Source organism: Enterovibrio coralii (assembly GCF_001559595.1).
In the GTDB taxonomy this organism is placed as follows: domain Bacteria; phylum Pseudomonadota; class Gammaproteobacteria; order Enterobacterales; family Vibrionaceae; genus Enterovibrio; species Enterovibrio coralii.
Map to the genome: position 1 here is coordinate 1 of NZ_LNTY01000025.1, position 115,343 is coordinate 115,343.

102 protein-coding genes and 14 pseudogenes (1 of these 116 running past the window's edge) are annotated in these 115,343 nt (G+C 47.4%); 58 read left to right on the forward strand and 58 right to left on the reverse strand.

Features of this window, described 5'->3' with window-relative positions:
• From ATN88_RS26060 to ATN88_RS07140, 8 genes and pseudogenes are all read left to right on the forward strand, one after another.
• Positions 1-379, forward strand: a pseudogene (locus ATN88_RS26060) (type VI secretion system tip protein VgrG); the annotation flags it as partial.
• Positions 367-1,086 carry a DUF4123 domain-containing protein gene (locus tag ATN88_RS07115; RefSeq protein ID WP_067413428.1) on the forward strand — a complete coding sequence of 240 codons (720 nt, stop codon included), beginning with the start codon at positions 367-369 and terminating at the stop codon, positions 1,084-1,086. The pseudogene ATN88_RS26060 and the gene ATN88_RS07115, both read left to right, overlap by 13 nt.
• Entirely contained in the window at positions 1,083-2,078 is a 996-nt protein-coding gene (locus ATN88_RS07120; RefSeq protein ID WP_232312907.1) for a Rhs family protein, read from the forward strand. Before ATN88_RS07115 ends, ATN88_RS07120 begins: the two co-directional genes overlap by 4 nt.
• A complete protein-coding gene (locus ATN88_RS07125; RefSeq protein WP_232312909.1) occupies positions 2,079-4,811 on the forward strand; it encodes a DUF6531 domain-containing protein in 2,733 nt (910 codons plus the stop codon). It abuts the gene before it with no gap.
• Positions 4,812-4,840: 29 nt separating this feature from the next.
• Positions 4,841-5,896, forward strand: coding sequence for an RHS repeat-associated core domain-containing protein (locus ATN88_RS26935; protein WP_232312911.1), 1,056 nt, complete (start codon positions 4,841-4,843; stop codon positions 5,894-5,896).
• Between the two features lie 7 nt (positions 5,897-5,903).
• Complete coding sequence (locus ATN88_RS07130; RefSeq protein WP_067413431.1) at positions 5,904-6,113, forward strand: hypothetical protein; 210 nt, start codon at positions 5,904-5,906, stop codon at positions 6,111-6,113.
• A 282-nt stretch (positions 6,114-6,395) separates the two neighbouring features.
• A pseudogene (locus ATN88_RS25485) lies at positions 6,396-6,881 on the forward strand (RHS repeat-associated core domain-containing protein); the annotation flags it as partial.
• Positions 6,882-7,109: 228 nt separating this feature from the next.
• Entirely contained in the window at positions 7,110-7,475 is a 366-nt protein-coding gene (locus ATN88_RS07140) for a hypothetical protein (protein ID WP_067413437.1), read from the forward strand.
• Between the two features lie 342 nt (positions 7,476-7,817).
• On the opposite strand, the gene ATN88_RS07145 is transcribed toward ATN88_RS07140, so the two are convergent.
• A complete protein-coding gene (locus tag ATN88_RS07145; RefSeq protein WP_067413440.1) occupies positions 7,818-8,720 on the reverse strand; it encodes a Gfo/Idh/MocA family protein in 903 nt (300 codons plus the stop codon).
• Between the two features lie 319 nt (positions 8,721-9,039).
• On the opposite strand from ATN88_RS07145, the gene ATN88_RS07150 reads away from it, so the two are divergent.
• From ATN88_RS07150 to ATN88_RS07165, 4 genes and pseudogenes are all read left to right on the forward strand, one after another.
• Positions 9,040-9,477, forward strand: coding sequence for a hypothetical protein (locus tag ATN88_RS07150; protein WP_067413443.1), 438 nt, complete (start codon positions 9,040-9,042; stop codon positions 9,475-9,477).
• Positions 9,478-9,490: 13 nt separating this feature from the next.
• Complete coding sequence (locus ATN88_RS07155) at positions 9,491-9,679, forward strand: DUF1289 domain-containing protein (RefSeq protein WP_067414065.1); 189 nt, start codon at positions 9,491-9,493, stop codon at positions 9,677-9,679.
• Between the two features lie 217 nt (positions 9,680-9,896).
• Positions 9,897-11,128: pseudogene (locus ATN88_RS07160) on the forward strand (NAD(P)/FAD-dependent oxidoreductase).
• A gap of 102 nt (positions 11,129-11,230) precedes the next feature.
• The gene (locus ATN88_RS07165; protein WP_067413446.1) at positions 11,231-12,514 is read left to right on the forward strand and encodes a dicarboxylate/amino acid:cation symporter; all 1,284 of its coding nucleotides are present in this window, start codon (positions 11,231-11,233) and stop codon (positions 12,512-12,514) included.
• Positions 12,515-12,629: 115 nt separating this feature from the next.
• Here the strand turns inward: ATN88_RS07165 and ATN88_RS07170 are convergent, their stop codons facing one another.
• Complete coding sequence (locus tag ATN88_RS07170) at positions 12,630-12,836, reverse strand: hypothetical protein (protein ID WP_157490677.1); 207 nt, start codon at positions 12,834-12,836, stop codon at positions 12,630-12,632.
• A 138-nt stretch (positions 12,837-12,974) separates the two neighbouring features.
• On the reverse strand, positions 12,975-13,292 hold the full coding sequence (locus tag ATN88_RS07175) for an antibiotic biosynthesis monooxygenase family protein (protein ID WP_067413452.1): 318 nt from the start codon (positions 13,290-13,292) through the stop codon (positions 12,975-12,977).
• 905 nt (positions 13,293-14,197) lie between these two features.
• Here ATN88_RS07175 and ATN88_RS07180 point away from each other — a divergent pair.
• The 9 genes and pseudogenes from ATN88_RS07180 to ATN88_RS07215 all read left to right on the forward strand — a co-directional run bounded on the left by ATN88_RS07180 (position 14,198) and on the right by ATN88_RS07215 (position 22,104).
• Positions 14,198-16,624 carry a DMSO/selenate family reductase complex A subunit gene (locus ATN88_RS07180; RefSeq protein WP_067413454.1) on the forward strand — a complete coding sequence of 809 codons (2,427 nt, stop codon included), beginning with the start codon at positions 14,198-14,200 and terminating at the stop codon, positions 16,622-16,624.
• 14 nt (positions 16,625-16,638) lie between these two features.
• A pseudogene (locus tag ATN88_RS07185) lies at positions 16,639-17,264 on the forward strand (DMSO/selenate family reductase complex B subunit).
• Complete coding sequence (locus tag ATN88_RS07190; RefSeq protein WP_232312912.1) at positions 17,261-17,818, forward strand: dimethyl sulfoxide reductase anchor subunit family protein; 558 nt, start codon at positions 17,261-17,263, stop codon at positions 17,816-17,818. The pseudogene ATN88_RS07185 and the gene ATN88_RS07190 overlap by 4 nt, the downstream one beginning before the upstream one ends.
• Entirely contained in the window at positions 17,767-18,102 is a 336-nt protein-coding gene (locus ATN88_RS26945) for a hypothetical protein (protein WP_232312914.1), read from the forward strand. Before ATN88_RS07190 ends, ATN88_RS26945 begins: the two co-directional genes overlap by 52 nt.
• 152 nt (positions 18,103-18,254) lie before the next feature.
• A complete protein-coding gene (locus ATN88_RS07195; RefSeq protein ID WP_067413456.1) occupies positions 18,255-18,908 on the forward strand; it encodes a TorD/DmsD family molecular chaperone in 654 nt (217 codons plus the stop codon).
• Between the two features lie 20 nt (positions 18,909-18,928).
• Positions 18,929-19,471 carry a 4Fe-4S binding protein gene (locus ATN88_RS07200; protein WP_067413459.1) on the forward strand — a complete coding sequence of 181 codons (543 nt, stop codon included), beginning with the start codon at positions 18,929-18,931 and terminating at the stop codon, positions 19,469-19,471.
• A gap of 137 nt (positions 19,472-19,608) precedes the next feature.
• Positions 19,609-20,595 (forward strand): ABC transporter substrate-binding protein, encoded by a 987-nt coding sequence (locus tag ATN88_RS07205; RefSeq protein ID WP_232312916.1) that lies wholly within the window; start codon positions 19,609-19,611, stop codon positions 20,593-20,595.
• 28 nt (positions 20,596-20,623) lie between these two features.
• Complete coding sequence (locus tag ATN88_RS07210; RefSeq protein WP_067413462.1) at positions 20,624-21,367, forward strand: ABC transporter permease; 744 nt, start codon at positions 20,624-20,626, stop codon at positions 21,365-21,367.
• The gene (locus ATN88_RS07215; RefSeq protein WP_067413466.1) at positions 21,364-22,104 is read left to right on the forward strand and encodes an ABC transporter ATP-binding protein; all 741 of its coding nucleotides are present in this window, start codon (positions 21,364-21,366) and stop codon (positions 22,102-22,104) included. The genes ATN88_RS07210 and ATN88_RS07215 overlap by 4 nt, the downstream gene beginning before the upstream one ends.
• A 67-nt stretch (positions 22,105-22,171) precedes the next feature.
• Here the strand turns inward: ATN88_RS07215 and ATN88_RS07220 are convergent, their stop codons facing one another.
• Positions 22,172-23,692 (reverse strand): phospholipase D family protein, encoded by a 1,521-nt coding sequence (locus ATN88_RS07220; protein WP_083539439.1) that lies wholly within the window; start codon positions 23,690-23,692, stop codon positions 22,172-22,174.
• Positions 23,693-24,224: 532 nt separating this feature from the next.
• Between ATN88_RS07220 and ATN88_RS07225 the strand changes: the two genes are divergently transcribed.
• The 6 genes from ATN88_RS07225 to ATN88_RS07250 all read left to right on the forward strand — a co-directional run bounded on the left by ATN88_RS07225 (position 24,225) and on the right by ATN88_RS07250 (position 31,971).
• On the forward strand, positions 24,225-25,319 hold the full coding sequence (locus ATN88_RS07225; RefSeq protein ID WP_067413469.1) for a NapC/NirT family cytochrome c: 1,095 nt from the start codon (positions 24,225-24,227) through the stop codon (positions 25,317-25,319).
• 18 nt (positions 25,320-25,337) lie between these two features.
• Positions 25,338-27,782, forward strand: coding sequence for a molybdopterin guanine dinucleotide-containing S/N-oxide reductase (locus tag ATN88_RS07230; RefSeq protein ID WP_067413474.1), 2,445 nt, complete (start codon positions 25,338-25,340; stop codon positions 27,780-27,782).
• Positions 27,783-27,939: 157 nt separating this feature from the next.
• Positions 27,940-28,335, forward strand: coding sequence for a DUF2750 domain-containing protein (locus ATN88_RS07235; RefSeq protein ID WP_067413477.1), 396 nt, complete (start codon positions 27,940-27,942; stop codon positions 28,333-28,335).
• Between the two features lie 211 nt (positions 28,336-28,546).
• Positions 28,547-29,974 (forward strand): CHASE2 domain-containing protein, encoded by a 1,428-nt coding sequence (locus ATN88_RS07240; protein ID WP_067413480.1) that lies wholly within the window; start codon positions 28,547-28,549, stop codon positions 29,972-29,974.
• Positions 29,971-30,339 (forward strand): hypothetical protein, encoded by a 369-nt coding sequence (locus ATN88_RS07245; RefSeq protein ID WP_067413483.1) that lies wholly within the window; start codon positions 29,971-29,973, stop codon positions 30,337-30,339. Before ATN88_RS07240 ends, ATN88_RS07245 begins: the two co-directional genes overlap by 4 nt.
• On the forward strand, positions 30,340-31,971 hold the full coding sequence (locus tag ATN88_RS07250) for a M48 family metalloprotease (protein WP_067413486.1): 1,632 nt from the start codon (positions 30,340-30,342) through the stop codon (positions 31,969-31,971).
• A gap of 46 nt (positions 31,972-32,017) precedes the next feature.
• Here the strand turns inward: ATN88_RS07250 and ATN88_RS07255 are convergent, their stop codons facing one another.
• The 3 genes and pseudogenes from ATN88_RS07255 to ATN88_RS07265 all read right to left on the reverse strand — a co-directional run bounded on the left by ATN88_RS07255 (position 32,018) and on the right by ATN88_RS07265 (position 35,197).
• The gene (locus ATN88_RS07255) at positions 32,018-33,187 is read right to left on the reverse strand and encodes a questin oxidase family protein (RefSeq protein WP_067413489.1); all 1,170 of its coding nucleotides are present in this window, start codon (positions 33,185-33,187) and stop codon (positions 32,018-32,020) included.
• 32 nt (positions 33,188-33,219) lie between these two features.
• A complete protein-coding gene (locus tag ATN88_RS07260; protein ID WP_067413492.1) occupies positions 33,220-34,197 on the reverse strand; it encodes a glutathione S-transferase family protein in 978 nt (325 codons plus the stop codon).
• Positions 34,198-34,208: 11 nt separating this feature from the next.
• Positions 34,209-35,197: pseudogene (locus ATN88_RS07265) on the reverse strand (glutathione S-transferase family protein).
• Between the two features lie 279 nt (positions 35,198-35,476).
• Here ATN88_RS07265 and ATN88_RS26065 point away from each other — a divergent pair.
• Positions 35,477-35,620, forward strand: coding sequence for a hypothetical protein (locus tag ATN88_RS26065; protein ID WP_198158343.1), 144 nt, complete (start codon positions 35,477-35,479; stop codon positions 35,618-35,620).
• A gap of 52 nt (positions 35,621-35,672) precedes the next feature.
• Here ATN88_RS26065 and ATN88_RS07270 read toward each other — a convergent pair whose 3' ends face one another.
• The 13 genes and pseudogenes from ATN88_RS07270 to dctP all read right to left on the reverse strand — a co-directional run bounded on the left by ATN88_RS07270 (position 35,673) and on the right by dctP (position 48,657).
• Positions 35,673-37,829: a peptidase domain-containing ABC transporter gene (locus ATN88_RS07270; protein WP_067413495.1), complete on the reverse strand. Its 2,157-nt coding sequence runs from the start codon at positions 37,827-37,829 to the stop codon at positions 35,673-35,675.
• Entirely contained in the window at positions 37,826-39,094 is a 1,269-nt protein-coding gene (locus ATN88_RS07275; RefSeq protein ID WP_067413498.1) for an HlyD family secretion protein, read from the reverse strand. Before ATN88_RS07275 ends, ATN88_RS07270 begins: the two co-directional genes overlap by 4 nt.
• A gap of 17 nt (positions 39,095-39,111) precedes the next feature.
• The gene (locus tag ATN88_RS26070) at positions 39,112-39,840 is read right to left on the reverse strand and encodes a hypothetical protein (RefSeq protein WP_232312920.1); all 729 of its coding nucleotides are present in this window, start codon (positions 39,838-39,840) and stop codon (positions 39,112-39,114) included.
• Positions 39,759-40,100 carry a hypothetical protein gene (locus tag ATN88_RS26950; protein ID WP_232312922.1) on the reverse strand — a complete coding sequence of 114 codons (342 nt, stop codon included), beginning with the start codon at positions 40,098-40,100 and terminating at the stop codon, positions 39,759-39,761. The genes ATN88_RS26070 and ATN88_RS26950 overlap by 82 nt, the downstream gene beginning before the upstream one ends.
• A 77-nt stretch (positions 40,101-40,177) precedes the next feature.
• A complete protein-coding gene (locus tag ATN88_RS28180; protein WP_269748110.1) occupies positions 40,178-40,303 on the reverse strand; it encodes a hypothetical protein in 126 nt (41 codons plus the stop codon).
• An 80-nt stretch (positions 40,304-40,383) separates the two neighbouring features.
• Positions 40,384-41,556, reverse strand: a complete 1,173-nt coding sequence (locus ATN88_RS07285) for a glycosyltransferase (RefSeq protein ID WP_067413501.1) — start codon at positions 41,554-41,556, stop codon at positions 40,384-40,386.
• 36 nt (positions 41,557-41,592) lie between these two features.
• Positions 41,593-42,984, reverse strand: coding sequence for a hypothetical protein (locus ATN88_RS07290; RefSeq protein WP_067413504.1), 1,392 nt, complete (start codon positions 42,982-42,984; stop codon positions 41,593-41,595).
• A complete protein-coding gene (locus tag ATN88_RS07295) occupies positions 42,968-43,393 on the reverse strand; it encodes a toxin-activating lysine-acyltransferase (RefSeq protein WP_198158344.1) in 426 nt (141 codons plus the stop codon). Before ATN88_RS07295 ends, ATN88_RS07290 begins: the two co-directional genes overlap by 17 nt.
• 512 nt (positions 43,394-43,905) lie before the next feature.
• A pseudogene (gene cuyA / locus ATN88_RS07300) lies at positions 43,906-44,903 on the reverse strand (D-cysteate sulfo-lyase).
• 84 nt (positions 44,904-44,987) lie between these two features.
• The gene (locus ATN88_RS07305) at positions 44,988-45,767 is read right to left on the reverse strand and encodes an alpha/beta fold hydrolase (RefSeq protein ID WP_067413511.1); all 780 of its coding nucleotides are present in this window, start codon (positions 45,765-45,767) and stop codon (positions 44,988-44,990) included.
• Between the two features lie 5 nt (positions 45,768-45,772).
• Positions 45,773-47,074 (reverse strand): TRAP transporter large permease, encoded by a 1,302-nt coding sequence (locus tag ATN88_RS07310; RefSeq protein WP_067413514.1) that lies wholly within the window; start codon positions 47,072-47,074, stop codon positions 45,773-45,775.
• Between the two features lie 40 nt (positions 47,075-47,114).
• Positions 47,115-47,636, reverse strand: a complete 522-nt coding sequence (locus ATN88_RS07315) for a TRAP transporter small permease (protein WP_067413518.1) — start codon at positions 47,634-47,636, stop codon at positions 47,115-47,117.
• A gap of 16 nt (positions 47,637-47,652) precedes the next feature.
• Positions 47,653-48,657, reverse strand: a complete 1,005-nt coding sequence (gene dctP / locus ATN88_RS07320) for a TRAP transporter substrate-binding protein DctP (RefSeq protein ID WP_067413522.1) — start codon at positions 48,655-48,657, stop codon at positions 47,653-47,655.
• 369 nt (positions 48,658-49,026) lie between these two features.
• On the opposite strand from dctP, the gene ATN88_RS07325 reads away from it, so the two are divergent.
• On the forward strand, positions 49,027-49,935 hold the full coding sequence (locus ATN88_RS07325; RefSeq protein ID WP_067413526.1) for a LysR family transcriptional regulator: 909 nt from the start codon (positions 49,027-49,029) through the stop codon (positions 49,933-49,935).
• A gap of 24 nt (positions 49,936-49,959) precedes the next feature.
• On the opposite strand, the pseudogene rlmC reads toward ATN88_RS07325, so the two are convergent.
• Positions 49,960-51,098: pseudogene (gene rlmC, locus ATN88_RS07330) on the reverse strand (23S rRNA (uracil(747)-C(5))-methyltransferase RlmC).
• A 219-nt stretch (positions 51,099-51,317) separates the two neighbouring features.
• Between rlmC and murQ the strand changes: the two are divergent.
• Together murQ and ATN88_RS07340 are read left to right on the forward strand one after the other, a co-directional pair.
• Positions 51,318-52,216: pseudogene (gene murQ, locus ATN88_RS07335) on the forward strand (N-acetylmuramic acid 6-phosphate etherase).
• Between the two features lie 341 nt (positions 52,217-52,557).
• Positions 52,558-53,766, forward strand: a complete 1,209-nt coding sequence (locus ATN88_RS07340) for an ammonium transporter (protein ID WP_067413530.1) — start codon at positions 52,558-52,560, stop codon at positions 53,764-53,766.
• Positions 53,767-53,835: 69 nt separating this feature from the next.
• On the opposite strand, the gene ATN88_RS07345 is transcribed toward ATN88_RS07340, so the two are convergent.
• Together ATN88_RS07345 and ATN88_RS07350 are read right to left on the reverse strand one after the other, a co-directional pair.
• Positions 53,836-54,657 carry an AraC family transcriptional regulator gene (locus ATN88_RS07345; RefSeq protein WP_067413533.1) on the reverse strand — a complete coding sequence of 274 codons (822 nt, stop codon included), beginning with the start codon at positions 54,655-54,657 and terminating at the stop codon, positions 53,836-53,838.
• Between the two features lie 22 nt (positions 54,658-54,679).
• Positions 54,680-55,268: pseudogene (locus ATN88_RS07350) on the reverse strand (LysE family translocator).
• 276 nt (positions 55,269-55,544) lie between these two features.
• Between ATN88_RS07350 and pyrC the strand changes: the two are divergent.
• The 6 genes and pseudogenes from pyrC (at position 55,545) to ATN88_RS07385 (ending at position 62,690) form a co-directional block, all read left to right on the forward strand.
• Positions 55,545-56,572: pseudogene (gene pyrC / locus ATN88_RS07355) on the forward strand (dihydroorotase).
• A 223-nt stretch (positions 56,573-56,795) separates the two neighbouring features.
• Positions 56,796-57,833: an SGNH/GDSL hydrolase family protein gene (locus tag ATN88_RS07365; RefSeq protein WP_067413542.1), complete on the forward strand. Its 1,038-nt coding sequence runs from the start codon at positions 56,796-56,798 to the stop codon at positions 57,831-57,833.
• A 327-nt stretch (positions 57,834-58,160) separates the two neighbouring features.
• Positions 58,161-58,688 carry an RNA polymerase sigma factor gene (locus ATN88_RS07370; protein WP_067413545.1) on the forward strand — a complete coding sequence of 176 codons (528 nt, stop codon included), beginning with the start codon at positions 58,161-58,163 and terminating at the stop codon, positions 58,686-58,688.
• Positions 58,676-59,434 carry an anti-sigma factor gene (locus ATN88_RS07375; protein ID WP_067413549.1) on the forward strand — a complete coding sequence of 253 codons (759 nt, stop codon included), beginning with the start codon at positions 58,676-58,678 and terminating at the stop codon, positions 59,432-59,434. The genes ATN88_RS07370 and ATN88_RS07375 overlap by 13 nt, the downstream gene beginning before the upstream one ends.
• A gap of 191 nt (positions 59,435-59,625) precedes the next feature.
• A complete protein-coding gene (locus ATN88_RS07380) occupies positions 59,626-61,230 on the forward strand; it encodes an ABC-F family ATPase (RefSeq protein WP_269748111.1) in 1,605 nt (534 codons plus the stop codon).
• Positions 61,231-61,399: 169 nt separating this feature from the next.
• Positions 61,400-62,690 (forward strand): annotated as a pseudogene (locus ATN88_RS07385) (hemolysin family protein).
• Between the two features lie 182 nt (positions 62,691-62,872).
• On the opposite strand, the gene ATN88_RS07390 reads toward ATN88_RS07385, so the two are convergent.
• The 25 genes and pseudogenes from ATN88_RS07390 to ATN88_RS07505 all read right to left on the reverse strand — a co-directional run bounded on the left by ATN88_RS07390 (position 62,873) and on the right by ATN88_RS07505 (position 81,877).
• Complete coding sequence (locus ATN88_RS07390) at positions 62,873-63,928, reverse strand: ABC transporter ATP-binding protein (RefSeq protein WP_067413553.1); 1,056 nt, start codon at positions 63,926-63,928, stop codon at positions 62,873-62,875.
• A gap of 2 nt (positions 63,929-63,930) precedes the next feature.
• Positions 63,931-65,177: pseudogene (locus ATN88_RS28830) on the reverse strand (MGH1-like glycoside hydrolase domain-containing protein).
• Positions 65,178-65,199: 22 nt separating this feature from the next.
• A complete protein-coding gene (locus ATN88_RS07400) occupies positions 65,200-66,444 on the reverse strand; it encodes a carbohydrate ABC transporter permease (protein WP_067413558.1) in 1,245 nt (414 codons plus the stop codon).
• On the reverse strand, positions 66,441-67,703 hold the full coding sequence (locus ATN88_RS07405) for a carbohydrate ABC transporter permease (RefSeq protein WP_067413563.1): 1,263 nt from the start codon (positions 67,701-67,703) through the stop codon (positions 66,441-66,443). Before ATN88_RS07405 ends, ATN88_RS07400 begins: the two co-directional genes overlap by 4 nt.
• Before the next feature lie 91 nt (positions 67,704-67,794).
• Positions 67,795-69,153 (reverse strand): ABC transporter substrate-binding protein, encoded by a 1,359-nt coding sequence (locus ATN88_RS07410; protein ID WP_067413567.1) that lies wholly within the window; start codon positions 69,151-69,153, stop codon positions 67,795-67,797.
• 40 nt (positions 69,154-69,193) lie between these two features.
• Positions 69,194-69,370, reverse strand: a complete 177-nt coding sequence (locus tag ATN88_RS28185) for a substrate-binding domain-containing protein (RefSeq protein WP_332308871.1) — start codon at positions 69,368-69,370, stop codon at positions 69,194-69,196.
• Positions 69,337-70,254 (reverse strand): LacI family DNA-binding transcriptional regulator, encoded by a 918-nt coding sequence (locus ATN88_RS07415; protein ID WP_269748113.1) that lies wholly within the window; start codon positions 70,252-70,254, stop codon positions 69,337-69,339. The genes ATN88_RS28185 and ATN88_RS07415 overlap by 34 nt, the downstream gene beginning before the upstream one ends.
• Before the next feature lie 198 nt (positions 70,255-70,452).
• Complete coding sequence (locus tag ATN88_RS07420; RefSeq protein ID WP_067413571.1) at positions 70,453-70,797, reverse strand: SH3 domain-containing protein; 345 nt, start codon at positions 70,795-70,797, stop codon at positions 70,453-70,455.
• A gap of 23 nt (positions 70,798-70,820) precedes the next feature.
• On the reverse strand, positions 70,821-71,735 hold the full coding sequence (locus ATN88_RS07425) for an alpha/beta hydrolase (protein WP_067413574.1): 915 nt from the start codon (positions 71,733-71,735) through the stop codon (positions 70,821-70,823).
• Between the two features lie 249 nt (positions 71,736-71,984).
• A complete protein-coding gene (locus ATN88_RS07430; RefSeq protein WP_067413577.1) occupies positions 71,985-72,458 on the reverse strand; it encodes a 2TM domain-containing protein in 474 nt (157 codons plus the stop codon).
• Between the two features lie 173 nt (positions 72,459-72,631).
• Positions 72,632-72,943, reverse strand: a complete 312-nt coding sequence (locus tag ATN88_RS07435; RefSeq protein ID WP_067413582.1) for a cupin domain-containing protein — start codon at positions 72,941-72,943, stop codon at positions 72,632-72,634.
• Between the two features lie 127 nt (positions 72,944-73,070).
• Complete coding sequence (nusG, locus tag ATN88_RS07440; RefSeq protein ID WP_232312984.1) at positions 73,071-73,511, reverse strand: transcription termination/antitermination protein NusG; 441 nt, start codon at positions 73,509-73,511, stop codon at positions 73,071-73,073.
• A gap of 410 nt (positions 73,512-73,921) precedes the next feature.
• Complete coding sequence (locus ATN88_RS25765) at positions 73,922-74,104, reverse strand: hypothetical protein (protein ID WP_157490678.1); 183 nt, start codon at positions 74,102-74,104, stop codon at positions 73,922-73,924.
• A gap of 177 nt (positions 74,105-74,281) precedes the next feature.
• Positions 74,282-74,740: a hypothetical protein gene (locus ATN88_RS07450; RefSeq protein WP_067413588.1), complete on the reverse strand. Its 459-nt coding sequence runs from the start codon at positions 74,738-74,740 to the stop codon at positions 74,282-74,284.
• 301 nt (positions 74,741-75,041) lie between these two features.
• Positions 75,042-75,536: a thermonuclease family protein gene (locus ATN88_RS07455; RefSeq protein WP_067413591.1), complete on the reverse strand. Its 495-nt coding sequence runs from the start codon at positions 75,534-75,536 to the stop codon at positions 75,042-75,044.
• A gap of 50 nt (positions 75,537-75,586) precedes the next feature.
• Positions 75,587-75,781 carry a hypothetical protein gene (locus ATN88_RS07460; RefSeq protein ID WP_067413594.1) on the reverse strand — a complete coding sequence of 65 codons (195 nt, stop codon included), beginning with the start codon at positions 75,779-75,781 and terminating at the stop codon, positions 75,587-75,589.
• A gap of 99 nt (positions 75,782-75,880) precedes the next feature.
• A complete protein-coding gene (locus ATN88_RS07465; protein ID WP_067413598.1) occupies positions 75,881-76,525 on the reverse strand; it encodes a DUF2589 domain-containing protein in 645 nt (214 codons plus the stop codon).
• Between the two features lie 268 nt (positions 76,526-76,793).
• The gene (locus ATN88_RS07470) at positions 76,794-77,432 is read right to left on the reverse strand and encodes a DUF2589 domain-containing protein (protein WP_067413602.1); all 639 of its coding nucleotides are present in this window, start codon (positions 77,430-77,432) and stop codon (positions 76,794-76,796) included.
• Positions 77,433-77,447: 15 nt separating this feature from the next.
• Positions 77,448-78,062: a DUF2589 domain-containing protein gene (locus tag ATN88_RS07475; protein ID WP_067413606.1), complete on the reverse strand. Its 615-nt coding sequence runs from the start codon at positions 78,060-78,062 to the stop codon at positions 77,448-77,450.
• 11 nt (positions 78,063-78,073) lie between these two features.
• Positions 78,074-78,757, reverse strand: coding sequence for a hypothetical protein (locus ATN88_RS07480; RefSeq protein ID WP_067413609.1), 684 nt, complete (start codon positions 78,755-78,757; stop codon positions 78,074-78,076).
• A 142-nt stretch (positions 78,758-78,899) separates the two neighbouring features.
• Positions 78,900-79,229 (reverse strand): hypothetical protein, encoded by a 330-nt coding sequence (locus tag ATN88_RS07485; protein ID WP_067413612.1) that lies wholly within the window; start codon positions 79,227-79,229, stop codon positions 78,900-78,902.
• A 246-nt stretch (positions 79,230-79,475) separates the two neighbouring features.
• The gene (locus ATN88_RS07490; protein WP_067413615.1) at positions 79,476-79,913 is read right to left on the reverse strand and encodes a glycoside hydrolase family protein; all 438 of its coding nucleotides are present in this window, start codon (positions 79,911-79,913) and stop codon (positions 79,476-79,478) included.
• Positions 79,910-80,419, reverse strand: coding sequence for a transcription termination/antitermination protein NusG (gene nusG, locus ATN88_RS07495; RefSeq protein WP_067413618.1), 510 nt, complete (start codon positions 80,417-80,419; stop codon positions 79,910-79,912). Before nusG (ATN88_RS07495) ends, ATN88_RS07490 begins: the two co-directional genes overlap by 4 nt.
• Before the next feature lie 111 nt (positions 80,420-80,530).
• Positions 80,531-81,025 carry an RNA polymerase sigma factor gene (locus ATN88_RS07500; protein ID WP_269748119.1) on the reverse strand — a complete coding sequence of 165 codons (495 nt, stop codon included), beginning with the start codon at positions 81,023-81,025 and terminating at the stop codon, positions 80,531-80,533.
• A gap of 507 nt (positions 81,026-81,532) precedes the next feature.
• Positions 81,533-81,877: a hypothetical protein gene (locus ATN88_RS07505; RefSeq protein WP_067413626.1), complete on the reverse strand. Its 345-nt coding sequence runs from the start codon at positions 81,875-81,877 to the stop codon at positions 81,533-81,535.
• Between the two features lie 388 nt (positions 81,878-82,265).
• Between ATN88_RS07505 and ATN88_RS07510 the strand changes: the two genes are divergently transcribed.
• Complete coding sequence (locus tag ATN88_RS07510) at positions 82,266-83,519, forward strand: acyl-homoserine-lactone synthase (RefSeq protein WP_067413630.1); 1,254 nt, start codon at positions 82,266-82,268, stop codon at positions 83,517-83,519.
• A 237-nt stretch (positions 83,520-83,756) separates the two neighbouring features.
• On the forward strand, positions 83,757-86,462 hold the full coding sequence (locus ATN88_RS07515) for an ATP-binding response regulator (protein WP_232312930.1): 2,706 nt from the start codon (positions 83,757-83,759) through the stop codon (positions 86,460-86,462).
• Positions 86,463-86,513: 51 nt separating this feature from the next.
• Here ATN88_RS07515 and ATN88_RS07520 read toward each other — a convergent pair whose 3' ends face one another.
• A complete protein-coding gene (locus ATN88_RS07520) occupies positions 86,514-87,440 on the reverse strand; it encodes a DMT family transporter (RefSeq protein WP_067413635.1) in 927 nt (308 codons plus the stop codon).
• A 185-nt stretch (positions 87,441-87,625) separates the two neighbouring features.
• Between ATN88_RS07520 and ada the strand changes: the two genes are divergently transcribed.
• Positions 87,626-88,684: a bifunctional DNA-binding transcriptional regulator/O6-methylguanine-DNA methyltransferase Ada gene (ada, locus tag ATN88_RS07525; protein ID WP_067413638.1), complete on the forward strand. Its 1,059-nt coding sequence runs from the start codon at positions 87,626-87,628 to the stop codon at positions 88,682-88,684.
• A 74-nt stretch (positions 88,685-88,758) separates the two neighbouring features.
• On the opposite strand, the pseudogene ppsA reads toward ada, so the two are convergent.
• A pseudogene (gene ppsA, locus ATN88_RS07530) lies at positions 88,759-91,133 on the reverse strand (phosphoenolpyruvate synthase).
• 230 nt (positions 91,134-91,363) lie between these two features.
• Between ppsA and ppsR the strand changes: the two are divergent.
• Complete coding sequence (ppsR, locus tag ATN88_RS07535) at positions 91,364-92,200, forward strand: posphoenolpyruvate synthetase regulatory kinase/phosphorylase PpsR (protein WP_083539444.1); 837 nt, start codon at positions 91,364-91,366, stop codon at positions 92,198-92,200.
• A gap of 220 nt (positions 92,201-92,420) precedes the next feature.
• Here the strand turns inward: ppsR and ATN88_RS07540 are convergent, their stop codons facing one another.
• The 4 genes from ATN88_RS07540 to ATN88_RS07555 form a co-directional block, all read right to left on the reverse strand.
• Complete coding sequence (locus ATN88_RS07540; RefSeq protein WP_067413643.1) at positions 92,421-93,314, reverse strand: SIR2 family protein; 894 nt, start codon at positions 93,312-93,314, stop codon at positions 92,421-92,423.
• Positions 93,315-93,533: 219 nt separating this feature from the next.
• Positions 93,534-93,863: a GIY-YIG nuclease family protein gene (locus ATN88_RS28835; protein ID WP_408607700.1), complete on the reverse strand. Its 330-nt coding sequence runs from the start codon at positions 93,861-93,863 to the stop codon at positions 93,534-93,536.
• Positions 93,864-94,551: 688 nt separating this feature from the next.
• On the reverse strand, positions 94,552-95,151 hold the full coding sequence (locus ATN88_RS07550; RefSeq protein WP_198158345.1) for an HNH endonuclease family protein: 600 nt from the start codon (positions 95,149-95,151) through the stop codon (positions 94,552-94,554).
• 29 nt (positions 95,152-95,180) lie between these two features.
• A complete protein-coding gene (locus ATN88_RS07555) occupies positions 95,181-96,197 on the reverse strand; it encodes a DUF262 domain-containing protein (protein ID WP_067413650.1) in 1,017 nt (338 codons plus the stop codon).
• Between the two features lie 476 nt (positions 96,198-96,673).
• On the opposite strand from ATN88_RS07555, the gene ATN88_RS07560 reads away from it, so the two are divergent.
• Positions 96,674-97,033: a hypothetical protein gene (locus tag ATN88_RS07560; RefSeq protein WP_067413653.1), complete on the forward strand. Its 360-nt coding sequence runs from the start codon at positions 96,674-96,676 to the stop codon at positions 97,031-97,033.
• 227 nt (positions 97,034-97,260) lie between these two features.
• Here the strand turns inward: ATN88_RS07560 and ATN88_RS07565 are convergent, their stop codons facing one another.
• Positions 97,261-97,635: a hypothetical protein gene (locus tag ATN88_RS07565; RefSeq protein WP_067413657.1), complete on the reverse strand. Its 375-nt coding sequence runs from the start codon at positions 97,633-97,635 to the stop codon at positions 97,261-97,263.
• A 277-nt stretch (positions 97,636-97,912) separates the two neighbouring features.
• Positions 97,913-99,258 (reverse strand): annotated as a pseudogene (gene gdhA / locus ATN88_RS07570) (NADP-specific glutamate dehydrogenase).
• 507 nt (positions 99,259-99,765) lie between these two features.
• Between gdhA and ileS the strand changes: the two are divergent.
• The 3 genes from ileS to ATN88_RS25780 all read left to right on the forward strand — a co-directional run bounded on the left by ileS (position 99,766) and on the right by ATN88_RS25780 (position 103,275).
• On the forward strand, positions 99,766-101,652 hold the full coding sequence (gene ileS / locus ATN88_RS25770) for an isoleucine--tRNA ligase (RefSeq protein WP_157490679.1): 1,887 nt from the start codon (positions 99,766-99,768) through the stop codon (positions 101,650-101,652).
• The gene (locus ATN88_RS25775) at positions 101,652-102,896 is read left to right on the forward strand and encodes a DUF5915 domain-containing protein (protein WP_157490680.1); all 1,245 of its coding nucleotides are present in this window, start codon (positions 101,652-101,654) and stop codon (positions 102,894-102,896) included. The genes ileS and ATN88_RS25775 overlap by 1 nt, the downstream gene beginning before the upstream one ends.
• A gap of 229 nt (positions 102,897-103,125) precedes the next feature.
• Positions 103,126-103,275 carry a hypothetical protein gene (locus ATN88_RS25780; protein WP_157490681.1) on the forward strand — a complete coding sequence of 50 codons (150 nt, stop codon included), beginning with the start codon at positions 103,126-103,128 and terminating at the stop codon, positions 103,273-103,275.
• 79 nt (positions 103,276-103,354) lie between these two features.
• On the opposite strand, the gene ATN88_RS07585 is transcribed toward ATN88_RS25780, so the two are convergent.
• Complete coding sequence (locus ATN88_RS07585; RefSeq protein WP_067413664.1) at positions 103,355-103,729, reverse strand: cupin domain-containing protein; 375 nt, start codon at positions 103,727-103,729, stop codon at positions 103,355-103,357.
• 417 nt (positions 103,730-104,146) lie between these two features.
• Here ATN88_RS07585 and ATN88_RS07590 point away from each other — a divergent pair, with 417 nt between their 5' ends.
• From ATN88_RS07590 to ATN88_RS07640, 12 genes are all read left to right on the forward strand, one after another.
• Positions 104,147-104,581, forward strand: coding sequence for a cupredoxin domain-containing protein (locus tag ATN88_RS07590; RefSeq protein ID WP_067413668.1), 435 nt, complete (start codon positions 104,147-104,149; stop codon positions 104,579-104,581).
• A gap of 137 nt (positions 104,582-104,718) precedes the next feature.
• The gene (locus ATN88_RS07595; RefSeq protein ID WP_067413671.1) at positions 104,719-106,080 is read left to right on the forward strand and encodes a HAMP domain-containing protein; all 1,362 of its coding nucleotides are present in this window, start codon (positions 104,719-104,721) and stop codon (positions 106,078-106,080) included.
• A gap of 317 nt (positions 106,081-106,397) precedes the next feature.
• A complete protein-coding gene (locus ATN88_RS07600; RefSeq protein ID WP_067413674.1) occupies positions 106,398-108,347 on the forward strand; it encodes a PQQ-dependent dehydrogenase, methanol/ethanol family in 1,950 nt (649 codons plus the stop codon).
• 53 nt (positions 108,348-108,400) lie between these two features.
• Complete coding sequence (locus ATN88_RS07605; RefSeq protein ID WP_067413678.1) at positions 108,401-109,819, forward strand: ankyrin repeat domain-containing protein; 1,419 nt, start codon at positions 108,401-108,403, stop codon at positions 109,817-109,819.
• On the forward strand, positions 109,816-110,199 hold the full coding sequence (locus ATN88_RS07610) for an ankyrin repeat domain-containing protein (RefSeq protein ID WP_067413682.1): 384 nt from the start codon (positions 109,816-109,818) through the stop codon (positions 110,197-110,199). Before ATN88_RS07605 ends, ATN88_RS07610 begins: the two co-directional genes overlap by 4 nt.
• A complete protein-coding gene (locus tag ATN88_RS07615) occupies positions 110,196-111,080 on the forward strand; it encodes an ABC transporter substrate-binding protein (RefSeq protein ID WP_067413685.1) in 885 nt (294 codons plus the stop codon). The genes ATN88_RS07610 and ATN88_RS07615 overlap by 4 nt, the downstream gene beginning before the upstream one ends.
• Positions 111,077-111,406, forward strand: a complete 330-nt coding sequence (locus tag ATN88_RS07620; protein WP_067413689.1) for a type 1 periplasmic-binding domain-containing protein — start codon at positions 111,077-111,079, stop codon at positions 111,404-111,406. The genes ATN88_RS07615 and ATN88_RS07620 overlap by 4 nt, the downstream gene beginning before the upstream one ends.
• On the forward strand, positions 111,403-111,765 hold the full coding sequence (locus tag ATN88_RS26075; protein ID WP_198158346.1) for a YVTN family beta-propeller repeat protein: 363 nt from the start codon (positions 111,403-111,405) through the stop codon (positions 111,763-111,765). Before ATN88_RS07620 ends, ATN88_RS26075 begins: the two co-directional genes overlap by 4 nt.
• Complete coding sequence (locus tag ATN88_RS07625) at positions 111,705-112,376, forward strand: PQQ-dependent catabolism-associated beta-propeller protein (protein WP_198158351.1); 672 nt, start codon at positions 111,705-111,707, stop codon at positions 112,374-112,376. Before ATN88_RS26075 ends, ATN88_RS07625 begins: the two co-directional genes overlap by 61 nt.
• On the forward strand, positions 112,366-112,722 hold the full coding sequence (locus ATN88_RS07630) for a hypothetical protein (RefSeq protein WP_067413693.1): 357 nt from the start codon (positions 112,366-112,368) through the stop codon (positions 112,720-112,722). Before ATN88_RS07625 ends, ATN88_RS07630 begins: the two co-directional genes overlap by 11 nt.
• Complete coding sequence (locus tag ATN88_RS07635) at positions 112,706-113,188, forward strand: c-type cytochrome (protein WP_198158347.1); 483 nt, start codon at positions 112,706-112,708, stop codon at positions 113,186-113,188. The genes ATN88_RS07630 and ATN88_RS07635 overlap by 17 nt, the downstream gene beginning before the upstream one ends.
• 10 nt (positions 113,189-113,198) lie before the next feature.
• Positions 113,199-113,912 carry a response regulator transcription factor gene (locus ATN88_RS07640; RefSeq protein ID WP_083539446.1) on the forward strand — a complete coding sequence of 238 codons (714 nt, stop codon included), beginning with the start codon at positions 113,199-113,201 and terminating at the stop codon, positions 113,910-113,912.
• Between the two features lie 141 nt (positions 113,913-114,053).
• Here ATN88_RS07640 and ATN88_RS07645 read toward each other — a convergent pair whose 3' ends face one another.
• Positions 114,054-114,773 (reverse strand): SDR family oxidoreductase, encoded by a 720-nt coding sequence (locus tag ATN88_RS07645; protein WP_067413701.1) that lies wholly within the window; start codon positions 114,771-114,773, stop codon positions 114,054-114,056.
• Between the two features lie 98 nt (positions 114,774-114,871).
• On the opposite strand from ATN88_RS07645, the gene ATN88_RS07650 reads away from it, so the two are divergent.
• A protein-coding gene (locus ATN88_RS07650; RefSeq protein WP_067413704.1) for a LysR family transcriptional regulator crosses the window boundary here: on the forward strand, positions 114,872-115,343 show its 5' portion. Its footprint extends 455 nt past the window's final position; the window shows 472 of its 927 coding nt (coding positions 1-472); the start codon lies at positions 114,872-114,874; its stop codon lies off the right edge, out of view.

Sequence of the window (115,343 nt, forward strand, 5' to 3'; positions counted from 1 at the left end):
CACCTCAAATAACAGCATGCATTTCCATCAAGGGCATACGCACGTCATTGATGCAGGCATCGAATTACACCAAAAGGCGGGGAACAAACTAGTAATTGAAGCGGGAAACCAGATCACCCTTAAAGCCAGTGGCTGCTTCATTACCCTTGATACCTCAGGCGTACATATATCGGGGCCAGTTGTCGATTTGAATACAGGAGGAAGCGCGGGAAATGGCAGTGGATATGATGGGAATCCTCCATCCTTGCCAGGAAAAGTGCCACCAAAACCGGCCAATCCCACAGCAATACTCTCTCCCGCACAAATTGCCACGATGAAAGCCGGGGCTCCCTTCTGCGAAGAATGTGAAAAATGTAAGGATGGCCAATGCGAGATCTAGCCCAAGAGACTGAGGCTCCTCTCCATTGGTATGCCATATTCAATGGAACCTGCGATGACAAAGCGTTGGCAGATTTCTATCGCTTTGGCGGCAATGACGCCAAACCACTTTGGAGTGGAACCCCCTACGCAGAATGGCATGAAGTGATGCCTTATATCGCTGACGTTTCGCACCTACCTGACTTCATTACTTGGACTGAACAAGAAGCAAACGAGGACTGGGGCATACTCGTTGCAAGCACACTCCACTTGCCGGACATATTCCAACATTTTCGAAGTCTCACACTGGTGTGGATGCCCTCAGGCAACCATGCCTTTTTCCGTTTCTATGACCCAAGATTCAGTATCGTTCTCGCGAACTTCTGTGATGAAGAACAGCGCACCCAAGTAATGGGCCCTTGCGAGCAATGGGTTTCAAAACAACGCACAGTGACTAACTCTACCCCCGCCTCTTCAGTCGTTGAGAAACCCTTTCCCTGGTGGGAAGTGCCCGAAGCGGTCGTTAAAAAACTCAGCGAAGAAGACAAATCCGTCCTCATCGCCAACAGCATTAAATGGCTCCGCGAAAATCATGCCGATATCTACTTTTATTTTCATGAAAGAACCATCGAAGCCAAGGTCAAGCACTTGGTTGAGCGCTACAAGGAAGAATTCGGCACGTTAAACAGTTACATCAAAAATGCATTGGATAAAGAGGTGTATCGGTGAGCAGTAACGTAATGACGATGGCTGACGTCGATAACATGTTCAGCAAGATTAAATCGGATTTCGAGACCTCGATTGATGAATACCGCAAACACTCAGAGAACTGGTTTTATGGGTGGGCGCTGGATATGGAACAGAAGGTTATCGTCAATGATAACGAGCAGTCTGCAGATACAGACGATTCAAAAATCGAAGCCGACATCATCACCTGTCCACTTGATGGAAAGATCACTCTTGTTCATTGCTTTGAAGCCGAAGCATTTGTTCCCATCACAGGCACGCCATTTAAGGTACAACCGGTCAAATTCGATGACGGGATATTTATCGATTCATACGAACCTGATGGCCCAGCAGTATCTGGCACAATCGGTAGCGACGGCACCGCTGAGGTCACGCTAGACCCCAAATATCGGGGTAAACCTGTCCGCATCACCTTTTATCCCGAGGTGAACGAAAGTGACATCAAAACCATGCTCGATTCCTATGACCCAACAATCAACAAGCTCACTGCTTGGTTGGATAAAGAATGGAAGACGCAGCGTAGCGAATGGCAAATCTATCTTAACGACCCTATTAATATCTGGGACGAAGTCGGGAAGTTTCTCGACAATATGCTGGATGCTGTTGTTGATGCCTGGGATGAAATTGCGGATTTATTCAAGCTACTCGCCAACCCGACAGAGCTAGCGAAAAAACTCTCCAAATATTTGGAAAATCCAGAGTTAATTGCAGAAAAACTAGCCTCAGCCAAAGAAGAAGCAGAAAGAATGCTGACGCTGATAAAAGATGAAGCGCGCTGCTTCTTGTGTCTCAACGCAGTCATCTCTTGGTTCAAAATTCTTAGCCCACTCCAGATCCTCACTCTGGTGTCTGTCTCTCTCTCCTCCATTCTGGTTGAGGTTGTCCTCAGTATTGTTATCCCCGGCGGCGCAGTTTTAAGAAATATCAATCGACTCAGAGATGTTGCGGGTACCGCAACCATGGTAGGTGCGTAAATGAGCAGGAAGGGACGCGCCGTCAAGGCCGTGAAAAAAATAAAAGAAGTCGTTGATATCACCAAAGTGGACGCGGTGGATAACATCGACACACTAAAAAAGGTCACTCAGCATGGCAATGGAAAGCTCAACGTTAGGGCTAAAGCCACCCAGAGTGTCGAGGGGAAAAACCTAGACGGTGCGACTTCGGAGAAACGCTCTGCGACCCAAAGTTCGCATATCACTTCTGAAAAACCTCGGGATATCGATAACAGCAAAAGCACCACCGAGAAAGGCGACGCAACACAAGGTGCGAGTAAGGACGCGTCCGAAGGCTGTCCGGTATCTCTGGTAACGGGTGAGGAAACCCTGCAACTTAGTGATGTCACGCTTCCCGGTGCGTTGCCTTACACGTTTACCCGAACCTACAAAACATCAAGCTGTGAGCTCAATTCAAGTTTGGGTTATGGCTGGAGTCACCCTCTCAGCCAATCTCTGATCTTCGACGCGGGCAAATTGTTCTGGAAAGATGCCGAGGGCAAACGCACCCAACTTCCAGAACCTACAAAGTCGCGACCTGAAATCTATAACGACCTCGCAGGTGCAGCAGTATTTCTGGGAGAAAAAGGGAATGAATATATCTTGGCGCAAGCCGGGCAACCCTTTCATCACTTCACCCGCAAAGGGAATACTGCTCAGCTAACGGGTTTATCAGACAAATACAATAACCGCTTAACGATTGAATATGATGGCTATCAGCGACCTCAAGCAGTTATCAATGCACACGGCATTGCGCTTTGGTTTGTGTATCAAAACGGCCTCATCTCAACGATTGAATTCCGCACGCTGAAAACAGATGGTTCGAAGAAGGAGTGGATAACCGAGCGCACCAGCTTCACCTATCACTATAACGAAAATCAGCAACTCGTTAAGGCCTTAAACACCGCAGAAGAAGGCGAGCATTATCAATATGACGAGGCCAACATCATCTCGCTGCGCAAAATGGCGGGTGGTGTTGAGTTCAGCTGGCAGTGGGAGGGTGAAGGGAAAGAAGTTCGTTGTGTCCATCACTGGAGCAACACAGGTTACGACACCAAATTTGAGTGGGATGACGCCTCCAATGCCGTCGAAATTACCTATTCAGACGGCAGCACTGCCGCTTACCAACATGATGAAAACGCTAAGCTGATTGCACAGACAGATCCCGATGGTGCCGTTACAAAAAACGAATTCAATGAAAATGGCGATTTAGTCCTCACTGTCGACCCGCTTGGTAATGAAACCCGCCATGTCTACAACGACTTCCAACAACGCGTACTGACCGTTCTACCTGATGGTGAGGTGATTGAATACCAATACTGGCGAGGCAACCTTCGCCGGGTCATTCAAGGCAAGCGAAACTGGCGCTACAAATACAACCCGCAAGGAGATATCACCGAAAAACGGGATCCACTTGGCCAAGACACTTTCTACCGATACAACGCACAAGGTCAGTTAACCGAAATCACCTACCCGGACGGCAGCAAGCATAAATTGGCTTGGAACCGACTGGGTATGCTGATTGGCGAAACCTATCCCGATAATTCTCAAGCTTCCTATCGCTACGATATTTTCGGTCGCATCGTTGTTGAAAAGTCGGCCATTGGCGCTGTCACTCAATATGAGTGGGACAATGCTGACAGACTGAGCAAGGTGAAGCTCCCTTCCGGCCATACTAAGCACTTTGAATACAATGCTTACGGCAAGGCAACCCGTGTTATTGATGAAAACGGTCTGGAAACCCAGTACGACTATCACCCGAACACCGACCTTGTTAGTCAGGTTATCCAACCTGACGGCTCTACCCTTCGTTACCAGTACGAAAACGCCAAAAACTTTGTTACCGCCATCATCAATGAGCGCAACGAAACCTATCACATCGATTATTTCGCCAATGGTCTCGTTCGCAGTGAAACGACCTTTGATGGCCGTCGCTTCGCCTATGAATATGACCTCAACGGCAAACTGCTGAAGAAAACTGAGACCGGCACTCAAGGCACAGAAGTGGAAACCGTTTTTGAACGCGACGCCATGGGCAGGCTAACCAAGAAAATCCTGCCTGATGGACAAGAGGTCGCCTACAGCTACGACGCATTCGGACAGTTGGTTGGTGTTGATGATGGGGAGACTCCCCTTGCCTGGCAATATGATTTACTTGGCAGGCTCACCGAGGAACACCAAAGCTGGGCATCGAACTTCTTCGAGTATGACAGTGTCGGACATCTCTCCCAATGGCAATTGCCTGATGCTAACAGACTCAGCTTTGAACGCTCTGCCGGCGGCGTGTTGGGCCGTATCTTGCTCAATGATGAGCAACTGACCCGTCACCATTATCAAAATGGTTTGGAAACGGCCCGTAAACAAGGCGACATTCTCAGCCGCTTTCAGCATGACGAACAGGGCCGACTGACGGCTCATACCCAGCACCAAAACGGACGACAGACACAATCTCGTCAATATCTCTATGGTTCTGATGGCAACCTAAGTGAGATGGCCGACAGCCGATTTGGCACGGTTTATTACGACTATGACCCGCTTTCGCGACTCAAGAAAACACGGGGCGTGGTGGAAGAATCGTTCGTCCATGACCCAGCAGGCAACCTGCTTGATCAAGTCATCGGCGCTAAGGCTGGCACTAAGCCATTCGATGTTGAAGGTAATCAACTCAAATTCCACGGCGACAGCACTATGAATACGACGAATTTGGCCGACTGACTGCCGAAAAACGCGGCAAAGAGCAAAGCGTGGTCACGCAGTATGAATACGACTGCCAACACCGCTTAACCAAAGCCACATTGCCAGACGGTTCGTTCGCCATCTACAAGTATGATGCGTTTGGTCGACGCATTGAAAAGCGCGTGACGAACAAGCTTGGCAGCGTAAAAACTATCGAGTTTGTCTGGCAAGGCGACACCCTGATTGCCGAAACCAGCAAAGATCATTACCAGACCTACATCTACGAGCCCGGCACCTTCAAACCGTTGGCAATGCTGTCAGGTGAAGGCACAGGTTGTGAGGCTTACCACTACCACCTAGACCAAATCGGCACCCCAACAGATATCACCGATTTACATGGTAAATCCGTTTGGTCAGTACAGTACCGTGCATACGGCAATGTACTAAGAAAGAATGTCGAAGAGATATCCAGCCCACTACGTTTTCAGGGGCAATATTTCGACGAAGAAACAGGCCTTCACTACAACCGACATCGTTACTACAGCCCAAACACTGGGCGGTTTGTTACAGCAGACCCCATCGGTTTGGCGGGTGGGTTAAACAATTACCAATATGTACCGAACCCGACGGGATGGGTGGATCCGTTGGGGTTGGCGAATGTATCTGTTAATGGCGCTTGTTGTGGGGGTAGTAAAAAGCCCGATTTTTACGTTGGTTCGGATGGATCTGCTACTACTTTGCCCTCAACGGGGTATCGATACATGGACTCAAGCTATGCTGAAAGAACAATGGCATCGCAAGAAGCGCCATTAAGCTATTTTGGCTTTGAGAAATTTGAAACTGGGCAACAAGCAAGAGATGCATTTCAAATATTTTATGAAGAAGGAAACCCAGCTTCTTGGAGTGATGCTCGTCTTAGAGGAGAGTTTGATACTTTGCAGCTTTTCGAACCTGAATGGGGGCTTAGAGCAAGAGTCCCCCACGACGCTGGTGATAGAGGAAAATTTTTAGAGCCCTTGACTGAATATTATCCTCAATATGGCAAAGGTGGTGTTGTGCAACTTGTACCTAGAGATAGAATGACAGTGAAATTCGACGATGTGAAGCTAATCCCCGAGGAGTAAACATATTGTGACTGATGAGCAATTATATAAAAACTTATCTTATTTAATTAATAAGTACATTGTGAATAGTAGCAAAAAAAACAAGCTACTTGCTGAAATAGAGACTCGTGGTTTTCATGGTGTTAAAGGGGTTCTCCATGATATTTCTTCATCAAAAATTGACATAGATGATAGAGACTCCCAATTGATAAAGGATATCGCGTTTTATTTTGCATAGATACACCCGCTCAACGATTAGGTAGCAACTGGGACAGTAGGCAAATATGAAACATCTAGTGATAAAAAATCGAATTTATCAAGCGTATTTGTTTGATAACTGGTCGTATAGCAGGGAGGATTATTGGGTCAATATTTTATCAATATAAAGTAACTGATGAAGATCAACTTATCATTCAAGAGATAGTTAATATTTATAGTTAGCTCTCCAAAACAACAATTGGGCCAGGCACTTCAAATACAGTCGGGTGAAGGCTAAGGCTGCGAGGCTTACCACTACCACCTAGACCAAATCAGTACGCCAACTGATATTACCGACAATCAGGGAAGGTCAGTCTGGTCGGTGCAGTACCGCGCTTACGGCAATGTGTTGAGAAAGCACGTTGAAGAGATCTCCAGCCCACTACGTTTTCAGGGGCAGTATTTCGACGAAGAAACAGGCCTTCACTACAACCGACATCGTTACTACAGCCCAAACACTGGGCGGTTTGTTACAGCAGACCCCATCGGTTTGGCGGGTGGGTTAAACAACTACCAGTATGTACCGAACCCAACGGGATGGGTGGATCCGTTGGGGTTGGCGAATACAGAGGGGAACTGCATATGCAAGTATGATGTTGGCCTATACAAAGAGCAACGCGAATTACTCAAAGGAACCCGAGATACCTTAGGCTTGGATTCACATCATGTTGGACAGAAGAATATAATGAAGAACCTTGCTGAAAACTATGACCCTCAAAATGCACCCGCAATTGCTGTTCCTTATTAAGGACATACAAAGGGTATCAGTTCGTTGCCGAAAGGTCAGACCGTAGTCTCTACAAGCAAAGTTAATCCGAGAACTGGCAAACCATTTCAAACAGCAAGAGAGCTAATTGCTAGGGAAATAAGAGAGCTGCGAAGAGTTTACAAGGACATACCGAACATCCGATTAACGAAGTTAATTGAACTTAACAAAAAAATGTATCCAGAGATGAGAAAATAGAAGGACGAAAATATGGATAAGTCTGAGTACTTTACGCAACAGATAAAACGCGATCTGATTGACAATGAGCTTCATAAGTCTTTGCTTGAACTCAAAGTGACTGACCCCAATAGTGTTGCAGAGAACGAAAACCATAAGAAGTTCTTAGAGTTATACCAAGACTTAGTAGCTAGCGGAGATAATATACTTATCGACGAATACATCGAACTATGTGTAGTTAATACCATATCCATGCTACTCGCTGGCATTGATGGATCTTTTGATATTGGCACAATCTCAGAAGGCCTCGAACTTAGCCTCGACGGAGAGATCATATCAGGAAGCCTAAGGGAGGAATTTAATGCTGCCATAGAAGATGATACAGGTTCTCCAAGTTAGTTTTATTTTAAATTGGCAAGCTACCATGCGATACGTTCACTGTACCTTTTTTCGAATGGTGGATGTTTTAAGTGCTTTTTCTAGCGAAATCAAGTTCCTCACTTTTCGTACCAAGCTTAAAAGAGAAGCAGGTTCTGGCTCCGTCTTTGCTAATGTTATTTACAGTGAAGACATGTAGAAACACGACAAATTTGTATTTGAGGAGTTTGATGGAGAGATTGAAGAAATATCTTCTATCAGACGGTGAGAAGATGCAGTATCAGCGTCTTTTTTTGACACTGATGACTACATACAATTTTCCAGCAATCAGATCGCTTAAGTCAGTGAGTTCAGTATCCAAACCTACAAATTAACTTCGTCCAACAACCAATCACAAAACGCATGAGTCGACAAATTGCGCTGTTTCACCTTTTCGTCCATACGTCCTGACGCCACGACATTCACCCAATCTTCTAGCATGGCTTTAAAGCCTTTGGATGCCAGCGTATCTGTCCAATCTGCAAGCTCAACAGTTTGAGCGGTGCCGTTCTCAAATTTCTCGCCTTTCAGGAAGCCGTTAAATTGATAGGCTTCGTTTTCAAAGGCCAACGACACTGACTCGCAGGTTTTGCCAAATTGACGGTTCATTTGGCCGTTAAACAGAGTGCCATTTTCTTTCCAGGAGAGATTAATCATGGCGATGTCACCGCCCGCTTTCTGACACACCACCTGAATGTCTTGCTGGTCAATGTTTCCATGGATATTGAGCGAATCAATCACGTGGATCATGTCATCGAAAATGAAATCCTGTGCTTTACCAGTAAGGTTGAGTCGATGTTTGTGCCAGGTGAGAGTTCGAAGATCATTTCGCCCCACTAGCGTGTTCCAAAGTGGAATGTAGCGACGATTGAAACCAACGAACAAAGGGACGGATTTATGCTCTGACAGGTCATGAAGCTTTTGGTAGTCGGCAAAATTCAGCGTGGCTGGCTTATCAACAAAAACGGGAATACCCTGCTCCATAAAAAACGTGGCAATCGCAGCATGTGTTTCGCTGCTGGTGTGGATCATCACACCATTGATATTCATCTCAAGCAAATCGTGGTAATCGCGACAGGTTTCCTCAATGCGATATTCGCTAGCGACAGCTACCAGTTTTTCTGGATTGCGGGTACAAAAAACCAACTCAAGATCGGGCATACGGGTGAGCAAAGGAAGGTAGGCTTTAGTGGCAATATCACCTAAACCGATTACAGCAAGTCTCATTGTTTTTCCTTTTTGTTTTAACGCTAATCACTGACTTTTCAAACACAAAATTTTAGCGGTGAGGATTGAAAATGGAGAATATCATTTCATGTTCTACATTGACCTTCACTCGGTCACACTACGCAGACCCGCGAAACCTTTCAAATACCTGTTTCTCGTATGGCAAACCAGCAAATCTCCCTAATTTGACACTTGCCAACCGCTACCAATGGGTTACGTTATAACATTACATTCCTTCATCGCTGTTTATGAGAAGGGAAGAGGTGAGCTAAGAGGGATGCTGAGGCAGCACTTCGCTGCATTAACCAAAGGTACTTAAATGAAAGACATTAAGCCTATTTTCCGGAATCTCGAGAAAGTGCTCCGGCAGTCATCATGGTTTGACAATGGTTGGGAAATCTATAACCGCGGCGTGTACATGCAGCTCTATAAGAAAAGCTGGCACAATGAGGCTCAAGGCGGCATCCACTTTGAAACCTATATTGAAGCGCCACAGTTAAAGCAAAAAGAGTTTCCCATCTGTATGCATGCAGAAGAAGACTGCCCTTCACAATCTGAATTTGTCCGCAAGTTTCTGGAGCTTGGAGGCGCGAGAATCAAGGGCTGGAAAGGCTATCAAACCATAGGAAATGGTTATCATATTTGTCAGCGCAACCTGCCTCTTAACTTTAAAAACCTCGAACAAAAGCTGTATGAAGAGTTTAACCGTCTCCGACAACTTGAAGAAGGAATTGAGCAGACATTAAGTGAACTGTGAGGGACGGATAACCATGAAGCGAAATCAAAGCCCGTGTATAGATGTGTGCGACTTTTCCGGCCCCAAAGGATGGTGTTTAGGATGTGGTCGCACGCGTGAGGAATGCCAAAAGTGGAAAGGTATGAAGCCTTACGACAAAAATGCCCTTCAAAAAGAACTGAAGAAAAGGATGTCTAAGTTAGTCGCTAAAGACCAAAAATGACAACCACATCATTGTGTTGCTCTCTTCTGCCCAAATAACCTGAATCAAATCCAGTAAAATTATTACCTATTGGTAATAATCAATTTCCAATGTGTTGGATTATCAATTTCCACGTCATCAATATAATGCGCCCCATTCCGCTAGCCGATGAAACCCGATGACAAGGCTGGCATACCGTATTCAACAACACTCCGAGTGTTGGTATTGGGAGAGAACGATGTCAAAAATCGTTGTAGTAGGTGGCGGTGCAGCAGGCTAGAGTTGGTCACTCGTTTGGGTAAACAGTTTGCGCGTCGCCGTGAACATGAGGTTATTTTGGTTGAACCCGCCAGTCACCACTACTGGAAACCCCGCCTGCATGAAATCGCGGCCGGAACCTTCGACCAAGAATTGGATGCAGTTAGCTACCTTCAACATAGCTTCTGCAATCGCTATCAATATGTCCAAGCTTCAATGTCTGCCCTTAGCCGCGCTGACAAGCAGATTGAAATTCGAGATGCAGATGGCCAACAATCGACGCTCGATTACGATTATCTGGTGATTGCCGTTGGCGCGGTAAGTAACGATTTCAAAACTGAAGGCGTAAGCGAACACTGTCTGTTTTTGGATTCTGCCGATCAAGCGCAACAGGCGTGGGAGCAGATCAACCCACTACTCAAAGCTGATGGTCAACGCCATATCTCTATCGTCGGTGCAGGCGCGACAGGCGTAGAGCTGTCTGCTGAGTTAGCCAAAGTCAGTCAAAAGCTAAAATGTTACCGCCAATATGCAGACTTAAAAATCACCTTGGTTGAAGCCTCAGACCGTGTGCTTCCGGCCGGTCCAGCGTGCATGTCACAAAAGGTACTGAATTCACTCGTTCAACATGGTGTAGACGTTAAGACAAACACCCGAGTGAATCGTGCTGAGCAAGGTAAGCTCATCACTGATCAAGGTGACCTTATCACCGCTGACTTACAGCTATGGGCGGCAGGCATAAAATGCGCCCCTTGGCTTGCTTCGCTAGATGGTCTGGAAACTAATCGCTTAAATCAATTGAAAGTGGACTCAACGCTTCGTACCACGCTTGATGACAGCATTTTTGTTATCGGTGACAGTGCTGAGTGCCCGCAACCTGATGGTGGTTTTGTGCCACCCTGCGCGCAAGCGGCTAACCAAGCCGCAGGACATCTTGCTCGCCAACTGCGTCGTTTACTAAACGGAAAATCCATGATGCCGTTCATTTTTAACGATGGCGGAATGGTCATTGCGGTTGGCCACAATTATGCAGTAGGCAGCTTGATGAATAACAAACTGATTGTTCGCGGTCGCTTCGTACGTAATCTTTACGACACCATATTCCGCCTCCACCAGCAAATCCTGTTTGGATGGAGTCGTGTCGCTGCCCTTGTTGTGCTTAAACGGGTTAAGGCATCACTCAACCCTTTTTATAAACACAACATCTCTTAAGACGAGTCATTCCCACAGAGAAGCGAAAGCGCTTCTCTGTGTCTTTTTGCTTGCATTTCAACTCCGCCTTCCCGCGTGTAATAACTATTCGGAATAACAATAATGTGGAATAAATTGCGTCAATCACTTCCCTTGCAATTGCTGTTTGCAGCCTTAACCGCTTGGGGGATCGCAAGCCTGCTCGCCTTTGATAGCAATGTGGCAGAGCAAGGCTGGTATCAATTCATCATGCTGGGTAAAACCACCTATTTGGGATTACTAAAAATGGTGGTTGGCATTGTGGTCATGCTGTCTCTGCTTCAGGGCATAACAAGTATTGGCTCCACCATGCGTCTAAAGAAAATTGGCCGTTCCACTCTGTTGTTTTATAGCTTTACGTCGTTTATTGCAGTCACTATTGGTTTAGGTGCGTCGTTGCTCCTTCCGGCTTGGGAGCCCCTCACGTCTGCCGTACCGGTAGGCGACAATGTCACACTAATCAGCTCAGAAGCGGCAAGTGGCGGTGCTATCGCAGCCAAATTATTGAACATGGCGTTGGTCAATCCGATTGCCGCTTTATCTCAAGGTAACTTGCTCGCCATTGTGCTGTTCTCGTTTTTACTCGGCATAGCGTTGCTTTCTTCTCTGACTGAAAAGCACCCTTTATTTGAGGTGCTAAACGGCTTAAATAAAGCCGTAAATACCCTCGTCAGCGGGATCATCCGTTTGGCACCGTTGGCGGTTTTTTCCATCGTTTTTGAATTCACCGTATCGGGTAACAGTTCGCTGTTTAAACAATTGGCCATGTTCGCGATATTGGTGTTTACCCTTACCGCATTTCACGGTGCGGTCGTACTGCCAAGCATTGCCAAGTTTGCAACGGGTATTAGCATAAAACGTCTTTTTAAAGCGTTGTCCGCTCCGATGGCCATGGCTTTTGCAACCTCTTCAAGCTCCGCCACCTTGCCCCTTTCAATGCAAACTGCGGAGCAAGAGTTAGGGGTATCGCAAAGTACCAGCAGCATGGTATTGCCGCTCGGTTCAGTCATGAACATGGACGGCACGGCTTTGTTTGAAGGTGTCGCGGCGATTTTCCTCGCACAGCTGTTTGGGGTTGATCTCACAACATCGGGGCTTGTGATGATATTTATCATGGCAATGGTGTCTTCGATTGGCGCGCCGGGTATGCCTTCAGGTTCCATGTCAGGTATGCAGATGGTGTTGTTGGCAGCAGGGATTCCGTTGGAGGCAATTGCCATTCTTCTGATTATTGAACGTCCTCTCGATACGTTTAGAACAGCGGTCAATGTGGAAGGGGATTTAATTGCCGCGATTGTGATTGATAAGTGGCAACAGGATGAGCGCAAGGTCAACCAAGCTGACAGTCAGTATTCTCTCACCCCGTAAGTTCTAGGTGTCTATTCCGCCGAGACATGCGCCCACCGAGATATATCGGAGTAAAAAGACTAAAATAAAGTGCCTGTGAGAGCGAAACGCTTTCACAGGCATTTTTTCATGCAACCTAACGAATGTGTTCCACCAAGCTGTCACAAAATACATGAGTCGAAAAATTGCGCTGTTTCACCTTTTCTTCCATACCTCCTGACACCACGATATTCACCCAATCTTCTAGCATGGCTTTAAAGCCTTTGGATTCCAGCGTATCTGTCCAATCTGCAAGCTCAACAGTTAGAGTGGTACCGTTGTCTTCCCAACTGAGGTTAATCATTACGATGTCATCGAAGACGAAATCTTGAGGTGTACAAAAGACTAACTCAAGATTAGGCATACGAGTCAGTAAAGTACGGTAGGCTTTAGTGGCAATATCACCAAGCCAATAACAGCGAGTCTCATTGGAGCATCCGGTTTATAGGCTGTATTCGCGCTCCACTTTTGCTATCCGAGTCGTAAACGCGGCATACCATTTATTTCGGCCCATTTTTTGGGCTTGGATGTGCTCAACATGGGCTTTCCATTGCTTGATCGATTCAAGGTCTTTCCAATAGGAAACCGTAATACCTAATCCATTTCTGGCAGATTCAACGCCCAAAAACCCAGGTTGCTGCTCTGCAAGTTCCACCATTCTTTCCGCTGTTTCACCATAGCCCTCGTCGAGTTCAGTGCGAATGCTGGAAAAGATAACGGCGTAATATGGCGGGGTGGGTGTCTTAACGATATCAGACATGCTTACCTCTCCTTGGTAATGTCAGAACAGCCTACCACTCTCAGTGAGGGAGACAATGCGACGAGTATGCACACTCAGATAGCCCCAAAAAGATAACATTTTTTATACAGCGCGAAATACCTGCTTTTCTGAAACGAAAAAACACGAAACACCGATAGAGATGTTAATAAAACACAAAGAACACACATCAAGCGACCTAGCATCATTTCTCTAACTCGAATGAGATAGCGACCACAATTATAAATAACAATAAAGACTATTTATTTAATGTCTCCTTTTTCCGTTAATTACCATGCGACGACTTTAATATTAATAGTCATGAATTAACATTCCGAAAACAACGACACCAAATTACGCTCAACTAGACCCTTCAAGAAACGGAAATAATGGTTATGGCACTAATAATAATTGCGCGATATATTACGCACTGAAAGGTGATACGAGTCACATATTTAGATTGAGTTTCACTAATAGGCAACGCTTAGCCACATCCATGCAACTGCAGTTAAGTAATTGATATTAGATATTTATAATTCCATCAATATGATACGGGTAACATTGGACTATCGTAATGGAACAACCTTTGCGGAGCACCATAAGCCATCACCTTTTTCAATATTGATTAATACACACCCGCTCTCATAAGCTGACATTGGTTCGAACACAAAATTGACCAATATCAATAAACGCCCCGCACTGGTGAATGTAGCACCATTTTCCCCGCATTTTTAATTCTCTCTATAAAGGCAATGCATTAGAGTCGATATCGATTCAAATTTATTTACATTGCATTGCCAACTTCCTTTTTCATTGCTCTCAGCAATAAATTATCGGCAAATGCAAACTTATAAAAATTAAAAACAAATCCGTAACACTTTTATTCGCGAAAGCGATGTGAGAATAAAATGAAAAATTGGATTGATAAGGCGGTACTCACGCCAATGAAGCGTCGAAGCTTCATGAAGTGGGGTGCGGCAGTGAGTGGCGGTACCGCGCTAACCGCTGCATTGCCACTGAAAGCCGTAGCCAAACCAGCAGCAGATGCTGCGATGAACACCAAAACGGTTTGGTCTGCGTGTATGGTTAACTGTGGTAGCCGCTGTGCACTGCAAGTTCACACCCAAAATGGCGTGATCACTCAGATTGAGTCTGACAACCGCGGTGATGACCAAGGCTTTGGTAACCACCAAATCCGCGCGTGTCTGCGTGGCCGCTCTATCAAACATCGTGTATACAATCCAGATCGCTTGAAATACCCAATGAAGCGCGTTGGCAAACGTGGCGAAGGCCAGTTTGAACGTATTAGCTGGGACGAAGCACTGGATTTGATGGCTGAAAAACTGCAATACACCATCAAAGAATACGGCAACGACGCCATCTTCATTACCTATGGTTCTGGCACACAAGGCTACCGTACTGACGGTAAAGACTGCTTCAAGCGTCTGTTCAACCTTGTTGGCGGTTTCCTCGACTACTATGGCAACTACAGCTGGGGTCAAATCCAGTTCGCGCTGCCATTCACTTACGGTTCAATCAAGCCGTCTGCATACGGTAGCTACACCACGGAAATCGAAAACGCGGATTTGCTGGTAATGTTTGGCTACAACCCTGCTGAAACCCGTATGAGTGGTGGTGGTGAAATCCACGAGCACATCAACGCACAGCGTAAGAACAACGTTCGTACCATCATCATCGACCCTCGTTACACCGACACCATGTTGGGTAAAGAAGACCTGTGGCTGCCAATTCGTCCAGGTACAGATGCAGCATTGGTTGAAGGTATCGCGCACACACTGATCACCGAGAACTTGGTTGATCAGGACTTCCTCGATAAGTACTGCCAAGGTTTCGACGAGAAAACCCTGCCAGCATCTGCACCTAAGAATGGTCACTACAAAGCACACATTCTGGGTCAAGGCCCTGACGGCATCGAGAAGACCCCAGCTTGGGCATCAAAAATCACCGGCATTCCGGTTGACCAAATCGTTCAACTGGCGCGTGAAATCGGTACTGCAAAAGCGTGTTTCATCACTCAAGGTACGGGTATCCAACGTCAAGCGAACGGTGAGCAAACTTCACGCGCTATCGTTATGCTGCCAATCCTGACGGGTAACATTGGCCGTCCAGGTACCAACACGGGCGACATGCCAGCGAACTGGAGCTACCCAGCACCACGTATTCCTGTTGGCACCAACCCTATCGCGGTGAAAGTTCCGTTCTTCAAGTGGAGTGATGCGATTTTCCGTCACCACGAGATGACTGACAAAACCGATGGTATTCAAGGTGCAGAGCGTCTACGTACCCCGATCAAGTTCCTGCTGAGCTACTCAGGCAACATGATCATGAACCAGCACGCGGACATCAACAAACACCGCAAACTGATCGAAGATGAAACCCAAGCAGAATTCATCGTGGTGTGTGATAACCACATGACCTCTTCTGCGCGTTTTGCCGACCTGCTGCTACCAGATGTGACCACTATCGAAAACAACGAAGTGAGCTCTGATGGTTACTCTTCAGGTTCTCTGGGTGGCGTATTCCCGCTGGTTCGCGCTATCGAACCACTGTACGAAACGCGCTGTGCCTACGACATGTGTGTGGGTCTGTCTGAGCGTCTTGGCGTGAAAGATGCCTTCACTGAAGGCCGTACCCGCGACGAGTGGCTGGAATACCTGTACAACGGTGCGCGTGCGAAAGATGCGAACCTGCCAACCTTGGAAGACCTGCGTAAAAACGGTCCTTACACACTGGCTGCGCCTGCAGAAGGCCGTATCGCACTGGAAGATTTCCGCAACGATCCAGAGAAACACGCGCTGGGTACCCCATCAGGCAAGATTGAGATCTACTCAACCAAGCTGGAAACCATCGCAAAAGAATGGGAACTGGCCGACGATGAAGTGATCACCCCGTTGCCACAATACGTGACCACGTGGGAAAGCCATCTGGACCCAAAAACTGAGCAGTTCCCGCTGCAAATGTTCGGTTACCACACCAAAGGCCGCACGCACTCCACCTACCACAACATTCCGTGGCTACGTGAAGTAGTATTCGACGGTATTTGGATGAACCCAATTGATGCGAAAGCACGTGGTCTTGAAAGCGGCGATTACGTTCGCGTATTCAACGACCGTGGTGAAATCCGCGTTGCCATCAAAGTAACGCCACGCATCATGCCGGGCGTCACCGCGCTGGGCCAAGGTGCTTGGTACAACCCTGACAAGAACGGTATCGACTTGGGCGGCTGTGTGAACACACTGACGTCTCAGAAGCACACGCCACTGTCTAAGGGGAATCCTCAACACACCATTCTGGTTCAAGTGGCCAAGGTTTAAGGGGAGATAAGTAGATGACTCAATACGGATTCCACGTAGACACCAGTAAGTGTACCGGTTGTAAAACCTGTCAGGTTTCTTGTAAAGACCGCAGCGATTTGCCTGTGGGTGTTAACTGGCGTCGTGTATACGAATACGCGGGCGGTGACTGGGTACAAAACGAAGATGGCACCGTAAGCCAAAACGTTTTTGCTTACTACATGTCGATTTCTTGTAACCACTGTTCTAACCCAGCATGTGTGAAAGCGTGTCCAACGGGCGCGATGCACAAGCGTACTGAAGACGGTCTGGTTGTCGTTGATAAAGACGTGTGTGTGGGCTGTCAGTACTGTGGTATGGCTTGTCCTTACGGCGCGCCTCAGTACAACCCAGAGAAAAACACATGACCAAGTGTGACGGCTGTTACGAGCGCGTTGCTGAAGGCCGCAAGCCTGTGTGTGTTGAATCTTGTCCGCTGCGTGCACTGGATTTTGGTCCAATCGAGGAATTGCGCAAGCAATACGGCACCAAGAACGATGTGGCACCACTGCCAGACCCGCGTTTGACGTCGCCAAACCTGATTGTTACCACCTGCCGTAACTCTCGCCCAACGGGCGATACCACTGGCAGCATCCAGAACCCGACGGAGGTGTCACTATGAGTGAACTGTCGCTCGTTTTCTTTACCGTTCTGGCGCAATCTGCCGTCGGTATGTTCATCGCACTGGGTTTGGTAGAACTGTTCTTCAAACCTGAGCGTAAAGCCATGAACATCGCGTTTATGGCATCACTGGCACTGTTGGGTTTGGGCGCACTAGCGTCTGTGACTCACCTCGGTCAGCCACTGCGTATGTTCAACGTGATGTTCGGTCTGGCGCACATGTCGCCACTTAGCATGGAAATCGTTGCGCTGTCTCTGTTTGGCGGAGCGGCATTCACCTATACTGCGCTGCGCGTGTTGGACATCCAACCAACGCTTCAGAAATTGACTCTGCCTGCGGCAATGGCCCTAGGTGTGGTGTTCATTCTGGCGATTGTAAACGTATACCGCCTGCCGACTGTGATTAGCTGGGATTCACACTGGACCACCTTCCAGTTCCTGATGACTGCGGGTGTGGTTGGCCTGTTGCCGCTGCAATGGTACTGCGTGTACTGGCACCTAAATTGGGTAACGCACAAAGCTGTGCAGACCGCACACTGGCAATGGGCGCGCTAGTGACCATGGCTGTGTCGCTGGCTGGCTTTGCTGGCTACGTGGTGTGGTTGGGTCAACTTGACGCATACGCTAACCCATTTGCGATTGCACACGGTGACACTTTCACGGTGGCACGCATTGGTCTGATGGTTGCGGGTGTCGTTTTGTTTGCTAGCCAAGCACTGCGTGGCAACAACAAGAACGCAGGCGTTGCGATTTCAGCCTTCCTGATGGTTGTGCTGGCAGAGCTGTCTGGTCGCGCCTTCTTCTACGACGCATTCATCAGCGCAAGCGCTGGCATGTAATGCACTCTGGGGTCGATACGTCGGCCCCAGCTTTTTATTTCCAAACATTTTTTATTTTTAATACCCATTTTTCTTTTTATTTTTCTGTTATTTCACTTTCTGCCTGAGACTAAACCGTATCGGCGGGAAGACAAGATTGAAGCGAATTCGCCATGAACGATACCCACTACCAAACCCTTGCCAGCCTGACGATTGCTAGCCACTTCCTCTACCGCGCGCTGCATCAAGCCCCGGACGCAGAGTTTGTGAATGCACTTTACGATGATGCATTGTTCGATGAATGGCCGGTTGAGCAAGCTAATGACAACGTCAGCCAAGGCTTGGCCTTGCTAAAAGCGCGCCCTGACCTTCGCAATATTTCACGCGATTATGCTCAGCTGTTCGTCGGTCCAAACACACTGACAGCAGCACCTTGGGGCTCGGTATACCTGACTGAAGAACAAATCACTTGTGGCGACTCTACCCTCGCCATTCGTGCTTTCTACGAGTCTCACGGTATCGCGATCGATACCGGTGAACGCGAGCCAGAAGATCACATTGGTTTGATTTTTTCGTTCATCACTTACCTGACAGACACCGCATTGGACGCGCAAGTGGTCGAAGCGGCGCACAATGAAAGCCTTGAAGCCCTGAAAGTGTTCCTGACAGATCATGTGCTAACGTGGGCTCCGCGCTTTTTCCACACCATGCGTGAAGGGGCAGAAACGCCGTTCTACCAAGGCATCAGCTACCTTGCTGAAGGCACGTTAGAGCAACTGGCAAAACTGGTTGGCGCACAGTATAAAATCGTGTCGTTATACCGTTAAAACAAAGGCTGTGGTCGGCAATGCGCGATAAAGACGAACGCTATTACAAAGCCCAATTGAATATGCAGCAATGCAGCCGTCGCGGTTTATTCCGCGGACTGTGGTCAGGCGTGAGCAAACCAATGAAGGCGACCTCAACCGCCTTAACAGTGCGGTCGGTACCGCGCCCACCAACCGCTGTCGATGATGATTTATTAGCAAGGCTGTGTAACCAATGCGGAGCATGCGTTACCGCCTGCCCGCAGCACATTATCGGTTTATTCACTGGCTTGCCCGAACTGGCGTTGGATGCCAATAGCTGCACAGAATGTGGCGAATGCCAAAAAGCCTGTCCGACGCTGGCATTGGCCGGCACAGGTCATTCAACGGGTGCCAAAGCATCGGCTTCCGGTATGTGTATTCGTCAAATGGGCGCGAGTTGTGATGACTGCGTGACAGCCTGCCCTCACCAAGCCATTTCTCTTGTTCCTCGCGGTATCGATGTGAACGCTGAAATGTGTTCGGGTTGTGCGCAGTGCCGCGTTGCCTGCCCGTCCAGTGCAATACAAATGACAATGCGATAACCCCTGTTCTCGCAAACGCGAAAAGGCTTTTTCATTATTAAGGTAAAAGTCTTTTCCTCACAAAGTTGCATTGCGATAACTGCCAAGCGTGCCTAGCTTTAAAGCTGTTCCCCGTGGAATCATAAGGTTAAGCAGTTATGGCCATCTCATCCTCTCTCACCAAAACGATCGTTGTTGGCGTGTCATTTTTCATGACGGCATTCAGTGTATCTGCCGCTCCCCTTCCCTCAATAAACGTCGGCGTTTTGAAGTTCGGCACCATCAATTGGGAAATGGATGTCATTAAACGCAACAAGCTCGATGAGAAAGCCGGATTCACACTCGATATCACGCCGCTTGCCTCCAAAAACGCGTCGTCCGTAGCACTGCAAGGCGGCGCGGTTGATGTCATTTTCTCAGATTGGGTGTGGGTAAGCCGTCAACGAGCGGCGGGAAAAACCTACACGCTCTCCCCCACCTCAGCGACGGCGGGCGGTTTATTCGCTAATCCTGAATCACCGCTTTCTTCACCTTGCAATATTGAAGGGAAAACACTCGGTATTGCAGGAGGCTCGGTCGACAAAACCTGGCTCTTGTATCAAGCCTATTGCAAAGCAAAAGAGGATAAGTCCGTCAGCGAACTGACCGAGCAACAATTTGTAGCTCCGCCACTTTTAAATAAACTTCTGATGCAAAACAAGGTGCCGCTTGGCATCAACTTTTGGCATTACGGTGCAAGGCTGGAAGCGGCAGGTTTCCAGCCTGTCATTAGCCTCGATGAGATCGTCGCAGGACTTGGCATTGAAACTCAGGTGCCTATGTTGGGCTGGGTGTTTGACGAGAAATGGGCGCAAGCCAATCCTGAACTGGTCAACGCCTTTTTGGACACATCCGCAGAAGCCAGAGCAATCTTGCGACGCTCAGACGAAGAATGGGAAACGATTCGCCCGCTAACCAAAGCGGAAAACGATGACGTGTTCAACGCCCTCAAGGCGGCTTATCGCCGCGGATTTTCCGGCACATTTGGGACGGAGCAGCAGGACGCAGCAGCGCAGATTTACGCGATTCTTGCCAAAGAAGGTGGAAAGAAGCTGGTTGGAGACTCCAACTCACTGAGCGAAGGCACCTTCTGGCAATCACCCTAGTCTGCCCATTTTGAGGAATCGCTGACGCGTGAGTTTGCCAAATTATCAACGCTACATCGTACCGCTGATCCTGCTTGCTTTATGGCAGTGGTCAGCCACGTTAATTGAGAGTGCAGACTACCCGACACCTATTCAGGTGTACCATGCGTTTGTTTATGAGCTGCTTGACGAACAAATGCTGTTCCATCTCGGCATGACGCTATGGCGTGTCTTTCTCGCTTTCATCATTTCTATGGTGCTTGGGGTTATTTTTGGCATCATGATGGGGCGGTTTCCTAAGCTCAATGAGCTTTCCGATCCGCTGCTCATCCTTGCACTGAACATCCCAGCACTCGTTACTATCTTGCTTTGCTATTTAACGATTGGACTCGTGGAAGCTGCCGCGGTGACAGCCGTGGCACTGAATAAAATTCCAACCGTCGTCGCCATGATTCGCGAAGGCGCACGGGTGGTAGACAACGACCTGATGGACGTTGCCAAAGTCTTTCGCCTTTCCCCTGCAAAACAATTCTTTCAGGTATTCCTGCCGCAGCTCTACCCCTACATCATGGCATCTGCTCGTACTGGCTTGTCATTGATATGGAAAATTGTCTTGGTGGTCGAACTGTTGGGGCGCAGCAACGGTGTTGGTTTTAAGCTCCACACCATGTTTCAGTTCTTTGATATTGCGGGAATTTTGGCTTACACCTTTGCCTTTGTTGGCGTGATATTTTTGCTCGAAGCACTTCTATTCAGACCGCTTGATAAGGTGGTGTCGAGGGGACGGGGATGACAGGAATTACGCTCAACATTCAGAGCAAGCACTATCGTTCCGATTCAACCGTTATCGGCCAACTCAGTGGCACGATTGCCGAAGGCAAGATAACCGCCATTATTGGACCATCAGGGTGCGGTAAATCCACGTTATTGAATATGATTGCAGGGCTCGAAACCGCGAATAAGGGCGAGATTTCCTTTTCTAACACGCGAAGTGAAACACCTAAAATCGGCTACATCTTCCAAACACCTCGCTTAATGCCTTGGCTAACAACGAAAGAAAACTTAGAACTGATTGGCGGTAAAGGGAATCCGACAATCAGGGAAACACTGGCCTCGATGGGCATTCTCGACAAGTTGGATGACTATCCTTCACAGCTTTCCGGAGGCATTCAGCGAAGGGTGAGCATTGCGCGAGCGTTCGTTTATCAGCCGGACCTCTTGCTCCTCGACGAGCCTTTTACCTCTTTGGATGCCCCAACTGCTGACCAACTCAGAGAGCAGCTCATTGCACTTTGGCAACGCCAGCAATCCACCATGGTGTTTGTTACCCACGATTTGCACGAGGCACTTTCCTTGGCTGATGAGATTTGGTTTCTTAGCCGTTCACCAGCGACGTGCATTCACAAACTGTTCGTCAGTCAACCACCTGCGCGCCTTCTTGCTGCTGAACACCGTCAAACCATCAATGAACTCACCGCGAACTTATTGGAAGCGCATCCAGACATCTTGCGGGGCAAAGCGGGGCAGTAAAAAGCCCAAGCTATGTGCTTGGGCTTTTTGAGAGTGCGATGAGATAGCAGCCTATTCTGCAAAGCATCTAAAGCCAATTTTCTATCGGCAACAACCCGCTCAACCACGCCCCACTTTTCAATAGAAAGCCAGCATCGGGTTCCTCGTCTAACACTTCATCAGACTCAAAATCTCGCCACACTAAATTCCCATTTTGCAGCTCTAATTTATATGCACTGGTATAAAGCAGCCCTTCTAGTCCTTGCTTGGCCTTCAACACATATTCAGGATGGTCAAACACAACGGCCATTTCAGTGTTAAGTTCGGCGGAACGCGGGTCCATGTTCATCGACCCGACAAAGAGTTTACGGTCATCCAACATCATGACTTTGGCATGCAGACTGGAACGGGAGCTGCCCGTAACGCTCCACTGGTGTTCAATCTTGGCTTTCGCTTTCATCTCCCAAAGCTCAATGCCTGCCGCCACCAGCTCTTCTCGGTATTTGGCATACCAACCATGCACAGCAAACACATCGTTTGACGCCAGAGAGTTAGTGAGAATAACAATGTTCTTGCCTTGCTTTGCCGCGTTTGCAAGGGCTTTTGTCCCCGCTTTCGTTGGGACAAAGTAAGGTGAAATGATCACGGCGGTGTGTTCAACACTTGCCAATAGCTCGACCAAGCCATCAATAAGCTGGCTTTGGCCATTCCCCACTTTTTCCGGCAGATCGTAAAGCAGCGAAGCCTCTCCCCAATGCAGAGAAACTTGGTTGTTCTTGATGTCTTTGTACAATGGCAAGGTGTCGAAATTGTAGGTATCGCTGGTGAACTGATGCTCTATTTGAGACACCTTACGCCAGTGTTCAATGTCTTCGCTGTTTGGTACGCGATCGCTCTTTTGAATCCAAGCCATCGGCGCAGAAAAACGACTGTTCCAGTATTCATCAAACTGGACTTGGGTTTCTTCGACAACTGGCCCATTCAGCAATACATCGAAATCACCAAACTCCACATCTGATTTGAATGAAAAATATTCGTTACCAATATTGCGGCCACCCACCACAGAAACCACGCCATCTGCCGTCATGGATTTGTTGTGCATACGTCGGTTGAGACGGTCGCCATCTGTCACCCAAGACAGCATTCGCAAGAAGCGGTATTGATGTGGATTAAACAACCGCACCTCGATATTAGGATGCGCATTGAGATAGGCGATATCACTGTCTTTACGGCTTTGCATATCATCAAGCAACAGACGGACTTTCACACCACGTTCGGCAGCTTCATAGAGCCGCCAGACCAGCAGTTGGCTGGTTTCATCATCACGGAATATGTAGTACTGAAGATCGAGCGAGTGCGAGGCTGACTCAATCATCGCAAGACGGGTTAACAAGGCGTCGTGACCAGTTTGAAGTGGAAAGAAGCCTGAGTAATGAGCGGGGACATCTTCCTCATGCGCAAAAAACGCAGCGAGCGACGACGAAGCATGATAGCCCGTGTGATGGGTTTCTACTTTGGGTGCTAATGATGTATCAGACTCGCAGCCAAACAGGGCAAAGGTGAGGAGAACAGTGGCGGACAGCTTTTTCAACGAGATGAATCCTTTCATTCTTTTGGGCTACGTTAGCACAGTTATCGATGCATTTCTCTTTGGTTGCACAATTGAAACGCCTTTCAATCAGTGACTTATCACATTCAAAAATTGCATCGTCCTTATCACTATTTTGTTATTGATAATTTCATTTCTACTCGAAACATCAAACACGCAACGTCATTCAACTTTGCCGGTGTAGAATTCAACCTCACCCAATCAAACAAAGCACAAGTTGTTTAACACTCACTTCCTCCTCACTTAATTTGTCACCCGCCTTTCACGTTGCACACTAAACATTTTCATTGAACAACACTGACACAGTGCTTCAAGCTCGAATTAATTAAATTCAAGCTGTTGTTTTTATTGAGTTATTTTTATAACACGTTGATTTTGAGCCACTTTTTTTCGTGATCAATCCAAGAGTTTCGACGTTTGAAGAGTGTCGATTTCATCATACTGCGACCGCCTTCAAATATAGTCACACAAACATCAGGGTATTTTCCTCGCGCGAAGAGTTGTTTTTTCGCAGTTTTTCAGAGGGATAATAATGAAAGTAAAGAAGCGGTTCGTTGCGCTGGTTGCAGCGATTGGTATCGCGGTTGGTTGGCTCACCCTCGGTGGGACAGCCGCAGTGATGCATGCAACCTCCAGCACCGAATTTTGTGTTTCGTGCCACTCTATGCAAATCGCTTATGAGGAATACGAAGGTTCAGTCCACTTTAGCAATGCAAAAGGTATTCGCGCCGAATGTGCCGACTGCCACATTCCAAATGACCCAATCGGGTATGTCTTCACCAAGATCCGCGCGACAAAAGATATCTATCACGAGTTCGTGACAGGCAAAATCGACACTGAAGACAAATACGAAGAACATCGCATGGCAATGGCAGAGACCGTTTGGGCGCAACTGCGTGAAAATGATTCTGCAACTTGTCGTTCTTGCCACACCAATGAAGCCATGGACCTCTACTCCCAAACCGAAGAAGCGGCCAAGATGCATGAATATGGTGTGGAAAATAACCAGACCTGTATCGACTGCCACAAGGGCGTTGCACACTTTGCTCCTGAGCCAGAAATGGACAGCGCAGCCTTTGACCAACTTTTTGCCTTGGCAGACAACACACCTAAAAATGCCAGCACTGTTTACCCAATTCAGCCTATTGCACTTGCAGATCTGGGTGAAGTGAATCCAACCACAGAAATGACCGTGATCAGCGAAACGAACGGTAACCGCACCGTCGAAATCTCTGGCTACCAAATGAAAGGGGCTGAGCGTGTGCTTTACATGGGTAATGGTCAGCGCGCCATCATCGCCACACTTAACGACGCAGGCCAAGCCGCTGTGGAAGCGGGTGAATTCGCGGCAGACGAATACGGCAACGAGTGGCGTACCGCGAAAATTACCGGCACCGTCGACTCACCGGTTCTCGATTCACTCGACCCAATGTGGGAATACGCAGAGCAACTCGACAACGTTTACTGCGCCACCTGCCACGCCAAAATCGCTGCCGGTCACTTTACGGTGAACGCGTGGGGTCCTGTCGCGAAAGGCATGGGCGACCGTACCGATATCTCCGAGCTTGATTTAGAAATTCTCACTAAGTATTTCCAGCACCACGCGAAAGACGTGGCTGGCCATTAAGAACAAGGAGTCATTGCAATGACACAACTATCTCGTCGTTCTTTTCTAAAAGGAACGGGTGCGACTGCGGGTGCGCTAGCCGTTACATCTATCGTGCCAATGTCTGCACAAGCTAAAACACAAGGCAGTGGTGTATTAACCGCTGGTCGCATGGGCCCAATGTATGCAACGGTGAAAGACGGCATGATCGTCGAAACCAAGAGTGCCCTGCCACAAACTGTTCCTAACAGCCTTCAACTCACCGGTCCTGATCAAGTACACACCAAGGCACGCGTGAAATACCCAATGGTACGTAAAGGCTACTTGGCTAACCCTGCAAACCCAGAAGGCGTGCGCGGTAAAGACGAGTATGTACGTGTATCTTGGGACGAAGCTTACAAGCTGATCCACGAGCAACACAGCCGCATTCGCAGCACTTATGGCGCAGAATCTGTTTTTGCGGGTGCGTATGGCTGGCGTTCAAGTGGTGTCCTTCACAAAGCGCAAACGCTGCTTCAACGTTACATGAGCATGGCGGGCGGCTACTCGGGTCACTTGGGTGATTACTCAACGGGTGCAGCGCAAGTCATCATGCCACACGTTGTAGGCTCGATTGAGGTATACGAGCAACAAACCACGCACCCTGTCGTCCTAGAGCACAGTGATGTGGTTGTGCTTTGGGGCATGAACCCTATGAATACCCTGAAGATTGCATGGAGCAGTAACGACGGCAGCGGTCTGGAATTCTTCCACCAGCTGAAAAAATCGGGCAAAACGGTTATCGCTATCGACCCAATGCGCTCAGAAACCATTGAGTTCTTTGGTGAAAATGCACAGTGGATTGCACCACACCCAATGACTGACGTGGCGTTGATGCTGGGTATCGCCTACTCACTGCAAGCAGACGGCAAGCATGACAAAGCCTTCCTCGACAAGTACACCATTGGCTACGACAAGTTTGAAGCTTACCTGTTAGGTAAATCAGACGGTATCGCGAAAACACCAGAATGGGCGGCGGCAATCACAGGCGTTCCTGCCAAACAAATCGAACTGCTGGCTGACATCTTCAGCAAAGGCCGCACCATGCTGATGGCAGGCTGGGGCATTCAGCGTCAACAATACGGCGAACAGCGTCACTGGATGCTCGTCACGCTGGCATCCATGCTTGGCCAAATCGGTTTGCCGGGCGGTGGCTTTGGTCTTTCTTACCACTACTCAAATGGCGGTAACCCAGCGCGTGATGCGGGCGTACTTCCTGCGATTTCAGCGTCTATCGGTGGTGGTTCTTCTGCGGGTAATGACTGGGCCGTGTCAGGTGCACTCAACAGCTTCCCAGTTGCACGTATTGTTGAAGCACTGGAAAACCCGGGCGTTAACTACCAGCACAACGGCCATGAGCTGACCTTCCCAGACATCAAAATGATCTGGTGGGCGGGCGGCGCGCCATTTACTCACCACCAAGATACCAATCGTTTGATCAACGCATGGCAAAAACCAGAGTTGGTGGTTATCTCTGAACCGTATTGGACGGCTGCAGCAAAACACGCGGATATCGTACTGCCTATCACGACGTCGTTTGAGCGTAACGACCTCACCATGACGGGTGACTACAGCAACCAGCACCTTGTTCCAATGAAGAAAGTCGTTGAGCCGCAGTTTGAGTCTCGTGACGACTTCACTGTGTTTGCTGACATGTCTGAAATGCTTCGCCCTGGCGGCAAAGATGTCTTCACAGAAGGCAAAGACGAGATGGAATGGCTGAAAGGCTTCTATGACGAAGCGCAGAAAGCGGCGCGCTCTGCACGCATTCGTATGCCGAAATTCAATAAGTTCTGGGCAGACAACGAACTTATCGAAATGAAATTCAACAAGAAAAATGCGGAGTTTGTTCGCCACGCGGCATTCCGCACTGATCCTGTGATGAACCCTCTGGGCACACCAAGCGGAAAAATTGAGATTTACTCTCGCACGATCGAAGGCTTTGGCTACAAAGACTGTCCGGCACACCCAACCTGGTTGGCTCCAGATGAGTGGACAGGCAGCGCGAAAGACGGCGAACTGCAATTGATGACAGCGCACGCAGCGCATCGTCTACACAGCCAGTTCAACTATGCCAAAATCCGCGAAGAATATGCGATTACTAACCGTGAGCCTATCAGCATCAACACTGAAGATGCGGCGGCGCGTGGCATTAAAACGGGTGATCTCGTTCGTGCATACAACAACCGTGGACAAGTGCTGGTTGGTGCCCTTGTGACTGATGGCATCAAGAAAGGCTCTGTGTGTATCCATGAAGGTGCTTGGCCGGATCTTGATGCGCAAACAGGCATCTGTAAGAACGGCGGCCCCAACGTGCTGACCAGCGATATCCCGACCTCTCGTCTGGCGAATGGCTGTGCGGCAAACTCCTCACTGGTCAAAATCGAGAAGTACGAAGGTCCAGTACTGGCACTAACTGCGTTCGATCCGCCAGTAAACGGCTAATTTTTCTTTAAAGTCAGTAAGCAAAGCCTGTCCCCGGACAGGCTTTTTTATTCGTGGTTAACCCAATTGGCATGGGATTGAGAGCGAAATCAGTCAGTGCTTGAGAGAAAACTTTGGGTATACTAGCCGCAACTATGACAGCCTGATGGAATTCAACATGGCAAAGACACTGACCGCTGACCGCATCGCGGAAATCCTGAAATTCGACGTCGACCAGCGTTACAAATACCTGGTGAAAGAAGTCGTTGAGAATCGTGAAATCTGGATCCTGACGGACGAACACGGTTGCGTAATGCTGAACACAGAAGACGAAGACTGTGTACCTGTATGGCCGAATGAAGAGTTCGCGCAAGAGTGGGCGACGGGTGAGTGGGAACACTGCAAACCAGAAGCGATTGGCCTGAATAAATGGCACTCACGCTGGACCAACGGCTTGTTGGACGACGAACTGTCTATCGTTGCGTTCCCTAACACCGACCTAGAAGGTGTTGTCATGTACCCAGACGAGTTCGATTTCGACCTGACCAGCTTGGCGAAAAAGCAAAAACGCTAATTGTCGGTTGTGTTTAAACACCAAAAGCGGGCACAGCCCGCTTTTTTTGACGCTAAGTCATAATTTTTGACTGCCCTATCAATTAGTTGTAATTGATACATCAATCAAGAATTAGAAGTCAGATTGCGAGCAGCTATTCAAATATCGAATGTGAAATTATTGACGACTTTGACATAAGGTTTTACGTCATAATCAATTTGTCGCATAAGATATGTCTGTCTTATTTAAAACGCTTTTTACTGGCCTTTGCATTGTCGCAATGTTTATTGTCGATCCTCTAGGTATTAGAGTGTCGGCAGAAAAGCATTATGAAGATCATATTCTGCGTTTGCTTGCGCCATTTTTCAGTGAAACAGTATCCGACCAAGTGACTGTTGTTCTGATTGATGAAGCCTTTTTAGAGCAGACAGAACGATTTCCCGTCAATTACACAAATCTTGCTAGGCTTTTAAAAGTCACCAGCCATCATCAGCCGAAAGCTGTATTTTTCGATATCCTTCAACATCATAAACATTCTGATAGGTTTGAGCGTTGGTTAAAAACCATGGGGAAAACTGACTTTCCTCTCTTTATGGCCAGCGACCCCGAATACGACACGCCACGGCGTTTAAAAAATCCAAATTCAATTAGAAGCCAATTAAATAGTGTCTCCGACTTTGTCGCCGTGTCTTGGAGCGGAGAACAACATTACTACCCTTTGCTTGTTGATTTTGAGGGGCAAACCACGCCTTCAGCCGCCCTTGCACTCTACCGAATTTATTGCGAGCAAAACACCGAGAGTTGCATAAACAAGGTATCAGATACGTCATTTGAAAATTCCATGGTAATTCAGTGGACCAACAAATTTGATGCTCGACAAAACGAGTTCAGATATGTGGGTGAGTCCTGTGAAGAGCGCCCTGACGGGAACCTAGCAAACATGCTGAATACCTTTTGGACGCTTATCGTACAGGGCGTTATCTCTGAAGAAGAACTTGATAACAAGCTCAGACTGAAATGCCCTCCAGTGCTGACCATTTCTGCCCTTTCTCTCTTTCAACCCGGAGCTTTTAACTCAACGTTGCTTCAACATGCGTTGAATGACCGGTTGGTCTTATTTGGATATCACCTCAGTGGCGGCACAGATAACGTTATTTCTCCCGTACACGGAAAGTTGCCGGGGGTATATAAACACGCGATGGCATTAGAAAATTTAGTGTTTAAAGGTGAGAATTACTGGAATGTCCCTGCATCCACGGGCTTTTTTAATCTTAGTATTGCCGATATTTTTGAAATCGCCATTCAAATCAGCGTCTTATTTACCGTCATCTGGTATCGATACTCTCACTTAGAAAATCAAGCATCAGGCAGTAATAGTGCATTGTCCGGTTTAAAACCGGTGATATTGGTGTCGTTACTTATCCTTATTACGATTATTTTCTCAGACCAGCTTTTAGATATAGGTGTATCCAACTGGTATGCACTTCCGCTGATCCTCCTCCTCGACATTCCCATTTTCTTCTACTTCATGCTCGAGTCACTCAAACAACGTATACAAAAATTCAATCAACTCGCGGCAAGAAACTCTAAGGTTAGGTTCCATTTAGTAAAACGAAGAATCAAACGCAAACAAAACGTCATTTTCAAGGAGGCAAAATGAAACACTTGTTAACTTTAATCACTGCGTTAACGCTACCACTCACTGCTTGGGCAGCTGAGGGCGACGTAAAAATTCTGAAGTTCTTAATGAGTGAAATTGAGATATGTGACAGCGATTACAACTGTCTGGATGTTGAAGCAAAAACACTACCTGATCCGAAAAAGAGCCCTATTCCTGTCGTTGGCTTCGATGAGAAAGAAGGAATGCTCAAGTTTGTCGTTGAACAACAAGAAAAATGGGTCCACCAAACTGAAGTTGAACTTAACCAAAAAGCAGAGGCTTCGGTCATTTGCACCAATCAGAAAATCTCGCGCAAAAGCGACAAGGAAGTATTTGCGACTTATGGTCTAGGTGAGGGGTGCTAAATGTTTCTAAAATCGATAGTCACCGCAACAGCAGCACTTTTACTGACAGGTTGTGGATTAACAACATTGACAGGCAGCACCTATGAATCTTTTGAGGGTAAGTTCATTGAACACGAAACCAATAAAGATAATGAAGCCTTGGCAACCACATCTGTCGCCCCTGAGACCAAAGAAACCGACGTTAAAGACCCAAATATCGCAAGTATTCGAGCAGCCTCAGATAAAGATCTGATGAGAAATCCTTATGCACACAAATATCTCAATAAGATTCTTAATCGAATAGTTGATGCATGGGATCAAGAGCTAGAAACTCCAGTTTACCTTTCGATCACCACAGACCGCTCTTATACGGCAAGTGCGAGCAACGACACGGTGATGGTGTCTCTGGGTGTGTTGGCAGATGCAGAGTCTGAGGATGAAATTGCATTTATCATTGCGCACGAGCTTTCACATATCTTGCTCGAGCACAATGAAACCAACGAGTACTTTGCAAAACAAAAAGCCCTGGTATCAAAAGCAGCCAATGTCGCAATGGTGACGGCAAGCTTCCAAGATGTGAACACAACCAAGACGGCCAATGGCATTAAAGTAAACATGGTCACCAGTGAGGAAACCGCCGGACAAGTCGGTGATATCTACCGAGCAGGTCTGACGATTAACCGACTCAGCCGAGACGTTATTAGCTCGTCGATGAGCCGTTCACATGAAGATGAAGCTGATCTCATGGCGATAGATTTGATATCCAGAGCCGGGTATTCTCCTGCAGCGTATCAAGTCGTCATGCAACGCATGGCAAGCAGTCAGACATTCAATAAAGCCCAACTGGCCGCAAAGAAACAAGAGATGCAAAGCTTTGTCAGTCTGGCGTCTGAAGCAAACAAGAAGATTTCCGGGCTTAACACTGAGTCATTGATTTACATGGCGGCGAATGAAGCATCGACGCGCCTATTGCAAAGCTTTGCGGAAAGACACAATTCGCCAGAAGAGCGAGAGATCGATCTTGCTCACTACGTCAAACGCGAATACCGCAAAGAGCGCAAGAAGCCTCTTGATGTTAAATCTCTCAACAAGAATCTGAAATCTGGGCGCAGCAATGCTATCACCAAAAACTATTGGTATGCCTCAGAAGCATTTAGGGCGATTGATGCGGGTCAGCTCGATAAGGCTGAACAACTCGCTAAGAAAGCAGTTAGTGGGCAAACCAAGCACCATCCCTACCCCCGTCTAGCCTTTTATACAGTGCGATTGAAGCAAGGGCAGAAGACCAAAGCTTTGGCAAATCTGAATCTAATAAAACATTGGGATTATGCTTCGATCCAAACGTTTAACATGGCAGCGCAGGCTTATCGCTCAGTTGGTAATCCTAAAAAAGCCAAAGCAGTGTTAGATAAGGGCTCTGAGTCTGTTGGCGTGGTTATGCCGTTCTACCCAGAATACATTCGCACTTACAACGCGCAAAAGAATAGCAAGCTGGCAAACCAATCTTTTGAGGCATGTAAGCAAGTTTCTGAAGAAAACATCATCGAGCAATGCCATGAAGCGGCGGGCATTCAGAGAACCGAAGAAGACCGTAGCGGTGCAAGTGGTGTTCTTGGCTTTTTTGACTCAATGACAGATTTAGTTGAGCTTTAGCAAACGAATAAAAAGCGGGCACAGCCCGCTTTTTTTGACTTCCCCATTACCTATCCAACTTTACTGGTCTCACATTCGCGTGCTCTGCCAGCACGTTTATCGCCGCTGCTTTGTAGAAAGGGTTGGCATCTAGGTACTCGTAAAGCCACTTACAGCTGAAGACCATTTTGATGGCATGCACTTCCGGTACCTTTCGAATACCACTGGCAATGTCTTCCCAGTCAATGGCATTCACGTAGACCAGTGCATCTTCATCCAAGGTCGGCAGGGTTTTCGGGTAACCTTTCTCGATGTAAAGACCCGTTAACCATATCCAATAACGTTGCCAAAGTTCAGCCAGCAAAGGACGATAACCATTCCCTTCTGCCAGTACACGCATGGTGATGTCTGTCAGCGCCTGAAAGCTTGTAACGGCATGAAGCGTGGTCAACGCAGGTTCATAAAGGTACAAACCAATCGCTCTGTCGCCAATTTCTCGCATCTTGAGCTCGATATTTTCTTCCGTAATAAAGAACTCATCTGCTACCGAAATATCATGAAGTACGGTATCTGAGCACAGCATCTCGCAGATTTGCAAACTACCACCGAAACGGGTGATTTCAGGTTTGGCAGCATGCACTTTCAGCCATTGCGCTTCTGCAGTAATAGACTGTGCAGACATATGAATGCGCGGCGGCAACATGCGCTTGTACATATCTTCAAAGCGGATCGCCCAGTACGCTAAGGCATCGGCAATCAAGCCTTTGTCGCCATGCATAATGGCAAAGCTCAAACGGATCACCGGATGAAACAGACCCATCGGTAACGCGTATTGCAGCTTTTCAAGTACGCCCATCAGATACGCCGTTTGGTCGTTCGCTGCTTCCTGCCCTTCGAAGAAAAGGCGTTGGAAATCGGCAAGGTATTCCGCTTTACCCAGGTATTCCGTCCAATTCTCTTCGGTCACGACACCGGTATCGCGCAGGTGAAGATCTTCTTCAATACGTGCACGGTAACGTGGCCAGCTGCTGCGGAATGCTTTGATTTCATCATCGGTCGCACCTAATCCCTGAAGCGACATAATTGTCATTGGGTAATGGTTCGACATACCGCCTTTGGTGACGCCACCAAGGTTTGGGTGGAATGCGCTGTCGCGCTGCATTTCGTCATTGACCAACGCAGACATTTCTGTTGCCGCGTTAAAGCGTCTTTCTTTATTTTTGGTTGAGAACAACATACTGGATCCTCCTTGCGTTGATTGCTGTTTGTTTAATCTAGAAAGCTCACGTATGGCGCAACGGGCACAATGCCGAGCGGATTTCTAAGTGGGCTTTTCGAGTTATAGCCACGGCGATAAACATCCAAATCTATGGTGTCTTTCACGCCAGGCTGCTGTACCAGTGTTTTCAAATACGCTGAGATATTCGGGTAATCCCGCAGTGCTTTCAGGTTGCACTTGAAGGCGGTGAAATAACCCACATCAAACCGCACCAATGTCGGTAGCAATCGCCAGTCTGCTTCGGTGATGGCATCACCCAGCAAGAACGCTCGTTTGCCAAGACGCACTTCAATCTCTTCAAGCGATTCGAATAATGCAGTCACTGCCTCGTTATAAGCTTCCTGCGTTCTGGCAAAACCGGACTTATACACGCCATTGTTCACCGTGTTGAAAATCCAGTCGTTGGTGTCATCAATCTCTTTAGCCAACGCTTCCGGATAGAAGTCCTGTGTATCACCGGTAATCTCGTTAAACGCACTGTTAAACATGCGGATAATTTCCGACGATTCATTGCTCACAATGGTTTGGGTCTTTTTATCCCAAAGCACGGGAACAGTAACTCTGCCGGTAAAGTCAGGATTCGACTTCACATAAAGATGGTGCATGGCTTCAAGCCCAAGCAAATTGTCGGTAAAGCGTTCATCGGTGTTATCGAACACCCAACCTTGCTCGGTGCGAAGCGGTGCCACCAACGACAAACCCACCACGTTTTCGAGTCCTTTGACCTTGCGGTAAATCAGGGTGCGATGCGCCCAAGGACAGTTCAGTGCAGCAAACAAGTGATAACGACCCGCTTCGGCTTTAAAACCTGCTTCACCACTTGGCCCGGCTTCTCCCGTTGCGGTGACCCAATTGCGGAACTTGGCAACGCCGCGAACGAAACGTCCATTTGCGTCTGAATACTGTTTCTCTTCCCACTCACGCAGTTGGTCATCGGTGAGCCAACGGCCTTCAATTAACTTGCCCATCACTAACCTCCTTACTGCGCAGCGCCGACTTTTTCACGTCCGTGCGGTGCATCGAAATCCAACGCCGGGCCAATCGGCACAATGCGGGTTGGGTTGACCGTTTCATGACTGGCGTAATAGTGCGCTTGATGTGGTCGATATTTACTGTCTCTGCGACACCCGCGAACTGATAGAGCTCACGAAGGTAGCCTGACAGGTTTGGGTATTCGCTGATGCGACGACGGCTGCACTTGAAGTGTCCGACATAAACAGCATCGAATCGGATAAGTGTGGTGAACAAACGCCAATCTGCTTCAGTAACCTTCCCACCCACGAGGTAGCGATTGGTCGCCAGATGCGCTTCCAGTTTTTCCAGCGCACTGAATACGTCTTCCACTGCTTCATCGTAAGCCTCCTGCGTGGTCGCAAACCCAGCGCGATACACACCGTTATTAATGTTCGGGTAGACAAAATCGTTCATCTCATCGATGGCTTCCCGCAATGCTTCTGGGTAGTAATCACCCGGAAGCGCGCCGATGTCATCAAACGCACTGTTGAGCATGCGAATGATTTCTGAAGACTCATTGCTCACTATGGTTCCGGTCTTCTTATCCCAAAGCACTGGCACCGTGACACGACCGGTGTAATCCGGTAATGCGCTCGTATACACCTGGTGCAAATAGGTAGCGCCATTAATCGCGTCTTCGACCACATCATCACCCGGCAGGAAGGTCCATCCGTCATCACCCATAAAGCCATTGACCACCGAAATGGAAATCATCGCTTCCAGCCCTTTCAGTTTTCTGAAAATCAGGGTTCGATGCGCCCAAGGACAAGCCAGTGAAACATACAGGTGATAACGACCCGGCTCTGCTTTAAAGCCGCCTTCGCCTGTTGACCCCGCCGAACCATCTTTCGTGATCCAGCTTCGAAAGCTCGGCGCTTTTCGGGTAAAGCGTCCGTTTGTTTTGCTGGTGTCATACCAATCGGTGCGCCAAACACCGTCTACCAGTAATCCCATCGAGGCCTCCCATGCCATTCCGTTTCGATGGGGTAACAATAAGTGTTCATTGAGGAGGGAAAAACAGTAAATAGCGGAATTGATTGTTCTTCATTGGAGAACAGAAACGAGGAACTGATGCGACAAAGACCTACCTGACTCAGTGAGATTATCGGCCACAAATACGAGCCGAGTGGTTTGTATAGATAGCCACAGTTTGTGTAAAGGAGGGTAAATCGCCTTCAAATCTCATCACAAATAGCGATACTGAGCGCATTCGAGCAAGAAGGAACTAACCTTATGAAAAAACTATTGATTGTTGCTTTGATTGGCTTTGGATTGATTGGTACAGCCGTTGCGTTTGACGGGCATTGGGGACATGGTTGGGAAGTCAGTGATTGGTCATTCTTTGGCTGTGACCATAGCGGTAATCATCACTTCTGATCGACAACAGCCATCAACGATGGCTGTTTTTCAACGTGAACATTCAACTAATCTAGACTGGCTCTGGAACATCTTTCACAATCCGACCACCTTCAAGGCTTATCACCCGATCTGCCGCAGCAATGGTTTCTGGGCGGTGCGCAATTTGCAGGATTGGGATACCCAGCTCTCTTAAGGTCTTGCTAATTTCCCGTTCATTGGTCACGTCTAAATGACTGGTTGCCTCGTCCAAAATTAGCAACTTTGGATTTTTATAGAGGGCCCTAGCCAGCAATAAACGCTGCTTTTGACCACCTGATAGGGAGCCGCCCATCTCACCAACAAGCGTTTGGTACCCCATCGCCAAATCCATGATGTCGGTGTGAATGTTGGCAAGCTGAGCACACCTAACAGCATGTTCTAAATCGACCTGCTGACTGAAGAAAGAGATGTTTTCAAGAATCGAACCATTGAACACCTGATCGTCTTGGAAAACGGTGCCGACTTTCTTTCTTATCTCTGCCATATCCCCTTTCGCGATATCCTCGCCAAATAACCGGATGGTGCCTTTATTCGGTTTATAGAGACCAAGCAGAAGTTTCGCCAGCGTGGTTTTGCCTCCCCCAGATTTTCCGACGAGGGCGACGACTTCATCAGAACCAATTGAGAAGCTAACGCTGTCCAAAATTTTCTTTTCAGATCGAGAGTACCCAAAACTCACTTTTTCCACTTCAACAACGGCGCCTAAATCCTCCTCTTCTGACGAAATCGATTTAGCCATTTCATTAACCGTGAGTTTGATGCCTTCGCGATCAAAAGACGGCTCTTTCTTAGTGAGGACAATATCAGCCAACCTTTCGTTGTAGACACTCAGCATTCGGTACTCGAACACTTTGTCGATGAGCGAACTGATGCTGGTTGAAAACCTAAGCTGGAAAGTAGTGAACGCGATAAACATACCGATGGAAAATGTACCTGCTAGCACCGCATTCGCGCCAAGCCAAAGCACAGTCACCGAGGAAATACTGATCAAGGATTTGTTTAATAGGCCGTAAATCATTGCCAGTTTGTTTTCGTGCAACTGAGCATTTCGACGATTAACGTTGAGGTTTCGCCACGTGTTCTCGCGCCACATGATGCTGCCGTTAATGCGAAGGCTGGTCATCCCCTGTACAGTCTCTAAGAAGTGGCTTTGCTCGCGGGTACTGGCCTCCCACGTGTTTTCCTCCGCCTTTCTAAAGGCATCAAACCAGGTCACTCTCAACAAAGCGTATATCGCTGCGGTGATTACACTGACGGAGGTCAATGCCGGGCTATAGATCAGCATGACAACGAGGGTAACAACCACCAATATGGCGTCCAAAATCGCCTGAATGATATTGTTGGTTATCATGGATTGAATCACATTGACGGAGTCAAACTTGGCACTGATATCACCTATCGCGCGCTTGTGAAACCAATCGATAGGCAAGCGAACGAGGTGATTAAAGACATTTGCCGTCCACTGCATGTTGAAGTTAACGGCAAGGTATATCGAGCACCAATCCCTCGCCAATCCAACCATCGCTTCCATAAACGCGACAATGAGCATCGCAAATATGATCAGCGTTAATAGGCTTATATCCAACCCAACGAGCACCTCATCGATAACCAGTTGGTTTATCAAAGGGCCAATCAACATGAGAAGCTCTAACACGCAGGCAAAGAGGAAAATACGAAGAAGAGACGACTTAAATCCGATGGTTTTCCCAATCAAATCTTTCAGTCGAATTTTGTCACGAATGTCTTTTTTAACGAATTTATGATTAGGAGACAGCTCAAGTGCCACACCGGTGTAATGATCGCTGACTTTACTCAGCGGTAAGGTTTTCACACCTGTCGCCGGATCATAAATCTCGACACTATTGCGATTTACCTTGTTGAGGACAACAAAGTGGTTCATGTCCCAATGCAGGACACATGGTGTCGCTAGGTGCTTTAGTTCACTGATGTCGGCGTGTAGTGCACGTGCGCCTAGATGCAGTTCATTGGCGCACTCCACCAGTCGTGCCAAGGTTACACCGTGCACTGACACATCACACTGACTGCGTAGCTGTTGCAATGACATCTTAAAGCCATGCCAATCGGCAATCATAGCCAAACAGGCAATACCACATTCAGCGGCTTCAGTTTGCCTCACTAGACGGAGTTTTTTGCTCCATCCGAAATTCAGTGTCTCAACTACGTTCATTGCACTTTTTCTCGAATTCTTTGGATCGGGCCGAGCAGCCACTCATACAAATGCCTTTTCTCTACGCGAATATCAGCAGATACAGCCATTCCAACTCGAAGAGGCTCTTCTCTTCCGTACGCGGTCACCGTTTGTTTTTCTAATTCTACGGTCACTCGATAAAGTGCTTCGCCAATATCTTTAGGGATTTGCCCTGACAGTTCAATGTCGCTCGGCAATAGAGCTGACTGGGAAATTTGAACTACCTTCCCTTTTTGAATACCAAATTTTTCAAACGGAAAAGCAGCAAATCTTAAGCCGACTTCCTGTCCTTCCGTGATAAACCCAATATCTCGACTGGGGGCATAGAGGTCGACTAAAAAATCAGACATGTCTGGAATAATTGACACAACAGTATCACCCGCTGTAATTGCCTGGCCTTGCTCGACCACAACCGCGGAAATAATGCCAGACACTGGTGCATTAATGGTTGTCGTGCCTATCGCTGATAATTCAATTTCTTGTTGCTCTAATGCCTGAAGTTGGCGTACTAGTTCTTTCTCACGAACGTCTTTTTGTATTGTCCAATAGTCTTTTTGGTGATTAACAACTTGTAATTGCTTTTCTAAGCTTGAGACTCTTGAGCTAAAAGATTCTTCGTCAGACAAAAGTGAGACCAAATCAATGAGTTCGTTTTGATAAGATATTTCTGATACATATTTTTCACTTGCAAGCTTAGAATATCGCTCTGTGGTTCTCTGCTTTAGTTCTGTCTTCTGCTTTGCAAGCTCAAGTGATTTTTCCGCGCTTCGAATTTCGCTTTCGAGTTTCTCAACTTCACCATTGAGTTCCTCTATCTTAATAGAACTCATTTTCAACTCATAATCGAGTTGACTTTCTAACATCTGGTATTGTTGAGAGAGGGACTTTAATAATGCTGATTGAACGCCCGTTCCTGAAATGTCGAACCTTTCACTATTAATCAAGTAAAGCGGTTTACCTGATTCAACCGTTTGCCCTTCATTAACCACTAAATCTTCGATAAACCCACTCGATGGAGCACGAATTTTAATAAGCCCACTGGAAGGCATAACCATACCTTCCAAGAATGCTTTTTTTGTGTACTCACCAAAATATAAAAAACATACAATCATTATTATGATGAGAACACTAGCATAGGCAGCGATACGCTGGTTTATACTAGATGCAATCAAAATACTGCCAGGAGCAGTATTTAGTCGTGACTCTACATATTCTTTTCTAAAAATATCTCTATTTTCTGACATACAGTTGCGATATCACCTTAAGCGGATGCCTTGAAGATAATATTCCTCTCATCAACAACTTTTGTTTTTGTGGAACAGATATCTGCACTACATTGACAGATGGGTGTATGACATATCGTCGGGTCTTTAGGTAGATTCAAAGACGTGTCATAGATAGAGCCAATAGGACCTTCTTGCATACACCAAGAACGATATATCTCACCTTCAAAGGTAATGATGATGTTCTCTATACCACCGCCACACTCCCATCCAACAAAGTTCGTTTTCTGTTCTACAACCAAGTCAAAGCTACTTCTAACTTCTTCTTCACCTTCAGTTGTCAACACAGAAACCAAGCCTCTTGGTTCAGGAAGTTTCTTCTCGCATTTCCCGCCTCGAAATTCCTTCATGATGCGGTCTTGTGCTTCGGTATAGTCAAAACGTTTTGTCAGGCCACCCTTACCAAAACCGTGGTAAAGCGGCTGAAGCGCGATAATGCAATTGAGCTCTTCCTTTAACTCTTTTGCGAATTCATAACACTCGTCAAATCGACTTGGATTCATCATTACGTTGATCTGGAGTCGTGTTGTTTGAGATTCATGAACAATTCTAGCCACGTTCTTGAAATGTTCTTTGTCTTTTACAAACTCAGAATGATAGCTAATAAATGCACCATGAAGTGCGCCTATATTGCTTTCCCACCAATGAACAGGGCGAGAACATTTGAGATAATGGAAACCAATCCACCTTGATTTTTTATCTTCCAAATAAGCTCACCAAACCAACGAAAAAGTGTTACCTCACCACCGCCAAACTCAAAATAGGGTTTTACACCTTTCTGCTCACAATATAAAAACACATCATCGACAAACCTTGATATATCGTCATAGTTTGCAGGTTTGATACTCCCATCTCTCAGATCTGGATGGCAATAGCTACATTCATAGTTGCATTTATTCGTCAAACCCCAATTTACATTGAAGTATTTCTTACCGTCTGATGCGTTTTCTAAGTGTGTAAAATCCATTTCCGCAGACCTATTTTCTATCATTTAAAGCATGGCATTTGATAAAAGGAAGTGCACATGCACTTCCTTTCATTTTCTTAGCGACGGTATTCGCCATTTTCATTTGGTGGAGTAGTTGGCTCTTCGCTTGGACCGCAAGAGCACTCGCTACCTTCACACGCACCAGATACCATTTTCAGTTCTTTTTCATTTAGTTCAAACATAACAATTTCCTTATAATTAATCACAGCTGAAATGCGCTGACCATTTTGGTTTGATTACTACAAACCTATACTTAGATAAGCTATCTCGTTAGCCAACTTTTGTCTTTACCAGACAACTCATCCACGTATCCCAGAATATTTGGCAACCAGGTTATTACTTCTAAAAGAGAGAAGAAAAATGGAATATTCAATACATCTCTGATGTTTATTTTCGCCCTATTCCCACTCTTTCTTATGAAGATCGACATAAAGATAATGTCAACAATTAGGTTGATACCAATGATGCTTAGCGGTAACCAAAGAGAGAAGTAGATCATTAAAGGGACTGCAATAATCATTGGCGGAATGCAATATTGCAGTGCATTCATTAAAAACCATGGCGATGATAGAAATCCCATTTTCTTAGAAACTTTCCAAGTCTCCAGATAAGCTTCTACACGCCCTCGTGCCCATCTTCTTCTTTGTTTGAAGAGATCTTTTCTATTAATGGGGCATTGTGTAGTCGCCATCGCGCTTGCAGCGTATCCGGTACGGTAATTGTTCGCTATCGCTTTCCAACACCACGAGATATCTTCAACGAGCCACTCACTCCAGCCACCAAGTTCTTTAACCACTTCTGCACGGTGAGCTACAAATGCGCCAGCCAATACTGGCACGATACCAAGTTGATCTTGGGCTGCGCGAAACGCTCCGTAGACACCAATATGCTCATAGTACTGGGAGCGACCAATCAGAGAACCTTGGTAGTTTTCAGGGACGATGTAACCACATACCGCCGCATACCTTGGATCACTCCACATCTTCGACGCCAATTCATAAACACCATCTTTTTCAATGAAAGTATCACTATCAACCACGATATATACGTCACCTCGAGCAATATCCTTCTCAAGAACATAATCCAGTGCAATGCCTTTTCTACCGCCATTTTTTTCACGCTGTACGAAAACATATTCATGTTTTCGCTCGTAGGTTAGCCAGCGTTGTACAGCAGCAGGGGCATTGTTTGTTGAGCCATCATCAATAATGATAACTTGAATTTTTTCTGGATATATCTGGTCATCTATTTTGTTTAATGACTTGATAATTAAGTCTGAGTCTTCATTGTAGAATGGAACAAATACCGAAACAGATGGCATATCAGCATCGGCAACATGAGGTTTCCATTTGACCACAAAGATCAAGAATAGTATCAGACTTGATATTAATGTAATTGCAAAAGGTATAGATAAGATAATAGACCAGGTATCCATTTAATGTACCTTTGAATTTTAAATACTAAAAGAGTGTTAGTCCCAATACTTCGAGACGTAGCTGCTAATCATTTCATTGATATCTGTGTTACTTCCACCAAACCCAGCAACACGTTTATCCACTGTTAATGTATATTTGTTGTAAAAGATATCTCTTAGATTAAAATCTATATTCGATTTTTCTATCTTTAGTGATGAAAGAACAGAGTTTAACTCGGATATGAAGTCCTCTCTCACTATTCCATAAAGAGCTTTACGTTGCGTTTTATTTTCGCGAAGTTTTTCCTTTATCTTTTTTCCAACTTCTTTAAGATAAATGTCATCACCAGACAAACCACATTGCTTCGCAGTTTCTAGATCTTCATATTCCTCTCTTATAGAAAGAAATTTACTAATTAGTGCTTTCTTTTCTTCTTCATTAAGACCATAACAACTGTACTTATTGATGTAGAAAAATAAATTTTGTAGCCAGCGAGAAATCGGAAAGTGGTCATCCCATACACCACCAAGACCTTCAGTTAGAACAAAGTTGTCATAATCAGGAACAGCGGTAATTGTTCCAAAATCTAGAAAGGCTCCGTCCATCCCTATATTTGAGCTCGTCAAGGATCCATGTGGGATACCTTTTACTCTCGAAATAGCAATTTGATGCCCCATTCTAGTTACTGCATCTAGGAGATAACTGAATATTGGATTTTTTTCGCCCTTAAACTTGTCTTCACAATAGGCATCCAACTTCAACGTCGAATCTTTGACGTAGAAATGGTCACTGTCCCTTAAGTATTTAAACTCAGACGCTGGCCAGAAGTATGTCGCTCTTTCATAGTGTGCAGGCCTAACGGCTAGCTCTCTAATAATTAGCGCTGTCGGTTGCTCGACCATGTCACCTAACCCATAGTCAGATAGGATAGAGCCATTCGTTTTGATGATTGCAAGAGTACGCACTGCACCATAGGGTAATTCAAAATGACAAATCTCGCCCCATATCGCCTCCGCAACCGCTTCAGTGAGGCAGACTTTTCCATGAGAATGCCCATAGTCCACATTCACTGCGACTAAGGGGTTTCGTCCATTTCCTTTGATTTGAAAATGACCATTGATACCACATCTTGCACTTCCGCCATTGGCTTCTTCTGCAGGAGACCCGTATCTATCAGCCAGAAATACCTTTCTATCAGAAAGATCTAATTTTTCTGAATTTTCATAATCCGGTGTGACATAAGAAAAATTATCCAGAATTTTTTGTTCTGTCGTCTCATCACAAGGATATCCCAAAGATCTCACAATATCCTTGTTGTACCAGATTAACTCTGTATTTTTCAACTTCACACAATCGAAAGGAACAAAATTATATTCCGATAACTCTTTACCAAATAGGCCTGTATTTTCTTTATTAGGCTGAGAAAATGTATCAAGCGTTCTTTTCACTTTCCCACCTTTTTACTTTAATAATTTCACCCAATTCATCGCGCACACAAACATTGATTGAATGTACGCCAGAAGATAATAAACTTTCACGAATGTCATATAGCATTCTAATGGCTTCATAACTTGGGCCATTTACACAAAAGTCCATAATAATAAGATGTGGCCCTTCATTCCAATCAGAAGGGTGGAGAGTAAATCTACTTTCGGTTAGATATTTATCTAACGTATTGTCATCGACCCAAGCCCAGGTTACATAGCCATTATCTTCCTTTATCATTCTCGTTTTAATAAGAAGGATTTGGTCATGATATACCGCTGGCTTCATCCAGTTGTAGAATGATTTAATAGATATGTTGCGTCTGGATGAATCCGACATACATATTTTCAAAAGCATGCCAAGCATTTCCATTCTATGCTCGTGGAAATACCTGCCTCGCTCATGGTTATATATGATCAGATTCCACTCACCAATCGGTGGAATTGTCATTAGCTCAACTCACGTATACTTTTATATTTATGTTGTGAGAAGAATATCTAGTTACTTAGGCAGTGTTAAGTATCTCAGGCACCCAATTCGACAAAGTTCTCATTTATAAACTTATCAAGCAAACGTGAATTAATTGTTAATAACATGATAGCCAAACAACACTGCGCACAAGCAATATATCTGTCGCTTACTTTTGAAATTCAAATCAATTTACAGATATAACTTTAAGAATTAGATCGCAATTATATGGGGTTAATGTAACTCAAGGTCATCAACACATAGATAGCTTTGTCAGTTATGTGGTAGGCGGGAGTTTCAAATGCATATTGAGAGTTGGATTTGCAATTCATTTCAATTGAAGAGCTAACTGCTCATTTCAGCAGCAAGCCTTATAATTAGACGTTCAATGAGATGCTCCGTTCATCAATGCTGACTTAAAAACCAAACGCTCCTCGATACCCAGACAAGGCTTGCGCCCCTCCGGTATGCAAGAACACGATATTCTCACCTTTTTTGAAGGTACCATTGCGTACCAAGGCGATAAGGCCTGCAGCACCTTTTCCTGAATACACTGGGTCAAGCAAGATGCCTTCATAGCGAGCGAACAGATTTATCGCTTCTATAGTGCTCTCCGCAGGAATGCCATAGCCCTCGCCAACAAAATCGCAGTTAGCGACAACATCGTCGCGTTTCACGGCATCGGGAATACCCAGTAACTCACAGGTTTTTTCCGCCAGCGCGAACACGTTGTCTTCTTGCTGCTGCTTAGGCACACGAACTCCAATACCAAGCAAAGGGATCTGGCTGTTAGTCGCGCACAGTCCTGTCACCAAGCCAGCTTGTGTGCCAGCCGAGCCAGTAGCTGTCACTAGATGGTCTATCTGTAGTCCTTGGTCATTGGCTTGATTTACAAGCTCCAGCGCGCAGTTTGCATAACCCAAAGCTCCAATGGCATTTGAGCCGCCACCGGGAATGATGTATGGCTTGCTGCCTTTCTCCCTTAGCTCATCCGCCAGTTTTGCCATCGCAGCATTCATGTCTGACCCACCAGGGTGTGTCGTGAGTGATGCGCCAAAGAGTTGATCAAGCATAACATTGCCATTGTGAACGTAATCAGGGTCTGTTGATGCTGTTCTGTCCTCCAACAAAATATGACATTCCAACCCCAACTTGGTGGCAATCGCGGCTGTTTGGCGACCGTGATTAGTCTGCGTTGCCCTTGGGTGATGATGGTATCTGCGCCTTTCTCCAACGCGTCTGCCATCAAAAACTCCAATTTTCGGGTTTTGTTGCCGCCACCGGCGAGCCCTGTGCAATCATCGCGCTTGATCCAAATTGTCGGCCCTCCCAACAGTTCAGACAGGCGTGTTAACGGCTCCAAAGGTGTAGGAAGATGTGCGAAACGAAGACGTGGGAAACGAGCTAGATGCATGATGATTTTCCTTTCTCATTCTAATTTTGCTCGCGAGTGCACCTCAGCAATGCTGATAAGTAGATGTCACTCGCTTAGCTTGGGTTAGTCTCTGACAAGTTGGTGTTGCTGGACTTTCTCACTCTGTAGGAAGTCGATAACCAACAAATTGAAGATGTTCGCTTTTTCTAAGTGGGTGTTGTGTGCCGCCAGAGGAACCACCGCAAGGTTAGCGTCGCTGATCCCTCGCCAAAGCGTCTCAGTTTGCTCCCACATGTATGAGCGATCGCTATCCGGCCAAAGCACCAAGGCTTTGGCATTGATTTGGTCTAGCCGCTCGACAGACCGCCACCCTCCCATTGCCCGCAGCCCATTGATGTAGGTCTGTGTCGATACGCGTTCAGCAAGCTCCATTCCCCGTAAAAAATCAGGATCCGCCTCCCCTTCCGAAAACCAAGTTCGAACGGTATCCCGAGCCACTTGCTCCGTACCTTCACTCTCTGCGCGCGCGATGCTGTCTGCAATCGATTCAAAACGTCCCGGCAAACTGCCAATTGGCCCAGTCGCATAAAGCACTAACCCTTTCACTCGATCTCGGGCTTTAAGTGCAACCTCTTGTGCGATCATACCTCCCATCGAATGCCCCATGAGATGGAAGCAATCTATTCCTAAATCGTCCAACTTACCCAACACGAAGTCCGCAAACCCGTCGATGGAATCCAATCCTATTTCTTGCGCTTTGCCGCCATAGCCCGGTAAATCAAACGCCACGACATCAAAGCGTGTCGAAAACAGTTCGATTTGCTTTTCCCAATAGCTCAAGCTGCTGAGAAAGCCATGTACCAATACCAGCGTCGGCCCTGAACCTACTCGTATACAATTCATCGTTATTATTCCATTAACTCCGGAAGCCAAAGTGCTGTGTCAGGCAGTCCCACCAACAGCAGCAACAGAGTCGCTAACGCGACAATAAAGGGCACGCATCCAATGATGACATCCCCGATTGAAACCTCGTCTTTAGCGAGGTTTTGAATCACAAAAAGGTTGAGCCCAACAGGCGGGGTCAGCACCGCAATTTCCATGGTGATGGTGTACACAACGCCAAACCAGATCAGGTCGAAACCCGCCGCTGAGACCAAGGGATAGAGCGTCGGTAGCGTGATAAAGGTCATCGAAACTGGCTCTAAGAACATGCCCAGCACAATGTAAAACACCACGATCATCGCGAGCACCGCATACGGCGAAAGCTGCATGTCGACGAAAAGTTGGGTGAACTGTTGCGGGATCTGGTGATACGTCATCACAAACCCGAACAACACACCGGAAGAGAGCAACAAGCCAAGGTAGCCCATGGTCTGCATGGTGGATTTCAAAGCCTCAAGCAAACCTTGCCAGCGCAGTCCGCCAAAGAAGTACGCAAGAATGAGGGTAAAGACGGCAGAGACCCCCGCCGCTTCTGTAGGTGTGGCGATCCCCGCATAGATAGAAATCGTGATAACCAGACCGATGATGATCACGGGCAACAGGGCCGACAATGCCACCAGCCAAGGGATCGGGTTGATACTTTCCTGACCCGGAATATCTTGCGGTTTTACCTTGCCCCACACCGCGACAATGATGAAAAACATGGTGACAAGAATCAGCCCTGGCACCACACCTGCGATAAACAGCGCACCAATAGATTGGTCAGTCACAATGCCGTAGAAAAGCAGGATCAGACTCGGTGGCAGAAGAACACTCAAGGTGCCACCTGCGGCCAATACACCGCTGGATAGACGCTTGCCATAGCCAAGCTTGAGCATTTCGGGCAGTGCCACACCACCTATGGTTAGTGCACCCACCATGCTGGAGCCACACACCGCACCAAATCCCGCACAGGCACCGATACTGCCGTACGCCGCCGCACCTCGCACAGGCAATTTGCTGTGCATAAACCAATAAAGATTTGGGCCTATCGATGAACGTCCAATCAGCTCACCCAGAAACACGAACAAAGGCACAGCGAGTAGGATGTAATCAAACCACACGCCCCAGAGTTTCAACTCAACAGTGACCAATGACGATTTGAGGCTGAGGATGTCCAACAAAAAGGGGATTGATGCAGCAGCCAGCGCAAAAGGGATCGGCAACCCGATGATGATAAACCCCATGAGCAAGCCGAGCATACCCAGTCCAACAACGTACCATTCCATAACGCGTCCCTATGTTTTTCCGTGTTAGTGCGTGCTTTGGTTATTGTGTATCTTCGTTATCCGCCACGTTCCTTTGCGACGGTTGTGCTTCTCGGCCAGCGAACAACAAAAAGAGTGCACTCAGACAAAAAGCAAGCAACGAAATCACCACGGGGATCCAAAAGTAGAAGCGAGGCCAGAGCAGAATCTCCGAGGCAGCACCTGAATCCATCGACTTCAACATTGCTTTCGTCGCTGCTGCGAAGAAAAAGCCGCCCACCATCAGCATCACCGAGACGTTGAGTTTATCGACCCAACTCTGAATGGAAGGCGGAAGCCTGTCTCTCACCAGCCCCACTTTCGGATAGGCGTCGTTCAATAGCGCGTAGGACACACCTAGAAATGCCACGGGTACAAGGAGCAAGGCCGTTGCCTCTGTCACCATGCCATCAGGCGAGTCCAATAAATAACGCACACCGACGCCGTAAGTGATCCAAAACGCCTGAACCACCACGATGGCAGCACCGCAGTAAAGCAACGCCAACGACAATTGATTTAGCCGCTTCAGTAGGAGTGATTTCATACGGCGCGCCCCTTATTTAGTCCGTGTGAGACGCGAACAAAGTGCGAATTTTGTCGGCCAGCGGCACCCCACATGCGCCATTCACTTCTGGCGTCCATTTGGCTTGAATGCCTTCCAGTAGTGCTTCAGTGCGATCTTCAGACATAGACACCGCCGAACCGCCGTTTGCCATCACAGCATTACCAACTCGCTCGTCCACCCACGTCTCATAACGCGGTTTCAACCAAGCCTCGGCTTCCACAGCAGCTTCCTTCAATGCTTTTTGGTTTGCTGGGCTGAGGTCATCAAACTTGTCTTTGTTCATCATGTAGATGATGTTCCCGTAGAACATGTTGGCGTTCACCATGTAAGGCATGACTGACCACAATTTCCAAGAGCTGTACGTCGCCACGCCCATGTTGATGCCATCCACCACGCCTCGCTCGGCTGATTGAAACACCTCTTTCGGAGCCACAAACACAGGCTTACCGCCCCAGGTTTCAATCATCATGCTCACTAGCGGACCAATCGAGCGCACGAGCTTGCCATCGAGCTTACCGATGTCCGAGACAGGTTCTTCAAACCACCACTCTTGGTCATAGGAATAGTTGGAGTTAATCAGCGGAATAAGATCCGCTTTCCCGGCTTCCGCTTCAATCAAGGCGGCGTAGTCGCTGTCTAGCTCGATTTGTTTCTCTAGGTTTATCGCAACGGGATATAGAGAGGTCACGCGATAACAAGGCAGACGCTTGTCTGCTGGGATCCAACTGATGTCTGACACACCGCCTTGAACTGCATCAACACCTTCACTCCAACCATGCAATGTCGCAGACGGGAAGATTTGCACCTTGAGATCGCCGTTACTTTTTGCCGCCGCCAGCTCAGCGAATTTTTGGAAACCCTGATAACGGATATCGGACTCGTTGACATACGTTGATAGGCGAATAGTTTCAGCCGCTTGCGCAGCCAAAGGCAACGCGCCAGCAATGGCGAGCGTGAGAGTGCTTTTTAAAAAAGAACGGACGTAGCGTTGGCACTGCATAGGACATCTCCCTTGTCTTTGTTCGCTATGAATCGGTTCCGTCACCTCGGGCATCCAAGGTTTCAAAATGACTCCATTAAGCATGGTGACAAGCCAAAGATTTGCGTAATGCCGAATTGGTTGGGTGGTATTCCAATTTTTTTGGTGTCTGAAATACCATTTAAAATCTGAGAGTTAATGGAAGGCTAGGTAACCCTAAGACGAAAAAAGGGATTTATGACGCATCGCCCTCCATCTTGGTTGAGTGGTCTATTTTCTTATCTTTAAGTCTTTCACTTTGGGTGGCTCTGATACTGTTAAAACCACGACTCGAAGGATCGACGAAGAGCACTAGGTCTGTGTATACAGTAGTAAGACCTGGAGGATGTATTGGACTTTAAATTATTGGAAGACTTTGTCTGCCTCGCCCATTCGAGCAGCTTTACGTCTGCGGCTAAAGAGCGCTTTGTCACTCAGCCCGCGTTCAGTCGACGTATCAAAGCACTTGAACAATGGGTTGGGGCGGATTTGGTCAATCGCGACTCACCACAACTTGAATTGACCGAGCAAGGACGCGCCTTTGTGGTAGAAGCAGAAGAAATTCTCAACAAGCTCTATCAAGCCAGAGAATCTGCGCGAGCCTTGAAAAAAATCACCACCAACGAAATCTCCGTCGCCGCGCAAAACTCCATAGTTCAAACCGTATTTATGGCTTGGATGGAGCAGATTGAGAAATCCGTCGGCCCTATCTACGTCAGGCTCTCTTCCGACCGTCTCGCTGACTGCATTGAAATGTTTCGAAACGGCACCGTGGATTATCTCCTTTGCTACACCCACAAAGACGTTGGATTAGGCATAGATGATGCGCGTTTTCAAAGCACCGTCATTGGCGAAGAAACGCTGGTGCCAGTGACACTTCGCTCAGACGACAAGCCCAAACATGCCTTGCCCGGCACTTCAACACAACCTATCCCTTTGGTCGCGTATACTCATCAGTCCTTGTTCGGGAAAGCCCTCGACCAGTTGCTTGAAAACGCGGATTGCTACCTCACCCGCCGCTACGAAAACCCTTTTGCGCACACACTCAAATCCATGGTGTTGGGCGGTTATGGGTTGGCTTGGTTACCACACTCATTTGTGAAAGATGAATTGATGCGAGGGGAATTGTGTTTAGCTGGTGATGAAAGATGGCACATCCCCTTCCAAGTCAGATTACTTTATCGGACACCGGAAGGAGAGTTAGATCGCGCCATCTTTGATGTGTCAGAGAAGATGTCAGCCGCTTTAAACAACAATTGACGCAGCGACTGACACAGAGAAACGTTACTGGCGTCTTTCCAGCAAAACCATCACTTCAGCGTGATCGGTATGTGGGAACATGTCGAACCATTGCAGACGCTTGACGTCGTAGCTTACCAGTCCATCAATGTCTGCTTTTAGCGTGTCTGGATTGCAGCTTGAATACACAATGTGCTGAGGGGCAAGTTCTTCAAGTTGCGCAACCAACTCTTTACCCAACCCACGGCGCGGCGGGTTCACCAACACCAACTCTGGTGCTGTATCCTGCATTTCCGAAAACTTGGTAGAATCCAACGCATCAAAGCTGAGGTTTTCAATCCCCATTTCTTTGGCTGAGCGTTTCGCGCTTGCAATCGCCTCAGGCTCGATTTCAATGCCTGTCACGGCGTCAGTGACTGACGCACAGTGCAACGCAAAACCGCCCACACCACAAAACAGATCCCACATACGCGAAGGCGCGATCTCTTTTACCCATTCACGTGCGGTTGCATACAGGGCTGCTGCCACTTTCGGGTTGGTCTGGAAAAAGCTCTTCGGACGCACGACCAAAGGCACATCGTTGAATCGCTCGACCAAGTGTTGTTCTCAGTCAAAAAGATTTCTTCGTCCCCTTCAAGGCGCGCCATGTGTACAGGTTGAAGATTCACAGACACCACTTTGACTTTCGGGAACGCGGCTTGAAGACGAGCAAGATTAGCTTCAACACGTGGCATGGCATCTGTGCTGCGCATAACAAAGCGCAGCATAAACTCACCAGAGTGATCGGCGCGCGTAAGCAGGATGAACTTCAGCTCACCTTTCTTTTTCACTTTGTTGTACGGCGGGATACCAGAGGTACGAATCCAGTCTTGCAGGTAATCCAGCAGGTCTTTCATGTCACCTGTATACAAAGGGCAATGCGTCAGGCTGACCAGTTCCACATGCTCGCCATGTTTCACATCCGCACCCAGCACTGGCTGATGTGCAGCACCGAGCACCACCATCTTGGCTTTGTTTCGACAGCCCGATTCTTCGCTTAATACCGGCGACAACCACTGCTCAGGCAGACGGTTTTCAAACAGGGATTTCAGCGCATTGTCTTTGTCCGCGACTTGTTGGGTATAAGGTGTCCCCATCAGTTCGCAGGAGCGACACTTGTGCTGTTCGAAGAATTTGCAATGCATACAGAGCTCTACTGCCAGAGAAAAAACGCAAGTCTATGCATCTGAACAGAAATGACCATTCGCATTATTGCTCGTTACCATCAAATACATTCATGATAGGAAAGTCGTTGGAATTTGGCCGAAGCAAGAGTGGGAAGAAGGGTATTTTCCTTGAGTTGTGCCTAGCAGTTCGGGAATACTGACCAACAGAAAAATATGAATGGATTGAGTACGCTACCGATGAAAATAGACCTCACAAAACTGGTGACCGAAAGCCGAAACCCAGCAAGTGCAGAAATCGATACCTTATCAACGCTTGAGATGCTGACTGTCATCAATGAGGAAGATAAAAAAGTCGCCGTCGCTGTTGAAGCAGAATTGCCAAACATTGCCCTTGCTGTCGATGCGATTACTCACGCGTTTGCAGAAGGTGGACGCCTGATTTACATGGGTGCCGGCACATCAGGTCGACTGGGGATTTTGGATGCCAGTGAATGCCCGCCAACCTACGGCACAAACCCCAACTTAGTGGTTGGGCTGATTGCTGGCGGCCACCAAGCCATTTTAAAAGCGGTCGAAAACGCAGAAGACAATGTAGAACTCGGCAAGCAAGATCTCATCGACCTCAACCTGACCCAAAAGGATGTTGTCGTCGGCATCGCAGCAAGCGGCCGCACACCCTATGTGCTGGGCGGCATGCGTTACGCGAAGTCCGTTGGCGCGACTGTCGCGGCGATTGCGTGTAATCACAATGTGCCATGGTTGATGAAGCGGACATTGCCATTACACCTGTCGTCGGGCCGGAAGTGGTCACGGGCTCTTCACGCATGAAAGCCGGTACCGCACAAAAGCTGGTGCTGAATATGCTGACCTCTGGCGCGATGATCCGTAGCGGTAAAGTGTTCGGCAATCTGATGGTCGACGTGGAAGCCACCAACGCCAAATTGATCCAACGTCAGACAAACATTGTTGTAGAAGCAACGGGCGTGTCGCCTGAAGAAGCTAACAACGCACTTGATGCCTGCGGTAGACACTGCAAAACCGCCATCTTAATGTTGCTGGCCGACCTGTCAGCAGATCAAGCCAACGCTCGCTTGGTAGAAAATAACGGCTTTATCCGACAAGCACTCAAAGCCTAATCCTCCTGAACTCCATCCACAGATAACGTTTCGTCCAACAAGGTTATCTGTGGAGCTCTATCTGTGGAACTCGCAAACACAGCCATAAGCACCATTACAGTGCATCGTGCGCTAAGCAAATGCACCATTATGGGACAGCGTACTGGATGCTACATCTCAAATTCGCACACAAAAATGGCATCCACACCCTCTTAAAAATCATTTACACCACAACGCATTAGCCTATCCATGCACCTTCTTGGTGTACCCCTGCACTTATTTAGGACATTCCGGCACACTTTGTGCTTAGTAGCCCTGCAGATAAAGGAATCATGTTCTCAAGGAAGTAGAGGAAACATAACGTGGATAACATCAGTAGCGCGATTCAAACGCTATCCGAAAGTGCAAATACACTGTTTATTTTGATTGGTGCCATCATGGTATTGGCGATGCATGCAGGCTTCGCGTTTTTGGAAGTGGGCACCGTCAGGCATCGCAATCAGGTCAATGCACTGGCCAAGATCATGTCTGATTTCGGCTTCTCGGCAGTGGCCTATTTCTTCATTGGTTACTGGGTCGCCTATGACGTGACGTTTTTCAGTAGCGCAAGCGTCCTTTCAGAAGGCAGTGGGTATGAGCTGGTTAAATTCTTTTTCTTAATGACCTTTGCAGCCGCCATTCCAGCTATCATTTCCGGTGGTGTCGCCGAGCGCGCCAAGTTCACGCCTATGCTGGTCGCGGCAGCCGCCATCGTTGCATTTGTTTATCCATTCTTTGAAGGCCTTATTTGGAACAGCAACTATGGCTTCCAAGATTGGCTGAACAACACCTTTGGTGCGCCTTTCCATGACTTTGCAGGGTCGGTGGTTGTTCACGCCGTCGGCGGTTGGATTGCCCTAGCTGCAATTCTCATTCTTGGCGTGCGTAACGGTCGTTACCGTGGTGGTCGCTTGGTAGCGTTTGCGCCTTCAAACATTCCTTTCCTTGCGCTTGGCGCATGGATCCTGACTGTCGGTTGGTTTGGCTTTAACGTAATGTCAGCACAAACCATGGATGGCATCAGCGGCTTGGTTGCAGTAAACACCCTGATGGCCATGGTCGGCGGCATTATTACGTCTCTTATCGCGGGTAAAAATGACCCAGGCTTCTTACACAATGGTCCACTGGCTGGTCTGGTTGCAGTCTGCGCGGGTTCAGATTTGATGCACCCAATCGGTGCGCTGATCACAGGTGGCGCAGCCGGTGTCCTGTTTGTCTGGTTGTTCACCTTAATCCAAAACCGCTTCAAGATTGATGACGTATTGGGTGTCTGGCCGCTTCACGGTGTTTGTGGCATCTGGGGTGGTATTGCAGCCGGTATTTTCGGTGCAGAAGCCCATGGCGGCTTGGGCGGAGTTAGCCTGATCTCGCAAATCATTGGTACTGTGGCAGGTGTGGTTGTTGCCTTTGTCGGTGGCTGGGTGGTTTACACTGCCGTTGATAAAGTCTCTGGTATTCGCCTTAGCGACGAAGACGAGTACCAAGGTGCTGACCTTGCCGTCCATAAGATTGGCGCAACATCAGACGACTAAGCATACGCGTTCCCCCAACGCAAAAGAGCCCGTTATTGGGCTCTTTTTTATGTCTATAACCAAACAAGGCTACTTTTCAACAAAGTGTGATTGATAGTATTTCGGTGTCACGGCGAGTTTCTTTTTAAACTGACGTTGAAAATGCGCCTGATCGGAAAAACCCAGTTGGAATGCCACATCAGCAATCCCTTTTCCAGCCTTTAGCAACACCTTAGCCCGCTTGATTTTTTCATCCATCAAATAGGCATTGGGCGGCAAACCAAATTGGCCCTTGAATGCCCGAAGCAGTTGATAGCGACTCATGCCCGCTTCACTGGCAAGATCTTCCAGCTGTTGTGTTTGTTGCATGTCATCCAACAGTTTTTCTTTTACCCTTCGCATCTCAGGTTGAGCATGATCGCGCGTTATCAATGTCATTACGTCACCCGCCATCACCGTCTCGATAAACTCATACAAGAGCACTTCGGCTTCCAGTACATCACTCTCAGATTCAAGCGATTGAAAGAGTTGACGATATTTTCTTCTCACGTCTTCGCCGCGCTCTACATCATTCGGAAAGGGCAGGTAATCCAACGCTTCCGTCCCAAAAATGTCACCCTGAATGGTTCCCATCTTAAACGGGTCGACAAACAGCATGCTGTAAGACCATCTTCCGGCATTCGGATTACACGAATGCACATCGTTAGGGTTGATGGTCACAACATCACCTTGCCCGATATGATGAACAGCGTCGCGGTTTTTATAGGTCGCGGTACCTTCTTGAATGATGCCAAACGAGAACTCATCATGGGAGTGCGCTTCGTAACAGGCACAACTTTGATGAGCAACTCGCATCTCAATCCAAGGAAGCAAAGTGCTCTTTTTGAAATGTGCGGTTGGGTCCTTTTTCATTGTGCCGCTCTCAAAGTTTTCCTTACCAAAGTGAAACCACCGATACCCCTAATAAGATGGCCATACTCTGATTAAAATGGCGGTGGTAGCGCTGGTTTTCAAGAAACTTGGCCAATACCGTACCAATTACAGCCCAGACTCCGACCCCAATCACGCAGATCACCAAAGACACGGACGTGAATAACAGCAACAACTGATTATAATCTCCCCCATTCGCGACAAACAAACTGATGCCTGACATCGCCACCAGCCAAGCTTTAGTTGATGAGTTGCGTCACCGCCCCAGTGAGACCGCTTCCTTTGGCACTTTTCTCAAGACGAATACCTTCAGAAGGCGACGTAAAGATTTTGTAGGCGAGATAGAGAATGTACGCGCTTCCCATCAGTTTCATCGAAAACGCCATGGTTGGAATGAATTCCATCAGAAGGTGCAGAGCCATACCACTTGAGAACACGACAAAAGCGTAAGCAATAGAAGCACCGAGTACATGAGACATGGCAGAGCGCATCCCTGAATTCACCGCCGTGCTTGTCGCAAGAATATTGACGGGTCCCGGCGTCACCGCGCCCACAAACGCAAACGTCGCCATTGCTAAAATAATACTGTTCATCACTCTTCCTCCCTGTTCCTAGCAAGACTAGATAAACGCAACGAGGAGTTATTGAACGATATTGCAGAGGCGAAATTTTCCTTTTCCAATCCACGCTTAGACGACGGCTAAAAGTCCCTATTTTTGCCCTCTAAAGGCATATCTTTGATAAAAGGGATGAAATATGACGCCTTTTCCTCTATCATCCTGCCGCCTGAGCGCAAGCGTTTGCTTTATCTTTCACATTCCTTGCCAACAGGCGCCAATCCTATATTTTTTCTATGGAGGGACGCCTTAATGACCACACTAACGATTACTCGCCCTGACGACTGGCATGTGCATCTTCGCGATGGCGAAGTGCTGACAGATACCGTTCGCGACATCAGCCGCTACAACGGCCGCGCGCTAATCATGCCTAACACCGTTCCTCCTGTTACCAACACTGAAATGGCACTTGCTACCGTGAACGCATTATGGCAGCAAAGCCTTCTGCGCAGTTCGAGCCGCTGATGGCTCTGTACCTGACCGACAACACCACCCCTGACGAAATCAGAAAAGCAAAAGCATCGGGGGCAGTTGTCGCAGCAAAACTTTACCCAGCAGGTGCAACGACCAACTCCGATTCTGGCGTCACCAACGCGAAGAACATCTACCACGTTCTAGAAGCGATGCAAGAAGTGGGCATGTTGCTGCTGGTTCACGGCGAAGTCACTCACCACGACGTGGATATCTTTGACCGTGAGAAGGAATTCCTCGATACCGTTCTGGCACCCATCGTTAACGATTTCCCGAACCTCAAGATTGTGCTGGAACACATCACTACCGCTGATGCCGCTGAGTTTGTGAAAAACGCGAACGACAACGTTGCTGCAACCATCACAGCGCACCACCTGATGTACAACCGTAACCACATGCTGGTTGGCGGCATTAAACCCCACTTCTACTGTCTGCCTATTCTGAAGCGCAACACGCACCAGAAAGCACTGGTTGAAGCGGCGACCAGCGGCAGCAAAAAATTCTTCCTCGGTACAGACTCAGCACCACACGCTAAAGGTGCAAAAGAGTCTGCGTGTGGCTGTGCAGGGTCTTACACCGCGCATGCAGCACTGGAGCTTTACGCAGAAGTGTTTGAGCAAGAAGGCAAGCTAGAGAACCTAGAAGCATTTGCTAGTCAAAATGGCCCAGATTTCTACGGTATTGCGCGCAACACTGACACAGTGACATTGACCAAAGAAGATTGGTCAGTGCCTGCAACCATGCCGTTTGGTTCAGATATCGTTGTGCCTATCCGCGCAGGCGAAAGCGTGAGCTGGAAAGTGAAGTAAACCTCGCTATCGGCGCACCCTATACAAACAGCCCTAAGCCGCACGCTTGGGGCTTTTTATTCCCCAAAATCTCACACCACTTTTACTTTTCACCTTTGCTTTAGCCTCTAAACATCTTCCTTCATAGATACTCTTATTAGAAACAAGGGCTTCACCTCGTTTCCCGTGTCCGAACTGTGGTTCTATAAGCGTCTTAATTTTTGTCCCTGAGCAATAGCGAATCATGAACGACGCACCAACCGCAGCCCTGCAAAAAACGTACGCCACTGACGCCAACATTTGTTATCAAGGGCGGGTTGTTCAAAACCATGATGCGGGACATGTCAGCTTCAACTGGCCGGGCGTCAATATTTCGCTGCGTTTTACCGGACAGATTTTGGCGGTTGAGCTTGCAGGATGTGGCGATCAGTTTGATGTGTTGGTGAATGGCAATCTTTCCCAAAAGCTCATCACAGATGCACAAGGCCTAACGGAAACCTTCACCTTGTTTGAATCAAACATGCCAACCACTGTTGATGTCGAGATCGTCAAACGCACCGAGAATTACAGCGCATTCAGCACACTCTTTGGCTTTCAACATGATGGTCATCTGGAAGACGCTGACGAGGCGGCAACACCACATATCCTGTTTTTCGGGGATTCAATGAGCGCGGGCTATGCCAGTGAATCGAATACTGTCGAGTGCTCATTTGAAGAAATCGTCAACACCTCCAATGCACGTTTAGCGTTTCCCTATGCCACCACCCGAACCTTAGGTGCCACTCTCACCCAAGTTTCGTATTCTGGGATTGGGCTTGTTAGAAACTGGAACGGCACTGCACCGCATCGCCACATCCCTGATTTTTTATATAAAGCCAGCGCGATGGATGATGAAGAACACGCGCACTTCGATGAAAAGCAGCCCACGCTTATCGTGATTGAAATTGGCACCAATGACTTCAACACGCCGCTGAATGATCACGAACCTTGGGTCTCTCAAGACGCACTCGAGCACGACTGGATCAACAGGATGGTGTCATTTGTGGACGAGATACGCACTCACTATGGCCACACCAACATCCTATTAGCGGTGCCGGAAGGCAATATCGTGGAACTCGCCGATCACGCTATCTCCCAGCTTTTCGCCAATGATGTTGGCAGCGTGTTCCGCCACACCTTTGTCGTTGAAGGCAAAGGTTGCGCCAAGCACCCCATTGAAAGCGAACATGCGCAGGTAGCAGCGGCAATGAGTGCCTATATTCAAGACAATTACCTGCTCTAATTCTTCCAACTCTGCCGCCTCTTCGATTTTTCGCGCCCTGCTAGACATCGTATTCAGCAGGGCGTTTTTCATTTCCTGCATCTGAAACCGCGATTCCTTCGTCACCTTCTCCGAAGGCTCCGTCAACGTTTACCCACCATCAGAGAAGGACATCTCATGCACAAACGCGTTCTTATTCACTATCCTTCATTCAGTGATAGCCATAATCAACGGACCCACAGTGTTAATCCACAATGTCGCTGTTTCGTTGACACCCATCCCGTTGACGTAATGAGGTATAGCATGGAAAACGCTTCGAATACCCTTCGGACATAAAGGTGCAATTGGATGTTGGATACCAAAGAAGTCGGCAGATTGCTTTCCCGCACCGCAATGAAGGACAAAAGCGCGTTTGAGGCTCTCTACGCGCTGACCTCTCCCCGCCTTTATCACTTGTTAAAGTCCATCGTCAAAGATGATGCGTTAGCCGCAGATCTCTTGCAGGAGGGCTTTCTCAAACTCTGGTTCAAAGAGATGCCCTCTCCGCCCGACTATCCGTGGGCGTGGCTTTGTCAGAGCATGAGAAACCTTGCTATTGATGAGCTAAGAAAGGCCAGACGCTCAAAGGAAGACAGCCTGTCTGACTCACATGACGAGAAAGTACATACCACACAAACTTTCTCGACGCAGGCAGAGCAGCATCGCCTCGATGTTTGCTTACAAACATTGGCCCCGGAAAAACGTAACGTCATTGTTTTGGCCTTCGAGCATGGCATGAGTCACGACGAAATTGTTCAGCACGTAAATTCGCCGCTGGGTACGGTGAAGTCTTGGATACGGCGCGGTTTGATGGAGCTGAAACGATGCCTAAGCTAAACCGTTACACCTCATCAGAACTCAGAGATAAGCTCGCCGCAGAATATGTCTTGGGTACATTGACGCCCCGCGTGAGAAAGCGACTGGAACGCTTGATGACGCAGGGCCCAAGTTGGTGGGAATATGTTGAGCAGTGGCAGCAACACTTCGCCGCTCACAACCCAGCATGGGATGCAGGCAGCGACGAGTCTGCCTATGTCTCTCCGCCGCCACGGATTTGGAGAAATATCTTGCGTTCAATTGATCCTCGTCGTGACGTTAAAACAGCGCAATCCGCCCATCAACGCCCTACTTGGCTTGTGCCTTTCGGCTTCACTTTCTCGTTGTTTCTTGGCATTTTGATCAGCCCGTATTTAACGTTCAAACCCTCGGTGCCAGCCGAAACGCCCGTTCAACCCGCAGCTTACCTCGCGATGATGTCCTCGTCACAGGAGCCGAACCATTTTGCGCTGGTCGCGTATCAAGGCCTTAAACCGGGAGAGTCGACGATTCGTCTGCAACGTAACTTGCGCGAAGCTTCGCTACCTTCAGAAAACGCCATGGTATGGATGAAAGACAAAGACACGGGAGAGATTCAACGCATAGGCTCACTGCGCGCCATAAACGACACCCGCTTCATGACGCCTAAAGAGTGGCGAGCCCTGAAAAACAGCTCAGAGCTTATCGTCACAGCAAACGAGTCACCGACAAGCCAAGTACTCTATCGCGGCCGCTGTGTCGAGTTGAGCGACTGGAATGCCATTTAGGTATCATTGTTTTTAACCCTAAGCCTCGCCTCTCACGCGAGGCTTTTTTATCTTTGAATCGCCTTCCTAATGCGATCGCGCTCTCACATCTGTTCTTTACATAATTAGTCTGTATAATTCGCCGCCTATTTGTTCGCGCTCCACCAATGAGCCCACGAACATCGCTTATTCAAACATCTAGGAATACTTCATTGATTTCAACCGCTAACATCACCATGCAATTTGGCGCAGAGCCGCTATTTGAAAACATCTCGGCGAAGTTCGGTAACGGCAACCGTTACGGTCTTATCGGCGCGAATGGCTGTGGTAAATCAACCTTCATGAAGATCCTAAGCGGTGCTCTCACACCTAGCTCGGGCAACGTCTCCATTACTCCAGGTTTAAAACTGGGCGTTTTGAGTCAGGATCAATTTGCCTTCGAAAGCTTCAACGTTATCGACGTCGTTATCATGGGCGACAAGAAACTGTGGGAAGTGAAGCAAGAGCGTGACCGCATCTATTCGCTACCAGAAATGAGCGAAGAGGACGGCATGAAAGTCGCTGAGTTGGAAAGCGAGTTCGCGGAAATGGACGGCTACACCGCAGAAAGCCGCGCGGGTGACATTCTGATCAAAGCAGGTATTGAAGAAAGCCTGCACTTTGGTTTGATGCAACAAGTGGCACCGGGTTGGAAGCTGCGTGTGCTTTTGGCTCAGGCACTGTTTGCGAACCCAGACATTCTGCTGCTGGACGAACCAACGAACAACTTAGACATTCACACTATCGGCTGGCTGGCGGAAGAGCTGAGCCAACGTAAGTGCACCATGATCATCATCTCGCACGACCGTCACTTCCTGAACACAGTGTGTACGCACATGGCGGACATCGACTACGGCGAGCTGCGTATTTACCCAGGTAACTACGATTACTTCTTGGAAGCATCTGGCCTGCAACGCGAGCAACTTCTGGCGAGCAACGCTAAAAAAGCAGCCGAAATCAGCGAGCTTCAAGAGTTCGTGAACCGCTTTGGTGCGAACGCATCGAAAGCGAAACTGGCAAGCTCTCGCGCCAAGCGCATGGATAAAATCAAACTGGATGAAGTGAAAACATCCAGCCGTATCAGCCCGTCTATCGATTTCGGCGAAGGTAAAAAACTTCACCGCCAAGCTCTCGAATTGCAAGAGATTGGACACGGCTACGACGGCGACATGCTGTTTGAAAACGGCAACCTTCTGCTAGAAGCGGGTTCACGCCTCGCGGTAATTGGCGAGAACGGTGTCGGTAAAACCACCCTGCTGCGTTGTTTGGTGAAAGAACTGGAACAAACGCAAGGCGTGGTGAAATGGGCGGAAAATGCTTCTGTGGGTTACTGCCCACAGGACTGTACTGCCGATTTCGACAACGACATGACTATTTTCGAGTGGATTTCTCAATGGCGTACCGCGAAACACAATGACCTGATTGTACGTGCGATTCTGGGCCGTTTGCTGTTCACCGAAGATGACGTGAACAAGAAAGCCAAGAACTGCTCAGGTGGTGAGAAGAACCGTCTGATCTTCGGTAAGTTGATGATGCAAGACATCAATGTGCTGATCATGGACGAACCAACTAACCACATGGACATGGAAGCAATTGAAGCCTTGAACAGTGCGCTGAAAGTCTACCCAGGCACCTTGATTTTCGTTAGCCACGACCGTGAATTCGTATCATCACTGGCAACCGCAGTTATCGAGATCAAAGACAAGAAACTGGATTACTTCCAAGGGACGTATGAAGAATACCTCGCGCACCAGCAAAAAGTGCTGAGCGCAGCGTAACCCCGCCTCTTTCTTCAAAAAACAGCCCGTAAGGGCTGTTTTTGTAACGACTCATCATTATTCCTTACAAATCCAACCTGATATTGCTTCAAAATTATTCATTTAGTCACATTCCACAATTAAATTACGGATTATTCTGACCGCTGTTAATTACGTGAATTAGTACTTTATGGATGTTCTCTTACTTGTTGGTTTAATTGTGTTAAATGGTTTGTTCGCGATGTCAGAAATCGCTATCGTCGCGGCAAAAACCAGTCGTCTTAAAAAACTTGCTGTAAACAGCAAAGCCGCGACAACCGCACTCGCGCTGAAAGAAAACCCAAATACCTTCCTCTCAACCATTCAAATTGGCATCACGGTTATCGGTCTTTTGAGCGGTATCGTGGGTGAGGCCACCTTGTCTGTGCCTTTTGCCGAGTTCATGGTGTTAAACGGCATCGATGCGGATACCGCAAACATTCTTTCTACCGCCATCGTTGTCGTGGGCATTACCTACTTCGCCATTGTTGTCGGCGAGCTTGTGCCAAAACGTATCGCACAATCTAAAGCAGAAGCCATTGCGATGGTGGTCGCGCTGCCGATCCACTGGGTGTCTATCATCACTCGTCCATTCGTATTGCTGCTGAGTTTTTCTACCCAAACCTTGTTGAAACTCTTTGGCATCAACAATGACAATGACGATGTCGTCACCGAAGACGACATTCAAGCCATCGTGAATGAAGGCTCAGAGTCTGGCGCGATAGAGCCTCGCGAGCAGGAGATGATCAAAAATATCCTGCATCTGAACGACCGTTTGGTAGGTTCACTCATGACACCGCGCCGCGACATCGATTTCCTAGATATCGAACAGCCGGTTGATGTGTTGCTAAAGCGCATTCGAAGCACCAAACACAGTGTGTTTCCAGTTTGTCGCGGCAATCTCGATACCGTGGTTGGTACTGTGTCCGCAAAAATGCTGCTCAGCACTTCCGGAGAGCTGACCACACCGTCTATCGTCAAGCTTGTGAAGCAACCGCTTTACGTGCCCGAATCTATGAAGTTTAACCTTGCTCACCCACCTGCAAACACACAGTGCTGAGATGGCGTTCATTATTGACGAATACGGTGAAATCCAAGGTCTGGTAACCCACTACGATTTGCTTGAAGCCATTGCGGGTGAGCTGTCTTTGTCGCCACAAGAGCAATGGGTCAAAGAGCTGCCAGAAGGTGGCTGGGTCATGGATGCACTTATACCGATTAACGAGTTCAAAAACCGCCTGAACATCGCTTCACTGGACGGCGAAGAGGAAGAAGGCTTCCAAACCTTAAACGGTATGCTGACGTGGCTGATTGACCGTCTTCCTGCAGAAGGGGAAATCATTCAGCACGGAAAGTGGTGCTTTGAAATCTTGCTTATCGATCACAACCGTATTTCGAGAGTGAAAGTCACAGAGCACGCCGTGGCAGAAGTCGCCATCTAGTAAAAAGGGCACCTTGAGTGCCCTTTTCTTTCCCCAAACAATCACCTTTTGTTGAAATAAAAAAATCCCGGCATCCAAGGAGAAAATGCCGGGTTCTACTAGCAGAACCTTTGTAGGGGGAGTCGCTGCTAAAAAAGGAGAATGTGCATTCAGACCAACTCGAAAAGTCTGAATGCGCGTCGTTACGAAGCGAGGATCGCTGTGCCTTTTGCATCGAAAAAGTGGAGCTTGTTTGCATGGAATTGAAGGCCTACTTTATCCCCTGCTTTCACCTCACTTTCTCCGTCTGCGCGAACAGTCACTTTCCCCAATTCTTCGCAATCAACCACTACATAGATATCGGCACCTAGGTATTCAGTCACATCTACAATGCCAAAACAGTTACCCGCTTCCGGCGCAACTAAATCAATGGCTTCTGGACGAATTCCCAATTGCGTTGCCTCAACATCATGCGGGTAAGCACCGCCTTTTCCACCTGCAAGCCCATACTCGACGCCTTCGGTGATGCAAGGCAGAATGTTCATCTTTGGACTGCCGATAAATTGCGCGACAAAGAGATTGGCTGGACGGTCATACAAGGTCTTCGGACTGCCAATTTGCTCGATGATCCCGCCTTGCAGCACCACGATTTTGTCAGCGAGGGTCATCGCTTCAACCTGATCGTGAGTCACGTAAATCATGGTCGATTGCAAAGACTGGTGAAGCTTGGCAATTTCATAGCGCATCTCAACGCGAAGCGCGGCATCCAAGTTCGATAGTGGCTCGTCAAACAGAAATGCGGTTGGGTCACGAACTATAGAGCGCCCAATCGCAACACGTTGACGCTGACCACCAGACAGATGACGGGGGCGACGTTCCAAATACTCTTCAAGCTTGAGCACCTGCGCGGCGTAATTTACCTTCTCGTCGATTTCTGACTGCGGGCGACCTTGGGTTTTCAGGCTAAAGCCCATGTTCTCGCGCACCGTCATATGCGGGTACAAGGCATAGCTTTGGAACACCATAGTCAGGCCGCGTTTCGCTGGCGGTTGGTCCGTCATATCAACGCCATCAATCATGATCTGACCACGACTGGTTTCTTCCAAACCCGCAATCATGCGCAGCAAAGTCGATTTACCACAGCCTGATGGCCCGACGAAAATCACCAATTCACCTTCTTCTACAGAAAGGTCGATGCCTTTGATGACTTGCGTGTCGCCATACCACTTTTCGACATTGTTCAGTTGAATCGATCCCATGTTTAGCCTCCCGCTATTTCCGACAGAGACCATGAAAGCCACACTGCCGCCGTCCATGTAAAATGACCGCCACCCGCAGGTGTGCCATCATCCGGGTTAAAATATTCTGCAAAACCAAAGTTTGCGATAAGCCCTGCTGTTTGCTGACGCACTGCCCTCGCCAGCTCAACATGCCCTTGTTCTTCCAAACCCCAGCCCACCAGCGCATTCATAAATGCCCACACTGGGCCACGCCAGTAACGCATTGCGTCATAGTGCTCTCCAGCTGGATCGTAGCTCGGCACAATGTAGTGCCCACTTGCCAGCATGCGTTCGAGATGTGCTTTCATCTCGGGATTATCAATACCGGCGTACCAGCAAAGAAATGACGCGTTAGAAAGACTGTTCGCGAAGGTTTGGGTGCGAAGATCAACACTGTCATAGGCAGCAATATGGGCATTCCAAAGCTGCTCACAACCTTCTGTCAGCTCCTTAATCCACTGCTCTATTTCGCTCACATCATGCCCCAGAAGTCGGCCAATTTCGGCGAGATCACGATGCGCGCGTAGCGTAATAAAGGTCAGCGTGGGGTCGCTACGCGGAAAGGGCCATGGTCACGTATGACTGACTCATCCCAGCCGCAATCTCGACCAAAGTAGAGCAAGGCCAGGTAGCGGTCGTAATCGAGCTTGGTAGGACGCATCGCAGGGTCAACATGAGACGTATCGCGTCGCTGGTAGTCACCGACATTGCTGATATCGACAGCCTTCATGGCTTCATCCCAATCTACCGCATTGTCACGACCACTTTCCCAAGGGTGAGTGGTAGCGACGGCCCCCGACTCGGCACGGCATTCCATGTACCAGCGATGCCATTTCAACAATGCCGGATACATAGCGCGAAGCTTGAACGCCCCCAAGGTCGGGTCTTTGTGGTAGATTTTTCTCGCGAAGGTTGCCAACAGCGGCGGTTGGCTGATCCCCGAAGACGCAATCGGCCCAATCCCCTGCCAAACTTGTGGTCCAGGAAAATAGCCGTCATCTTCTTGATGAAAGACAATGTGTGGCACCATGCCGTTTTCCCACTGCGCCGTCAGTAAGGTTTCAAGCTCTTGCCACGCTCGACCAATATCAAACGTCGCAAACCCGAGTGCAGCAAACGCGCTGTCCCAGTTCCATTGATACGGATACAAACCGGACGTGGGGATGGTGTAGCCACCTCTGTCGTTGTCCGTCAGTATGCCGATCGCTTGTTTATCCAAAGTGTCCATGTTTCATCCCTAAAATTCTTACCTATTTCACCGATCCTGCTGTCAGCCCTTTGACCATGAACCGCTCTAGCCCCAAGAAGATGATCATGATGGGCACAGTGGCGATAACGGCCCCCGCCATCAGGTGTTGTCTTGGAATTTCAGAGCTGTTCAACATGGCGACCCCGCGTGTTAGCGTGAATTTTGAGGGATCATCGAGCAGCATGAACGCGAGCAGAAATTCATTCCAAGCGATCATGAAGACATACAGAGAAACCGATGCCATCGCCGGCAAACTAAGCGGTAGGGTAATTTTCCAAATCACTTTAAGCCGAGAAAGCCCGTCCATCAGACCTGCTTCTTCCACTTCCGCAGGCAAGCCTCGGAAGTAGCCTTGGAGCATATAAAGGGCGACGGGAATCGTGGTCACCGGATAAATGAGCAAGATGCCAAATAACGAGTTTCGTAAACCCAGCATGCTGAAGCCGATGTAGATTGGCAGAGCCAACACAATCATTGGCACCATGTAGATCAGCAATATCGAACGAGACATCGCCGCCTGACCGCGAAAGCGAAGTCGCGCCACGGCATAGGCTCCCGGTACACTGAACAGCAACGTCACGATGACGGTGGCGACAGAAACACCAAAAGACGTGATCAGATACTCGCCAAAGTTGAACTGTTCAAAGAGTTCAGTGTAAGAGCGAAGCAGTCCCCAGCCTTTGTCGAGATCCAGACTGAAATCCAACGGATTGGCGAGCAAGGCTTGCTGGCTTTTAAGGCTTGTCATCACCATCACGTAGAAAGGTACCGCCACAATGATGATGAAAAACAGGTAGCCAAACCAGTACATGAAATTGATGATCGCGGTTTCAAATTCATGCCTGTCCATCCAGCCTATTGGCGATTTCAAGAACATGCGCGTCAAAGGCCAAACCGTGAATAACGCCATGACGACAAAGGCTACCGCCTGCGAGGTGGTATGCTCCGCAAACGAAATGGAAAAGGGGCCAAAACCTGTTGCCGCAAGGAAAAGGAACAAGTAAAGCGTGGTGCCACTCACCACCAGCGGAATGCCCTCCAAACGGTGCTGCATACGTAGCGTATACACGCCCGCCACTGCCCCAGCGAGTAACGACGCCAGCATCATTGGAGCGACACCAGCACCGGTCATAAGTGCCAATGCAACGGTGATGGTAACAGCAGCACTGACACCCCAAAGCGCGCCAATGACAGCCGCCACAAAGTCTGACTGGCGATACCAAATTTTCGGTGTTGAAGCGATCATAGCCCTTCCTCCCTGCTGACATAGCGGAAAAAGAAGAATGAGAAAATGATGAGGCAAAGGAAGATGACCACGGCCACCGCAGCACCTGCGCCGATATTGGAAAGAGCGAATGCCTGCTCATATACGTTCACGGTTAAGGTGCGCGTTCCTGCATTACCGCCTGTTAGCAGGAAGATGTCGTCAAACTTGTTGAACGTCCAAATAAAGCGGAGCAGGAAGAGTACCGACAATATCCCCAGCAGTTGCGGAATGGACAGATACCAAAACTGCTGGAACGGCGATGCACCGTCCATTCTCGCCGCTTCATACATATCCGCATCGATGGACTGCATGCGCGCCAAGATAAACAGGAAAGACAGTGGGAAATAACGCCAGATCTCAAATACCGTCACGCTGATCAAAGCCAGCGGTTTTTCGCCGAAGAAATTGATCGGCTCTGTGATAGCTCCCATCTGAATTAGCAGTGCGTTTGCTGAGCCTGAAAACGGGTCAAAAAGGGTTACCCAGGTAAACGCAACGGCAATAACAGGCGCGACATACGGGAACAGCATCAAGCCACGAATGAAGCCTTGCCCCGCGAAGGATTTGTTCAGCAGCAAGGCTGCCATCATGCCCACCACCAGCGCGCCGATGGTGCCAAACACGGTATAGAAAATGGTCACCCAAAGCACTTCGACAAACTCATCGCTATCAAAGACCTTGGTGAAGTTGTCAAAGGTGAAATTGGCGTTGAACAAATCAGAGCTGCTGATCCCCGTCATTTCTGCAGGATAGTCACGCATGCCTTCAGGGTTAGCGAGATAGATTTCCGTCACGACGACCGGAATGCGGAGCCGTTCTTTGTAGCCGGGCTCCCAATCACCCAATTCACAAAAAAGATCTCTCCCGTTCAAGGTACATTGCTCTGGCACCGACTGTACGGCTAAGCCTGCCGGCAACACATCGGTTAACGTCACTTGCCCAATCGGTTTTTCTTTGGAGCGATTAGTCAGTCGATATTCGATCTTTATTTCATCACCGACTTCTTTTGCCTTGCCACGAAAACGCTCATACACATTGGGTTCAACTGGTCGAAGATCGGACAACCCAATGGGTTTGACACTGATCCAAAAGATAGCCAGCAGTGGTAACAGAACCACCAGTGCCACCGAGATTAGCGTGGGCGACAAAAGCCCCCATGCCAGTCGGGTTTCCCGCTTCTGTAGCGGTCCAACACCTTTGGGCGGTTCAGGTTTTACAGTGTTAATTGACTCGCTCATCCCTGTTCCTTGGAAAATACTTGCCCGTCAGATGCCGATTATTCGGCACCTGTTTGCTGTGTGTCGTCGTTGCTTGTCTTCGTCGTATTAACTATTGAAGCTCAGCCAGTGCTTTATTCATTGCATCCACCGTCGAAGAGGCATCACGCTCACCGTCAATGTATTCACGAACGAGACGGTTAATGGCTTGGCTATTGATGATTTTCGAAGCCAGTGCAAGCTGACCTTCTGCAACCCCCCAGCGCTGCGCGTTATCAAGGCCGCTGACAATCTCTTCAACAATCGCGGCATCGTAAAGCTCAGAAAGCGGGGCTTTACGGTCTACGCCCACGGGGAGTTTTGACCATGCTTCTGTGTATTCAGTCGGGTTTTCATCATTGCCGCGACGCACAGGGAACTTGCCTTCTGGCGCAATCGCCAACGTGTTGGTGTAACCATCACTCATCGAGTAACGAATAAATGCCATGGCATTGTCGATATCCGCATCGGACGTGATCCCGAAGTAACGAACATCGCCCCAGGCTGCACCGTCAGGGTTTGATGGGCCGGAGAAGCGTGTCACGACACCGGTTTTAGATGCCAATTCGCGGCTAGTTGGATCGTCGTTGATGGTTGGCGGTGCACTGTCACGCAGGCCCGCCAGTTCATCAAGAATGAAAGGAGACCAGATGATCATTGCGGCTTTGCCACTGAAATACAGCTCACGAGATTGCTTCCAGTAAAGCTCTCCGTCTGGCGATGCATCCGCAATGGCTTTGTAGAACTCAAGCACCTCAGTGGTTTTCTTTTTGTCGAGCTGCTGCACGCCATCTTCGCTTACTGGCGATACGCCGTTTGCCAAGAACACATGCTCCAACACTTGGCTCATGAAGTTCTCATCCACCTTGGTGGCTGCCACAAACCCGAACATGTTTGGCGGATTGTGAAGTTTTTCGATAGCAGCAAGTACGTCGGCATACGAGTCCGGCGCAGAAAGGCCGTTGGCATCAAACAAGTCTTTGCGATACACCAGCATTTGCGTCCACCCATCTACAGGAACCGCTGCGTAGCCATCTTCGACCGTCGCCATTTTCAGTGCACCGGGCGCAAACGTGTCTTCGCCAAGTTCTTCAATCACTTCGGTTGCGGCATCCGCATCCAAAATTCCCGCTTCTTGCCAAGGTAAGGTGTACTGCAAGGTGTGATAAATCACATCAGGCAAATCGCCCGCAGAAAACGCCGCTGTTGCGCGCGTTCCGAGGTCACTTTCCGTCACTGGAATGACTTCGACTTTGGTGCCAGAGGCTTTTTCAAAGTCTTTTGCCATGGCTTTTTGACGTTCAAGACGCTCTGGTTGCTCTTCCGTGGTCCAAAATCGAATGGTGTCGGCGTAGACCGAAGATGCACCAAATAACGCTGACAACACGATACCTGCCAGCCAACCGGTCTTGCCTGTTTGCTGATTACTCATGGTTTACTCCTTGCGTCATTTCCTTTCTGCCAAACCTCGTTCACCCTTTTATGTGGGATTGACGAGTGATAAGAGTGGCGTTGACAACTTGTCGTAATGACTCTGGTTCTTCACCGTCGATTTGACGAAGAAGCAAGGTCGCAAGTTGCTCGCCAGAAAACCGCATATCCACTGAAAAGGTAGTTAAAGGTGGTGTGGCAAATCCACTTTCCGGCATGCGTCATAACCAATGACGGCCAGATCCTTTCCAATTTTCAAACCTCTATCTTCTGCTGCGCGATAAACCCCAAGTGCGGCCACATCCAAGGCGCAAACAATCGCCGTAGGCGGATTTCTCACCTCAAGCAAGGCATGGCCCAGTTGTTGTCCCGCTGATTTTGTAAACCCGCCGCTCGCTATCAATTTGGGGTCTGGTGCAATACCGGCATCGCTAAGCCCAAGCAAGTAGCCTTCTTCACGCAACCGACTGTAGTTATAACTTTCGCCACCATTGATAAACCCAATGCGCTCATGCCCTTCTTGGGCAAACAGCCTCACAGCTTCACGCATCGCCTGCTCACCGCGGACATCGAAATAACTCACACCTGCAAGTTCCTGTGTTCGGCCAAAGATGACAAAAGGTACCTTCTCCGCTTTCAATAACGCCACACGCGGGTCATCAGCCTTACTTCGCGGCAGAATGAAACCATCCACTTTGTGCTCATCAACAAGGCGTATGATGGTGTCCAACTCGTTTTTATCACCTTGCGCTGTGGCAACCGTGAGCGTCCAATTTCTCTCACTCACCACGCGGCTAATCCCATCGATAAAGTTGGTGAGAAATGGCCGGTGAGCATTGTCACTGCCCAAATTGAGGACTAATCCGATGGCACTGACTTGTCCTGTTTTTACCGCTTGAGCGTAACTCAGGGCGCGGTAACCCATTTCCGCTGCTTTTTCTCGTACTTTTTGTTTGGTTAACGGTGAGATATCCGGATAGTCATTCAAGGCGCGTGACACAGTTCCTTTAGACAGCCCCAATACGCGAGACAAATCGTTAATCGTTGTCCGCTTTTCGCGTATCGGTTTTGGGTTAGGAATGTGCCGAACTTGAAATGCCATAAGATCTCGTTCATCCGTCTTTTCTTAAAAACTATTTAACGAAACCGGTTTCGGCAAATGATGTTTGTATCAATAGTAAGAAGAGTTGTCTCAGATAGGCATTAAAGGGAAAGGACGTTGAAGAAGAGGAATAGATTGACGTTCTGATGCATTGGTGCAAGAAAACGCCAATGCATCAGAAAATTGTAACAGGCAGGTTTATACGAGGGGTTCAACCGTACTAACGGGCACCCAGCCAATTTCGCTTGTTGGTCTCCTGACGCGATACCAGTCATTAAGTTCAAACAACACTGTCAGCTGTTCACCCAGCACTGTGTTGAGCTCTAGCGCATCATAGTCGTCAAGCAGCTTGCCTTTTTGACTGCACGGTTGAGGCTCTATGAACTGCTCGGGTGCCCAGCCTTGAGAGCCAGACTCGGTGGTCACAAATATCCAATGTGGATACTCATCATCACCGTCGCCGAGCTCGACCACCTCGCCTTTTCTAAGCACGATGGGATCAGGATACTCGGACACATGTTGCTCGATAACAATAACGTCCATGACTCTCTTCTCCCTGTGTTCACCTAGCGGCGAATTTGACTGGAAATGCTTTCGATACAGCGCTTTGCCGATTCACTCACGCCCGATAGCTGGAAGAACCCATGAATAACGCCCAGATAACGCTCACAGTAAGCCTCAACACCCTGGGCTAGTAGTGCTTTGTAAAGCTGCTCACCTTCATCACGCAGCGGGTCAAACTCCGCCGTGATAATCGACGTTGAAGGAAGGCCAGACAAATCCGCACTCAACACGTTTAATTCGGGTGCTGCTTTGAGGGTTGACGCATCCTTCGCATACATCTCAAAACCGGACAGCAGCATGTTGGCGGTAATGATGTAATCCGTCGCATTTTCACGGTAGCTCTCGCTCTGACCTTGCGGGTCAAGCATCGGATAAATAAGAATTTGTTTTCTCGGTAGCCAAGATTGCAACGTTTTTAGCCTCAGCGTCGTTGCCAATGCTAGCTGACCACCTGCGCTGTCACCCACAAACACCATATTGTCAGCGTCACCACCATATTGATGGGCGCAAGTCTTAATACCCAATACAGCCTGATATACATCGTCATGCGCGGCAGGGTAGGTAAACTCAGGTGCCAATCGGTATTGAATACAAATGACTATGGTGTTGGACGACGCGGCGATTTGACGTAGCTGAGCATCATGGGTATCGAAGCCACCGCTAATAAAGCAGCCACCATGAAAGTAAACGGTGATTGGCAAGTTCAGATCTTTCGTCGGCTTATACACTTTCACAGGAATGCCATTCACCGTATCCAAAAACTCCTCTGCCATTGCTGGGCTTTTGCCCGCAAGCACAGTACTACTTACATAGCCTGCTCGGCGGTCTGAAATGTTTTGGCGGGATGGGCAAGGCTTTCCATTGGAGATGAAATCGTCAACTAGCGCTTGGATGCCAGCTTCTAAAAATTGGGTCATATTGGAGCTCTAAAACGAAAATAGCCCTCCAATGATATAACCCCTAAAAAGCATGTATATATATACAGATTGGAATTGTGAACTGCATGAAATAAATGCGTTTTCACTTAGAAACAGTAACAACATTCCCATCGGAATGATTACACGCTTTTTCCTGTAGCGATCGGATGAATCGACGCTTTGTAACCCGAGTAACGAAATGCAAACAGTAAAGAGCCAGCAAGCTGCTGGCTCTTTCAAAGGCGATGATTAAAGCTTTCTGCCGAGGCGTTTTTCGATCTGTTTCTTTTCCCAATCTGGGCCAAAGAAGTTCAGCAACTCAAACGTATTCAATGCTTGAATAACAAGGCCAATGCCCCAGCCCATCGCCGGCCACCATGCCCAGATATACTCCGGGCTTGTCAGCAGGTTAATAACGAACAGCATGCCGATCACCAGCACATAGGTAACAAGGTGCGAGTAAAACCCTTTGAGATCTCGCACTTGGTTCATCACACGCTCTTCTTCTTCCGTGTATTTCACATCTTCAGTCATGTCTGGCTCCGGTTGTTTTTGTAGGTCTGATACTTGAACTTCAAAGACAGCAGCCAGTGATTTCAGAGATTCCAACCCAGCTTTATCTCCTCTTTCGAGACGCTGGATAGTGCGAACACTCAACCCACTCATCTCAGAAAGCTGTTCTTGAGACCAGCCACGCTGCAAACGTAATTTCCTGATAATCATTTGTGTTTCCTTTCTGCTGTTTGCCGATAAACTACCGGATAAATGACACTGTCGGCCACGACACAGGCCTGACACCAACATGACAATGCTTTTAAATCATAGTGTTACAACTGAACTGATAATCTTCAAATTTGGCCACCAAGTCTGCGACGACGCTCCTGTCACACTGAAAATCATACGCTTCCTGCTTTTTCCACCACCAAAATGCGCGCTTCTCCAATGGGTTTTGCCACGTGTTCCGTACCAACGCTTGCATAAAAAATGTCGCCCACCGTCATGACCTCATGATGTTCTTCACCCTGATGGCGGTAATGCATTTCAACGATTCCGTCGAGCACGACAAACACTTCTTCACCGTCATTGATATGCCATTTGTAGGGCTGATCAGTCCAATGCAATCGGGTGGTGATACCGTTCATTTCAGCGATATCTAACGCGCCCCAAGGCCGATCCGCGGTAAAGGTTGTGCTTTTTACGAACTTCATAGCCTCTTCCTTGATGAAATATTCATCACAATAGTAACAAAGGCATCCGTGTCAGGAAGACAAAATGGTCGTCGGAAGGTAAAGAAAGGCGGAGTTAAGCACCATCGAATGACAGTGCTTAATACAATCAGGCGGTGGTTGCGAATTCAGTGCGAACAACGCTCGCTTTTGGCACATCAACAAGCACACAACGGCCAAGTTGACCAATTTCCATGGCCACTTTACGGTTGTCTTCATCATCTAAGAGAATGCCTGTCATGCCCTTCAACGAACCGTTCACGACCGCAACGGTGACACCGTTCGCAAGGCTTGTGGCGATAGATGTCGACTCTTCGAAGTAGTAAAGAATGGTTTTGATTTTCACAATGTGGGTTTCAGGAATCGACGCTAAGTAGTTTTTGAAACGCACGAAGTGAGAGAACTGCGGCAGTGCTTTAATCGCCACCAGTCCGTCCGGTTTGGTTCTTACGAACACGTGCGATTTGAACAGCGGTTCGTAGGAAACCTTTTTCTTGCCATCAACGGTTTTTCTCACCGTTCTTTGCGGCAAGTAGGCTTCATACCCCATATCCAACAGTTTTTCGCACAAATCGATTTCAGCGTTTGCATGGTATATACCGCATACCAGCGATAGTAATGCAATGCCATCTCTCCTAAATTTCGAACAAAGATAAACGGTCACTCAAGACCCAAAAAGAAAGAGCAAAGTTGTTGGTTTGTTGGAAGTGTCGTTACGCAGTTAGCTCATCGTCCACAAACGACGAAACTGAATGATGTACGGGATAGTATCGCTAGACGCCAACAGAAAAAAGAGAATTAGCACCGTGTTAGGATGAAGGTTTCCACAAATACACAGTTTTTTTAGAATGGGTCACGGTAACGGCGAAACTTTCATCACATTGCACCAAAAATAGAAAACTAACTCCGATTACCACTTTGTCTTTTTTACGATTAGCGATAGAGACAACCTTGTCACGATTACTCGCTCGAATTGCCGCTCCAGCCCAGACATTTATCTAGATTTAGCGTGCCAGTGACCTGAACCTCTCCCAACACACATGCCCAACGTTTGCTGGTAACAGGTGCTTTCTCATTCTCTTGTTGAATATCCTGAATGACATTTGCGATGCCAACACCCACTTCTCCTAATGCTATATTCATAACAAGTGCGCCTGCGCACAAAGCCCAAAGCCAATTCGGAGCAATTGAAAAAAGTCGTTGAAAGCAACTCGGACGCTTAAACATCCTCTCCAGATTATCTTTATCCTTTCTCACAAGTGCCTCCAGATATCGATTCTGCGCTAGACACGTCTTCCAAACCACTCATTCCGCCAAAGTTTACGGGGCGAATTTGAGCGCGAGACTTGAGGTTTGCAGCCATGATGCGACTTTTCCACGCCCAAAATTTAGGTAAAACGTCTCTTCTCTGATGATATTGAGGTATTGGATGTCTGCATCTGACATCACACCTGTTGCAGGCAACCCAAGCGTGACCTGCATTAGTCGGATTGCATGCGTGCAGTTTGAATAGGATGCGTATCTAAACAAAGAGTCCGCGATAGCCTGACTGCGTATATCGTCCGCACGTAACACTTGCCAAACATTCGCTCGATAGCATTCTCTGAAAAACAAATCGAACTCGTCCATTCGCCAACCTGTCGCCTTGAGCACTTTTTGCCACAATCCAGCTTGGTCTCCAAGGCGCTCCAATGGCAGTCCCTCCAGGTGACTATCCAGCGAATCAACCTGAAAAACATCCTCTATGAGGTGTTCAAAAGACAATGAAAAATCGGCCAACACTTATCTCCTTTGGAAAGTGCACTCCGAAACGCAATTATCGAAGCACTGAAAGGGTTTATAAGTAAGACGGGCGAGTTGCCGGCATGTGACAGAGTTTTGGAGAGGTTTTCGTTCAACAGCGCGGTGTTGAATGGCAAAGGAAAAAAAATCTATTGAGTGGAGAGGAACCCCCTGCATTGGCCTGCCAACCCAGCAACGAGAAGAACGGCAGTTAGTTCAATACGCTCTTTACTGGCAGGGGGTCAAATTTGTTTACCGCTCACGCTGCGGGCTGTTACTTGAAACCAGGTTAGGCTTTTTATCGTGTGATCTGATCACAATCCCAGATACTTCGTTTTCCACCGTAATACGGCACCACCAAGTTTTGTTCCAATAAATATTCAGCAACACTCATTTCGATTCCATCGCTTTCGAACCAGACATCACCGACGATTCTCCCCGCGAACTTGGTTTTGCTAGGGTCAATGTTATTCACCATCAGAGAATCAGCGTTATCAAGAATCGAATCTATGTGCTGCGTAACCGCTTTTCCTAGCTCGATTTCACACTCAGGAATTGGCATCCCCTGTTTGCTGCCTCTCCGGCTTTCAGGTGCATCAATGCCATATAGTCTCACATCGACTTCATTAAACTGGCGCGGATAAACCTCAAGCAACATGCGAAACGTGTCACCATCAACCACTTTAACGAGCGTTGCCGGAAACTGATGAATGGTAGATTCAGCCCAAGACATAAATGACATGGGTAACAAGATATATATCAGCTTATAACGTTTATTCTTAATGTTCTTCATTATCAAACCAATGCTATTAGAAATAGTAAAATCGCACCTTCATGATTCAATCAAAGTTCTTTTTTCATTTTTTCAAACTTACCGAAGGCATTTTTTGCCACTTGCTGACTGTCAGAGCTAATACTAATTGACGCATCACATTTATGGTTGCCACATTTAAATTTAAAACCAGACATCAATAATTTCGGCTCAATAGCAATAGGTGATTGGCAAACCGGACAATTAATTATCGTGTTATTCGACATAAGTAATTCCTTATAACGCCTCGGCACTGTACCGAGGCGTGATTTCAACGAAAGATTAAGCGGCTACGTCCACTTATTCACTTGGCTTTAACCTTGGTTTTAACCAGCGTCACCGTCATCCCCCTTCAGCTGGATAGGAGTGACGTTCTGAGCGAAGGCCTGGATGATTGTGGTAACACCCTCTGGAAGCGGCAACTGCCCTGCATGTGCGTGAATGTCATACTTCGCAGAGTTTGATTTCTCGTAGTGAGACTTCTCAGACGATGCAGAAGAGCTTTTCGATGACACAGAGCCACTGACTTCAGCAGAGAAACAGCCGTAACCTACCTTGGCAGAGAACTTACCTTCCGCAGCACGTTCAGACTGAGACGATGTCTCTTTATCGTTGGAGAATGAGCTTTTCACTTCCATTTCAAAGTTAACACTCACTTCGTCCACAGCCAGAGAGTTCAGTGGCATAATGGTCATTAATGGAAGGTCAAACTTGGTTTCAACCGGTGCACCAGCTTCACCATCCGCTTTGATGACAGAGCGCGTCAGCGTCATGTTAATCATGATCGGCTTATACGTCTGATTTGGCTCTTCGCCTTCAACGTTGAAACAAGTGCTCAGCAGAAACTGTGTTTGAGTCAATGCCATTTTGGCATTTGCTTCTGCACCAGCGAGAAGTGGCGCAGAGATAAGCGATTTAATTGGAAGACCACTAAACTGTTGAGCCATAGAAACAAGGGCACGATTAGCCATACTTAATTCCTCAAATTCGATAATTTAAAATTCAGCTTTAAGTTAGGGACACTTAAAGCACTCATAACAACAAAGGCTTGTTATGCAGCATCCACTTTCGAAAATTAAAATTGAATGCTTTTTTCGGCCAAGTAAATAGACCGTTCATTACTTCAATTAAATTTATTCTTGAAGCAATACCTTTAAGACGAATTAAATTAAGATTAGTGAATATTTATTTTCAAATTACAAAGAATAAATTTTGCGTTCGAATAACGAAGTTTTTCGCTTAGTCTTTGCTTTGAATCGGCGCGATGCATTGTGTATAAGCATCAATCACCGCTGTCACCCCTTTGGGAAGCGGCAGTTGACTCGCGTGCGTGGTTATTTCGTACCTAGCCGCATTGCTTTGTTTCTTTTCGGTGTCACTCGATGCATGCTTACTGGCCATTGCCGCCACAGACCCCGTCAACTCAGTGCTTTGATCTGACGTTTCCAAGCGGTCAGACAAGCGGCTTTCCTCTTTGTTATCCGAACTCTGTGACGCCTTGATTTTGCTGCTTTGGCTAAATGAGCTAACCACTTCCATCTCGAAATAGACGTTAACTTCATCCACAGCCAACGAATTCAGTGGAATCAGCGTCATCAAAGGAAGACTAAAGCGAGACTCCACATCTTGTGCAGGATGACCATCCTTGTCGATCACAGAACGCGTTACCGTCATATTGACCATAATTGGCCTAAATACCTGACTCTCCCCCTCTTGCACTTTTTCAAAACAGGTATCAAGCAAAAAGCGAGTCTGTGTCAGAGCCATTTCACTGTTGGCTTGTGCCGCGGCAATTAAAGGGGCTCCGACCAATGCACGCATCGGAAGACCGCTAAACTGTTGTGCCATTGACACCAAGTTCTTGTTTTCATCAGCCATGATTTAACGTCTCCTTTAACCTGGTATCTGCGCGCGCAGCACTTTCTCATAGCCCTCAACCACTTTTTGTAGGCCTTTTGGCGGTTCATGCCCAACGAGTGTAATGGCAATTTTGGTGTTGGTATCATCCGCCCTCACCTGACCTTCAGACTGATTGCCATACAAAGGTCTAAACGCCACATGCAACTCGTCATTGTCATCAGCGGTCACCTCAAGTTCCGCCTCAAAATGCACTTCCTTAATGCGAGGACTGCTGATAGGACACAGAGTGATCAGTGGAACATTGACAATAGTTTTCTCTATCTCACCGTTCTTACCTTGTTTGGGAAAGGCCATCGCAACCATTTTTGGCCGATGAATCATCTCCTGCTCTGGGGCAACGTTTTGGGCATTTTCATTCACATCGTTGAATTCTTTTAACAGGCTATTCGCCTTTTCCATATCCTTTCGATCGAGTGCTTCGTGTGCTTCTGTCAGCCGCTTCCTTTGGTTTTGCTGCTCATGGTACTTTTCACTTGGCACCTTATCGAAGAACTTATCTACGTGCTTTATTCCCTCAGATTCAACTGCTTGTGCGGCACTGTGAATACTCTTTTGTATCGCCTGCATTAACGCTTGAAACTTAATCATAATGAAATGCCTTATCTGTTATTCGTAAGTGGTTTAACGCTAGCTTTGCTCGCCAGCCTTTTCATCTGCTGATGAATGTTTTGGTAAAACTCGTCATCAGATTGACTGAGTTGGTAAGAAACCGTTTGAGTTGCCCTGCCTAATGCCGTCAGTTTCCTTAATGCTCTTGGGTTAATGGGTTTATTTAATGACGTGCACGCCACCATTAACTCGCCTTCCTGATTCAAAAACAGATTCAAATCGATACGGAGAGAAAACGCGCTAAATCTAGGAGTGGCAGGAGGCAGTAAGGAAATCAAAGGAATGATTTTGGGTGCGCTGCCATCAGAGTCCTCAATGGCAACGGTTTTCAAACGATAGTCAGTGCTATCAATGTTGGTTGTACCCCGGCGATACAATTGTTGCTTAAGGTTGTCTAAGTCGTTTAAAGCCCCTTCGACATCTCCAGCCCTTAACGCCGTTGAAATCTCATCAATCTGCGCTTGGATCTCTGTGTCAAAATCAGGTGGATTTTGTTTTTCCAGGTATAGCTCAAACGACTGAGAAACATGCTCATTGGGCTCTGTTGATAGTTCATCGATACCTGCTTTTAGCATTTCAACAAAACGCAGGTAGGAAATCAGGTTGATCCCCTTTGCTTCATTTTTTTGCTTTCGCTTTGCAAATACGGAAAAACAGCGCGTTAAAACACTCATTTACATCCTCTCCTCCCTCCTCAAAAGTGGCGAAGCACCATGGAAAGGCATAGATCAAAGGAAGCAAAAAGTGTGGGCTTTTTGCTTCTGCAACTATCGCTTAATGAGGGAGAGACGATCGAGGAAGGATGTTGTGAAATGACTAATGCTTGTGAGCTGGCTTGTGAGACCAAACTTCGAGCTTCTTCACTCTTTTTTGGAGGGCGTTTAGCTCTTTTCGTAAAGCTTGCATTTCTTCTGGCGTAGATGTTTGACCCGTCGCGGATTGAGATTCAATGCGAACCGCATGCGCAGACATAATTCGATTGATAGGAGAAGAAATGTCTAGGCCAATTTGGCGAATCGCAAAACTTAGCACAAGCATCACCGCGCATAATGCCAATGCCCATCGAGGAACCGCTTCCATTGAGCGCCGCTGAATGTCCATATCTGCCGCAGAGTGATTTCGTCGAGCACTCGTTTTTTTCTGCATAGGGTTATCTCCATCAAAGAGCCCTTACTTCTGGGGCGAACATTAAAGACATGGGAGCACGTTTCCTGGATGCACTCTATTTATCATCCGACGCACGCCGCAACCAAAAAACCTGGCTACCGTCGAGCGTTTAGATATGTACTGGCTTCTTTCCCGCTAACACCACGATTAACGGAAAAGTTGCCAAATACATTTAATGATTGCTAGAACAGCACAATACTGGGAATGCCTTAATAGCAGCGCGTATCAAACGTCCAACTCCCCACGCATCAACGAAATCACTTCCTCGGCACGACGACCAACTTGTCTTGCCCAACGAGAGTCTCGCATCTCGGCCTCCACGCGGTTGATATCATCGTCTTGCAACGCTGCCAGCATCTTCTTAAATTTCAAAAGGCCTCGAACACCCAAGTTAAAAGCCATATTCACTAAGGCAATTTTCTGGTGTTGTTCCAGCTTGGCCACCCAAGGAAGGTGCTGCAATAATTGCCCTTCCGCTTCTTTGATATCATTGTCTAGCAGCATCATTGCTTCTGCTTCTGACACCCCAACATCAGCAAGATTTCTGCCCACACCAATCGTTATTTTCCCAGCCGTGCAGTGATATGGTTTGAGTTCCAGTCCCTCATGACGTAACAACAATTTGCGATTCAGGGCCTTTCCTTCTTCATTTAATAAGCTCATCGAATTACCTCAGATTTAACGACGGAAGAAAGTGGAAGCGTCACAATGAGAGATTGCTGCAATGCTGTGACGTCCACCGCGACTTTTTTCTCACCATCCACTTCTACAAGGGTGCCGAGCATGCCTTTCAACGGACCGTTTGCAATCGCAACCGACTCGCCTTTCACCCAACGTCTGGACACGGCCGACGTAGAAGGGAAGTGCTGAATAATGGTCTCGATTTGAATGATTTGGCTGTCGGGTATCGGCGTAGGATGGTTTCCAAAACGTATAAAATGGGAAAAACCGGGCATCGACTTGATCGTCTGAAGACCTTCCGTGTTTGTGTAGACAAACACATGAGATTTGAACAAAGGCTCGGAAATGATTTTCTTACGATCGCTCCAAATACGCGTTACCGTCGCTAACGGCAAGAACGCCTCAATGCCTTCAATGTGTACTCTTTCAGCAAACTTTTTTTCTGCATTGGCTCGGGTATACACCGCGAACCATTGATAGTTTTTCATAGCGAATCCTCCCTACAAGGAACGAGCGTCGTAACATCAGCCACATCAGCATCGCGAACGTTTAATGTAACGACGTTCGCTGACGCTACCTGTGAAAGGGAGAAGTGGGGGTCAGTGAATGAAGGCTTTAATTTGCCTACGCGCTAGCTGAACACGCTTGCGCACATTTGCTTGAGATATCTGGAGCATTTCCGCGATCTCCGGATACTCCAGCTCCTCAATAAAACGATAGCGAACTACACGCTGCAAATCTGGAGTTAGCTTTTCGTACGCACGAACAACGTCATTGAGGGTGTTCTCGCGTTGAATCTCATCTTCCAGAGGCTCGGTCGTCACGTGAGAAAAGTAGAAAAGGTCGGGGCTATGGGAGACGGTTTCACAAAGGTTGAGCTGCTTTTTATGATCGCGCAGTATGTCGATACAGATGTTATAGGTTAACTTACACAACCAAGAAAACGGGCTGTTGATCTGCTCACTTTTTCGTAAATAGTGGTGATAGGATTTATCCCTTGCTTGAGACATTGCATCCTCCACTCTGGCGACGTTACCGTTGAGCCATCGCATACAACAATTTCTTAAACGGGAATGGTTATTCCCCCATAACATCCAGAATTCATCTGACGTCGTTCCCTGATGTCGAACAAGTGTTGGTTTTGTCACTGTCTTTCTCCTTTTTATTGTCGGAGGAAGACTTCGCTCAAGCGCTAATGTGAAAGCCAGCTCGATATTAGTGACGAGTTTTCATAACTTTTCAGTATGAGATCGCATAAAGATGAAAGAGTCAGTCCATATATCCATACAAACAAAGAGGCATCACAAAAAATCACAACACTTCGTAAGACCGTGTTTTATATGTAGTTACAGTTAGAGCGGCTGTTTTTGATTTTTGACAATGGTGCGACGCACCACTAGACGCCTAAAATACAAGTCATATTTTTGCGATTGGTATTCGAAAAGAGCGAAAGAGAGCATTGTGGAAAGGTGACAACTATGTGCACCCAAAATTCGAAGGAGGTTTGGTTTAATCACAAAAAGCAGTTGGAGCAAAAAAAATCGGCTGACTAGCGCGAGCTCTTCAACCGACTTAAAAACGTAATCCAGATAAATCGTTATCTATTTGACCACGTTCTCAATTATTGTTGTTTTTAGCTGACGAATTTTGACTTCTTTGTAGGTGAAGATACCCAGCATCGCAATCGTGACGCCCACACAGGTATATAGCTGAAGCGGTGAGTAAACACCTAAATTGGTGAACAAAAAATACAGCATGATGGCGACAAGAAATGCTTGAGAAACCCAACGAGACTTATCGTTAAAATTGAAGGCCTTCCTCTCCTCGTCCCACTTCACGTGAACACGCCCGACGAGAAAACCCATCTTAATCATCAAGCCGCCCGTGATCTCTTCATAGTCGATATGATTCAGAGCCAGATATTTTTGTAGTCCCTTAAGACTCATTCGCTTCTCCTAACGTCGCGCTTTTTAAGGTCATGGCGTTGTCGCTTGATGCTGTCGATCATACCAAAACTGCTAAGTCTCGACAGTGCCATTAGAAACGAAAGTTGTTTCAAGGCAATAACTCACCTGAGAACCTTCCCCTTTAGTACACCTTACCCCAGCACCTTGACTGCTTCGGCAAAAGGCAGGCCTACAACAGTCGTTTCAGTATGTTTTTTCTAGAAAAGCCTGAATTGAAGGAATTTTTTGAGACACGCCTAAAAATGAGAATATATTTGTCTGCCACTTTCATTTTGTATGAATTTATTTACTTGAAAGCCCCCATATCTGTACTTTGAAGACCGTACAATTGTCTAGATTTTTACGACCACTAGTCGAGGAGTTTAGAATGTACGACTTACATACCATCCACAACGCACTTGAAAACACACCAAACAGCCTCAGCTTTCTTCTCCCAAACGAAAAAGAAAAGCAGCTATTCCTACAATCAATTAATGATTATATGGAAGCGACTCAACAGCATGACCTATTTGAAAAAATTGTGACTTACCGATACCAGGAGGTACTAAAGGAGCTACCATCAAACCAGACGAAAGGAAACCTCTACACCACTCTTACTGGTCCAATTGGTCAAACAATTATGGGCATCAGAGAGATGCCTGACTTCCCTACCGTTTTTCTGACTATCGAAAAAACAGCGATCAACTATTTCGGAGACATGTTGAATTGCTGGGCAGAGTTGAGGGCCTTTCAGATTAATGAAGCTGCACGTATTCACATTGAGCAATTAGGTGACTCTGAGGCTCATGTTTATGAGGAAATTGCCATCAATGAGAACTACAAATCTGAGGTTGTTAAAGACATTAAGAGCGATTCTCGATTATTTCTTACCACTTTCTCTAATGTGCCAATGAGCCTAAGCAGCGCAAATATCCTTATAAATCTTGAAACCTTTGTTAAACAGCAGCACTGGTACGAGATGCTTTATTACTTAGACATCTCTGGATCTGGCGAGCATTTCATTCTGTATCAGGAAGCTCCTAAAAACACACCAGTTCTTCTAGCATCAGCATTGATACAGCGTTGGCACCAAAAGGAGAATTGGTTGACGTTTGATCCATTTTTTAGAACAGAGAATTGGACACTATCATTGGACAGTGAGAAGATCCTTGCTTTAGAGCGTTCTAATGTGTTTAAAAACATGATTCGCTCTAAAGTGGATACCTCAACAATAGAGGCATTCAGTTATTCATTGCTGGACACGATTTCTCAAAAAGACGCTGTCTGCGAAATTATCCGAATGGCGATCAGTGGGCCGAGAGAAAAGCTTAACCACATACTCTTCAGCACCCTGAAAAACCTGACGATTTCACTAGCGGAGATAGGTTTAGAGGTTGCCTATACGATTGTGGAGCAGCCGTCTATTTTGAGTTTTTATCAGTCCGTCAACGAAGATACTGAGACAACGTTGCCATACGTTTCGCTCTGCTATCAGAGAGTTGAAGGCACTGGGCTAACAACATTCCAAGGGATTGTGTTTACAACGCCTATGGGTGAAGCATTCAAACAGTGCAGCTTCAGAGAATATAACAAGCGAATTATTTCCATGAGACGACTAGCAAGAGCTGCAGCCAATGTATGATTTAGCGTACTCTTCTTCAGCAAACTACGTAGCCATGCTTCTCAGTGTTATCGCATTTGTGGTGATGCTTTGGGCCGCCTATTTTGCTATCACATTGACCAGAAAGAAGTCGGGAATCTCCCGACCTCTTTACGTACCTATACGCTTTACACTGTACTCATCTCTGTATGGATACTGTCGAATGCATTCTTCCAATCGTCACTGTTGGTTGATTGCAGCCAAGGTGTAACACTCGGCATGGCGATGTTGGCAAACGTCGTGTCAGGTCTAGCATTCTCATTTGCCTATTTGTTTTCTTGCCGCCTCGTATCAGAGAGAGCAAGCTACAAAATCACAAAATGGCAATGGGGTGTTTTCTGCCTATCCGTGTTAATCACTCTGACAACAAACGCGGCCCCAGGGCTCAGCGTTACCAATGTTGATGTTGAAGATATTGGCAAGTTCGTGATCCATTTTGGACCAACCAGTGGGTTATTCTTTGGAAGCCTTATACTGTTAATCATTCTCACATTAAAAAACTTCATTGCATCAAGCAAAAGTTCGCTAATGCTCAAGCGTGTGAAGTCAACGTATATGGTGTTTGGGATGGTGGCTTTTATCGTGTCCACCTTTGCCGCACATTTCCTAATACCAGTGGTTTTCAACGACTTCTCCGCAGTTTGGGTTCCTCCCGCGCTTTCTATAGTGGAAGCTTTAATGGTTGGATACGCACTGTTAAGCGATCGTTTTTACAGCTTGCGTTATATGTTTTTAGGCTGCTCGAGCTTCCTTTTAAACGCATCTGTTTACATCCTTCCCGTTGCGGCGATTGCTTATTTTGGACAGGGGCAAAATACTGTCGCAGTACTTGTAGCTTTGACGATGCTAACAGGGATTTTCTGGCACAAAACCCATGACTTTTTCCACTCTCAATTCAATCGACTGATTTACCGCGAAAAAGGTAACCCAGTTGAGAACATTAGTAGCCTAATTTCAGAATTTCGATACTCCACTGAACAAGCAATTGAAAGGCTAAATGGTGTCTTGAATGCAAAATTAGGCCAGATTCATCGAGTAAACAATAACGCGAGAAGTAAGGTGTTTTTACCATACTTTAAGGGAAATCGGTCGGTTTTAGTAAGAGAGGAGTTGGAGTATCAAATTAAACACGGAAGGGAGAGCAACAAAGACACCCTCAGCCATATAGCTCACGAAATGAGAAGCTCAGACATCTCATTGGTGTTACCAATTACCAATGAGAAGGATGAAATTATTTACTTCTACACTGTGAGTAAAGATGAAAAGCTTCCACTTTTCACCAATGAAGAAATACTCGGTCTCCAACTGCTTTTTGATGCAGCAAGTAGATTCATCATTACCGAGGAGAAAATCAGAAAGTCTCGAGTTCTCGCGGGTTCTATTGCCCATGAGATTAGAAACCCACTGACCAAGATCAACTACCATTTTGAAAGAATTGACGCGGACATGTTTGGCGGTGAAGAGAGTAGAGCTGATTCAATTACTTCGCCTGATATGAAAAGAATTTACCAAGAGCTGTTAGAGGGAAAAAAAGCAGTTCAATTGGGTAATCGTTTTATCGACGCTATTTTGGATGAAATGAATGGAGAAGGGATTAGTACAGCTCGATTTAAAGAGTATTCAGCAGCAAAACTAACTTCTCAAGCACTCAATGACTTCAGCTTCAACAGTGAAGAACATAAACGCCGAGTGATCTTGGATATGCAGACCGACTTTGATTTTCATGGCAGTGATACCTTGTACAGCTTTGTGATATTCAATCTTCTGAAAAATGCAGTCTGCTACTTCGATACTCATCCGAAAAGCAAAGTCCACATTCGTTTTAGTGCCACTGAAGACAAGAATTTGGTTCGAGTCATTGATACAGGACCCGGCATCACGTTAGAACAAAAAGAGCATATCTTTGACGAATATTACTCTTTTGGAAAACGAAACGGCAGCGGATTAGGGTTGGCATATTGTCGGCGAGTAATGGAGTCGTTTGGTGGCAATATCGACGTCCGATCTGTGCCTGGTGTCTTTACTGAGTTTGTGCTCACATTTCCTGTACTGAATGAAGTCAACCATTTATCTACGTTAATCAAGCCTCTAACCCAAGCATTTCAAGGTAAAAAGTGTCTCGCTATTTGTGATAGAAACGTCTTCGCCCTTCTGTCCTCAGAGTTTGAATCGTTGGGGGCTCAGGTCGTATTTTATTCAGATGAGAGTGCTAAACTTTCTCTCTCAATGATGGAGGCTTTCGATGTAATACTCATCGATGCCAACCGTATTGAGAATACGTTCAATTTCATTAAACAACTACGCTCGGGCGAGTTTGGTCATCAGGCCCAAGTTACTCCTATTTGGATTCACAACGCTCTTCATTGTGAGTCTGAGGAAAAACTTGTAGCGGCAGAAGTCAACAATCTAACTCAGGGAGAAATCGAAAGTGTGTTCGACCGACTCTCTTTTTTACGTTCCTTGGAAGCTATCATTGCCGATGGCGGATTAAGTAGATTGGGTTGTTTGATAGGTAGCAAAGTTCTCGTTGTTGATGATATGCAAGTGAACCGTTTATTAGTTCAGAGCTATTTAGCCAAGGAAGGGGTCGTTGTTATACATGCTTCCTCCGGTCCAGAAGCGATAGCAAAGGCAAAAAATGAACATGTTGATTTGGTGCTAATGGACATTCAAATGCCCGGTATGAATGGGATAGAGGCGACTAAGACCATCCGCCGCTTAGTAGGAAACATTCCAATTATTGCCTTGTCCGGAGAATACGGTGAGGACGCGCTAGATTCTATCGGAAAGACGATGGATGACCATTTGGTGAAACCTATTACAAAGCAACAATTAGTAAGAATGCTAAAAAAATGGCTCGCATCCCAATCGGCGATGAAGCATTTAAAAACGCATAGTCTGCTCTCAGACTCGGACACCCCTTAACGACTTAAAAAGCCCCTCTCAAGGGGCTTTTTTATTGCTCTTTTCACGTCGTTATTTCGCCGATTGAGGCTTGAGCCGTTGCCACAATCTACCGTCGATTGCAGACAATCCAAGGGCGATGAGCAACATACCGATTAGGTGAATCAAACCCAGAGACTCACCCAAGAATACCGTTCCCAAAAACACTGCAGAAACTGGCACGAGCAAGGTCACCAGCAACACATTTGTCGCACCTGCCACTTCCAGAATTTTGAAATACAGAACGTAAGCCACGGCCGTTGAAAGAATGGCTAAGGCGAAAATCGAAGCCCAAACAGATGTGTTTACATCCCCAATTCCAGCAACCCCATCGACATACAGGGTAATTGGAAGCATTACGATTGAAGAGGCGGTCACTTGCCCTGCGGCGACGACAATTGGGTTTATTTGCAGGGTTTTAAATCGGCGACCAAACACACCCGCGAAGGCATAAGACACCGTCGCCCCGACAATCGCCAACTGCGCAAGCAAGGTGCCTGTGCCGCCTAACGCAGGCACACCTATCATCACCACCACGCCAGTAAAACCTATCGTGACACCGATGATTTTAAGCGGTGTAGGCCGCTCATCTGGTAATAAAAGCCCCGCTACAATCACGGCAAAAATGGGCGTTGCGGCGTTCAGTATTGACGCTAGCCCAGACGCAATTTGGGTTTGTCCCCACACAATCAGCACAAACGGAATGACGTTGTTCAACATCCCCATGCCGAAAAACGCGAGCCAGACTTGTCGTGACAAGTGAGGACGAATACCGATCACAAACGCAAAGCTCCACAGCGCGATAGCCGCGATACTCACGCGAAGAAACGTGATTGTCAGTGCAGGCAACTCGCCGACCGCGACACCCACGAAGAAAAAAGAACCGCCCCACAGCATGGAGAGAAGAATCAATAGAAGCCACACTCTGGCAGACATGGTTGAGCTAATCGTTGTTGTCATCACTTAGGTCCTGTCGTCATTCCATGTTCCCAGACTAAAGCCATTAAAAAGCACAAAACATCCGATTCTTGCGCATCATTTAGCCATGCTATATATAATTCCCCAACCATTTTCGGATGGAGCCTTGTCTTGCTCTGTGGTGTGATAGCGATAATTCGTTGGGCAACACAATGGCTGGAGTGCAAATGACCACGCTAACAAAACTTGAGATGGAAACCGCAGTCGCAAACCGAGACAACCGCTATGACAGACGGTTTATCTATGGCGTTATCACCACCGGCGTGTTTTGCCATCCCTCTTGCACATCAAAGTCTGCCAACCCAGATAACATGCGCTTTTTTGCCGATGCACAGCACGCTATTCAAGCAGGTTTTCGTCCCTGTAAGCGTTGCTATACCGACACGCAAGATACACGAACGCGGCAATTGATTGATGTGGTTCGATATATCGAAGCCCATTGTGAAGATAAGCTCACCCTACAAACGTTAGCGGATATGGCGGACTTGTCCCCGTCTCGCTTTCAAAAAGTGTTCAAAAGCACGTTTGGCATCTCACCCAAAGCCTATCAAGATGCCTTTCGCATGCGCCGCTTTAAGCAGTCGTTGAAAACAGGCAACAGCGTGACGGATGCGATTTACGACTCCGGTTTTGGCTCAATCAGTCGCGTCTACGGCGAAGAATCCCGCAAAATGGGCATGAATCCAAAAACCTACAAAGCAGGTGGCGAAGGAGAAACCATCTATTTCACCTGCCGCGAAACCAAGCTCGGGCTCTTGCTGATGGCCGCCACAGACATTGGCGTATGCTGTGTGCAGTTTGGTGATGATGAAGCATCACTGGTTACCTTGCTTGAGCAGGAGTTCCCGAAGGCGCAGTTAGCAGCGTCGGATGCCCAAACCAGCCATGAACTGGACGATTGGATAACCGCACTGGATAGCCACATTAGCCAAGGCGCGCCCAAGCCAGATTTACCGCTCGATTTACGAGGTACCGTTTTCCAGATCAAAGTCTGGCAGTTTCTCTTAAGCATCAAAGACGGAGAGGTTTGCAGCTATGGCGATGTCGCCAACGAAATCGGCAGCCCAAAAGCAGTGAGAGCCGTAGGTACCGCTTGTGGTAAAAACCGCATTGGCGTTCTAGTACCTTGTCATCGCGTACTGAGAAACGATGGCAGCTTGGGCGGTTATCGATGGGGATTGGAGCGGAAAAAGGCCTTGCTTGAACAAGAAAAACAAGCCGTATGAGACTCCGTTTTCCGCCCCAAAAACAAAGCCTATCTCGACGAGATAGGCTTTTGTGTTTCAGCAAGATTGATACATCAAATTTTGGGTTTGACCTTACCCAACTTCATCCAGGTATCGACGACTGTATCCGGGTTCAGTGACACAGAGCTGATCCCTTGCGCCATCAACCATTCGGCCAAATCGTCATGATCTGACGGCCCTTGCCCGCATATCCCCACATACTTGCCCGCTCGCGTTGCTGCTTCAATCGCCATTTTCAGCATGGCTTTCACCGCAGGATTTCGCTCATCAAACAAGTGAGCGATATCACCAGAATCCCGATCAAGCCCCAGTGTTAGCTGCGTCATGTCGTTCGAACCAATCGAGAAACCGTCAAAGTATTTCAGGAAGTCATCCGCCAGCACCGCATTCGATGGCAGCTCACACATCATGATGACCTTGAGCCTTGCTCGCCGCGGCGAAGAGCGAATTTCGCCAGCAGATCGTTCACTTCCGCTGCTTCACCCGTGGTGCGTACGAACGGGATCATGATTTCCACGTTCTTCAAGCCCATGTCATTGCGCACGCGCTTGATGGCTTGGGTTTCCAGCTCAAAGCAATCTTCGAATACAGGAGAGATGTAACGCGATGCACCGCGGAAACCCAGCATGGGGTTTTCCTCGTGCGGCTCATACTCGCTGCCGCCGATCAGGTTGCTGTATTCGTTCGACTTAAAGTCAGACATACGCACGATCACACGCTTTGGCCAGAATGCCGCAGCAATGGTCGCAATCCCTTCAGTCAGCTTACTGACATAAAAATCCACCGGATCTTTATAACCACGAATACGCTGGTTGATCTCCGCTTTGAGTTCATCGCTTTGTGCATCAAAGTTGAGCAAGGCTTTCGGGTGAATGCCAATCATCTTGTTGATGATAAATTCCAAACGCGCCAAGCCCACACCTTCATTCGGGATCTGCGCGAAATCGAACGCCCGGTCTGGGTTACCCACGTTCATCATCACTTTGGTTGGCAACACAGGCAGCTCATCAACCGCAGACTGGCTGATGGTAAAGTCGAGCTTGCCGTCATAGACATACCCCGTTTCACCTTCGGCACAAGAAATCGTTACCTCTGCGCCGTCCGTAAGCTTGGTGGTGGCATCGCCACAACCCACAATGGCCGGAATGCCTAGCTCACGGGCAATGATTGCCGCGTGACACGTACGACCGCCACGGTTGGTGACAATCGCCGAGGCTTTTTTCATCACAGGTTCCCAATCTGGGTCTGTCATGTCTGTTACCAGCACATCACCTTCTTGCACCAGCGACATCTCATCCAGCGAGTCCACGATACGCACCGCACCGTTACCAATACGCTGACCTATCGCGCGACCCTCGACTAACACGCCTGCTTTACTGCTCAGCTCATAACGCTCAATCACATTGCTTTGCTTTTGCGAGCACACGGTTTCTGGGCGCGCCTGAACGATATAAAGCTTGCCGTCGATACCGTCTTTCGCCCACTCAATGTCCATCGGACGCTGGTAGTGTTTTTCGATGATCATCGCCTGCTTGGCAAGCTCCGTAATTTCATCATCGTTCAGCGAAAACTGGTTCTGTTCTTCTGCGGAGGTATCGATAATTTCAACCTGCTTACCGATCTCTTGGCTGTCGGCGTAAATCATCTTGATCAGTTTGGAGCCAAAAGTGCGTTTCACCACCGCCGGGTGACCCGCTTGCAACAGTGGCTTGTGGACATAGAACTCGTCAGGGTTTACTGCGCCCTGCACAACCATTTCGCCCAAGCCCCAAGACGACGTGATAAACACCACCTGATCGAAACCAGATTCGGTGTCGAGGGTGAACATGACGCCTGACGCAGCTTTGTCCGAGCGTACCATGCGCTGAATACCCGCAGACAATGAAATGCCACGGTGATCAAAGCCCTGATGGACGCGGTAAGAAATCGCGCGGTCGTTGAACAAGGAAGCAAACACATGCTTGGTCGCCTCCAGTACCGCATCAATGCCTTTCACATTAAGGAAGGTTTCTTGCTGACCCGCAAACGACGCATCAGGCAAATCTTCTGCGGTCGCCGACGAGCGAACGGCGACTGAAAGCTCCGGATTTCCGTCAACCAAGGTTTGGTAGTTATCGCGAATGTCCTGCTCCAAATCGGCAGGAAACGGCGCGTCCAGCACCCATTGTCGAATCGTAGCACCAGCTTTTCGCAGAGCATCAACGTCTTCGACGTCTAGGGTATCGAGAATTTGGTGAATGCGATCATCCAGCCCTTCAAAATCAAGGAACTGATTAAACGCATAAGAGGTGGTGGCAAAACCATTGGGCACAGAAACCCCAACATTCGCGAGATTAGAAACCATCTCGCCAAGCGAGGCATTTTTTCCGCCGACTTTGTCTACATCATCCATGGACAGAGAGTCGAACCAGAGGGTGTTCTTTTGCATGTCTTTCTCCAGAAACATTGCGGCATTTGGGTGTTTAGCAAACTTTCCTTTTACAGCTAAAAACGCATCCAGCCTTCACAAGCTGGCTCAACGCCAATAGCACACTCTATTTTGTTATTGTTATAGTCAAACCATCGCCATCGGTGCCGTCGAAAAGGACACTTTCGATATATGCACTCAATGAGATAGTCTGATTTTTATCCTATCGAAATTTGCGAGGAACTTAACCTTTGAAGCACGCAGAAATTCAAGTTCGAGACGTGTTCTATGTCTCGGATGGGACAGCCATCACATGCGAAACCCTCGGGCATGTTGTTTTGGGGCAGTTTTCTTTCGAACCTAACGAGAAAACCTTCCCTTTTGTGGAGTCAGAAGACAAACTCACCGATCTCACCAAGGAAATCCAACAATCCTATGAAAGACACGGCGTGAAGCCACTGGTGTTCTTTTCTATGGTGATCCCCACCATGCGCGCGCAACTTCTCAAAGCACCTGCGTTTTTCTACGATGTACTGGAAAGCATCGTGCAGCGTGTCGCGGAAGACACCCAAATTGAACCCAAGCCAAAGCTTCAACGCTCACGCAGTGTCAGCAAAGACTCCGACACCTATTTCGATAGAATTTCAGCGATTGAATACACTTTAGCGCATGATGATGGCGTTTCTTTGAAAGATCTCGACCGTGCAGATGTGATTCTTTTGGGCGTGTCCAGAAGCGGCAAAACCCCAACCAGCCTCTATATGGCAATGCAGTTTGGCCTTCGTGTGGTCAACTACCCGTTTATCGCCGATGACATCGCTTCCCTGCGTCTTTTGCCTGAATTTGAATTTCAGCGGCACAAGCTCTTTGGCCTCACCATCGAGCCAGAAAGACTCACGCAAATTCGCCAAAACCGCCTTTCCGGTAGCGAGTACGCCAGCAGTGAACAGTGCCAGCAGGAAGTAGCCGCCATTGAAGCCCTGTTTCGAAGTGAAGCCATCCCCTACATCAACACCAGTTCGTTATCTGTAGAGGAAATCTCCACGCGGATATTGGAAAGAACGGGGATGAAGAGAAGGTTGTTTTAGTTCGGGAGCGATCAGAGTAATGAGGGTGATTCGCTTTTGTTTAGGCACCTAGAAAGGAATTTGGACAAAAGTGAGTTAGCGTCTGTCCCTGTAGTCGTATAATTCGGATAACCTCAGATTCTGCAAAACGGAGTAGACGACTTTGTTGTTCGAAAGCATTGGCTGCTGACGCAGCCAAAAGAATGCTATTGCCTATTGACCGGAGAAGGGCTCATATGTGTTAAGTGTATTTTTCGGAGATCTGATCAATAGCACGGTTATAGTAACCAAGCTTATCTAGTTGGCTGTTGTCTATTTCTACGACCTGTACACCTACACTTTTGAGGAGATCCAATTTACTCTTCGAGACATCAACGTAGGTTTTAGGGATATAGTAGTACACTTGATTAAATATCAATAAACGCTTGGTGTGCATGGACTTTTGTCTGAAAGTAAGCAACCACCATAGATCATTTTCATTAAAATCCAAAGATAGACCAAGAATATGGACGTCTTTAGTGAAGAACATATCAACCCATGATAAGTGCTCAACTTTATCCTCTTTGAACCGCTTAGTTAAAGGCGAAAAAGAGCGATTTTTGTAAGTATCTTTAGTGCCAGTAACAACATAACTGCGCATATGCTGCAAATATCCACTGTAGTGCTCATAGCCTAATGTTATAGATTGATAAGCATTTGCAGAACCATGAATATGCCAAACTTTTTTATTCCCAACTTCATGATAACGAAACAAATTGTAAAGTGACTCTTTGATGTAACCACTATTTTTGAGTGACTTGATGTTAGAGGACAATACAGACTCAAGGGACAAATCATAGTTAGTTGTGAGAATATTTTCACAGCTTAATTCCATCAAACGTTTATGGATAGTGCTTGATTGGATATCACTGACATGGCTAGCAACAAATTTTTTAACTACACGTTCGTCAAATGAACCACTAGTGTCTAAGCCCTTGAAGTAGATTTCTTCATAAGCTAGGGGAAAAGGCTTATCTTTAGGAAAATCCACCGAAATTGACAAGTGTTCTGTAAGGTCCTTAAGAAGATCCTCCCATGATTTTCCGGCAACAATATTATTGATATCATTACCAACTAGTACAACATAATCTCTCATACTTCCTCTATACACTTAACGCCCTGCTAAGGGGTGAGCAACGCCACCACCTGACCTAAAGCATTGTCACGGAAACACTAAAGTCGATTCAAACTGAAAGTGCCAAGCGTTGCGAATCTGCTTGAATTTATTGTTAAATTTCAGACTCCGAAGTAGTACCACCTGATTAGTGGTCCTACTTTTTACTAGCAACGATATTAAATTGATGAAATGAATTACTCAGAAGTACTGATTGCCTTTTTCGCATGTGTAGTCAATCTCAAGATCTTCCCACGCTTTTTCTATTAGCACACTAATAGTATATAAATAGTCGTCAGCGAGATCGTACCCGAAGTGGGGGTGAGGTGTAGCTAGTTTATCTACATCACTCTCTGTAACCAGATGGAAAAACTCACGTTTTCGGTTAACTCGATGGCCTACCATAACTTGGTGTGCAATAGTTTCAGCTTCTATCATATTTGATACTTTCCATACAGTATGAATATGCATAGGCTCAGCGGTACCAGTTGTGTGTAGTTGTTTTCGCCTAGCTACAGGTTTATAGATAATCCAATCTTTATTTCATTTGGATTTGTTTCGTTCACAAAAATATAAATATAACCTGGTCCTTTCGGTGATCTTCCTGCCATAGATAAACGCCTCATTATATGTATTTTCTTTTACGTTACATCGCCTATTAAAATTAAACCAAACTCACATCAACGTAACAGAGTGAAATTTAACATCTTATTAACGGGAGGCTTGCCCGCTTAGTACAAAACTGGGCCGCCCGATTAGTCCGCGTACAGTTGTCCAAAATTACCATATACCCTCATAAATCAGTAGATTAACTTTTTTGTTGCGAACTTAGTTTAAGAATTCGGGCACCCCGAATTAAAAACGTGCACATTTTTACTATATGCATTTATCTGTGTTTTTATACAGCGTTAAATCAATAGAATAATTTGGCCTTAGAGAGATAAATCATGTGCTCAGATGCTCGAAGTATCAACTCACTTTGGGGCATCACGTGTCATAACAGATCTGCCTGAGACGAAGCTGGACAATTCTTAGTTAGAAATTGTACCGTCGCAGTTTGACGAACAGGGGAATCCATGTAGCTTTGCTAAGCGACAACAAAATAGCTGGCTAAAATTAGCGAGAAGCGAGAAAAAGCCAGCTGTTTTGTCCGTTTAAGTAATTTGTTAGTTTCTACTTTACGCGTAAGGTAGATGCCATATTGCTTTAGCTTGTTTCGCTAAATATTTTTGTCTAGCTTTAAGGTTATCTTGATTCCACTTTTGATAACCAAACTTTTCGTTAATTCATATCTACTCGTTTTATAAACTTCAGATTTATGCTCAAAATTTTTGTTGCCAATAACACGATTTTTATCCGGCTCTAACAATGTGAAATTTCCAAGCCTATAAATAAAACTTTCTTCAATATCTTTAGGAAAGTTTTCACTCCATTCAGATGATGGATTTTCTGGCAACACATGCTCAAGTGAACCATTGTCATGCTCAAAATCAAATGAATGTTCTGATAGGTGGTTTTCGATGCTATAAACTATATATCTAGCCAATTTCGCCGATCTTTTAGTTCTGATTGATTTGGATTCAAAGTTACGTTCAAAATCCTCATTGCTGACATAAAGTGGTTGTAATATAATAAATATATCTCTTGCCGTTCTAGCAGTTCCTGCATTAATTGCTTTACATGCCTCATTATACTTTGACTCTAACGCATTTGGGTTTAACCCTGAGATCACTATATATCTAAAAGAAATTACTGAGCAAATCCTTAAAGTAGCAGTCCAATCATCATGATCTAAGTACAAATATGCATTAATCAACAATGGATAACATTGGGTAACATTAAAAAGACTTAGTTCTCTAATATGCTTTTTAACTCTCTCCTCACCTTCCCATAATTGATGGCTGAATCACTTAGAGCAGCATAAACCTCAGAAACCTCACTCATGCTATTTAACAGCTCAAACGCCGTACTAGGAGTATTGATGTGCCTTTTAACAGTCTTAAATAATTCTTTTTCTTGAATTAAGCCATTTTGCATCATCCAATAGTGGCGTAGAAATTTCGGGAATCCCGAGTATGAAACGTGATTAATAGTTATATCCCAGATATTTTTAACATGACTCTTATCTGCCTCGTCAACTATTGAAAATAGATAGTTTTTCAATAAATCAGTAACAGATAAGTCTAAGCCTCGGTCATTTAGCGTTTCAAAAATAAGATAAGCACTCAAATCATCCGTTGCTGTAATTTGGATAAATAACAAGCTATCAGAAATATACTCAACAAAAGAAATTAATGAAGTAACATCTTCACCCATAAAAATCTCTTCTTTAATCAATTCCTTATAATAATTAAAGCACTCGAAAAGTAGTTTATTGCTCTTGATGGTTGACTTTATATTTATAGGCTTTCTAAAGTTGGTTAAATAGGTTGAGAAGAAAGGGTTGTTACTTTCATTTAATTCAATTTTATTTTCATAGTTCAATGAAGATAAAGATTTCTTTCCAACAAAGTCGGTAATTAGAAGCTCTATTCTTTTTTTATTGTTTTCTACATCAATTTCGCGTTCAACCAGATCATTTAAAGTATCAACCACGGCCAGCACTAATATTGTAAGAGTTGTCAATCTTTGCTGACCATCGATAATATCGTATTGCTTTTTATTTTTAGATACTAAAACAACAGAACCCATATAATGTTTGGAATCATTTTTCCTATTGGTCTCTATGTCTAACCATAAATCATTCCAATGAGTTTTGCTCCAAGAATAGTCTCTTTGATATAGAGGAACTTTAAATTTATTGTCACCTTTGATTATTCCACCAAAAGTATCTGTCTCTGCATTTAAAAAATTTTCTGCTGACATTGCCAACTCTCCTTGTGAAAACTAACAACTTATTAGCGGGAAACTTGCCCGTTTATCGAAAACCGGGACACCCGATTAGTCCGCGTACACTTTTACCAACTTACCATATAGGTGAATTAAATCAGTGGATTAACTTTTATGGTTGCGATCTAAATGGGAGAATATTGGAGTCCGTTACTAAAAATATGCTCATTTTCACTATATACATTGCGCTTTGTATTTATACAGAAGAAATGTATAAGAAAAATTTAGACTTTGTGGGATGATTCGAGCTCTCAGATGGACGAAATGCTAACTCACAATGGGGCAATTTAGCGTTTACTCAATCCACACCGATTAGCGCGAACAATGTGGACAAAAATTAGCCACCCATATAGAATCCCCCGCTTCTTGGGTAACATGACTTACCTTAACCTTTCAGACAGTGCATCAGGAGACCGTTTCTGTCTGCGTTTACTCAAACACAGGCACGTCACATGCACATTCTCAAACTTAGCGGTACGCTCGCAGTAGCGACGCTTTGTATTCAACTCGTCAACATGATGAGTGTCCGCTACCTTGATACCTCCAACATACTCCTGTCCGCAGCGAAGATTTGTCTTGTCGCGATTCCGTTTATGTATATTGGTAGTGTCGGCTTCTCGGTCTATTACGGGAGCGGTGCGCTGAAATTTCCCTATGTATCTCTCGTACTCATGGCGGCTGGGTTTTCTACCCTATTTGGTATTGTGCTGACGTTATTTTTCCAAAAGGTGATCCCAACTCCCCAACAGATTGTTGGCTGCGTACTGCTATTGGCAGGGATTGGTGCCACGGTGCTGGGCAAAAGTACGTGATGGGTTAGAAGAAATTACGATAGACCCATTCGCTAACCAGCCTACATTCTTCCGCTTATCTCAAACAAAAACCTCAAACAATGGCTTACCACGAATTCTTAGCTGGCGATCACGCTGAGTTAAAAACCACAGATATCAAAAAGGCGTTATAAATCAGATTTATACGCCTCAGAAAATAGAGCATCACTTAAGCATGTTGGCGTTTGGTGACTACGCCGATTTTACGCTTAGTCAATGTCGCAATCGGTGCAGCTTTGCAGTACAACTTCATGCTCGAACACTGCTGCGTCGCCGCCCTCTGCCAGAAGCTCGGCGATTTCTTCCGCCACTTCTTGCTCGTCGTCCGCTTTAACTTGGCTCGCAAGGTCTTCTTCTGAGTAGCCGTAGAAGTTCAGCAACAAGTACTCACGCGCTTCGTCTTTCGTGCAAGTTACGTTTACCAAAAGATCGGTTTCAACGTTGCCCTTAGCAATGATCGCCGTCATTTGCGCGACAACATCCTCTTTCATCGCTGCCGTTAACCAACCAAGGTCAGTGCTTACTTTGGTATTTTTACAGTTAAAACAAGGAAGTTGATGGAAGTAGTATTTAAAGTCAGACATAGGTATTTTTCTTCAAGTGTTTTTGTAGCCGAATTATGAGCGTTTTCTAGAAAAATACTATCTGAATTGGCATTGAACACGAAGCTTAAGTCAGGCACTTGAAGGAAACGCTCACCCCATTTTGTAATGGGTCAAGACCGCTCGCCAAACTCAACGATAGAAGCAACGAGAATGAGGCGGATGATGGGCCAATGTATCAAACGTTCTTCAACCCATCAGGTTTAACGACAAAAAAAGCCACCTCGCGGTGGCTTCTACATTTCTAACTAAGCGAAACTTAGCAAACGCCTTGTGCCAGCATCGCGTCGGCGACTTTTACAAAGCCCGCGATATTTGCGCCTAGCTCGTAGTTCACTTTGCCGGATTCATCACGACCGTATTCCACGCAGGTATCGTGGATGCGGCGCATGATTTCTTGTAAGCGTTGGTCAACTTCTTCGCGGCTCCAGCCCAAGCGAAGTGCGTTTTGGCTCATTTCTAGGCCAGAGGTTGCCACGCCACCAGCGTTAGAGCTTTGCCCGGCGCATACATGATGCCAACATTGTTAAACACAGCGACGGCGTCTGCAGTACTCGGCATGTTCGCGCCTTCTGCGACCAGTTGAACACCATTGCCAGCTAGCATTTCTGCGTCATGGGCATCTAGCTCATTTTGGGTCGCACAAGGCAACGCAACGTCCATCTCATACTGCCAAGGTTTACCGTTCTCGCTATACATCAAGCCCATCTTATGGGCGTAATCTGCAACGCGGCCACGCTGGACGTTTTTAATGTCCATCAGGATTGCGAGTTTTTCTGGCGTAAAGCCTTCAGGGTCATACACAGTGCCGCTTGAGTCAGAAGCGGTGACCACACGCCCGCCCATGTGCATGGCTTTTTCAATCGCGTATTGTGCGACGTTGCCCGAGCCAGACACACCAACACGTTTGCCTGCCAATGATTGACCTTTTTCCTTCAACATGGCTTCTACAAAGTACAGCAAGCCGTAACCTGTCGCTTCTGGGCGGATCAGGCTGCCGCCAAACGACAGGCCTTTCCCCGTAAACACGCACTCGGCACTGTTGGAGAGCTTTTTCATCATGCCGGTCATAAAACCAACTTCACGCGCGCCAACGCCAATGTCACCGGCTGGTACGTCGGTGTCTGCACCTAAATGACGGTGCAATTCCAGCATTAACGCCTGACAGAATCGCATGATTTCGTTGTCACTTTTTCCTTTCGGGTCAAAGTCACTGCCGCCTTTACCGCCGCCCATTGGCAGGGTAGTTAGCGCATTTTTGAAGGTCTGTTCAAAGGCAAGGAACTTCAGCACAGAAGAGTTCACAGAAGGATGGAAGCGCATGCCGCCTTTGTAAGGACCAATGGCAGAGTTGTGTTGAACGCGGAACGCGCGGTTCACATTCACTTTGCCTTTGTCATCGACCCAGCTAACGCGAAACTGAATTAAACGCTCTGGCTCGACCAAACGCTCCAAAATGCCCGCTTCAATGTACTTCGGGTTTTTCTCTACAAAAGGCCAAATCGAGGAAATTACTTCTGTTACTGCCTGAAGGAACTCAGGCTGGTTGGGATTGTTTTCGGCAACACGCGCCAAAAATGCATCTTTAAGCACAGCTTCTGTCATCACGAACTCCGTCTACGTAAAATAACACTGCCCTGAGAATAGATATGTATCCAGTTGTATATGTTTATTCCAATCAGGGTTTATAGCAGGTTCGAGATCGCCGCTCCTAAAGAAGATGGTTAGGTTTTAATCACATATCTAAATCTGGAAATAAAATATTTTGTTTTGTTTCTTTTGATTGAGGAGTAATGTAAATCCGTAGAGTCACATACCTCAAAAAAGCCTCAAACCCTTGTCCTTCTTGAAGCACAGCCTCTGCGCGCCGCATAAAATCCATTCACTTTTCATTCAATCTCAACCCATATCGAATGCAAAACAAGCAGTTGACATACTCTGAGATAAGTGGAAATCTGTAGTGATGAAGACGCAAATGCACACCCAACGAATTATTATCATCATTTCTTAGGAAATGGTGGGATAGTTTGCGTCACTAGAAACTTTCAAAACCCGCCTAAGAGGCGGGTTTTCTCATACTGGGCCTCTTAGGAAAACGACCGAGAGGCAAGCATGGACACGAAGCAAGACCCGTCATCAAATAGCTTTTCCTTCGTCAATGCCGAGCATGATGTGCTCACGTTTTGGCAAGAAAACCAGATCTTCCAGCAGTCGCTAGCGCAATCGAAAAACAAACCCGAGTTTGTGTTTTACGATGGCCCTCCATTCGCGACTGGCTTGCCGCACCACGGTCACCTTGTCGCCTCCACCATTAAAGACATCATCCCGCGTTACCAAACCATGCTTGGTCACCATGTCGACCGTCGATTCGGTTGGGATTGTCACGGCTTGCCTATTGAGCATGAAATCGACAAAACCTTGGGCATGTCCGCCAAAGAAGCGGTCGAAAAGCTGGGAATTGCGGCCTACAACAACGAGTGTCGTGGCATTGTTCAGCGCTATACCTCGGAGTGGGAGAAGACCATCACGCGCCTTGGTCGTTGGGTCGATTTTGAAAACGACTACCGCACCATGGAGCCTTGGTACATGGAATCTGTGTGGTGGGTGTTCAAACAGCTTTGGGACAAAGGCTTGGTTTATCAGGGCGAAAAGGTTGTCGCCTACTCCACCGAGCTCGAAACCGTACTTTCTAACTTCGAGGCCTCTTCAAACTACAAAGATGTTCAAGACCCGGCAGTCACTGTGCTGTTTAAGCTCGACGATGACGACGCTTACTTCGCCGCTTGGACAACTACACCTTGGACGCTGCCTTCCAACCTTGCGTTGTGTGTGAACCCAAACATTGAGTATGTAAAAGTCCTCGATAAAGGTATCGGCAAAGCATTTTGGCTGGCGGAAGGGCGACTGGAAGCGGTATCAAAAGGTAAAGATGTTGAGGTGCTTGAACGCGCTCAAGGCTCAGCACTAGCAGGCAAAGCATACAAGCCACTTTTCCCGTATTTCGCCGCCGAGAAAACCAACGGTGCTTTCAAGGTGTTGAGCGACAATTTCGTTTCGTTGGACAGCGGTACGGGCATCGTTCACATGGCTCCCGCGTTTGGTGAAGACGACCAGCGAGTGTGCAAAGCGCATGGCATCGACGTCAGTGTTTGCCCGCTCGACAGCCGCGGACGATTCACACAAGACGTGTCGGACTTTGCAGGTTTGTATGTGAAAGAGGCGGATAAAAAAATCCTGCAATCTCTGAAAGAAAGCGGTGCGCTGTATCTTCACGAAACCTTGGTACACAGCTACCCCTTCTGCCCACGCTCAGATACGCCAATCATCTACCGCACAGTCCCATCTTGGTATGTGCGCGTATCGTCGCTCCGTGACAATCTCGTCGCCAATAATCAGCAAATTCGTTGGGTGCCAGAGCACATCAAAGACGGCCGTATGGGTAAATGGCTGGAAAACGCGATTGACTGGGCGATCTCCCGAAACCGCTATTGGGGCACACCGTTGCCAATCTGGGTCAATGATGTGACGGGTAATCACAAGTGCCTTGGCTCTATTGAAGAGCTGACAGTGCTCACTGGTCATCACGTATCTGATCTGCACCGCGACCATATTGATGATTTGACCTTTACCCTCGACGATGAAGAAGGTGTTTATCGCCGCATCTCAGAGGTATTTGACTGCTGGTTTGAATCTGGCTCTATGCCCTACGCGCAAGTGCATTACCCGTTCGAGAACAAAGCGCAGTTTGAAGCGAACTTCCCTGCCTCGTTTATCGCAGAAGGCGTCGACCAAACCCGCGGCTGGTTTTACACCTTGCAAGTGCTGAGTGAGTGTCTGTTTGGCAAACCTGCGTTCACCAATGTGATCGTTAACGGCATCGTCAACGCCGAAGACGGCAAGAAAATGTCCAAACGCCTCAAGAACTACACCGCACCAGATATCCTGATGGAGCAATACGGGGCGGATGCGCTGCGTTTGTACCTCATCAATCAGGCTTAGTGAAAGCTGAGGAGCAGAAGTTTACTGACAGCGGCGTGCAGGAAATGGTGCGCCAAGTACTGCTGCCTTGGTACAACAGCTTTAAGTTTTTCAAAACCTACGCAGACATCGACGGGTGGCGGTCTGGCAGCGACACCACCAAAGACAACGTACTCGACCAATGGATTGTGTCGCGACTTGAAAGCTTAAAGGAGAAGGTGAATGCCGAAATGCAGGCGTATCGCTTGTATGAAGTCGTGCCGCCACTGTTCGAGTTTTTGGAAGATTTAACCAATTGGTATATCCGCCTCAATCGCGCGCGTTTCTGGCAAACCGAGATGAACGCGGACAAAGAGAACGCTTATGCCACGCTTTACTATTGCCTGAATACCTTCTCGACCTTGATGGCTCCATTTGCGCCGTTTTTGTCTGAACATGTCTATCAAGCATTGAAAGAGTACAGCGGCGAGTTCGACCTCCCTGTTTCTGTGCACCTTTGCGATTACCCGCAACCAGAAAGGACGTTGAAGCAACCTGTGTTAGAGCAAAGTGTTAAACGCTTCCAGCACTTGGTAGTAATGGGGCGCCAAATGCGCAATGACTTGAAGATCAAACTCAAAACACCGCTCAGTCGCGCGACAGTACTCCATCGAGATGCAGCTGTGCTTGCAGATGTAAAACGCCTTGCTGCTTATATCGAGTCTGAGCTGAACATCAAAACGCTCGATTTCAGCGTGGAGGAAAACCAGTTTATTGACCTCTATGCGAAAGCGAACTTTCCTTTGCTCGGTAAACGCCTTGGCAAAGAGATGAAACACTTCGCGGCCGCGATTGCGAAAATGACCGCCGAGGACATCGACACTTTGCAGCGCAATGGCGCGTTCGAGATTGACGGACAGCAATTTAACGGCGAAGAAATCGATATTTTCCGCAAAGCCAAAGACGGGGTGAACGCCGTATCTAACCGCTATATCTCTATGGAATTCAGCACAGAACTGACCGAGGAGTTGATTGCAGAAGGCATGGTACGAGAAGTGATCAGCCGTATTCAAAAACTGCGTAAATCGCAGGGTTTGGACGTCACCGACAAGATTGTGTTGTCACTGAACGCCTCTGCTGAATCGACGCCTTGGCTTGAACAGTACCAAGCGTACGTGATGACAGAGACACTGGCGGTATCACTCGATTTCGACCTTCAAGAAGGCGCAGGGGAACGCAGCGAACTCGAACTCGGCGCGGTGTCGATGTCTCTTCGCAAAGCCTAGAATCAAAAAAAGGAGAGTCGGCTACGGCTCTCCTTTTTCCTTTAAGGATTCAGCTCACTCTGCACAAGAAACGAGCGAATAAATGCAATTTGCGTGAGTTACCGTGAACTTGTGCAATCTACTGTAATGAAAGGTAAATTCGATATCACTACACGCTCGTCCTTCCTAACATGCGCCAAACACAACAGCCCTAAACCAAGGGCACATAAGCAAATTTTGGAGCTTGCGCATGTCTTCTTTCGAACAAAACACATCTACAACCTCATCATTAAAAAAGCTTTTGAATGCCATTCTCAACTTTCCGCCGTATTTGTATTTCCCCGTCAAACTGAGCAAAACCCAAAAGGCCGCCAGTGATGAGCCGAAAGAGAATGCCTAACTTAAATGCAAAAAAGCACCGAACAATCGGTGCTTTTTCAGCGTAAGCGACGTCTGTCGGTTTACCTTTGAATCGACGTTTACGCGTCATCCGCCATCGGTAGCTCGCTTTCAATAAAGTCGAACGCACCGTTGTGGACATACACCAGCTTGCAGGTGTTCACGTAATTTACACTGTGAATCTGACCCTTACGGATATAGGCCGTCTCACCTTGCTTATAAATTTCCACGGGGCCGTCTTTGACCAACTTGTTATTCTCAACGACGTAAAACTGTACGTGCATTTCGCCTTGGCTCATGACTGTCATATCATCGCCAGGGTGACAGTGTGGCGGCTCGGACGTCCCTGCATCCCAACCTTCAAGCATCAACTCCACCCCATTTGGGTCAGTCGGCAATGTCCCACGGTAAGTAAACCCTTCTGGCAGATCTGCTCGGTTCTTAGGTTTTGCCAAACGTCGCTTGTTTGCATTGTCACTCGATTGCTCGCCATGTTATCCCCCTTTTCAGGTTCAGCGATTCTACATATCTGACGTAGTGTATCAGCGCAGCGGCAGGAGAGATTGCGGCAAAAGTGGGAACATACTTTTCGGCGTTTGCGCAGCCAAATGGGCACATTGCCAAACAATGCCAGCAATCTTAAGGACATAGTCCCGAGTTTCATCCCATTGAGCGGGTTCCTTGTGACACTCTTGTCTCACCCTCAGTATTTCAACGCACATCGCGCGACGGCCAAACTGCAAACGCGCCGCCATCACATATACTGTCGACGTCTCTGTTCAAATGACAATTTATCTAAATTGACCACCTTGCTAGGCTTGGCGTGTTGTGGCGCGAGGCGTTGGCAAGGCGAAACAGAGAGGAATTTCAACATGGATAACACGTTTTCCCCTTTAAAACTCATCGGCCTGATGGCTTTCTTATTGCCAGCCCTTTCCTTTGCAAAAGGTGACCTTTCACAGCGCGCGACGGAATTACCCAAATTGGTATTGGGTAATACGCCAGACGGTTACGGCCTTTCCGAAAAGCAATACAACATAGAAACCGGAAAGTCCTATGTGCTGGAAATTGAAAGCACAGGCAACAAAGAATGCGCCTTCGAAGCCACCCGTTTTTTCAACAATGTGTGGGTGAGAAAAATTGAGCTCAATGGCATTGAGGTGAAAGCCAACGGCATCTATGAGCTGGAATTTGAACGAGAGGGCGAAGTTGAACTCTACTTTGTCCCAATCAAACCGGGAAGCTATTCCTATGAGTGTCGAGGGCTTGCTAGCAAAGGCATGCATGGCACCATTTCCATTGAGTGATTGCGTTGAGATAGACGGTTCAATTTAGCGATGTGACGGCAACGCATAGCGGCTTTACACCGCTGTCTTTAAGTCGAGAAACATCAGCGGGTATCGGCTCATATACTTGGTTTATCACGAATAGACACAGAGTCGCTATGGTCCATCGATTTTCCATCACATCGCTGGTAATGATGCTGGTGACGGCGATTCTTGTCGTCTCCTGCGTCATCTTTTGTTTGCTGGTGATCAGCAATGCCAGAGAGTCGGTGGAAGAGGAAATGGAATCCACCTACGCACTAATCCAACAGTTAATCCTCAAGCAGGAAGACGATCATCCCGCTGTAAACCCGCAAATCTATGCTTCAGAGCTTGCTTCCGCGCTCTCAGCAGTTCGACATATCCATGTCAGGTTCGACGTTCCCCAACGTGGCTTCCCGCCTTCGACCCATTCCGCACCGAAGCACAATGGGAGAGACAGTGACGTACCGGCTTGGTTTATCTATTTGCTGTCACCAGATGAAAGCGAGGCCAGCCCTCCCATTGTTTTGCAAACCATTCATCCTGTTGGCCAACTCACTATCTTTCCTGACCCCTTGGATGAAGTAGAGGAAATTTGGGAAGAGAGTCTGCCCATCGTCTTGGCAATGTTCGGTATGTGTATTGCTCTGTGGCTTGGGATTTACACGGCACTTCGCTGGTCTTTGTCTCCGCTAAAGCAATTGACCACCAGCTTGGCAAAATTAGAAGCTGGGGAGTTGGACACGCGCTTGCAGCAAGACAAGGTCACCATGGAGTTAGGCCAACTTGTGGTGGCCTTCAATCAACTGGCTTCTCACTTGGAAAATGCCCGCTCAGCAAATCAAATTCTCTGTAAACGACTGTTGGATGTTCAGGAAGAACTTTGCCGATCCGTCGCCAGCGAACTGCATGATGAAATGGCACCTTATCTCTTTCGCATTCAAGTCGAATTACTCCAGCTCAAATCGGCAGGGGAAGCCTATTCTGACGAGGTGATAGCCGCTCAAATCGCTAACCTGCAGCAGCTTACCAGCCAATTGCAACAGCGCGTGAGAAACACACTGAAACTACTACGCCCGAAAGAGTTGGATGACCTTCCATTCGACCAAGCAATCGAGAACTTGGTGGAAATATGGCGGTCACGTTACCCTAATACACACTGGGATATCTGTGTCGATGTTGGTGATGCGCCGTTAGACGAAACCGTAAAAGTCACGCTGTACCGCGTCACACAAGAATGTTTAACAAATACCGTGAGGCATGCAAAAGCGACAGAAGTACACACGCGTATTTCTCAATTCAATACGACAAACAGCGCAGGCATCTCTTTAGCGTTCACTAACGACGGCTGCAAAAGCAATAAAATAAACAAAGGGTTTGGCCTACTCGGCATGCAAGAACGCATCACTGCACTAGGCGGCAAGCTCACCTACACGCTCTTACCCGAATGCGAACAATTTGAGCTGCATGCTGTGCTGCCCATCCACCTCAAAAATTGAGCTAATCCCTTCGAAGCATTGAAAAAGAGCATTGATACCCAGCAACAATCCTTTCTCATATTTAAACAAACAACGGTTTTTCCGCCTCTTAGCGCCTATTCACTCCAAATCGCATTAACAATCCCTCAAATATTGGGAATTTTTCCCTGATAAATTGAGGACTTTATTACCTTTCTGGGCTTTCTCCCCTTCACTAGGCTCAAGTGAACCCGCTCATTTGCTTTTACGCCATTAAGAACGAACAGAGACAAGGCTTTTTTGGTGTGAACGTCAGGCGGGAACAACCAGCTACTTGCATCAACGAGAGGGACAGAGCAATGAAATGGAAACACCCTGTTCGACGGTTGCTCATATTGCTGAATGCTGTCTTGTTAACCGCATTGACGGCAACAGGCAACATAGCAATCGCAGAAACGGCGTCGGAAGAAATAGATAAGCGCGCAATGAACGACAATCTTTGGCCCGCACCGGGCAGAGATAACGCACTTACCCGCCACAGCCAGCTCAAACAAATTGATACTGCTAACGTAGAAAACCTTCAATATATCTGGAGCCAATCCACAGGCGGATTACGCGGTCATGAAGGACAGCCTGTCGTGGTCGATATCGACGGCACACCCATGATGTTCTTCTCAAGTGGTTGGCCAAACATCGTGCAAGCCTTGGATCTTTCCGACCCGGACAATCCTGTTCAGGTTTGGAACTACGAGAAACAAACAGACCGTGATGAAACCGCTGTGCCTCGCGCATGTTGTGACACCATTCACCGCGGTTTGAACTATGCCAAAGGCAAAGTCATCACCCATACCTTGGACGGTTTTATCATCGCGATCGATGCCAAAACCGGTAAAGAAGTGTGGGTCACCAAGCATGCATACCCACCGAAAGGGGAAACGCATACAGGTCCTGCGCTTGTTGCAGAAGACTATGTGATTGCAGGCTTCGGTGGTGATGAATTCGCTGCGCGTGGCCGCATGGTGGCGTATGACATCGAAACCGGTAAAGAAGCGTGGACGTGTCATTCGACGGGATCTGATAAAGATGTCTGCATCACGCCTGACACCAACAAAGCCAACCCACACTATGGTGGCTATGGTGACGACTTAGGTATCAGCTCTTATCCAAAAGATGAGTGGAAAATCGGTGGCGGCGCACAATGGGCATGGCTTTCCTATGACCCAGAACTTCGCATCGTTTACGCAGCAACCGGTAACCCAGGTCACTGGAGTCCGTCATATCGTTGTGGCTATACCGGCGACAAACTGACGCACGAAAACTGTAATGACGGTACGTGGGATAACAAGTGGTCGATGACTATTTTTGCCCGCAACGTCGATAACGGTGACGTGGTTTGGGCGTACCAAATGACGCCGTTTGACCAATGGGATTACGACGGCGTAAACGAGAACATTCTGGTTAATATCGACATTGACGGTAAGAAAGACGTGCCTGTGCTGGTGCACTTTGACCGCAATGGCTTTGCCTACGTGCTGGATCGTCGAGACGGCACCCTGCTTCGCGCGCACAAATTTGTCACCGTTAACTGGGCAGAGAAAGTGGACTTGGAAACAGGTCGCCCAGTGAAAGTGAAGAAACACTCTCCTTTTGCAGTCGGCGTGAACACCCAAGCCTGCCCTTCCGCGATGGGTGGCAAAGACCAACAACCTTGTTCGGTTGACCCGAAAGAACCGCACATTTTCTACTGCCCAACCAACAACTGGTGCATGGAAGATGAACCGCAAAAACGCACGCACACCCAACAAGGAACTGTGTATGTGTTTGCCAACGTCTACATGTACCCAGAAGTCCCAGGCATCACGGGCAAGATTAAGAAGTTCAACGTCATCACTGGCGAAACTGAATGGGAGATTCCTGATCCGTATCCAAACTGGGGCGGCACACTCGTTACTGACGGCGGCTTGATGTTCTATGGCAGTAACAGCGGACACTTCCGCGCCGTGGACAGAAAGAGCGGTGAAGTGGTCTGGGAGCGTAAACTCGGCTCCGGCATCATCGGCAACCCAATCACCTACAGCGTTGATGGCAAGCAATACGTCTCCGTATTTGCTGGTCTCGGCGGGTGGATTGGCCTTCCGGTGACAGCAGGTCTCGACATGGATGACAAATACGGTGCCATTGGTGCAACCGCCATGGCGAAAGCCACCGGGCTCGACAAGATCCCGCAAGGCGGCGAGCTCTATACCTTTAGGCTGTTTGACAGCGAAACAGGTAAGTCCGTCGCATCCGTTCTCAAGCAAGAAGAATAACGTTAACGTCCTGCCCGGCATCTGTCGGGCAGGCTCAACTTTAAAGGACTGCTATGAGGTTTATTGCTGTACTCACCGCATTTGTTCTTACGTTCTCTTTAGACCTTTTGGCTGATGAACGCCAGGAAGTGTATGTCAGCGAAAAGAACTACGATGACATGACCTCCGCGGAGCTTACCAAAGCCAAACGCCTTGCCGAGAAAGTAAAAATACGCCCATTGGTTGCCTGCGCCGATCCCGGAAACCTGCCATTGAGCAGCATGGAAATACCGGGGTTTGATAACCGCATCGCGACCCTGTTAGCTGAAAAAATGGGAACCAGTATGCGCTTTTTTTGGCGCCCTTTTCTCGAACGCGGCCTAACACGCGAAACCTTTGCCAATAGAGAATGTGACTTGCTCCTCGGTATGCCTTACGGCTATCAATCTTTGCTTACCACCATGCCGATTTATCGTTCGACCTACGTGATGGCCTATCCCGAGAGTAAACCCCTCACCATCAACGGCTTGGATGATCCCAAACTTCGCAACATCAAAATCGGCACCTATCAGCATTCAGGACTGCGCGAAGCATTAACCCGAAAAGGTGTGGCGGAAAACATCATCGTTCACCCTATCCGGCAAGATACCGACATCAACCCTGACCACCAGCAATGGCGACAATTGCTCGAACTGGTATCCGGTGAATTAGATGCTGTCGGCATTTGGGGTCCGTTTGCGGGCTATGCAAAGAAAGTCGAAAACGCGCCGATTGATTATTTTCCCGTCAATCTGCTGGAAGACAAAACTCCGCTGGAGTTTTCTCTTGCCATTGGCATGCGTAAAAACGATGTGATTTTAAAATACGCGCTCGACAAAGCGATAACCGAGAACGCGCAAGAAATCGCAGACATTTTGACTGAATATGGCGTACCGCTTGTGGCCTGCAGCCAATGTGCTGTGCAGGGAGAACTCCCCTCGCATGGCAGCTACTACCAAAGCTTTATCAACGAAGCGGAAAGCCGATATCTGGCGCCTTTGCCAAAGTCCAATACACAGCTTGATACCGCACGCGCCACCGAAGACCAAAAGGTCGATTTGAATAAGCTCAAAGGCTGGCTGGCAGAAGGTGCCGATCTAAACGAAGAGCTTTCAAACGCCGTGCTCGCTGCCGATGAAACGCGGATCCGCTACCTGATAGGAGCGGGAGCCGATATCAATCTACGCACCAGTGCGGGGTTCACACTGGCTCATGAAACTGCGAAATACCGCGATTCCGACACGCTGGCCATTTTGCTTGAACAAGGTATCGATAAAAACGCCAAAGATGCCGCAGGCTGGACACCACTCATTCATGGTGCGTATCGCAATCATGTCCCCACAGTGGCGTTGCTCGCCAGCCATAAGGCGGACATAGAAGCCAAAACCAAAAACGGGTATACCGCACTTGGCTTAGCGATTGGCGAGCGAAAATTCTGGGCGGCAAAAGCTTGATTGAAGCAGGTGCCGATGTGAATGCTCCATCCGGTGAAAAAGGTCTGACACCTTTAATGCTCATTGCCATTCATAAAAAGTCTGTGCACCGCGAACAACACGTTATTGAAGGGGCGGAGCCCGGTGAAATTGCGAACCTTTTGATTGCCAAAGGCGCAGAGGTGAATGCGACGGACACGGCCGATGAAACCGCCCTGATGTTTGCAGCTGCGAACAACAATGCCGCCATGATTGGCCTGTTGATTCAAGCGGGGGCCGATCCTCTGGCTGTGGCAAGCGATGACAGGGTTGCCCTCGATATCGCCCGAGAAAACCGTCACGACGAGGCGGAAAAAGCACTTCGCCTGTTTACGCCAAGAAAGAAATCGGAGGCTCAATGATGCGCTTCGTTTTCTTTCTCATATTGGCGTTGTTGTTCCCACTGGCGGCATCGGCTGCCGATGCCACCGTGTATTCCATTCTCTACCTGACCAAAGACTACAAAACGCCACCACCTCTCTCTTTATTAAAAAAGGAGTGGACGGACGAAGGGCTCAAAGGCGCAGAATTTTCCGCTAAAGACGGCGATCTGGCAGGTCGCCTATTCAAAAAGTCCTATGTTGTGGTGCCAGCGTATCTCACTGAGAACGAGGCCATCTCGGCGCTTTCTGAGCGAGACTATCTTAGTCAATACCCATTTATTGTCGCCGATTTGCATCGTGACGATTTGCTCGCCCTCGCTGTGTTACCAGAGACGCAGCAAACCGTCATTTTCAACATTCGTGAAAAAGACGACACCTTAAGAACTGACACCTGCCTTCAGAACGTGTTCCATCTTATTCCCAGTCGCGCCATGTATGCCGATGCGTTGGGGCAATACCTCAAATGGAAACGCTGGCAGAAGTGGTTTTTAGTGCAAGGCAAACAACCCGCTGATCGCTTGTTCGCAACGGCATTAACACGTACCGCAGACCGCTATGGGGCAGATATCGTGGAAACGCGCGATTACCAGTTTGAAGCGGGGAATCGGCGAATGGAAACAGGCCACCAGCAAATCCAAACGCAAATACCCATGGCAACACAAGGAGCGCCTGATCATGATGTGTTAGTCGTCGCGGACGAGAGCGAAGCGTTTGGTCTGTACCTCGGCTATCGCAGCAAATCACCCCGCCCTGTCGTCGGCACTCAAGGCATGTTTCCCACGGCTTGGCACCGTTCTTTCGAGCAATACGGTGCGGCGCGTCTGCAAAAAATCTACGAACCTTCGCGGGCAGAGGCATGACCGAAAAGGACTATTTGGCATGGCTTGCGGTCAAACAAGTCGTCGCCTTCACGCTGCGCCATCAAGGCTCCTTTACCTATGCCGAAGTACGTCAATACCTGCGAGATCCGTCTTTGAAATTGGCGGGCTATAAAGGCCGCCCGATGAACTTTAGACCGTGGAATCAGCAATTACGTCAACCCATCATTCTGACGTCAGAAAGTGCTTTGATTTCCATGTCACCTATCGAGGGGTTTCTTCACCCGACCTTCCATACCGATACCTTGGGATACGACGAGCCTGAATCGGCTTGTCGTCTGACTGACAATCAAGGAGAGCTGTTATGACCTTTATCAAACGAGTCCTGCTGTACGTTTGTGCCCTAACAACCGCCACGACCTTCCCCGCCGTCGCTGGAAAGCTGTTCATTTCCAACGAGCGAGATAACACAGTCACTGTGGTTGACAGCAAAACCTTTGAACTGCTCAACACCATAGAAACTGGCCGCCGCCCGAGAGGGCTGATCACCAGTCCTGATGGCAAATTTATCTACGTTTGTGTTGGCGATGACGATGCCATCGACGTGGTGGATGTGGAAACCATGAAGGTTATCCGTCAGCTTGAGCCCGGCCCGGACCCAGAGCTATTGGATGTCGACCCAACAGGCAAGCGCATCTACATCGCAACGAGGACGATGCCATGGTGACGGTGTTGGATATCGAAAGTGGCGACAAGCTGGCAGAAATACTTGTTGGTGTAGAGCCCGAAGGCATGCGTGTTCACCCTAATAACAAAGTGACCGTCGCTACCTCTGAAGAAACCAGCATGGTGCACTTCATCGACAACGACACACTAGAGGTCACGGACAACATCTTGATTGATACCCGTCCTCGCCATGCGGAATACACACGCGACGGCAAACACGTTTGGGCGTCATCGGAAATCGGCGGCACGGTTTCTGTTATCGATGTCGATACACGAGAGTTGGTCAAGAAAATTAACTTCGCCATTCCCGGCATCAAACCGGATCTCATCCAACCTGTCGGCATGCGCATGAGTAAAGACGGTAAATACGCGTTCGTGGCTTTAGGGCCAGCGAATCGCGTTGCGGTGGTGAACACCAAAAACTTCGACGTCGAAAACTACATTCTGGTCGGTCAGCGCCCTTGGCACATGGAAATTCACCCTAATGGTGAGCAACTATATGTCGCAAACGGTCTGACCAATGACATGACAGTCATTGATGTTGCCAGCCAGCGCGCAACTGTCTCTGTACCCGTAGGCCGACTTCCTTGGGGTGTGGCTTATGCCGAGTAACACTTTCAATACTGGTTTTTTCGCACTGGTGTTTCTGCGCGTGCCCCTGTTCGCGCTTGCTGCTGAAAATCCTTGGGCTGAGCCCATTTGGAAGTCTCCGCCCCCACCTGAAAATCCAGATGCCGAATTCGACGGATTTGACCCTTACGCGTTGGCGATAAAAGCAAAAATCAAAACCGACTGCTCCATTCGTCTTATCTGGCATCGAGACGGGAAACTCTACTGCTTCAACAGTTTGACGTCGAAAGCCTTCTTTATGGACAACCCCGCTCGCTACATACGTCTGGCTAACCACTTTATAAAAACAACACCCAACATGGAGGTGAATGATGAGCAAAAACCTTAGTACCATAACGACACTACTGTTTAGTGCAGGTTTATTAGGGCTCTCAGCAACAGCGATTGCAAATGAAGATCCCACACCACTTGAGCTGGTTACTGCGAATCCGCAAGGCACTTTGGTCAACCCCTTCGACCCCACAGATCCCGAGATCGCAAAAGAGGGACATCAGATCTTTATGGAAACAGGCTGTAATGGATGTCATGGGGGAACAGGTGGCGGCGGAATGGGACCACCTTTATCCAACCAACGCTGGGTGTATGGCGATGAACCAGACACCTTGTTTCGTCTCGTGACGTTGGGAACCCAGACCCTACAAGAAAATGGCTATTCAAGAATCGCCTCAGAAAAGGTGAAAGCCCCCATGCCACCGCAAGCGTCTGGTGGCATTGTGATCATCGAATCCTCAGAGCGACTATGGAAAATAATCACTTGGATTCAATCCTTGCATCAAGAGAAGGATAACGGATGAGGTAATAGTGATGCTTAAAGTGGGATATTTCACGGACAATAAACCGTCAAACCAATTCGACCAGAATTGCAGTACCTATCCCGTCTCTTTAGACGGGATATCCGCCCTGATCATTGATGATCACCCTATGGTGCGTCAGGGATGTAAGCTTTTGCTTGAGAGCCAAAACATTATCATTGTGGCGGAAGCCGAGAGCGGAGAAGAGGCTTTCCGGTATCTTAATGAGGTCACGCCTGACATTGCGGTGGTTGACTTGAGTATGGAGAACATGGGGGGACTAGAAGTGATCTCTCGCATGAACATGCGTTACCCAGAGATTAAGATCATCGTCTTTTCCATGCACGACGACCCCTTTTTCACCCAAAGAGCGTTTAAAAACGGTGCCTCAGGTTACGTGTCAAAATCCAATCCACCAGAAACTTTGATTGAAGCTATCGGCCACATCATGACGGGCGGGCAATTTATCAGCCCAGACATCGCGAAAAAACTCGCGTTCGACCAATATTACGAAGCCACGGCTCATCCGCTAAAACAGTTAACAAGCCGCGAAATCGATATCTTCCATCGTCTGGCGCAAGGGAAAAGCAGCGCACAAATTGCCGAGGACTTGTCACTATCGAGAAAGTCCATCTCCAATTACATCGGTGGACTAAAGAAAAAGCTCAATGCTGACTCCACCGCCAACTTGATCAAAATTGCCATCACGACATTTAAGGAGTCTTGAGTGACGACAATGCGTCACCAAAAAAACTTACTTCCCTGCGGTGAGTAAAGTGCGGGGAAATAGGTCTTTATAGAAGCGATAAGCGTCTAGATTTGCATGGCTAGAACCCATGAAGGCTCCAGCCACTGAGCTTTAAAGCAATTAAGGCTGTTGGCGCGTCGCAGTCAGTACAATCTCACGAACGCAGACGTTTTGTGGTTGTGCGTATGCATAGCAAACAGCATTGGCAATGTCGTCCGCTGCCAGTACGCCACCCATCTCGTCTTTCCAGCTATCGTAGCCCGCTTTGATTTCGTCGCTGGTGGTGTGAGACAGCAACTCAGTCTCAACCGCGCCCGGAGCAATGGTGATCACGCGAACGTTCGCGTCTGCCACTTCTTCACGCACGTTTTCAGAAATTGCGTGTACCGCGAACTTAGTACCACAGTAAGCCGCGTGGTTAGGGAAGGTTTTACGACCCGCTACAGAACTGATGTTGATGATAGTACCGCCGTTGCGTGCTTTCATTGGCTCCAACACAGCTTGCATGCCATTAAGAAGGCCAACAACGTTTACGTTGAACATGGTTTGCCATTCTGCGGCGTTTTGGGTTGCTACGTCACCCAGCAGCATCACACCTGCGTTGTTCACCAGCAGATCTGCTTCACCGTAAAGAGCTTGCGCTTCTTCAATAGCAGCATCAAACGATGCTTTGTCCGTCACGTCCACTTTCTTGCACAGTGTGTTTGGCAGGTTCAATGCTTCCAGACGCTCTACACGACGAGCCAACAACAACAAAGGGTGACCTTGTGCTGATAGTTGTTTTGCGATCGCTTCGCCGATACCTGAACTTGCGCCTGTAATAACTGCTAATTTTTTCATGTGACACCTCAGTGTTGCGTTTCATCGTTATTGAGGCTGCATTGTAAATAGGTCATTATTATTGATATATACGTCACAATAGAACTCTGTGTTACCAAATGAACACCAATAGTGATTCTCTTTCTACCAACTTGCAGGACATCCGCGCCTTTGTCGCCATTGCTGAGGCAGGCAGTTTTTCTAAAGCGGCAGAAAAACTAAATACCTCACGCGCGCACATGTCCCGGCAACTCAGTCAATTAGAAGCGCGTCTTGGCGTACAGTTGATTATTCGCACTACACGCTCTCAACGTCTGACCAGTGCAGGCGAAGCCTTCTTTACGCGGTGTCAGGCTGCCTTAATGCAGATTGATGACGCCATCACGCATGCCAGTACGGATGGCGACCTCATGAAAGGTAGCATCGCGGTGAACTGTGTCGGTGGCATCATTGGTGAGACCTTGGTAGGAAATGCGATTCATCAGTTCTGTGCTGAGCATCCAGACATCCACATTGAACTCGACTTTAGTTCTGAACGTGTCGATTTAGTGCAATCTCGTTTTGACTTGGTGCTCAGGATGGGAGTGCTCG

Bases quoted from the DNA above. Each gene is read 5' to 3' on its own strand.
- ATN88_RS07460 (WP_067413594.1), bottom strand. From the start codon at position 75,781: ATGTCGAATAACACGATAATTAATTGTCCGGTTTGCCAATCACCTATT.
- ATN88_RS07275 (WP_067413498.1), bottom strand. From the start codon at position 39,094: ATGTCAGAAAATAGAGATATTTTTAGAAAAGAATATGTAGAGTCACGA.
- ATN88_RS07510 (WP_067413630.1), top strand. From the start codon at position 82,266: ATGTACGACTTACATACCATCCACAACGCACTTGAAAACACACCAAAC.
- ATN88_RS07520 (WP_067413635.1), bottom strand. From the start codon at position 87,440: ATGACAACAACGATTAGCTCAACCATGTCTGCCAGAGTGTGGCTTCTA.
- ATN88_RS07115 (WP_067413428.1), top strand. From the start codon at position 367: ATGCGAGATCTAGCCCAAGAGACTGAGGCTCCTCTCCATTGGTATGCC.
- ATN88_RS07295 (WP_198158344.1), bottom strand. From the start codon at position 43,393: ATGGAAATGCTTGGCATGCTTTTGAAAATATGTATGTCGGATTCATCC.
- ileS (WP_157490679.1), top strand. From the start codon at position 99,766: ATGGACACGAAGCAAGACCCGTCATCAAATAGCTTTTCCTTCGTCAAT.
- ATN88_RS07595 (WP_067413671.1), top strand. From the start codon at position 104,719: ATGGTCCATCGATTTTCCATCACATCGCTGGTAATGATGCTGGTGACG.
- ATN88_RS26065 (WP_198158343.1), top strand. From the start codon at position 35,477: ATGAAAAAACTATTGATTGTTGCTTTGATTGGCTTTGGATTGATTGGT.
- ATN88_RS07505 (WP_067413626.1), bottom strand. From the start codon at position 81,877: ATGAGTCTTAAGGGACTACAAAAATATCTGGCTCTGAATCATATCGAC.
- ATN88_RS07500 (WP_269748119.1), bottom strand. From the start codon at position 81,025: ATGTTATGGGGGAATAACCATTCCCGTTTAAGAAATTGTTGTATGCGA.
- ATN88_RS07315 (WP_067413518.1), bottom strand. From the start codon at position 47,636: ATGAAATCACTCCTACTGAAGCGGCTAAATCAATTGTCGTTGGCGTTG.
- ATN88_RS07270 (WP_067413495.1), bottom strand. From the start codon at position 37,829: ATGAACGTAGTTGAGACACTGAATTTCGGATGGAGCAAAAAACTCCGT.
- ATN88_RS07345 (WP_067413533.1), bottom strand. From the start codon at position 54,657: ATGAAAAAGGACCCAACCGCACATTTCAAAAAGAGCACTTTGCTTCCT.
- ATN88_RS07140 (WP_067413437.1), top strand. From the start codon at position 7,110: ATGGATAAGTCTGAGTACTTTACGCAACAGATAAAACGCGATCTGATT.
- ada (WP_067413638.1), top strand. From the start codon at position 87,626: ATGACCACGCTAACAAAACTTGAGATGGAAACCGCAGTCGCAAACCGA.
- ATN88_RS07410 (WP_067413567.1), bottom strand. From the start codon at position 69,153: ATGAGTAATCAGCAAACAGGCAAGACCGGTTGGCTGGCAGGTATCGTG.
- ATN88_RS07370 (WP_067413545.1), top strand. From the start codon at position 58,161: ATGTTGGATACCAAAGAAGTCGGCAGATTGCTTTCCCGCACCGCAATG.
- ATN88_RS07430 (WP_067413577.1), bottom strand. From the start codon at position 72,458: ATGATTATCAGGAAATTACGTTTGCAGCGTGGCTGGTCTCAAGAACAG.
- ATN88_RS07365 (WP_067413542.1), top strand. From the start codon at position 56,796: ATGAACGACGCACCAACCGCAGCCCTGCAAAAAACGTACGCCACTGAC.
- ATN88_RS25765 (WP_157490678.1), bottom strand. From the start codon at position 74,104: ATGAATATAGCATTAGGAGAAGTGGGTGTTGGCATCGCAAATGTCATT.
- ATN88_RS07565 (WP_067413657.1), bottom strand. From the start codon at position 97,635: ATGTCTGACTTTAAATACTACTTCCATCAACTTCCTTGTTTTAACTGT.
- ATN88_RS07415 (WP_269748113.1), bottom strand. From the start codon at position 70,254: ATGGCATTTCAAGTTCGGCACATTCCTAACCCAAAACCGATACGCGAA.
- ATN88_RS07230 (WP_067413474.1), top strand. From the start codon at position 25,338: ATGACACAACTATCTCGTCGTTCTTTTCTAAAAGGAACGGGTGCGACT.
- ATN88_RS07305 (WP_067413511.1), bottom strand. From the start codon at position 45,767: ATGAATTGTATACGAGTAGGTTCAGGGCCGACGCTGGTATTGGTACAT.
- ATN88_RS07630 (WP_067413693.1), top strand. From the start codon at position 112,366: ATGCCGAGTAACACTTTCAATACTGGTTTTTTCGCACTGGTGTTTCTG.
- ATN88_RS26950 (WP_232312922.1), bottom strand. From the start codon at position 40,100: ATGGATTTTACACACTTAGAAAACGCATCAGACGGTAAGAAATACTTC.
- ATN88_RS07150 (WP_067413443.1), top strand. From the start codon at position 9,040: ATGAAAGACATTAAGCCTATTTTCCGGAATCTCGAGAAAGTGCTCCGG.
- ATN88_RS07240 (WP_067413480.1), top strand. From the start codon at position 28,547: ATGTCTGTCTTATTTAAAACGCTTTTTACTGGCCTTTGCATTGTCGCA.
- ATN88_RS07645 (WP_067413701.1), bottom strand. From the start codon at position 114,773: ATGAAAAAATTAGCAGTTATTACAGGCGCAAGTTCAGGTATCGGCGAA.
- ATN88_RS07435 (WP_067413582.1), bottom strand. From the start codon at position 72,943: ATGAAGTTCGTAAAAAGCACAACCTTTACCGCGGATCGGCCTTGGGGC.
- ATN88_RS07260 (WP_067413492.1), bottom strand. From the start codon at position 34,197: ATGGGCAAGTTAATTGAAGGCCGTTGGCTCACCGATGACCAACTGCGT.
- ATN88_RS07555 (WP_067413650.1), bottom strand. From the start codon at position 96,197: ATGTCAGCAGAAAATTTTTTAAATGCAGAGACAGATACTTTTGGTGGA.
- ATN88_RS07175 (WP_067413452.1), bottom strand. From the start codon at position 13,292: ATGTCTGATATCGTTAAGACACCCACCCCGCCATATTACGCCGTTATC.
- ATN88_RS07485 (WP_067413612.1), bottom strand. From the start codon at position 79,229: ATGCAGAAAAAAACGAGTGCTCGACGAAATCACTCTGCGGCAGATATG.
- ATN88_RS07250 (WP_067413486.1), top strand. From the start codon at position 30,340: ATGTTTCTAAAATCGATAGTCACCGCAACAGCAGCACTTTTACTGACA.
- ATN88_RS07205 (WP_232312916.1), top strand. From the start codon at position 19,609: ATGGCCATCTCATCCTCTCTCACCAAAACGATCGTTGTTGGCGTGTCA.
- ATN88_RS07640 (WP_083539446.1), top strand. From the start codon at position 113,199: ATGCTTAAAGTGGGATATTTCACGGACAATAAACCGTCAAACCAATTC.
- ATN88_RS07475 (WP_067413606.1), bottom strand. From the start codon at position 78,062: ATGATTAAGTTTCAAGCGTTAATGCAGGCGATACAAAAGAGTATTCAC.
- ATN88_RS07170 (WP_157490677.1), bottom strand. From the start codon at position 12,836: ATGATTAACCTCAGTTGGGAAGACAACGGTACCACTCTAACTGTTGAG.
- ATN88_RS26075 (WP_198158346.1), top strand. From the start codon at position 111,403: ATGACCTTTATCAAACGAGTCCTGCTGTACGTTTGTGCCCTAACAACC.
- ATN88_RS07405 (WP_067413563.1), bottom strand. From the start codon at position 67,703: ATGAGCGAGTCAATTAACACTGTAAAACCTGAACCGCCCAAAGGTGTT.
- ATN88_RS07540 (WP_067413643.1), bottom strand. From the start codon at position 93,314: ATGAGAGATTATGTTGTACTAGTTGGTAATGATATCAATAATATTGTT.
- ATN88_RS07620 (WP_067413689.1), top strand. From the start codon at position 111,077: ATGACCGAAAAGGACTATTTGGCATGGCTTGCGGTCAAACAAGTCGTC.
- ATN88_RS07145 (WP_067413440.1), bottom strand. From the start codon at position 8,720: ATGAGACTTGCTGTAATCGGTTTAGGTGATATTGCCACTAAAGCCTAC.
- ATN88_RS07605 (WP_067413678.1), top strand. From the start codon at position 108,401: ATGAGGTTTATTGCTGTACTCACCGCATTTGTTCTTACGTTCTCTTTA.
- ATN88_RS07465 (WP_067413598.1), bottom strand. From the start codon at position 76,525: ATGGCTAATCGTGCCCTTGTTTCTATGGCTCAACAGTTTAGTGGTCTT.
- nusG (WP_067413618.1), bottom strand. From the start codon at position 80,419: ATGAAAAACTATCAATGGTTCGCGGTGTATACCCGAGCCAATGCAGAA.
- ATN88_RS07180 (WP_067413454.1), top strand. From the start codon at position 14,198: ATGAAAAATTGGATTGATAAGGCGGTACTCACGCCAATGAAGCGTCGA.
- ATN88_RS28185 (WP_332308871.1), bottom strand. From the start codon at position 69,370: ATGCCGGAAAGTGGATTTGCCACACCACCTTTAACTACCTTTTCAGTG.
- ATN88_RS07375 (WP_067413549.1), top strand. From the start codon at position 58,676: ATGCCTAAGCTAAACCGTTACACCTCATCAGAACTCAGAGATAAGCTC.
- ATN88_RS07400 (WP_067413558.1), bottom strand. From the start codon at position 66,444: ATGATCGCTTCAACACCGAAAATTTGGTATCGCCAGTCAGACTTTGTG.
- ATN88_RS07190 (WP_232312912.1), top strand. From the start codon at position 17,261: ATGAGTGAACTGTCGCTCGTTTTCTTTACCGTTCTGGCGCAATCTGCC.
- ATN88_RS07310 (WP_067413514.1), bottom strand. From the start codon at position 47,074: ATGGAATGGTACGTTGTTGGACTGGGTATGCTCGGCTTGCTCATGGGG.
- dctP (WP_067413522.1), bottom strand. From the start codon at position 48,657: ATGCAGTGCCAACGCTACGTCCGTTCTTTTTTAAAAAGCACTCTCACG.
- ATN88_RS07635 (WP_198158347.1), top strand. From the start codon at position 112,706: ATGAGCAAAAACCTTAGTACCATAACGACACTACTGTTTAGTGCAGGT.
- ATN88_RS07125 (WP_232312909.1), top strand. From the start codon at position 2,079: ATGAGCAGGAAGGGACGCGCCGTCAAGGCCGTGAAAAAAATAAAAGAA.
- ATN88_RS28180 (WP_269748110.1), bottom strand. From the start codon at position 40,303: ATGTTTGAACTAAATGAAAAAGAACTGAAAATGGTATCTGGTGCGTGT.
- ATN88_RS07480 (WP_067413609.1), bottom strand. From the start codon at position 78,757: ATGAGTGTTTTAACGCGCTGTTTTTCCGTATTTGCAAAGCGAAAGCAA.
- ATN88_RS07155 (WP_067414065.1), top strand. From the start codon at position 9,491: ATGAAGCGAAATCAAAGCCCGTGTATAGATGTGTGCGACTTTTCCGGC.
- ATN88_RS07215 (WP_067413466.1), top strand. From the start codon at position 21,364: ATGACAGGAATTACGCTCAACATTCAGAGCAAGCACTATCGTTCCGAT.
- ATN88_RS07255 (WP_067413489.1), bottom strand. From the start codon at position 33,187: ATGTTGTTCTCAACCAAAAATAAAGAAAGACGCTTTAACGCGGCAACA.
- ATN88_RS07470 (WP_067413602.1), bottom strand. From the start codon at position 77,432: ATGGCTGATGAAAACAAGAACTTGGTGTCAATGGCACAACAGTTTAGC.
- ATN88_RS07425 (WP_067413574.1), bottom strand. From the start codon at position 71,735: ATGACCCAATTTTTAGAAGCTGGCATCCAAGCGCTAGTTGACGATTTC.
- ATN88_RS07220 (WP_083539439.1), bottom strand. From the start codon at position 23,692: ATGAAAGGATTCATCTCGTTGAAAAAGCTGTCCGCCACTGTTCTCCTC.
- ATN88_RS07615 (WP_067413685.1), top strand. From the start codon at position 110,196: ATGATGCGCTTCGTTTTCTTTCTCATATTGGCGTTGTTGTTCCCACTG.
- ATN88_RS07515 (WP_232312930.1), top strand. From the start codon at position 83,757: ATGGCGATGTTGGCAAACGTCGTGTCAGGTCTAGCATTCTCATTTGCC.
- ATN88_RS07455 (WP_067413591.1), bottom strand. From the start codon at position 75,536: ATGAAGAACATTAAGAATAAACGTTATAAGCTGATATATATCTTGTTA.
- ATN88_RS07390 (WP_067413553.1), bottom strand. From the start codon at position 63,928: ATGGGATCGATTCAACTGAACAATGTCGAAAAGTGGTATGGCGACACG.
- ATN88_RS07490 (WP_067413615.1), bottom strand. From the start codon at position 79,913: ATGAGCTTATTAAATGAAGAAGGAAAGGCCCTGAATCGCAAATTGTTG.
- ATN88_RS07225 (WP_067413469.1), top strand. From the start codon at position 24,225: ATGAAAGTAAAGAAGCGGTTCGTTGCGCTGGTTGCAGCGATTGGTATC.
- ATN88_RS07285 (WP_067413501.1), bottom strand. From the start codon at position 41,556: ATGGATACCTGGTCTATTATCTTATCTATACCTTTTGCAATTACATTA.
- ATN88_RS07195 (WP_067413456.1), top strand. From the start codon at position 18,255: ATGAACGATACCCACTACCAAACCCTTGCCAGCCTGACGATTGCTAGC.
- ATN88_RS07200 (WP_067413459.1), top strand. From the start codon at position 18,929: ATGCGCGATAAAGACGAACGCTATTACAAAGCCCAATTGAATATGCAG.
- ATN88_RS07590 (WP_067413668.1), top strand. From the start codon at position 104,147: ATGGATAACACGTTTTCCCCTTTAAAACTCATCGGCCTGATGGCTTTC.
- ATN88_RS25780 (WP_157490681.1), top strand. From the start codon at position 103,126: ATGTCTTCTTTCGAACAAAACACATCTACAACCTCATCATTAAAAAAG.
- nusG (WP_232312984.1), bottom strand. From the start codon at position 73,511: ATGGGGTATGAAGCCTACTTGCCGCAAAGAACGGTGAGAAAAACCGTT.
- ATN88_RS07165 (WP_067413446.1), top strand. From the start codon at position 11,231: ATGTGGAATAAATTGCGTCAATCACTTCCCTTGCAATTGCTGTTTGCA.
- ATN88_RS07420 (WP_067413571.1), bottom strand. From the start codon at position 70,797: ATGGACGTTATTGTTATCGAGCAACATGTGTCCGAGTATCCTGATCCC.
- ATN88_RS07600 (WP_067413674.1), top strand. From the start codon at position 106,398: ATGAAATGGAAACACCCTGTTCGACGGTTGCTCATATTGCTGAATGCT.
- ATN88_RS07245 (WP_067413483.1), top strand. From the start codon at position 29,971: ATGAAACACTTGTTAACTTTAATCACTGCGTTAACGCTACCACTCACT.
- ATN88_RS07235 (WP_067413477.1), top strand. From the start codon at position 27,940: ATGGCAAAGACACTGACCGCTGACCGCATCGCGGAAATCCTGAAATTC.
- ATN88_RS07560 (WP_067413653.1), top strand. From the start codon at position 96,674: ATGCACATTCTCAAACTTAGCGGTACGCTCGCAGTAGCGACGCTTTGT.